Genomic DNA, 110201 nt, shown 5'->3' on the forward strand with positions numbered 1-110201 from the left:
CGCCTTGAAGTCGCCGAAATACTTCGTGATCGCAGCCGTCAGCGTCGTCTTGCCGTGGTCAACGTGACCGATCGTGCCGATGTTGACGTGCGGTTTCGTCCGTTCAAACTTTGCCTTTGCCATGATGGCCTCCTTATCTTTCTGAAGGTCGAAGCACGCTTACGCGTACTTCGCCTGAATCTCTTCGCTGATGTTCTGCGGGACCGCTTCGTAATGATCGAACTGCATCGTGAACTGCGCGCGGCCCGAAGACATCGAGCGCAGGTTGTTGATGTAGCCGAACATATTGGCGAGCGGGACCATCGCGCCGATGGCGATCGCGTTGCCGCGCGGTTCCTGGCCGGTCACCTGGCCCCGACGCGAGGTCAGGTCGCCGATGACGTTGCCGGTGTACTCTTCGGGCGTCACGACCTCGACCTTCATGATCGGTTCCAGAAGCTTCGCGCCGGCCTTCTTCATGCCTTCGCGCATACCCATACGGGCGGCGATTTCGAAGGCGAGAACGCTCGAGTCCACGTCATGGAACTTACCGTCGACCAGTGCGACCTTGAAGTCGATGACTGGGAAGCCGGCGAGCGGACCGGAGTCCATGACCGACTGGATGCCCTTTTCGACGCCGGGGATGTATTCCTTCGGCACCGAACCACCGATGATGCGGCTTTCGAACGAATAGCCCTCGCCCGGCTCTGTCGGGCTGATGATCATCTTGACCTCGGCGAACTGACCCGAACCACCCGACTGTTTCTTGTGGGTGTAGGTGTGCTCGACCTCTTTCGAGATCGTCTCACGATACGCCACCTGCGGCGCACCGATGTTCGCTTCGACCTTGAACTCACGCTTCAGGCGATCGACGAGGATGTCGAGGTGAAGTTCGCCCATGCCCTTCATGATGGTCTGGCCCGACTCGAGGTCGGTCTCGACGCGGAAGGACGGGTCTTCAGCGGCAAGGCGCTGAAGGCCGGCGGACATCTTTTCCTGGTCGGCCTTCGTTTTGGGCTCGACGGCGATCTCGATCACCGGATCGGGGAAAGTCATCGTTTCCAGAACGACCGGCTTCTGCTGATCGCAGAGAGTGTCGCCCGTGGTCGTGTCCTTGAGGCCAGCGAGCGCGATGATGTCGCCGGCATAAGCGGACTCGATCTCTTCCTGCTTGTTCGAGTGCATCATGACCATACGGCCGATGCGCTCTTTCTTGCCCTTGGTCGAGTTCAGAACGCTGTCGCCCTTCTTGAGTTGACCCGAATAGATACGGGTAAAGGTCAGCGTACCCATGAACGGGTCGTTCATGATCTTGAACGCAAGGCCCGAGAACGGCTGATCATCGTCCGCGCTGCGGGCAATGTTCCGCTCTTCCGTTTCGTCATCGGGCGCGAAGCCCATGTAGGCGGGAACGTCGAGCGGGCCGGGAAGGAAGTCGATGACTGCGTTCAGAAGCGGCTGAACGCCCTTGTTCTTGAAGGCCGAGCCGCCGAGAACCGGAACGAAGCTCAGGTTCAGCGTGCCCTTACGGATCAGAGCGCGGAGCGTATCGACGTCCGGCTCTTCGCCTTCGAGATAGGCCATCATCGCGTCGTCGTCCTGCTCGACGGCGTTCTCGATCAGGACCGAGCGCCACTCGTCGGCAGTGTCCTTGAGCTCGTCGCGGATCGGCTGACGCACCCAGGCAGCGCCCAGGTCCTCGCCTTTCCAGACCCACTCTTCCATGGTGATCAGGTTGACGATGCCTTCCAGCTTGTCTTCCGCACCGATCGGGAAGTTGACGGGAACCGGGGTCGCACCCGTACGGTCCTTGATCATCTTCACGCAGTTGAAGAAGTCGGCGCCGATCTTGTCCATCTTGTTGACGAAGACGAGACGCGGAACCTTGTAGCGGTCGGCCTGACGCCAAACGGTCTCGGTCTGCGGCTCGACGCCGGCGTTCCCGTCGAGAAGCGCGACCGCGCCGTCGAGAACGGCCAGCGAACGCTCGACTTCAATGGTGAAGTCGACGTGGCCTGGGGTGTCGATGATGTTGAAGCGGAACTTGGTGTCCGACGTGCCTTCGGCGGTCGGGTCTTCCTGACGCTGCCAGAAGGTGGTCGTGGCGGCCGAGGTGATCGTGATGCCGCGCTCCTGCTCCTGCTCCATCCAGTCCATCGTGGCGGCGCCGTCGTGGACTTCGCCAATCTTGTAGGACTTGCCGGTGTAATAAAGGATACGCTCGGTCGTCGTGGTCTTACCGGCGTCGATATGAGCCATGATACCGAAATTCCGGTACCGGCTGAGGGGGTAGTCGCGTGCCATCGGGGCTGCTCCTGAAACTCTGTTACCAGCGGTAGTGGCTGAACGCCTTGTTGGCGTCGGCCATCTTGTGCGTGTCTTCGCGCTTCTTCACGGCCGAGCCGCGACCGTTGACGGCATCGGCAAGCTCACCGGCGAGGCGTTCTTCCATGGTGTTCTCGTTGCGGTTCTTGGCGGCGGCGATGAGCCAGCGGATCGCCAGAGCCTCGCGGCGCTCGGGGCGCACTTCGACCGGAACCTGGTAAGTCGCACCACCAACACGGCGAGAGCGGACCTCGACCGACGGTTTGATGTTGTCGAGGCTCTCGTGGAACACTTCGAGCGGCGACTTCTTGAGACGGCTCTCGACCCGGTCGAACGCATTGTACACGATGCGCTCGGCGACGGATTTCTTGCCGTCGACCATCAGGTTGTTCATGAACTTCGTCAGAACCCGGTCGCCATATTTGGCGTCGGGCAGGACTTCGCGCTTCTCGGCGGCGTGACGACGGGACATCGGTTCTTCCTCTTACTTCGGACGCTTGGCGCCGTATTTCGAACGACGCTGCTTACGGTCTTTGACGCCTTGGGTGTCAAGAACACCGCGAAGGATGTGATAACGGACGCCTGGAAGGTCTTTCACACGGCCGCCACGGATCAGGACCACCGAGTGCTCCTGAAGGTTGTGGCTTTCACCGGGGATGTAGCTGATCACCTCGAACCCATTGGTCAGGCGCACCTTGGCAACCTTCCGCATGGCCGAGTTCGGCTTCTTCGGCGTCGTGGTATAGACGCGTGTGCAAACGCCACGCTTCTGAGGGCACCCTTCAAGGTGCAGCGACTTGGAGCGTTTGACTTTCGGCTGCCGGGGCTTCCGGATCAGCTGTTGGATCGTGGGCATTGGGTCTCGTTCCCCGTGTTGCAACACTTCATTTCGTGGGGCGCGCGCACCCCGGTTCGGCTTTCGCGTTATCGTGCGTCCACGAAAACGCATTGAACCGCAGCGCTCCCGATTTCGGGGAACACGCGGTGGGTATCCAGAGGATCGGGGCCAATCGGCCCGGATCGTGACCACTTCAGTTCTGTAAAAGGCTGGACCGGCACTGACGCCGATCGCCCGAGTTCGCGCCGTATAGAGGGAGTCGGAATCGCTGTCAACAGCCGCCGGCGCTGTTAGGTGGCGCTCTGCCTGCCCGGCCCGGGACCACGCGCCTGACGCTCGCGCCAGAGGGTGAAAAGCCCGGTCGCCACGATCAGCGCGGCACCTGCCATGGTCACGCGGTCCGGCCAGTCGCCGAAGACCAGATAGCCCAGTATCAGGGCCACCAGAAGCGCGCTGTAGCGAAACTGCGTGACCACGCCGATTTCGCCCCGCCGCATCGCCATGACCGAGGCCAGATAACCGATGATGATCGCCCCCACGGACCCTGCCATCCAGAACCAGTCGCGGGGGACCATGGGCACCCAATCGGTGCCAAGTGCGCCCGCCGCGGCAAAGGCCAGCACCGCGCAGGAGGTGAGGAATGCGACTGACACCGAAGGGACAGCCGCCGACAGCCGCCGCGCCGCCAGATCGCGCACCGTGACGCAGGCCACCGCCAGGAGAGCGTAGACCGAATACAGGCTGAACCCCTCCGTTCCCGGCCGCACGATCAGCATGACGCCGGCAAATCCGATCCCGATGGCGACGAAGCGGCGCCATCCCACCGGCTCGCGCAGGAATAGCGCCGCGGCCAGCGTCACCGTGAGCGGCAAGGCCTGAATGATCGCGGTCAGGTTCGCCAGCGGCAGATGGAAGAGCGCATTGATAAACGCCGCCGCCGCCCCGATCTCTGCCACGCTCCGCAGTCCGACCAGCGCAAGGTCGGACCGGGCATAGCGATAGCGGAAATGCCCGGTGACCATGAGCAACACGCCCAGAAACGCAACTGTGCCGAGGCTTCTGAGAAGGAGTATCTGAAAGAAAGGCAGATGAGTGCCCATCAGCTTCACGAACGTATCGTTGATGGCGAAGGCCGCCATCGAGAGCGACATCAGAATTGCGCCTTGGGTATTCGGTGTCATGGGGGTGGTTCAGGAACGACGAGGGCCGGGCTTGACCTTGCTCTCCAATACGCGGCGGACCGGACAGAGACAATGGAGGCCTTTGGGAACCTGACCGCATGAATGCCATGTTGCGGCGCTGCGCGGCTTTGCGAAATTGGGAGCGCAATGGGTTTAAACGTTGCCAAGTAACGTGTTTTCATGAAGCCGCATGCTTAATGAATTTCATAGAAAAGGACGCACCTGAAATGGCTTTGGACGCGTGGCTCCTGTTTTCCCTGGCAATTCTGGTTGCATCGATCTCACCCGGTCCGAATGTTCTCGTCGTTATTGTCAATTCCGCCAGGCACGGGTTGCGCGGCGCTTTCTGGACGATCTTTGGCAATCTGACCTGTTTGTTCGGTGTGGCGCTTTTGGCCTCGGTCGGCGTAGGCGCCATGATCGCAACAGCGCCGACCGCATACGCCGTCATGAAGCTGGCTGGTGGGCTCTATCTTGCATGGCTGGGCTTCAAGATCCTGCGAAACTCGTTTGGACCGATGCAGGAATTGAAGATGGATCAGCGGACATCCGAAGGCCGGAATGTCGCGAAATCCACGCTGTTTCTCGAGGCGGTCGCGATTTCGGCCAGCAATCCCAAGTCGATACTGTTTCTGTCCGCTGTCTTTCCCCAGTTTCTGGATACGTCCAATCCTGTCGCTCCGCAGTTCTGCGTGATGTTCGCCACGATCATTGCCATCGTAACCGTCATTCACGGTGGCTATGCGTTCCTGGCGGTGTCGCTGAGCCAAAGGCCGGTGAGTGTCGCGCTACGGCGGTGGCTGGCGCGCCTGACTGGTACGACGTTCATCGGGCTGGGCGCTGGCGTCGCTTTCTCCAGATAGAGATCCTCGCGTCCCTCGAGGCAACTTCACGCTATCCTCCCTGCCCCGCAAAGAAAAAGCCCCGCCGAAGCGGGGCTTTTCAGTTCTTCAGGCGACGTGGGGTCAGTCGCGGCTTTCCGGGGTTTCCACCAGTTCGGCCTCGATGTCGGTCACGTCGTCGTCCATGGGCGCGGCCAGCGCTGCGGCTGCTTCCGCCTCGGCCTGAGCTTCCTGAATGACCTTCAGGTCGCGTTCGGCCGCGATGCGGCGGACCTTCTGGGTCGCCCCGCCGGTACCGGCCGGGATCAGGCGTCCGACGATCACGTTCTCCTTCAGGCCGACAAGCGTGTCGCGCTTGCCCTGCACCGAGGCTTCGGTGAGCACGCGGGTCGTCTCCTGGAACGACGCCGCCGAGATGAACGACCGGGTCTGAAGCGAAGCCTTGGTGATCCCGAGAAGGATCGGCTCGCCCTCTGCCGGACGCCGGCCTTCGGCCAGCGCCTTTTCGTTCGCCGCGTCGAATTCGGCCTTGTCGACATGCTCGCCCTTGAGGAGCGTCGTCTCGCCCGAGTCCTGGATCTCCCACTTCTGGAGCATCTGGCGCACGATGACTTCGATGTGCTTGTCGTTGATCTTCACGCCCTGAAGACGATAGACGTCCTGCACCTCGTTGATCATGTAATCGGCCAGTGCCTCGACACCCATGACAGACAGAATGTCATGCGGCGCGGGGTTGCCGTCCATGATGTAGTCACCCTTCTGGACGAAGTCGCCTTCGACCACCGGGATGTGCTTGCCCTTGGGCACCATGTACTCGACCGGCTCCATCGTCTCGTCGGCAGGCTCGATCGCAATCCGGCGCTTGTTCTTGTAGTCGCGCCCGAATTTCACGTAGCCGTCGATTTCGGCGATGATCGCGTGGTCCTTGGGACGGCGCGCTTCGAAGAGTTCGGCAACACGCGGCAGACCACCGGTGATGTCCTTCGTCTTTGCACCCTCGCGCGGGATACGCGCGACGGGGTCGCCCGCCTTGACCTCGGACCCGTCCTCGACCGACAGAATGGCATCCACCGACATCGGATAGGTGATCGGGTTGCCCTGATCGTTCCGCACAGGTTCGCCATCCTCGCCGACGAGGATGATTTCGGGCTTGAGGTCGCTGCCCTTGGGTGCCGAGCGCCAGTCCGACACGATCTTCTGGGTCATGCCCGTCGCATCGTCGGTCTCGTCCCGGACGGAGATGCCCGAAACAAGGTCGACGAACCGCACAGTCCCCGCCTTTTCGGCGATGATCGGCAGCGTGTACGGGTCCCATTCAAAGAGCTTGGTACCGCGTGAAACGGTGTCGCCCTCTTTCGGGAAGACCTTGGTGCCGTAGCCCAGCTTGTGGCTGGCCCGCTCGACGCCGTTCTCGTCCACGATCGCAAGCTGCATGTTGCGGCCCATGACGATGGTTTCGCCGGCTTCGTTTTCCAGCGTGTTGGCGTTGCGGAACTCGATCTTGCCTTCCTGGCTGGCTTCGAGGAACGACTGCTGACCACCCTGCGCGATACCCCCGATGTGGAAGGTCCGCATGGTGAGCTGCGTGCCTGGTTCGCCGATCGACTGCGCGGCGATGATGCCGACAGCCTCGCCCTGGTTGACGAGCGTGCCGCGTGCAAGGTCACGACCATAGCACATCGCACAAACGCCCTCTTCCGCCTCACAGGTCAGCGGCGAGCGGATACGGACCGTCTGGATGCCGGCCGCCTCGATGGCGTCGGCCTTGCGTTCGTCGATCAGTTCGCCCTGCGCGACAACCACCTCGTCCGAACCCGGAACCAGCACGTCGTCTGCCGAGACACGGCCCAGCACACGCTCGGCCAGCGACGCGACAACCTCGCCATCGTTGACCGCCGGTTCCGCGGTGATCCCGTTCTCGGTGCCGCAGTCGTGCATGCGCACGATGCAGTCCTGCGCCACGTCCACCAGACGGCGGGTCAGGTAGCCCGAGTTCGCCGTCTTGAGCGCGGTATCGGCCAGACCCTTACGGGCGCCGTGGGTCGAGTTGAAGTACTCGAGCACGGTCAGGCCTTCTTTGAAGTTCGAGATGATCGGCGTTTCGATGATCTCGCCCGACGGCTTGGCCATGAGGCCGCGCATACCGCCAAGCTGCTTCATCTGCGCCGGCGAACCCCGCGCACCCGAGTGGCTCATCATGTAGACGCTGTTCGGCTCCATTTCGGCGCCGGCATCGTCTTTCCGCATGGCGGAGATATCCGCCATCATGGCGTTGGCCACGTCGTCCGAGCACTTGGACCAGGCGTCGACAACCTTGTTGTACTTTTCGCCCTGAGTGATCAGGCCGTCCATGTACTGCTGTTCGAACTCTTTCACCTGCTCGCGGACCTGATCCACGATCGACCACTTTGCGTCGGGGATGACCATGTCGTCCTTGCCGAACGAAATGCCCGCCTTGAAAGCTTCGCGGAAGCCCATGGTCATGATCTGGTCGCAGAAGATGACCGACTCTTTCTGACCGCAGTAACGGTAGACGGTGTCGATGACCTGCTGCACTTCCTTCTTCCGAAGAAGACGGTTGACCAGCTCGAACGGAGCCTTGGCGTTGAGAGGCAGAAGCGCGCCCAGCTTCACGCGACCGGGGGTGGTCTCGTACCGCTTGAACACTTCCTGACCGGTCTCGTCGATCTGCTTGACCCGCGCCTGAATCTTGGCGTGGAGATGCACCTCGCCCGCATCCAGCGCGTGCTGCACTTCGTCGGCATCGGCAAAGACCATGCCTTCGCCCTTCATGCCCTCGCGCTCCATCGAGATGTAATAGAGACCGAGGATCATGTCCTGCGAGGGAACGATGATCGGCGCGCCGTTTGCAGGCGACAGAACGTTGTTCGTCGACATCATCAGGACGCGCGCTTCCAGCTGGGCCTCAAGGCTCAGGGGCACGTGCACGGCCATCTGGTCGCCGTCGAAGTCGGCGTTGAACGCGGCACAGACCAGCGGATGAAGCTGGATCGCCTTGCCTTCGATCAGCGTGGGTTCGAACGCCTGGATGCCGAGACGGTGCAGGGTCGGAGCGCGGTTCAGAAGGACCGGGTGCTCGCGAATGACCTCGTCGAGGATGTCCCAAACCTCGGGACGCTCTTTCTCGACCAGCTTTTTCGCCTGCTTGACCGTGGACGACAGACCCTTGGCTTCAAGCCGCGAGTAGATGAACGGCTTGAACAGTTCGAGCGCCATCTTCTTCGGCAGGCCGCACTGGTGCAGCTTCAGTTCGGGGCCGGTCACGATGACCGAACGGCCCGAGAAGTCGACCCGTTTCCCCAGAAGGTTCTGGCGGAAGCGGCCCTGCTTGCCCTTGAGCATGTCCGAGAGCGACTTCAGCGGACGCTTGTTCGCGCCCGTGATGACGCGGCCGCGACGGCCGTTGTCGAACAGCGCGTCAACCGATTCCTGAAGCATCCGCTTTTCGTTCCGGATGATGATGTCCGGCGCGCGAAGCTCGATAAGGCGCTTCAGGCGGTTGTTCCGGTTGATCACCCGGCGGTAAAGGTCGTTCAGGTCCGACGTCGCGAAGCGGCCGCCATCGAGCGGCACCAGCGGACGCAGTTCCGGCGGGATCACCGGAATGACCGTGAGGATCATCCACTCGGGACGGTTGCCCGACTCGATGAAGTTCTCGACGATCTTCAGACGCTTGATGATCTTCTTCGGCTTCAGTTCACCGGTGGCCTCGGCCAGGTCCGCGCGAAGCTGCTCGGCCTCGGCTTCGAGGTCGATGTTCTGCAGCATCTCGCGGATGGCTTCCGCACCGATATTGGCCGTGAACGCGTCCAGGCCATACTGGTCCTGAGCGTCCATGAACTCTTCCTCGGTCATCAGCTGACCATAGGACAGGTCCGTGAGACCGGGTTCGATCACGACATAATTCTCGAAGTATAGAATGCGCTCCAGATCGCGGAGGGTCATGTCGAGCATCAGGCCGATCCGGCTGGGAAGCGACTTGAGGAACCAGATATGCGCAACGGGCGCGGCCAGTTCGATATGGCCCATACGCTCGCGGCGCACCTTCTGGAGCGTCACTTCCACACCGCATTTCTCGCAGACGACGCCGCGATACTTCATGCGCTTGTACTTGCCGCAAAGGCACTCGTAGTCCTTGATCGGCCCGAAGATACGGGCACAGAACAGACCGTCACGCTCGGGCTTGAACGTACGGTAGTTGATCGTCTCGGGCTTTTTGATTTCCCCGTAGGACCAGCTCAGGATGCGCTCCGGCGACGCGAGCGAGATCTTGATCTCGTCGAACGTCTTCGGCGCTGCGAGCGGGTTGAACGGGTTGGTTGTCAGTTCCTGGTTCATCTTGCGTCCTTAAATCTGAGGGAAAGTGAGAAGGGCGATGACCGCCCTCACTCGTCCTCCACCGAATCCAGGAGTTCCATGTTGAGGCCGAGGCCTCGAACTTCCTTGACCAGAACGTTGAAGCTTTCCGGCACGCCGGCCTCGAAGTTGTCCTCGCCCTTGACGATCGACTCGTAGACCTTGGTCCGGCCCGCGACGTCGTCCGACTTCACGGTGAGCATCTCCTGCAGCGTGTAGGCAGCGCCGTATGCTTCGAGCGCCCAAACCTCCATCTCGCCGAACCGCTGGCCGCCGAACTGGGCTTTACCGCCCAGGGGCTGCTGCGTGACGAGGCTGTAGGGCCCGGTCGAACGTGCGTGGATCTTGTCGTCGACAAGGTGGTGCAGCTTCAGCAGGTACTTGATACCCACCGTCACCGGCCGTGCGAATTTCTCGCCCGTGCGGCCGTCGAACAGGTCCGACTGCCCCGACTGCGAGAACCCGGCGCGCACCAGCGCGTCGTTCACATCGGCTTCCTTGGCACCGTCGAAGACGGGCGTTGCGATCGGCACGCCGCGGACGGCGTTGGCAGCCGCCTCGACCAGCCGGTCGTCGTCCATCTTGTCGAAGCCCTCGTCATAGACGTCGTCGCCATAGGCCAGCTTCAGCGCGTCCTTGACCGGGGTCAGGTCGCCCTTGCGGCGAAACTCGCCAAGCGCCTCGTCGATCTGGATGCCCAGACCGCGCGATGCCCAACCCATGTGGGTTTCAAGGATCTGGCCCACGTTCATCCGGCTCGGCACACCGAGCGGGTTCAGAACGAAGTCGACGGGGGTACCATCACCGAGGAACGGCATGTCCTCCATCGGAACCACCTTCGAGATGACGCCCTTGTTGCCGTGACGGCCGGCCATCTTGTCGCCCGGCTGAAGCTTGCGCTTCACGGCGACGAAGACCTTGACCATCTTCATCACGCCCGGCGGCAGGTCGTCGCCACGACGGACCTTTTCGACCTTGTCTTCGAACCGGTGATCGAGAGCGCGCTTCTGCGCCTCGTACTGAGCATTCAGCGCTTCGATCTGCTGCGCTTCTTCCTCTTCACCGATGGCAAGCTGCCACCACTGACCGCGGCTCAGGCTGTCGAGCAGATCCTCGTCGATGGTCGACTTGGCCTTGACGCCCTTCGGACCCTTCACGGCGACCTTGCCCATCAGCATGGACTTGAGACGCGCGTAGATGTTGCGCTCGAGGATGGCGAGTTCGTCGTCCCGGTCACGGGCCAGACGCTCGACTTCCTCACGCTCGATCTGAAGCGCACGTTCGTCCTTTTCGACGCCGTGACGGTTAAAGACCCGCACTTCGACGATCGTGCCGAAGTCGCCCGGCGGCAGGCGCAGCGACGTATCGCGCACGTCGGACGCCTTTTCACCGAAGATGGCGCGGAGGAGTTTCTCTTCCGGCGTCATCGGGCTTTCACCCTTCGGCGTGATCTTACCGACAAGGATATCGCCCGGCCCCACTTCGGCGCCGATATAGACGATGCCCGCTTCGTCAAGGTTGCGGAGCGCTTCCTCGCCGACATTCGGGATATCGCGGGTGATTTCCTCAGGCCCGAGCTTGGTGTCGCGGGCGGCGACTTCGAATTCCTCGATATGGATCGAGGTGAAGACGTCGTCGCGCACGATGCGCTCGGAGATCAGGATCGAGTCCTCGTAGTTGTAGCCGTTCCACGGCATGAACGCGACGACCACGTTCTTGCCGAGGGCCAGTTCGCCCATATCCGTGGACGGACCGTCAGCCACGACTTCGCCCTTGCCGACCGTGTCACCGACCTTCACCAGCGGACGCTGGTTGATGCAGGTGTTCTGGTTCGAGCGCTGGAACTTGCGCAGACGATAGATGTCGACACCCGGATCGCCCGGCTGAAGATCCTCGGTCGCCCGCACAACGATACGCTGCGCGTCCACCTGGTCGATGATGCCGGCGCGCTTGGCCATGATGGCCGCACCGGAATCCCGCGCCACGACCTCTTCGATGCCGGTACCGACGAGCGGCGCCTCGGCCTGAAGAAGCGGAACGGCCTGACGCTGCATGTTCGAGCCCATGAGAGCGCGGTTGGCGTCGTCGTTTTCCAGGAACGGAATGAGCGACGCCGCGACGGACACCAGCTGCTTGGGCGACACGTCGATCAGGTCGACCGTCTCGGTCGGCGCAAGCGTGTATTCGCCCGACTGGCGGGTGTTCACCATCTCGTTGGTGAACTTGCCCTTGTCGTCGAGGCTGGCGTTGGCCTGCGCCACGACATGGCGCATTTCCTCGGTCGCGGACATGTAGACCACGTCATCCGTGACCTGACCTTCCTTGACGCGGCGATACGGCGTCTCGATGAAGCCGTATTTGTTCACGCGGGCGAAGGTGGCCAGCGAGTTGATCAGACCGATGTTCGGGCCTTCCGGCGTCTCGATCGGGCACATCCGGCCATAGTGGGTCGGGTGCACGTCGCGCACCTCGAAGCCCGCACGCTCGCGGGTCAGACCGCCCGGTCCAAGGGCCGAAAGACGGCGCTTGTGGGTGACTTCCGAAAGCGGGTTGGTCTGGTCCATGAACTGGCTGAGCTGCGACGAGCCGAAGAACTCGCGCACGGCAGCCGCCGCCGGCTTGGCGTTGATCAGGTCCTGCGGCATCACCGTGTCGATTTCCACCGACGACATGCGCTCCTTGATGGCGCGCTCCATCCGCAGAAGACCGACGCGGTACTGGTTTTCCATCAGTTCGCCGACCGACCGCACCCGGCGGTTGCCGAGGTGGTCGATGTCGTCGATGTCGCCCTTGCCGTCGCGCAGTTCCACCAGCGCCTTGATGCAGGCGACGATGTCTTCCTTGCGGAGCGTGCGGACAGTGTCGGCGGCATCGAGGTCGAGACGCATGTTCATCTTGACCCGGCCAACGGCGGACAGATCATAGCGCTCGCTGTCGAAGAACAGCGTATCGAACAGCGCCGACGCGGCGTCGACGGTGGGCGGCTCGCCCGGGCGCATGACGCGGTAGATGTCCATGAGCGCGGTCTCGCGGCTCATGTTCTTGTCCGCGGCCATGGTGTTCCGCATGTACGGGCCGACCGTGACGTTGTCGATGTCGAGAACCGGGATCTCGCTCACGCCGGCATCCATCAGCTCTTTCAGGGTGCCGCCGGTGACATTGCCGTCCTTGTCGGTTTCCCAGGTCAGCTCATCGCCGGCCTCGACGTAGATGGCGCCGTTTTCCTCGTTGATGATATCCTTCGCGGCGTAGCGGCCGACGATGTTGTCGAAGGGCACCAGAAGTTCTTTGACCTGACCTTCGTCGATCAGCTTCTTGACCGCGCGCGGCGTGACCTTCTTGCCAGCCTCGGCAATGACTTCGCCGGTCTTGGCGTCGACCAGATCATAGGCCGGGCGCGTCCCCCGAACGCGCTCGGGGAAGAACTTGGTGACCCAGCCCTTGTTCTTCTTCAGCTTGAACGTGACCGTGTCGTAATAGGCATCCATGATGCCTTCCTGGTCCATGCCGAGCGAATAGAGGAGCGTCGTCACCGGCAGTTTGCGGCGACGGTCGATGCGCGCAAAGACGATGTCCTTGGCGTCGAATTCGAAATCGAGCCACGAGCCGCGGTAGGGAATGATCCGGCACGCAAAGAGGAGCTTGCCCGACGCATGGGTCTTGCCCTTGTCGTGGTCGAAGAACACGCCGGGCGAGCGGTGCATCTGGGACACGATCACGCGCTCGGTGCCGTTCACGATGAACGTCCCGTTCGGGGTCATCAGAGGCATGTCGCCCATGAAGACGTCCTGTTCCTTGATGTCCTTGACCGACTTGGCGCCGGTATCCTCGTCCACATCGAACACGATCAGACGCAGCGTCACCTTGAGCGGCGCGGAATAGGTCATGTCGCGCTGCTGGCATTCCTCGACATCGTATTTCGGCGCCTCAAGCTCGTATTTCACGAACTCGAGAACCGCGGTCTCGTTGAAATCCTTGATCGGGAAAACCGACTGGAAGACGCCCATTATGCCTTCGCCGTCCGCCGGCTCGGGCTGGTCGCCACTGTTGAGGAAAAGATCGTAGGAGGATTTCTGAACCTCGATCAGGTTCGGCATCTCCAGAACTTCACGGATTTTTCCGTAGTACTTACGAAGACGTTTCTGGCCAAGATAGGTCGTCGCCATGCTCAATAGCACCTTTCATCGTTCAGGGGCGCATCCGCGGTCGGGGGCCGCGATACGCCCGAGAAACAGGGGGAACCCGACAATACCTGAACGCCGTCCCACCGGCGCCCGCCCGTTCGGGTTCCGCGCCTTAGGAAATGCGGTATCCGTAACCGCCCTTCCTGAGACGCGGAAAGCCGGACCCGATTTTTCGGGTCCAGCCATCGCTTTGCGTTAGGCGGCAGACGCCGCCCGGCATTACTTGAGCTCGACTTCGGCGCCAGCCGCTTCGAGCTTGGACTTGATGTCCTCTGCCTCGGCCTTGTCGACGCCTTCCTTGACGGCTTTGCCGCCGGCTTCGACAAGGTCCTTGGCTTCTTTCAGACCAAGACCGGTGATCGCGCGAACTTCCTTGATCACGTTGATCTTCTGGGCACCGGCCGACTTGAGGATGACGTCGAATTCCGACTTTTCCTCTTCGGCAGCACCGCCGGCGTCGCCGGCAGGACCGGCCATCATGACCGCGCCACCAGCGGCGGGCTCGATACCGTATTCGTCCTTCAGGATGGTTTTCAGTTCCTGGGCTTCGAGAAGCGTGAGGTTCACGATCTCTTCAGCAAGTTTCTTCAGATCAGCCATTTCTGTCTTCCGTTTCCTAAGATGTGTTCCAACGCAGCGGTTTCAACCCCACGCAGGTCCATAGGTTCACGCGGCTTCCGCGCGTTCCTCGATTGTCGAAAGGATGCTCGCGATGTTCGAAGCGGGCGCGCCAACGGCCCCGGCGATGTTCGAAGCAGGTGCACCGATCTGCGCCACGATCGAAGCGATAAGCTCCTCGCGCGACGGCATGTCGGCAACTGCCTTGACACCAGCCTGGTCCAGCGCCGTATCACCCATTGCGCCGCCGAGGATGACCAGCTTCTGGTTGTCCTTGGCGTATTTGTCGACGACCCGTGCCGCAGCGGTCGGATCCTCGGAATAGGCGAGTACGGTCATGCCCGTCAGCAGGTCCCCGAGGCTTTCGTTCGGTTTTCCCTGAAGGGCGATTTTGGCGAGCTTGTTCTTGGCAACGCGAACGGACCCGCCCGCTTCACGCATGCGTGCGCGCAGGTCCTGCATCTCGGCAACCGTGAGACCTGCGTAGTGGGCAACGACCACAACGCCAGAGCTTTCGAAGATCTGGCCGAGTTCCTCGACCACTTTCTCTTTCTGGGCTCTATCCACAGTTTCACTCCAAGTTTGGAGGGCATGACCCTCCGGCTCTACAAGGGCATGGCCTGGGCCATACCCACTGGTCCGTACGGGTCCGTCAAAATCGCGCTTCAGCCTGGCTGAATGCGGTATTCTCTGTTCCCGTCTCGGGCAGGAATTATGGGCATCCGGTTCGATACCCACCCGCCGTCTTGGACGAATCGTCAAGGGGAAGCGCAGCACGCCTCCCCTCGACGCGCGCTCTCTAGAGGGAATCGCAGGGAATGTGAACCCCTGAGTTGAAGAAAACGTCGCAGCCGAAAGCAGATGGGGGCTGGCCCGTCTCCAGGCAGAGACTAAATGTCCGGGGAATACCGCGAACAGAAAGGACGCGAAGACATGAAAACCGCCGAGACCTACCTGGCCGAAGCCAATGACGTCGTTCCCAACATCACCCCCGAAGAGGGTATCGCCAAGCACGAAGCCGGCGACAGCGTCTTCATCGACGTGCGCGACAGCGGCGATATCGCCAAGAGCGGCACGATTGCCGGCGCCGAGCGTATTCCGCGCGGCTTCATCGAGTTCGCGGCGGATCCCGCGACCAAGTTTCACAACCCCGCCCTCGAGAAAGACGCCGACATCGTGCTGATCTGCGGCGCGGGCGGCCAGGCCGCGCTGGCCGGCAAGACACTTCGCGAGATGGGATACCGCAATGTCTCGAACGTGGGCGGTTTCTCGTCCTGGAAAGACGCGGGCGGCCCCGTCGAAGACTAATTCGTCTACCCTTGATTTCGGACGCTGAAGCGTCCGACCGGCTGGAGGGGCGCCGCCCCTCCAGACCTCCCCGGAGTATTTCCGAACAGAAGAAATCCGAGACGTCAGCGGAAGCTGGCGTAAGGGATGTAGCGCACGGGGTCGCCCGGCCTGATATGCGTGGGTCCGTCCCCGATCTCGACCAGTCCGTCAGCCCAGGCGAGACCCGAGATTCGGCCCGATCCTTCGGACCGGAACACTTCCGCATGGCCGTCCGCGTCGATCCGGGCGCGGAGGTATTCCCGGCGCCCCGGCTTTTTTCGTTTCTCGAAAGCGGCGGGCACGATGAAGCCCTGAGGCCGTTTCCATCCCTCGCCCGCCATCAGGCCGAGCGCGGGCCGGGCGAAGATCATCGTACAGACGAGCGAGGCAACCGGATTGCCCGGCAGTGCGAAGACCGGCCGGCCCTGCCAGACGCCCAGTGCCAGCGGCCGTCCCGGTTTGAGCGCAATGCGCCAGTCGGCGCGGCTGCCGGTCTCGCCCAGTAGCGCTGAGACGTGGTCCTCGTCACCCGCCGAGGCACCGCCCGAGGTCAGGATCACGTCGGCACGGGTGGCGGCCTCGTCCAGACGTGTGGCCAGGGCGGCGCGGTCGTCCCGAACGTGTCGGAGGTCCACCGCCTCAAAACGCCAGTCCCGAAGGAGCGACAGAAGCATCGGGCGGTTGGCGTCGTAGGTCCGGCCCGGGTCCGTTGAAGCGCCGCTTTCGACGATCTCGTCGCCGGTCGACAGTACGCCCACGCGGAGACGGTCGAACACCGTTACTTCGGACGCGCCTACCGCAGAAAGCAAGGCCAGTTCCGCCGGACCGAGGCGTTTACCCGCAGCCAGAGCGACGTCTCCTGCGGCAACGTCCTCGCCCGCCTTACGCGTGTTTGCGCCCGCCTTGATCGGACCCTGAAAGGCGATGTCCTTGCCGTCCGTGGTCACGTCCTCTTCCAGCACCACGGTATCGACACCTTGCGGCAGGATCGCTCCGGTAAGGATGCGCAGCGCATGCCCCTCTGGCACGGTACCAGGAAACGCTGCGCCTGCGGCAGCGCGACCCTCCGCGAGAGGCAATGTCTGTGGACCGTCGCCCGTCGACAGAGCCGCGAACCCGTAGCCATCCACGGCGGAATTGGCGGCGGGAGGGTTCGACCGGCGGGCGATCGCGTCTTCGGCAAGGATGAAGCCCTCAGCCCCGGCGAGGGGGCGCACGTTGCTCGCGACGCGGCAGTCGAGCGATGCGCGGAGCCGGTCGAGCGCGTCATCCACCGGGGTCCAGTCGACACCGGGCGGCAGCGCGAAACAGTCGTTCTTCAGGGGCGGCGGGGTCAGGCCGGACATAGTGCCTCCGCCAGTTCCCTTTCGTGTCCGAGGCCCAGGATCCAGCCCTCGACCGGCGCATGGATGTCCAGCATTCTGCTCAGTCGATCGGGCGGCATCGCGGCGAATGCGCGCGACAGAAGATCGACCTGCGCCCGGTCCTTGATCGGGTCTTCCGCGGCACGGACTTCGCCCGCCAGAAGCGACGGCCACACCTCGACGAGGGCGACGGGTGCGCTCAACGGCTCAAACGGCCAGACCGCGACCCTGTCAGGGAACCGTGCGCGCAGACGGGAAAGAAAAGCGCAGCCCGTCATCACCTGACCACCCACGGCGCCAGCGCCGCCCATCTGCCAGCACGTGAAGGTACCCTTGGCATGGCTTTCGCAGCGGCGGCGCTCGGACATGCCGTGGTCCGGAGTGCGGTCGTGTTTGCGGCGTGGCAGGCCGGGGTGGTCGCGCGCAGTGCCGTTGAACCAGAACGGACCTATACCGGCAAATCTTGCATTCAGACGGGCGGCCAATGCGAAGCGGTCGTTGCCTTCCGGCGTGTCCACGAGGGTCTCGGCAAGAAAGTTCCACATGGACAATGGATCGTCCGATCCGGTGACGGCGCGCGCGAAGCCCTCGGGATAGGCGAAAGGGAAGTCGAAGCCCAGAAGCAGACGTCGCCCTGCCTCTGTTTCGCGGTCGATCAGATCGGTCACCCAATTCCAGGCCACGTCGCGGTTCCGGAGATAGACAGGCTCCCGGCGTGTTCCAGCAATTACTGCACCGGCCCAAATCGCATCCTTGCGCGGACGGCCTCCCGTGTCGTTCCCGGCCGACCAATCGACAATCACGAAACTATCCCAAGCGCTCAAAGCCCCAGCTCCTTGGCGATGAAATCGGCGATGGCTACGGTGTCGTTCAGATCGAAGGTTGGTCGGTCATCAGCCGCAGCACCGCTGTCGGATGCGATGGCGCGCACGGTCGGGTCGTCCGTGGCGATGAGCGGGTTTCCGGTCTCTGCGCGATGCGCCTCGACCTTGGGATGCTGGTCGCGCTTGTAGCCTTCGACGAGCACCAGATCGACGGGCGATAGCTTGGCCAGAAGCGTCTCGAGCGGCATCTCGGCTTCTTCGCGCAGTTCATGCATCAAGGCCCAACGCTTGCGGCTGGAGAGCAGCACTTCGGTCGCCCCGGCCTGCCGGTGGCGGTGGCTGTCCTTGCCGGGGTGGTCCACGTCAAACACGTGATGTGCGTGCTTGACCGTAGATACGGTCAGGCCACGGCCCGTGAATTCAGTGACAAGGCGCTCCATCAGACCGGTCTTGCCGGAGTTTTTCCATCCGACGACTCCCCAGACCTTCACGTCTCATCCCCCAAGCAGCTCTCGGCCCGCTCCAGATCGTCGGGCGTGTTGACGTTGAAGAAGGGATCGACGCGCCCGACAGGGAAATCCGCGTAGGCGGTGCCGTGCCTGTCGGTCCAGAGGACGACCTTCCGAAGACCGTCGAGCAGCGATTGCCGAAGATCGTCGCGAAGCGCCACGGGCCAGAGGCCGAAGGTCGGGTGGCGGCCGTCTTCTGTCCGGGCAAGCGCGATGGGCCGCCCGTGCTCTTCGGCGGCGCGGATCAGGGCGGGGACGAGGTCGGCGGGAAAGAAGGGCGTATCGGCAGCGGCGGTGACGATGTGGCTGGCGCCCTGCCCCGCCGCCCAGTCGAGCCCCGCAAGGACACCGGCCAGCGGCCCGACATGACCTTCGATGGAGTCCGCGATGACCGGCAGACCGAGGTCGTCAAAACGGAACGGATCGCCATTGGCGTTAAGCGCAAGGTCCGCCACCTGCGGCTCGAGCCGGGCGATCACGCGGTCGAGGATCGTGGCGTCGCCGAGCTTTAGGCGGCCCTTGTCGCCGCCGCCCATGCGGGTCGCGAGGCCGCCGGACAGAATGATGCCGAGGGGTTGTTTCACGACGCGCCCCGCCACTCGGTAAGTTTCGACCGAAACTCTGGGCCCGGCATGTCGAGTGCATCGTCCGGCACCACGATCATCGAAATACCCGAGCGGATCACCGTCCCGCCCGAGACCGCGCGGATAGCATCGACGCCCTGCCAATCCAGGCGCCGTTCGCCGACGTCATCCGACAGCGAAATACCCCTCCCGCCGAAGACGGCCCGCGTCACTCCGGCACGCTCCCAATGGCGGCCGATCTCGTCCCAGAAGCGGCCCATTCGGGTCCGTTGCAGAAAGCCGAAGACGCCCACCATGAAGCCCGCGCCGACGAGGCCCCAGAGCACCAGCATGGGCGACAGCCCTGCAAGGCCGAGCGCACCGGCAAAGACCGCAATGGCAAGCCAGACACCCGCCCAGAAGAATGCACGCCGCGCGAAGGGCGCGGGCGGCACGACGCTCTGCCACCAGCCGGTCATGGCGCGGCGCCAGAGCGCGCGGTCGTAGACGATCTCGACCGAGATGCTGTCGGTCAGGTCCCTCATGCGCGGTGGCCCCGGGATGACGCCGTACCGATCATGCCTCGGCCCCCTTGCGGCGATGGCGCCGGTCCTCATCCGCGGCGGCGGAAGGGTCCGCGTCACGGATCAGCCGCTCTTCACCGGACAGGCAGTGAAAGCGCCGTCCCCGCATGCGCCCGATCAGGGTCAGCCCCACCTGCTGCGCGATATCGACGCCCCATGCGGTAAATCCCGAGCGGGAGGCCAGTACGGGAATGCCCATATGGGCGCATTTGATGACCATCTCCGAGGTCAGCCGCCCGGTGGTGTAGAGAATCTTGTCCGCACCGCTCACGCCCTCGGAGACCATCCAGCCGGCAATCTTGTCGACTGCGTTGTGACGGCCGACGTCCTCCATGTAGACAAGTGGGCGGTCTTCCTGACAGAGCACCGTGCCGTGGATCGCTCCTGCCTCAAGATAAAGCGAGGGCGTACGGTTGATGATGTTGGACAACGCATAAAGCCAAGACGTGCGGACCTCGGATTTGGGGAGCGTCAGCGCCTCGAGCCCTTCCATCATGTCGCCAAAGACGGTGCCCACGGCGCAGCCGCTGGTGCGGGTCTTCTTCCTGAGCTTTTCTTCATAGGTGGTAGTGCCGTCGGTGCGCACGACGACGGTTTCGAGTTCGTCGTCATAGTCGATGCCGGTTACGGCCTCACCGGGTGCCAGCATTCCCTGGTTCTTGAGAAAGCCAAGCGCGAGATATTCGGGGTAATCCCCGATGGTCATCGCGGTGACGATCTCCTGTCCGTTCAGGAAAATCGTGAGCGGACGCTCCTCGACCACAGCGATCTCGGAGGCGGTGCCGTTCTCGTCGATGCCGGACACGCGCCGGGTCAGGCCCTGCCTCTCGGGGTCGGGCGCGATCAGATATAAATGGGGGCCATCACGAAGCATGATTTGCCCTGCTCCCTCGTCTCAGGTATCGGCACCGCAAAAGACTAGATCGACGACATGCCAGCCACCACCTCAAATTCGCGTTTTCGTGCCGGTATGGCCGCCGCCCTGCCGTTTCTTCTGGTCGTCTTCCCTTTTGGCGTCCTCTTCGGTGTGGTCGCGACGGAGGCGGGGCTCGACCTTGTACAGACGATGGGCATGACCTTCGTCGTCATCGCGGGGGCGTCGCAATTCACCGCGGTGCAACTCATGTCCGAGAACGCGCCCGTGTGGACGGTGCTTGCGGCGTCGCTTGCGGTGAACCTGCGCATGGCGATGTACTCGGCCAGCCTGCAGCCCCATGTGGGCGCTGCCCCGTTCTGGGCCCGCGCGCTCGTCGGATACACGAATTTCGATCAGACCTACGCGATGTCGATGCTGGAATACGAGCGCGCGCCGGACATGACGCCGATGCAGAAGGTGGCGTATTTTCTTGGCGCGGCGACCACGATCATTCCCGGCTGGTGCGCGGCGACCTATGCGGGTGCCGTCGGCGGCGCGCTGATCCCGGACAGCGTCGGGCTGGAATTCGCCATGCCGATCATGTTCCTTGCCATGGTGGCGCCGATGGTGCGTTCGCTGGCACATCTGGCGGCCGCGGCAACATCGGTAATCGTCGCGCTTCTGGCCGCAGGTTTGCCGTCGGGGGTCGGGCTTCTGGTGGCGGCCTTCGCCGCCATGCTCGTCGGCGCAGAAGTGGAACGGCGAAGAGGCGGAGCATGACGTATTCGGACGCGACCATCTGGTGGATCATCGTTGCCCTCGGCCTCGGCACCTACCTGATCCGTTTTTCCTTCCTCGGACTGATCGGGGCGCGGCAACTGCCTGAATGGCTGCTTCGCCATCTTCGCTACACGCCCGTCGCAGTTTTGCCAGGCCTCGTTGCGCCGCTGGTACTGTGGCCCGCGATGAACGGCGGACAGACCGATCCTGCGGGACTTGCTGCAGCAGTTGCGACCTTCGCGATCGCATGGTGGCGGAAGAACGTCCTTTTGGGCGTCGCTTCAGGCGCTCTGACGCTGACCGCGCTGAATATGGTGCTTTAGCCCTGAGGTCGGCTCTGGGACGCAACCATCAGGACATTATGGTTCTTGTCCGCGTCATCGTCGCTGATAACGCGCCGCGTCGCACCCGTGGCCTCGCCGAACTGCTCTGAGAGGCTGTTAGGGAAATAGGTGGTCCGCACCCCTTCGAAGCCCGGAACGTCTTGCAGGATACGAGCTATGGATAGCGAGCACTGCGCCTTTGGCACCGCGCCATAGTCCTTGACCAGTGCGGTCAGGCGACGCGCCTGATCGAGCGTAACGGGGGCCTCTTGCACCACGACATCGAAGGTCTCGCGCGCGTGGTAGTCGATATAGACGTCGACCGCGCGCTTGGTCATGCCGAAGTGTACGTCGTTCCGCTCGGGCGCGAAGGGTAGGCGAAAGGTGCCTGCCGGATCGAAAAGAATGCGTTCGTCGCCGTTGATCAGAAGTCCGGAATGCCCGCCAGAGCCGTTCCGCGTGCTGACCACCGTGAAGAGCGTGACGGACGGCGGCGCGTCATGCACGTAGCGCGCTCGTGCGACGGCATCGTCCGGCGCCCAGACAGGCTCCGCCGGGCCGCCACAGGCCGACAGGAATAGTAACAGGGCAAGGGAACAGGCCGCGTGCCTATTCCGCAAGGCGCCCATCACGTCAGGAGTTGAAGATCGCCAGGAAAATCAGAATGCAGATGGCAACGATTGCGACGTTCTTCGACCAGCGCATGAAACCTGCGAACGTCTTTTCCTGTTCTTCGATGTTCATTTCGCCCGGGCGATATTCGGCCATGACAGTCTCCGGTTCCGATTTTCGCCCGTGCTACCCCAAGTCGCGGCGGCTGTCACGGGGGCAATGACGGGCGTCTTGCCGCATCTCCCGAGGGTCACGCCTCGTCCAGCCCTTTGGCCAGCTCGAAGCCGATACGGCGCGGCGCAGCGGTCTCGTCCGGCTTCTTCGTCGCGCGAAGAAGAACGTTCAACTGGCTTACATGCTGGACAAGCTGCACCCGCGCGCCAGTGCCATCGGTGCCATAGAAGGTCACAAGGTCGGGGTCGAAATAGCCCAGCCCCTCGATCTTCAGCACGCCTGCCCCTGTATCGGTAAAGCCCATGGCGACTTCGTGCTCGTTATCCAGCGTCTTCTCGAAGCCCTTGATATAGAGGATCAGCCGCTCATAGGCCCATTCGGCAGGGCTTTTCTTTTCAAAGGGCTTCTTTTGCACCGCTTCCGGCAGCGGCTCCTGCTCGGGTGTCAGGCCGGTCTCGGGGTCGGCATGAACCGCGCGCCCCGGACGCATCGCAGCGGCCTCGGCGTATTCCGCTGTCGTTCTGATCTCGTCATCCATTCTGCCCGTCCTTCATCCAGAAGCGTCGGGCGCCGTCTGCGTCGTCACGGCGCTCGACCTCGCCAGCGTGCCAGAGGTGATTGCAATGTGCCACCGCCTCGACAAGGGCAAGGCCGTACTCCCCCGCGCCGATCCGGCGCCGGAAAAGCGGATCGAAGCAATCGGCCGCCGTGCGCGGCTCGGACAGATGCGCGCGGAGACGGGCGAGCGCACCGTGGTGATTCTCGGCCAGTTGATCCAGACGAGAGGGAAGACCGCGATAGGGCAGCTTGTGCCCCGGCAGGACAAGATGTTCCGTCGTGGCATGGGGGCGGAAGACCTCAATCGATGCCAGCCATTCTGCGACCGGGTCGGCCTCGGGCTCTGTCGCGTAAACGCCGAGATTGGGCGAGATCGAGGGCAAGAGCTGATCACCGCCCAACACAACCTCGCCGTCATGAGACCAGAAGGTGGCGTGGTCCGGCGCATGACCCTGACCGAAGCGGATGGTCCAGTCGCGACCGCCGAGACGGATCGTGCGGCCGTCTTCCAGCCGATCGTATCCAAGCGGGATCGGTGCGACAGCGTCCGCGAAGTTGAAAGGCCGCTCTGACAGCCGCTTCTGCAACAGGTCGTCCGGCATTCCGGCCCGCCGCCAGAAGCGCTCGGTCTCCGGGGTCGGGCGCGTCTGCTCATCCAGCGTCAGCATTCGCGCGGTCAGCCATGCGACACGGCTGGCGAGCAGCTCGGCGCCATGCTCACTCGCAAACCAGCCTGCAAGGCCCACATGGTCGGGATGATGATGGGTAAGGACAACGCGCTTAATGGGTTTGCCCCGGAGCGGCCCATCGAGCGCCGTCTGCCATATGTCCCGCGATTTACGGCTGTCGAAGCCGGTGTCGATCAGCGTCCAGCCGTCGCCCTCGTCCAGCGCGTAGATATTGACATGGTCCAGCGCCATTGGAAGCGGGAACCTGAGCCAGAGGACGCCCTCGGCCACAGGCACGGCCTCGCCCGGATCGGGCGTGTCGGGGAACGGATAGCGGATCTCTCTCGGCCCGCCGTCCATCACGCGACGAGGTCTTCCACCGTCAGATCGAAGAGACCTGCCGAGCCGATCCGCGCCTGGCTCAGAAGCGCGCCATGCTCGGGCAGAAGCCGCGTGACGTAGAACTGCGCCAGCGCTGTCCGGGGACCCGGCGCGTCTTCGGTCATCGCAGCCTTCAAGTGGAAGTGCCCGCCCAGAACGCGCGCAAAAGCCTTGGCATAGGGCACCGCGCCCGGAAACCGGTCTTCCAGATCGGCGGACACCAGCCACTCGGTCGCCTCACGGAGGGTTTCCGCCGCGCCCCAGACAGCCTCGGCAAGCTGCGGGTGCCGGCCACGGGCCTCTTCCGCCAGCGCCTCGACTTCGTCCAGAAGCCGATAGGCCGCCTCGCCGCCATCCATCATCTTGCGGGCGACAAGGTCCATCGCCTGAATTCCGTTCGTGCCTTCATAGATCGAGGTGATGCGCGCATCGCGCAGGAACTGCGCTGCACCGGTTTCCTCGACATAGCCCATGCCGCCGTGGATCTGGATGCCCTCGTTGGCGACCGCGATCCCGGTGTCGGTCGCAAAGCCCTTGGCGATCGGCGTCAAGAGCGCCGCCCGCGCCGACCAGTCGGCATCGCCCGTCGCCTTCGCCATGTCGACGGCGACGGCGGCGGACAGGACGACAGAGCGCGCAACGAAGGTGTCGGCCTTCATGGCCGTCAGCATCCGCCGGACATCGGCATGTTCGATGATGGCCCCTGTGCCGCCGGCCCGGCCCTGTTTCCGCTCGCGCGCATAAGCCGCCGCGTGCTGGAACGCGGCCTCGGCGATCCCGGCGCCTTGGCTTGCCGTTCCGATACGGGCGTTGTTCATCATCGTGAACATCGCCGCCATACCGCCGTTGGGCTCACCCACCAGCCAGCCGGTCGCGCCGTCATATTCCATGACCGCCGTCGGCGAGCCGTGGATGCCCAACTTGTGTTCGAGGCTGACAACGCGCAGGCTGTTGCGCTGCCCCGGCTCTCCGTTCTCGTCAGGGATGAACTTCGGCACGATAAACAGGCTGATCCCCTTGGTGCCCGGCACCGCATCGGGGAGCCGCGCCAGCACGAGGTGGCTGATATTCGACGCCATCTCGTGATCGCCCCAGGTGATGTAGATCTTCTGACCTGTGATCTTGTAGGTACCGTCATCCTGCGGCTCGGCCTTGGTGCGAAGCGCGCCCACATCGCTGCCCGCCTGCGGCTCGGTCAGGTTCATCGTACCGCTCCACTCGCCGGACACCAGTTTCGGCAGGTACACGTCCTTGATCGCATCAGAGGCATGGGCCTCGAGCGCCTCGATCTGGCCCTGGGTCAGCAGCGGGTTCAGTTGCAGCGCCATGCAGGCCCCTGTCATCATGTCGTTGATCGCCGTCGCCATGGCGAAAGGCAGGCCCATCCCGCCGAACTCCGCCGACGAAGACACCCCGATCCAGCCGCCTTCGACCATCGCATGATACGCTTCTTCAAAGCCCGGCGAGACGCGCACCACACCGTTCTCAAGCCGTGCCGGGGTCAGATCACCCTGCCGGTTGAGCGGTGCCATGACCCCGTCGCAGAAGCGGCCCGCCTCGGTCAGCACGGCTTCGGTCAGGTCAGGTGTCGCCTCGGCAAACCGCTCGGTGTCGCGCAGGGATGCGAAACCCGCGACATGTTCGAGAATGAACGAGATTTCCGATACAGGCGAAACGTAAGGCATTTTCAGGCTCCAGCGATCCCTTGTCCCCGCTCCATGGCGGGGCTAAGCGACAGTGACAACCTCTAGACCCAAAACCCAGCCGCCCCGGCGGCGCAACAAAGACGCCACGTCACGGATCGCGCCTATGTCCGAGGATACAACGAAACGCCTGAAATCCGATGCAAATGGCATTGCACGGGCGGCAGAGACGCTGGCCCAGGGCGGGCTCGTCGCCTTCCCGACCGAAACGGTCTACGGGCTGGGCGCCGATGCGCGGAACGGCGTTGCTGTGGCCCGCATCTTCGAGGCCAAGGCGCGCCCCTCCTTCAATCCGCTGATCGTCCACGTCTCCGACCCCGCCAGGGTGCGCGATCTGGCGCGGATGTCGCCAGATGCCGAACGTCTGGCCGCGGCCTTCTGGCCGGGCGCACTGACGCTCGTTCTGCCAATCTGCCCGGACGCGGGCATCTCGTCTCTTGTGACCGCGGGCGGGGACAGCGTCGCGGTGCGTGTGCCGGATCATCCGGTGGCCACAGCGCTTCTCAAGGCGTTCGGCGGCCCGGTCGCGGCGCCATCGGCGAACCCGTCAGGCCGCATCTCGCCGACATCGGCAGCCCATGTGCTGGCCGGGCTCGCAGGCCGCATCGACGCCGTCCTCGATGGCGGCCCGACCTCGGTCGGCCTCGAATCGACCATCGTCGCCCTTTCCCCCTCGCCGACGCTCCTCCGTGCGGGCGGCATCCCGGCGGAAGAGATCGAGGCCTGCCTTGGCCGCCCTCTCGCAAAGCCGGTACCCACGGCCCGGCCCAGCGCGCCCGGCCAACTCGCGTCCCATTACGCGCCAGCCGCCACGGTCCGGCTGAATGCCACGGAGGCGGCGGGGGACGAGCTTCTGATCGGGTTCGGCCCTGTCCGGGGCGATCTCACTCTGTCCGACCACGGCGACCTGCAGAAGGCCGCCGCCAACCTCTTCGCCTTACTCCACGAGGCCGACTCCACGGGCCGACCAATTGCCGTCGCCCCGATACCCGATCATGGTCTCGGCCGCGCTATCAACGACAGGCTCGCCCGCGCCGCCGCGCCCCGCGACTGAGCCCTCTGTCACTTCGCCTGTTCGAAAATATCCCGGGGGTAGCGCGAGGGGGGCAGCGCCCCTCTCGCCCGGATCGGACGCGTCAGCGTCCGAAAAGCCCAGCGCGACCGGCAGAGCCGGGCGCAAAAACCTCAGAGGTTCTCGGCCTGCATCATGCCCAGAATGTGATAGCCGCCATCGACCCGGATGATCTCGCCCGAGGTCGCACCGCCATAATCCGACAGCAGATACACCGCCGTGCCGCCCACTTCCTCAAGTGACGCGTTGCGGCGCAGGGGCGCGTTGGCTTCGGTCGTCTTGAAGGTCTTCCGCGCGCCGCCGATGGCCGCACCGGCCAGCGTTTTCATGGGCCCGGGGCTGATCGCATTTACACGGATATTCTCGGGACCCAGATCGTTGGCCAGGTAGCGAACGGTCGATTCCAGCGCCGCCTTGGCCACCCCCATGACATTGTAATTCGGCTGCACCCGGTTCGAGCCGAGATAGGTCAGCGTCACGATGGAGCCGCCGTTCTTCATCAGAGGCCGCGCGCGCCGCGCCACGTCGATCAGCGAATAACACGAGATCGTCAGAGAATTCCGAAAGTTCTCGCGGCTCGTATTGATGAAGCGCCCGGTCAATTCGCCCTTGTCGGAATAGGCGATCGAATGAACGACGAAATCCAGTCCGCCCCAACGCTCCGATATCACCTGAAAAGCCGCATCGATGGACGCATCATCGGTCACGTCGACATCGATCAGAATATCGCTGCCTACGCTTTCCGCCAGAGGCTCGACCCGCTTGCCGAATGCTTCGCCCTGATAGGTGAAAGCCAGTTCCGCGCCTTCCGCGGCCAGTGCCTTGGCGATGCCCCAGGCGATGGAGTGGTCATTCGCCACCCCCATCACCAGTCCACGCTTTCCTTCCATCAAACCGGCCATGGTGTCACCCGTGATATTTGCTCATGGCGACCGTGGCGTTGGTCCCGCCGAAGCCGAAGGAGTTCGACAGAACCGTGTCGAGGTCCGCGTCCCGCGTCTCGGTCACGACCTCTTCCGGGCGAAGCGCGGGATCGAGCGTCTTGACGTTGATCGAAGGCGCGATGAACCCGCCCTGCATCATCAGGATCGAATAAATCGCCTCATGCACGCCAGCAGCCCCCAGCGAGTGCCCCGTCATCGACTTGGTTGCCGAAACCGGCGGATGGTCGTCGCCAAAGACGCGGCGGATCGCTTCCATCTCGGTCACGTCGCCCACAGGCGTCGAGGTGCCGTGCGCATTGATGTAGTCGACTGACCGGTCGCCAAGTGTCTCGATGGCCAGCCGCATGGACCGCTCGCCGCCCTCTCCGGAAGGCGCCACCATGTCATAGCCATCCGACGTCGCACCGTAGCCCGTGACTTCGGCATAGATCTTGGCGCCCCGTGCCTTGGCGTGCTCCAGTTCTTCCAGCACAACCATGCCGCCGCCGCCGCCGATCACGAAGCCGTCCCGCGTGGCGTCATAGGCCCGCGCGGCTTCGGTCGGAGTGTCGTTATATTTCGAACTCATCGCGCCCATCGCGTCGAAGAGGCATGAAAGTGTCCAGTCCACTTCCTCGCCGCCCCCGGCGAAGACGATGTCCTGCTTGCCCATCTGGATCTGCTCGGTCCCGTTCCCGATGCAATGCAGCGTCGTCGAGCAAGCCGAAGTGATCGAATAGTTGAGCCCCTTGATCTTGAACGGCGTCGCAAGACAGGCCGAAACGGTGGAGGACATGCAGCGCGTCACCATGAACGGTCCCATGCGCTTGGGGCTGCCCTTCTCGATGACGGTGTTATGCGCCGAGAAGAAATTGGAGGTCGACGGTCCGCCGGACCCTGCGATCAGACCTGTCTTCACGTTCGAGACGTCGCTTTCCTCCAGCCCGCTGTCGGCGATCGCCTGTTCCATCGACAGATAGGCATAGGCCGCCGTCGGCCCCATGAAACGCAGCTGGCGCTTGTCGATATGATCCTCAAGAACGATATCCGGCACACCCGCGACCTGACTGCGGAACCCGTGATCTGCGTAATCCTGCTGAAAGGTGATACCCGAGCGGCCCGCCCGAAGGCTGGCTTCGACCTCGGCGGCGTTGTTGCCGATAGGACAGACGATCCCGATCCCGGTGATGACGACGCGACGCATAAGCGCACTCCCTTGGTTCTTCGTCGTCTCGTGTAGGACATGGGGCGCGCCGGGGGCAAGCAATTAGCACGGGCGGGCCTTCAAGTGAAAAACGCTTGCCCTACCTCTCGACCACGCTGGCCTGTCCTATGATCCTGCCTTCCCACAGAAAGAAACGCCCGGCGCTCTGCATGGTTCGTGCGCCCTCTTCTGTCAGGAATACGAAGCCCAGTTGCCGCCTATCCCCCGGTCGGAGCGGCTCGTCGAAGAGGATCGGCCAGGCGTCAAATGCGAGGCGGGCCTCTGGGTCGGCCATACCGGGACAGCCCCAGCCGGGAAGCGCATCGCGAGCCGCCTCCCGCCCTCGGCTGTTTCATACATGACCACATCGACCACCAGATCGGGTATCGATCCGTTGATACGCAGCGCACGTTCGGCGAGAGACATGGTGGTCCCTCAGCTCTCGCTGAGCGCCACTTTCATATCCTTGACCTGATAGATCACGTCGCCATCGGCCTCGACGATGCCGTCGGCGACGCCCATGGTCAGGCGCCGGGTCTGCACGGCCTTGGTGAAATCCACCTTGTAGGTCAGCATCTTGCGGTCGGGGCGCACCATGCCGGTCAATTTCACCTCGCCCACGCCCAGCGCATAGCCCCGTCCCTGCCAGCCGCGCCAGCCAAGGTTGAAGCCCGTCAACTGCCAGAGACCGTCAAGGCCAAGACATCCCGGCATGATCGGGTTGCCCGGGAAATGGCATTCGAAGAACCAGAGGTCCGGCGTGATGTCGAACTCGGCGACGACATGCCCCTTGCCATGGGCGCCCCCGTCCTCGCTGATCTCGGTAATCCGGTCCATCATCAGCATGGGCGGCGCGGGAAGCTGCGCGTTGCCGGGGCCGAAAAGCTCGCCGCGCGCGCAGGCCAGAAGGCCCTCTTTGTCGAAACTCGTTGGAAAATCTGCCATCTGCCCGCCCGTTCCTGTCTGTTGGACTGTTCTGAACGGCTTATCAAAGCCCGCGACCGTGGCGCAAGAGCACTCAGGAACGGGACATTGCGTCGATCTTTGGGATTTCCAATTGAAACAGCCGTTTCGTGCCCTCTATATATCAGGAAAGACAAGTGAGACCGGTGATGGACACAGCGCAGCACAAGGCAGGCGAAGAGTGGCTCGCGACGGCGGGGCTGAGGCCCACGCGTCAGCGTGTGGCGCTGGCCGCACTTCTGGTGGGGGACGGCAAGAACCGCCACGTGACCGCGGAAAGCCTGCATCTTGCCAGCCAGGACGCTGGCGAGGCCGTGTCACTCGCCACTGTCTACAACACGCTCCGCGCCTTCTGCGAGGCCGGTCTGGTGCAGGAAGTGACCGTGGATGGGTCGAAAAGCTATTTCGATACCCGCACCGACGATCACCCGCATTTTTACTGGGAAGATGACGGTCGCCTGACCGACGCGCCTGCGGACGATCTTGAAATCCGCCGGCTGCCGAACGCGCCGAAAGGCACCGAGATCGCCAAGGTTGACGTGGTGATCCGCCTCCGCCGCCGCTAGGCGGTTCAAATCTCGACAGGTTCTATCAGCCCGGGCCCGGACGCACGGTTCGAATTCACACGCGGATCGACCCGATGAAAGGCCAGAGCATCTTCCGGCGCCGCCGTCATCAGTGTCGCGCCCCCCTTCCCCGCCTCTCCCAGCCAGAGCGGCCAGTCACTTTCGTTCAGAACGACCGGCATACGGTGATGGATTGCTGACATGGCGCGGTTGGCCGCCGTGGTGACTATGGCACAGGTGACAAATGCCTCGTCTCCCTTTTCCCAGACCTGCCAGACACCGGCAAAGGCCAGAACATCCCCCTCTGACGGATGGATGTACCAGGGCAACCGGTTGCCACCCGCGTCCTTGGTCCATTCATAGAACCCGGTCGCGGGGATCAGGCAGCGCCGCTCCCGGCACGCCGCACGAAATGCCGGCTTCTCGGCAATCGTCTCGGCCCGCGCGTTGATCAGAAGCGGGCCATCGGTGGGCGTCTTGTACCAATGCGGCAGAAATCCCCAACGCATCGGCCTCAGCCGCCGACCTCCTTCGTCGCTCGTGACCGCGTGCACCTGATTGGTGGGACAGACGTTGAAATTCGGTGTGGGAGGCAGGTCGTTCGAGGGCATCGCATCGAAAAGCGCGGCCATGGCGTCATCGGGTAGCGTTATCGCAAATCGCCCGCACATACCTTCGCCTGTTCGGAAATATCCCGGGGGGTCCGGGGGGCAGAGCCCCCCGGCGGATCGGACCGGGCGCCAGCCCGGTCCGACACCGTCATTTCTTCACGATCCGGCCTTCGACGACGGGCGCCGCCGGGCCGTTCTCGACCATGTACTCCGCCAGCACATCGGCAAGATCGGGGCCGAAGTCATAGGCATCCTCGGCCGAGGCGAACATCGCGTAACCGTCGCCGCCGTTACGCACGTAGTTGTTGGTCACCACACCATATGTCGCCGCCGGGTCGATCGGCTGACCGCCCACCTCGACGCTGACAATCCGGCTGCCCGGCTCGGCGCTCGGGTCCCAGGTGAAGGTCATGCCCGCCACTTGCGGGAAGCGGCCCGCGACCTCTTCCACCTGGCTCACGCCGTTCTCGAGAGCGTCGATCAGGGTCTGGCCGGAGGCGGAGAAGGTGGCCAGCGTGTTCTGGAACGGCAGCACGGTCATCACCTCGCCCATGGTCACCTCGCCCTCGTCGATCGAGGAACGGATGCCGCCCGAGTTGGCGAAAGCGATGTCGATGCCAAGGTCCTTGACCCGGTCCAGCATGGCGTCCGCCACGAGGTTGCCCATCGCGCACTCCTCGACCCGGCAGACCGAACGGTCGCCTTCGATGAAGCCCGCCGACTGCGCGACCACGCGGTTGCGGATCTCGTCGAGCGGCTCAGCCAGTTCGGCAATGCGCGCCTTGGTCTCGGCATCCTCGGCCACAGAAGCGTCGATCAGGATCGGTTCACCCACCGCCTCGATCACGTTGCCGCCATCGTCGAAGGTCAGCTGCAACTCGCCCAGGTACTTGCCAAAGGCATAGGCCTGAACGATCGGTACACCATTCATTCGTTCAGGGTACGGACCATCCGCACCATCATCCGTGTTCGACAGGAACGTGTTCGTGTGACCACCCACGATCAGGTCCACGTTCGTCGTGTTCTGCGCGATGACAAGATCCGTGGCAAAGCCGGAATGGCTGAGCACGATGATCTTGTTGATCCCCTCTTCCGTAAGCCTGTCGACCTCGGCCTGAATAGCAGGCGACGGGTCGGTGAAAATGATGTTGGGGCCGGGCGAGGACAGCTCGTCGTTGTTGCGCGGCGTCACGCCGACGATGCCGATGCGCTCGCCTGCTTTTTCGATGACCACGGATTTCTGGATGAGACCGCTCAAGGCGGCTTCCATCGAGATGTCGGCATTCGACATCAGCACCGGGAATTCGACCTTCTCGACGAAGCTGGCCAGGCCCTCGGGACCGTTGTTGAACTCGTGGTTTCCGACCGCCATGGCGTCGAAGCCCAGCTTGTTCATGATTTCGGCCTGCACGTCGCCCTTGTAATACTGGAAGAACAGGGTGCCCTGGAACTGATCGCCCGCATCGAGAAGCAGCCAGTTCTCGTTTCTCGCCTTGGCATCGGCAATGGCAGTGACCATGCGCGCCGCCCCACCGAAGCACTCGCCGGCGGCGTTATCTTCTTCGGAACAGCCCGAGTTGAAGCGGCTGATCGGCTCGAAACGGTCGTGAAAATCGTTCGTGTGAAGAATGGTAATGGAATAATCCGCGGCCGCTACGCCTGTCGAAAGCGCCAATGCCGCTGCTCCTGCGAGAAGCGTCTTCATTCTGGGAATCCCCCTGCTGGTTATGACTATTGGCGAAAGACTGACCGGAACACGGGCCGGTGTCAAAACCGCTTTCGCGCGTCGTCGCGTCAATCGCCTTGACGCACGCGCCCTGCCGCGCCAATCAGCAGCCATGGCGCTTATCTACAAGATTTTCAGGCAGGACGAGTTCACAGATCTGGAAGCGGCGGGCGAAACCCTCGGCGCACCCGTCGATCTGGCGGACGGCTTCATCCACTTCTCGACCGCGGAACAGGTGGCCGAGACGGCGGGCAAGCATTTCGCGGGCGAGGACGGCCTGAAACTCCTAGCCGTCAATCCCGCCCCACTCGGTGACGCCCTGAAATGGGAGCCTTCGCGTGGCGGCGCGCTTTTCCCGCATCTCTACCGCCCGCTGCGCACCAGCGACGTTCTCTGGTCGCGTGACCTGCCTCTGGTAGACGGCGCTCATGATTTCAGCGGGCTTATCGACGGATGATCGAGCGGCTGGCCCTCGGCGCTCTTGCGCGCATCGACTCCGAGACGGCGCACGGTCTGGCGCTGAAGGCGCTTCATACGCCGTTTGCTCCGTCTCCCGGCCCGATCACATCGCCCGTGCTGAAGACGAACATTGCTGGCCTGGAACTGCCGAACCCGGTCGGCCTGGCAGCGGGCTTCGACAAGAACGCGACCGCACTCGCCCCTCTGATGCAGGCGGGGTTCGGCTTTCTCGAAGTGGGCGCGGCCACGCCTCGCCCGCAGCCCGGCAATGCCAAGCCGCGCCTCTTCCGGCTGAGCGAGGATCGCGCGGTCATCAACCGTTTTGGTTTCAACAATGACGGGGTCGAGGCGATTGCCGAGCGCCTCGCCGCCCGCCCCGCGGGCATTCCGGTGGGCCTGAACCTTGGCGCGAACAAGGACAGCGCCGACCGCGCCAAAGACTTTGCCGAGGTACTCGTCCGCGTGCGAGATCATGTGGACTTCGCCACCGTCAACGTGTCGTCCCCCAATACCGAAAAGCTGCGCGACCTTCAGGGGCCGGATGCGCTTGCCGCGCTCCTTGATGGCGTGATGGCGGTCAGGGGCGACGTGCCTGTCTTCCTCAAGATCGCGCCAGACCTGTCGGATGCCGAGATCGCGGATATCGCCGGCGTTGCGCAAAAGGCGGGGGTTCACGCGATCATTGCCACCAATACCACGCTTGCCCGCCCCGGCCTGACAAGCCCTCACCGTGACGAGACCGGCGGCCTGTCCGGTCGGCCCCTCTTCGGTCCGTCCACGCGCGTTCTGGCGCGCCTTTACCGGGAAACCGGGGGCGCGATCCCGCTGATCGGGGTGGGTGGCGTCGAGTCCGCGTCCGAGGCTTATGCCAAGATCCGGGCGGGCGCTTCGGCGGTGCAGCTATACAGTGCAATGGTCTATTGGGGGCTGTCGCTGGTCGCGCGTATTGCGCGGGGGCTGGACGAGCGCCTGCAGCATGACGGGTTCCACTCGGTCGCGGACGCGGTCGGCACCGGCGTGGACGACTGGCTTTAGTCCGCTGCCGCCCGTTCAAGCGCCGGATAGCGCAGGCCAAGCGACACGGCCCGCGCTGCGAGCGAGATCAGAAGCGCCATCCAAAGCCCGTCATTGCCGAAGCGCGGCACCAGAAGCCAGACGGCTACGGCATAGATCGCAGCCGAAATCAGCATCATGTTCCGCATGTCCCGCGTCCGCGTCGCACCGATAAAGATACCGTCCAGCATATAAGCCGCGACCCCCAGGAGCGGCGCGGCGACCATCCAGGGCAGAAGGTCGCGCGCCGCCGCACGCACCGGTTCGGACGTGGTCATGATGTCGATGCCAACGCCTCCGGCCAGTGCAATGACCGCCGCGAAGGCCAAGGCCACGGCCAGCCCCCAGCCCGAGGTCATAAGCGCCGACCGGCGCACCCGCTCGGGACTGCGCCGCCCCATGGCATTGCCGACCAGCGTCTCGGCGGCAAAGGCGAACCCGTCGAGGCCGAAGGCCACGATATGCAGGAATTGCAGCAGCACCTGATTGGCGGCAAGCTGCACGTCCCCGAAATCGGCACCGAAGAACAGGAAGGACACGAAGATCGCTTCCAGCAGGAGCGAGCGGATCAGGATATCCCGGTTGACTGCCGCCATATGCCAGAGCCGCACGCGGTCCAGCACCCTCACCATGTCGTTCCAGTAGGGTCTGAGGAACGCGTCGCGGCAGAACCAGAGCCCCAGCAGAAGCCCAGACCATTCGGCGATAAGGGTGGCCACCGCCACGCCCTCGACGCCCCAGTCGAAGCCCAGAACGAAGACAAGGTCTAACAGGATGTTGACCCCATTCATCGCCACCTGAAGCACCAGCACCGCTCGCGTCCGCTCGGCCGCGATCAGCCAGCCGGTGATCCCGTAGATCGCGATCGCGGCGGGTGCCGACCAGATGCGGATCTCCATATAGTCGCGGGCCAGAGTCTCGACTGCGTCGGACGCGGGCGACAGGGCGAAGCCGCCCGCGAAGATCAGCGATTGCAGGACGATCAGAAGCGCACCACCAGCAAAGCCGATCAGGAGCGCACGGGACAAGAGGGCGTCTGCCTCGCCCCGGTCGCCCGCGCCGAGCGCCTGGCTCGTGAGGCCGACGGTTCCCATTCTGAGGAACCCGAACACCCAGTAGACGGCGGAGAGGATGATCGCACCGATCCCGACCGCGCCGATCGGGACGGGATCACCAAGCTGGCCCACCACGCCCGTATCCACCGCTCCCAGGATGGGAATGGTGGCGTTCGAGATCACGATGGGCCCGGCGATGGCCCAGACGCGCGCATGGGTTATTGGCTTGGGCGCCGCCTCTGTTGCAACGCTCATTCGTCGCCGCTTGGCAGCAGGAAATGCCCGGTCGCCTGTGCGTAAAGCCGGCTGCGGTTGTCCTGCCACGCCTCGACATGGACGCTGGCGTAGCGCCGCCCAGACCGGTTGACGCGCGCCCGCGCGTAGGCGTCGCGTGGCAGACCCGAGCGCAGGTAATCCACCGTGAAGTCAATGGTCTTGGGCATGCGCGGCAGGGTATCGGGAGTCAGCGTCTCGGCATCGAGCCGGCCGCTTTCGATGTCGTGCCACAGCTTCTGCCAGGCCAGTTCGACGATCGCCGTCGTCTCGAGAAACGCAGCTGTCGCCCCGCCGTGGAGGGCTGGTAGAAGAGGATTGCCGATAAGCTTTTCGTCGAAGCGCAGCTTGGCGGTCACCTCGTCGCCCATCCGCTCGAACTCAATGCCGAGAAACTGCGCGTAGGGAATGCTGCCAGCGAGAGCGGCAAGCGCACGGTCGCGCCGCTCTTTGACGACCTGAACAGGCTCTGGGCGGGATCGGTTCATTTTCCCCTCCCCGGGTTCTCGACCGTAAAGGCGCCGGTGGCGGTGGCGACCGGCTTGGCCTCGTCCTCGTCCATGGCGACGGCCCGCACGAAGGCGACGTTCCGCGTGACGTGATAGCAGGTCGCCCGCGCCGTGATCCGCTGGCCGGGCGTGGCCGCGCGCATGTAGTCGATGCGGAGATCAATCGTCGCGGTGCCTGCATGTGCCGCAGGATGGCTGACCACGGCGGCGCCGCCGCAGGTATCCATCAGCGTCGATACCGCACCGCCGTGGATCACGCCGGTCGACGGATCGCCCACGAAGCGCGTGTCATAGGGCATGGTGATAACCGCTTCGCCGTCCCCGATCTCGGTCAGCTCCATGCCGAGCGCCCGCGCATGAGGGATGCTTTCGATGAACTGGCGCGCCAGTTTCCGTTTGCGGTCTTCATCCATGGCCGTTGATCCTTTCAAGCCCGCGTTATCGGATACGTGACGGGGTGTCGCAAGCTGATTGATCCGGACGGGTTGGCGCACTACCCTTGCGGAAAGGGAGGAGACCCATGGCAGCCGAAAGGCTTTCATTCAAGGAGATGTGCGCGCGGTTCGATGTGACCCCCCGCACACTGCGGTACTACGAGTACATCGAACTCCTCTTCCCGGAGAAGGAGGGGCGCTCGCGCTTTTATGGCTCGCGCGAGGTCGCACGGATGACGCTGATCATGCGTGGCCGGAAATGGGGCTTCTCGCTCGAGGAAATCCGCCAGTGGCTTCTGATTTACGAAGAACAGGGCACCGAACAGCAATATCGCACCTTCGTCGACCTCGCCGACCGTCAGCTTGTCGCGCTAAAAACCGAACGCGATCAGCTTAACGAGACCATCGAAGACCTCGAAAAATTCCGCGGCGAGGTCATGAAGTCGCTCGGCTGACCACCGATTGTTTCGCGCGACGCGGCGTCGCTTTTCCATAATATCCACGGCTTTGGTCCGTGACGTGACGTTATGCTTACGTTCACGTCAAGCAATCTTGCACGATGTCGGTCGGATCTGCATTTCCATGCGGTGACAACTGTGGACCGACCTATGACCCAGGACCTTATGACAATTCGCGAGATGTGCGACGCGTTCGACGTGACGCCCCGCACGCTCCGCTTCTACGAAGCAAAAGAGCTGATCTTCCCCGTTCGCGAGGGTACGCGCCGTCTCTTCACCCGCACCGACCGTGCGCGCCTGAAGCTGATCCTGCGCGGCAAACGCTTCGGCTTCAGTCTCGAACAGATCCGGCAGCTTCTGGACCTTTACGACCGGAATAACCGGAACATTCCTCAGGTGACGAAGGCAATCGAGCTTGGCCGTGAACGACTAGACGACATGGAGCGCCAGCGCGACGAACTCGAAATCGCCATCAAGGGCCTGCGCGAGCAGCTGTCCTGGGGCGAGGAGCACCTTCAGACCCTCATCAATGAAACGGCCAAGGCGGCCGAGTAACAATTCCCGTCAAAGTGCAGGGAGGCCCTCATGACGACCTATACCCCACCGATCAAAGACATTCAGTTCGTACTGCACGAGCTTCTGAAGGTCACCGAAAGCGATGTTCCCGGCTATGACGAGCTGGACCCAGAATTCACCCAGGCCATCCTGGACGAAGCGGGCAAGATCGCGGCCAACGTCCTGCACCCCCTGAACAAGGTGGGCGACGAAGAGGGCTGCAGGCTGGAAAACGGCGTCGTGCGCACGCCGAAGGGCTTCAAGGAAGCGTTCGATCAGGTGCGTGAGGGCGGTTGGACCGGACTGGACTGCGATCCGGAATATGGCGGACAGGGCCTTCCGCATCTGATGAACACCGCCGCGGGCGAGATGTTCTCGTCGGCCAACATGGCGTTCCAGATGTATCCCGGCCTGACCCACGGCGCGGCCTCGGCTATTCACGTCCACGGCTCGGAAGACCAGAAACAGACCTACCTACCCAAGCTCTACTCGGGCGAGTGGACCGGCACGATGAACCTGACCGAGCCCCAGTGCGGCACCGATCTGGGCCTGATCCGCACCAAGGCCGAGCCGCAGGATGACGGCAGCTATCTGATCACCGGCTCGAAGATCTGGATTTCTTCGGGCGAACACGACATGGCCGACAACATCATCCACCTCGTGCTGGCCAAGATCCCCGGCGGCCCCGAGGGCGTGAAGGGCATCTCGCTTTTCGTGGTGCCGAAGTTCTTCGTGAACGAGGACGGTTCGCTCGGTGACCGGAACGCGGTCTCCTGCGGCGGTCTGGAAGAGAAGATGGGCATTCATGGCAACGCCACCTGTGTCATGAACTACGACGGCGCGCGGGGCTGGCTCGTGGGCGAGATGCACAAGGGCATGCGCGCCATGTTCACCATGATGAACGAGGCCCGCCTGTCGGTCGCGCTTCAGGGCTATGCCCAGGGCGAGGTCGCCTATCAGAATGCGCTCGGCTTTGCCCGTGACCGTCTGCAGGGCCGCGATGTGACGGGAACCAAGAACCCGAACGGTCCGGCCGATCCGATCATCGTTCACCCCGATGTCCGTCGGAATCTGATGGACCAGAAGGTCTATGTCGAAGGTGGACGCGCAATGGTCTACTGGGGCGCGTCCATGATCGACCGCTCGCATCGCCTGAACGACGACGAGGCCGAGGCGATGATCTCGCTTCTGATTCCGGTTCTGAAGGGCTTCCTGACCGATAAGGGCTTTGAGACCGCGGTAAACGCCCAGCAGACCCTCGGCGGGTCGGGCTTTACGCGTGAATGGGGCCTCGAGCAGTTCGTCCGCGATGCGCGCATCGCCATGATCTACGAAGGCACGAACGGCATTCAGTCGCTCGACCTCGTCGGCCGCAAGCTGGGCATGAATGGCGGCCAGACGATCATGGCCTTCTTCGAGATGGTGAAGAGCTTCATCAAGGAGAACGAAGGCAATGCCGGTCTGAAGGCCGGTTACCTCGATCCGCTGAAGGAAGCGTCGAAGGACCTGCAGGCGGCGGCGATGTATTTCATGCAGGAAGGCATGAAAAACCCGCTGAACGCTCTGTCCGGTTCTTATGACTTCATGCACCTCTTCGGTCACGTGACCATGGGTCTTGTCTGGGCCCAGATGGCCAAGGCTTCGATGGAGGCGCTCGAAGGCGGGGCGTCCGATACCGAGTTCTATGAGACCAAGCTGGCCACGGGACGCTACTACATGGCGCGGCATCTGCCGGCGACCAAGCTGCACCTGGCGCGGATATCGACCGGCGCGGAACCGGTCATGGCCCTCGACGCGGCCAACTTCTAAATGCGAGAAAGGGGGCGGTTTTCGCCCCCTTTTTTCCATCGAGGAGCCCGCTCATGCCCAAACGCCTCCGCCTGACCCGCCGCTTTCCCGTTGCAATGAGCGAGGACGGTTACCGGCGTCTGAAGAAATTTGCCCGCGAGGCGGGGCTGGACGAGGGCGAGGCGCTGAGTTTTCTCTTCGAGAATTTTTCAAGCGTCATCGACGACGACAAGATGACCGCGCGCCTGAGATTGTTTAACGCTGAACTAGATGACCGGAAGCGTTGATATCAAAGGAGGAATTTCGGGATGACCCTCAAACTGCATTGCTTTGGTGAATCCGGGCACAGCTACAAGGTGGCGCTGGCGCTGAATGTCGCCGGTCTCGACTGGGAGCCGGTCCATATCGACTTCTTCCGGGGCGGCAGCCGAACGCCCGAGTATCTGGCCAACGTGAACGAGATGGGCGAGGCGCCGGTTCTTGTAGACGGTGATCTGAAGCTCAGCCAATCGGGCGTTATCCTCGACTATCTCAGCGAGAAGACGGGCCGGTTCGGCGGTGAGACACCCGAGGAACGGCGTGAGGTTCTGCGGTGGGTCCTTTGGGACAATCACAAGATGTCCAGCCAGGCGGGCGTCACCCGATTCCTGACGAACTTTCTCAGCCCCGAGAAACGCAACGATGACGTCATCGCGTTCTGTCAGGGCCGCATGATGGCGGCGCTCAAGGTGCTCGACGGACATATGACGGAACGTGACTGGATCGCGGGACGTGACGTCACGAATGCAGATTTCTCCTGCTGTAGCTACCTGTTCTATGACGAGTCTTTCGGTTTCGACAGAAAGGCTTACCCGAATATCGACCGCTGGCTCGACCGCATCGCGGACCTGCCGGGCTGGCGGCACCCCTATGACCTGATGCCGCGCGCCTTTCCGGGCGCGGCCTGACCCAAGGAGACACGCAATGCGCGACGCCTATATCTTCGACGCCGTTCGCTCGCCGCGCGGCAAGGGCCGCAAGGACGGCAGCCTGCACGAGGTGACGCCGGTCAAGCTGAGCGCCGACATGCTGAACGCGATCAAGGACCGGAACGGTCTTGAGGGCCATGCCGTCGAGGACGTGATCTGGGGCAACGCCACGCAGGTCATGGAGCAGGGTGGCTGCCTCGCCCGGACCGCCGTTCTGGCCTCGGAGCTCGACGAGCATATCCCCGGCCTTTCGATCAACCGGTTCTGTGCCAGCGGCATGGAGGCCGTGAACCTCGCTGCCAACCAGGTCAAGGGCGGCGCGGGCGAGGGTTATATCGCGGGCGGTGTCGAGTGCATGAGCCGTGTGGCCATGGGCTCGGACGGGGCGGCCATCGCCGTCGATCCGTCGGTCGCCATGAAGACTTATTTTGTGCCGCAGGGCATTTCGGCGGACATCATCGCCACCGAATACGGCTTCAGCCGTGACAACGTCGACGCCTTCGCCGTGGAAAGCCAGAACCGCGCTGCCGCCGCCTGGGAAGACAACCGGTTCGAGCGCTCGATCGTCACCATCAAGGACCAGAACGGTCTGACGATCCTCGACCGCGACGAATACATGCGCCCCGGCACCGACATGCAGGCTCTCGGCGCTCTGAAGGCCAGCTTCAAGGATCAGGGCGAGGTCATGCCCGGTTTCGACAAGATCGCGCTGATGAAGTATCCGCATCTCGAGCGGATCAACCACGTGCACCACGCCGGCAACTCGTCTGGCATCGTGGACGGCTCGGCAGCGGTCCTGATCGGCTCGAAGGAGTTCGGGGAAGCGCATGGTCTGAAACCCCGCGCCCGTATCCGCGCCACCGCCAAGATCGGCACCGACCCGACGATCATGCTGACCGGACCCGTACCGGCGACGCAGAAGATCCTTGCCGACAGCGGCATCGCCATCGGTGACATCGACCTGTTCGAAGTGAACGAGGCGTTTTCGTCCGTTGTCCTGCGCTTCATGCAGGCCTTCGACGTGGATCATGCCAAGCTGAACGTAAACGGCGGCGCCATCGCCATGGGCCACCCCCTTGGCGCGTCTGGCGCGATCATCATCGGCACCCTTCTGGACGAGCTCGAGCGTCAGGATAAAGAGCTGGGCCTCGCCACGCTCTGCGTCGCATCGGGTATGGGCGCCGCCACAATTATTGAGCGAGTTTGATCAAAATCAATCAACCTTTGGCAACCCCGTGTCTATTAATATACCATTAAGTTCTGACATCTCCGCGCGCACGAGTTGCGTCGGCGATTTCAAGACGCGGGGACACGTGACCAATGGACATGCCGTTGTTCTTTCAGCGACTTGCCGAGAACCATCTTGCTGGCGACCTCAACGCTGTGCTCGCGTGCTATGCCCATCCGCTTGTAGTCTACGAACCGACGGGCATTCTGATCCACAAGACCCCCGAAGACTCGGCGCGAAGGCTTGCAGAACGACTGATAAGCCTTCGGTCCGGCGGCGCCGTAGCGGTGAAAACCCGACTCGAAAAGACGGGGCCAGTCCTCAACAAGCGGCAGCCCTACGACGTCACCAAGACCTATCTGGACGACCGGCACAGTCCGGTTGGCGAAAGCAGACTGAGATACTTCTGCCGATCCGATACGGATCAGATTCGGGTGGAATTGATAGAGATCCTTCAGAGCTTTCGCATGGACATCTATCCAACGGCATCTGTCGCCAGCCACTAGACGCTTCTCCAGCGCCAACCGTTTCCATTGAGACGGCGCCCGTTTCGGGTGCCCTCATGCTTCATGCAGGGAGATCAGCATGACTGACTTTACATACGAGCTTCACGACGACGGCGTGGCCGTCATCACCTGGGACGTTCCCGGAAAATCCATGAACGTTCTGTCGCGCGATGCCTTCGACACGGTCGAAGGCTTCATCGATCAGGCGCTGGCCGATGACGCGGTCAAGGGCGTCGTGATCACCTCCGGCAAGGACACGTTCGCGGGCGGCATGGACCTGAATGTGCTCGCCAGCATCAAAGCAGAGTCGGGCGACAACCCGGCGCAGGCGCTGTTCGACTTCACCATGAATGGTCATCGCATCCTGCGGAAGATCGAGCGTGCGGGCCTCGACCCCAAGACCAACAAGGGCGGCAAGCCGATCGCCTGCGCCATTCCGGGCCTCTGCGCCGGGATCGGGACCGAGATCGCGCTGGCCTGTCACCGCCGCTTCATGGCCGACACGCCCAAAGGCCGGATTGGCCTTCCCGAGATCCTGCTGGGCCTCTTCCCCGGCGCCGGCGGCACCACGCGCTATAGCCGTATGGTCGGCGCGATGCAGGCCGCGCCGGTTCTGCTGGAAGGCAAGATGCTGGACCCCAAGAAGGCCAAGTCGGCGCAGCTCATCGACGAGGTCGTAGCCCCGGACGAGCTTCTGGCGAAGGCCAAGGAGTGGGTCCTGAACGCGACCGATGCCGATATCGTCAAACCGTGGGACGAGAAGGGCTGGAAGATGCCCGGCGGCGCGCCCTATCATCCGGCGGGTTTCATGACCTTCGTGGGCGCTTCTGCCATGGTCAACGGCAATACCCAGGGCGTCTATCCTGCAGCGCAGGCTCTTCTTTCGTCGGTCTACGAAGGCGCCATGGTGCCGTTCGACACCGCCCTCAAGATCGAGGCGCGCTGGTTCACCAAGATCCTCATGGACCCGACCTCTGCAGCCATGATCCGGTCGCTCTTCATCAACAAGCAGGCGCTTGAGAAGGGCGCGAACCGCCCCAACGTCCCGGATGAGACCGTCAAAAAGGTCGGCGTGCTCGGCGCCGGCATGATGGGCGCGGGTATCGCCTATGTCTCGGCCAATGCCGGGATCGAGGTCGTGCTCATCGACCAGAGCCAGGAGGCCGCCGACCGCGGCAAGTCCTATTCGACGGGCATTCTGGACAAGGGCATCCAGCGCAAGAAGGTGACCGAAGAGAAGAAGGACCAGGTTCTCGAACGCATCACCGCAACCACCGACCTGAACGCTCTCAAAGGCGTCGACCTGATCGTCGAAGCCGTCTTCGAGGATCCGGGCGTCAAGGCCGAGATGACCCAGAAGGTCGAGGCGATCATCGGCGAGGACGCGATTTTCGCCACCAACACGTCGACCCTGCCGATCACCGAGCTGGCGAAGGCCAGCAAGCGGCCCGGGCAGTTCATCGGTATTCACTTCTTTTCGCCCGTCGACAAGATGATGCTGGTCGAGATCATCAAGGGCGCGGAAACCGGCGACCGGGCCGTGGCCAAGGCGCTCGACTTCGTGCGCCAGCTCCGGAAGACACCCATCGTCGTCAACGACGCGCGCTTCTTTTACGCCAACCGCTGCATCATCCCGTATATCAACGAGGGGATCCGCATGGTGGGCGAAGGCGTCGAACCGGCGCTTATCGAGAACGCCGCGCGCCTCCTGGGCTTCCCGCTCGGGCCGCTGCAACTGGTGGACGAGACGTCCATCGACCTCGGCGTGAAGATCGCCAAGGCTACCCGTGCCGCCATGGGCGACGCCTACCCCGACGGAGCCGTGGACGAGGTGCTGTTCTGGATGGCCGATCAGGGCCGCATGGGCCGCAAGTCCAAGTCCGGTTTCTACGCCTATGACGAGGCGGGCAAGCGGCAGGGCCTCTGGGACGGTCTTGAGGGCAAGTATCCGGTTGCAGACACGCAGCCCGACCTCTCGACGGTGCAGCACCGGCTGATGATGGCGCAGGTGCTCGAAGCCGTGCGCGCCTTCGAAGACGGCGTTCTCGAAGACATCCGCGAGGGCGACGTCGGCGCCATCCTCGGCTGGGGCTTCGCGCCGTGGTCGGGTGGGCCCTTCTCGTGGCTGGACATGGTCGGTGCAGCCAAGGCCGCGGAGATCTGCGAAAACCTTGGATCGCACGGCCCCCGCTTCGCGACACCGGCGCTCCTCAAGGACCTGGCCGCTACCGGCGAGACCTTCTACGGCCGCTACGGCGGCGGACAGGCTGCCGAAGCCGCTTAAAAGCAAAAGGGCCGGGTCATTCCCCGGCCCTTCTCTTTGGGCGAAATACTCCCGCCGGAGGCACAAGACAAAAAGAACAAGGCCGCCCGAGGGCGGCCTTTCCTTTTGCCAGACTGTCCAGAAGGATCAGTTCTGAGCGTAGTATTCGATGACGAGGTTCGGTTCCATCATCACCGGATAGGGCACATCGGACAGGCCCGGCGTGCGCACGAAGGTGGCGGTCATCTTCGAGTGATCGGCCTCGATGTAATCAGGCACGTCACGCTCGGGAAGCTGGGCAGCCTCGAGCACGATGGCAAGCTGCTTCGAGCGGTCGCGGACCTCGATGACGTCGCCTTCCTTGACGCGGTAGGACGGAATGTTGACCCGCTTGCCGTTCACCTTCACGTGGCCGTGGTTCACGAACTGCCGTGCGGCGAAGACGGTCGGCACGAACTTGGCGCGATAGACGACGGCGTCCAGCCGGCGCTCCAGAAGGCCGATCAGGTTCTCGCCGGTGTCGCCCTTCACACGGGCAGCTTCCGCGAAGATGCGCTTGAACTGCTTCTCGGTCATGTCGCCATAATAGCCCTTGAGCTTCTGCTTTGCGCGAAGCTGCAGACCGAAGTCCGACATCTTGCCCTTGCGGCGCTGGCCGTGCTGGCCGGGGCCGTATTCACGGCGGTTGACGGGGGATTTAGGACGGCCCCAGATGTTCTCGCCCATCCGGCGGTCGATTTTGTACTTGGCAGACGTGCGTTTGGTCACGGCTGATCTCCTTCGTTAGGACGCCGTCCCGGAGGGTCGGCTATGAAGGGCGTTGTCCTCTGGCCGAAGCCTGACAGGCATCCCCTTGCGGGGGCCACCAACACCAATGAAGCCGCGGCTATAAAAGGGCTTTCCCGCCCTGTCAACGAGACTCTTGCGCGTCCTGAAGGCTCAGGTCACGCGGCGGATCAGCGCGGCCTCGGCCCGGCCCAGAACGCGGCGTGACATCGGCCCATAGGCCGACGGCGTCACCCGCAGATCGGGCATCACGTCGAACAGGCGATCAAGCTGGTCGCCCGCAATCGCGTCAAGCGACGTCGCCGCCGGGTGGAAGCTTTCGGTCTCCATCCCGTTCGCAAAGAGAATACCATGTCGGGGCAGCATCAGGTGAATATAGGTCACCGATTTCGCACCGAGATCGCGCATCACCTTGTGATCGTCGATAAGGTCACGCGCCGCCACCAGAACCTCGCGCTCGCCCCAGAGCGCCAGCGCCGCCGGGCCCTCGACCAGCATCCGGTGATCGGGCGAGACGACAAGGTCACCCTCGGGTCGGTCAAGACCGAGAGCACCGCTTCTGATCCGCACCGGACGCAGGTCCGGCATGGCATAAAGCCGCGCCCCGGACACGTGCCGCTGCCCGATCCAGAGAACTTCCTCGGTGCCGGAATCCTTGGTGACCACCCGGTCGCCCGCAACAAGCTCCTCGACAAGGCGCGGCCCGTCAGGCGTCGCAAGGCGCGTCCCGGGGGTGAAACAGACCACGCCTTCCGCTCCATCGCGCAAAACCTGCGGCCGCCAGCCGGCTTCGGGCTCCTCGGTTATGACCAGCGCGCGATCCACAGGCGGCATATCGCCCGTGAACATCATCAGCGGACGCGCGATCTCGGGCATGTCGATCAGCGTCGCCACCCATGTCCGCTGCCCGTCCGAAATGCTGAAGCACCGGTCGAGATCGGTGTTCACCTGAGTGAAGGGCGTTCGAACGCCCTCCTGGATCAGGGCGCGCCCGATCAGCTTGCGCGCGCCCGCGGCGGCACGGCGCCGAAGGGCGTCATCGCCACCAGTGTCCGAAATATCCGCGAGATCGCTTGCCCCGTCGATGCGCACCGCATCGCCACTCCAGCGCCATGTCGCACCGCATTCGAGCGCGGACACCGGCGCACCGCCAAGCCCGTCGATCTCGGTCTGCGACCACGAAATGACGAACGTGCCCTCGGGGCGCGTCATCATGTTCATCTTACCTGCCTCGATATTATTTTTTATATCGTTGCAGGCAGGCTAGCAGTTTCCGGCGTTTCTGTGAATCCCCGAAATTCCAGCACCTTGGCGGGCGACGTCAGAAGTCGATCCGCGCCTGGAATGTGCCGACGAACTGCCCCTCGGGCTGTGCTTCGAACTCTTCGCTCAGCCACGCAAGACCATAGAACACATCGAGCGTCCGCCAGCGATAGAGCCCCCCCGCCCGGACTCGCGTCCGCGTCGGCGTCAGATCATAACCCAGCGCCTCGGGCAGGTAGATGCTGTCTTCGACCCATGCGGTATCCACCCCAAGGGTCCAGCTCATCCCCTCGCCACCCTCGAAGGTCATGGGCAACCGGTGCCCTGTCGTGACGGCTCGGGTCATCAGGTTGCCCGACGCGAGCGCCCCGAATGAGAGGTCCAGCCCGACGCGCAGAAGGTCCTCCGACCCGACCTGCGCCTCGACGAAGGGTCTTAGGACGCCGGCGCCAACCGGCAGTGCGCGCCCGACTTCGCCGCTCAGGTCCAGCCCGACCTGATCCTCGATCTGGTAATCGTCCAGACGCGGCACGGTAAACCCAAGCGCCTCGTGCAGTTGCTCCTGAAAGGAAAGAAGGCCGGTCTGCGGTCCGACGACGACGACATCCGCGCCGAGACGCGCCTCCCAGGCGGACCTGGCGAAATGGCTGTGCAGACCAATGGCCAGAACGCCCGCATGGCGCCGGTCTCCCGGCGCGGGCGCGTCAAGCACCTCGGGCGTCAGGATGTCGCTCCGGAACCGGAATTCCAGCACCTCGCCCACCCGGTCCGGCATTTGCCCATCCCAGCCGCGGCCGCGCGCGATGCCGACCTGTACGGAAGAGCTTTGCCAACGGTCCCGCGCCTCCCCTATCGAGTCGTTCGAGATGGCGACCGACCAGCCGATCGTCTCGGCCATGGCGGGAGAGCCAAGGCACAAAGCGGCCAGCAAAGAACAGACCGCATTTCTTTGGGTCCGAAAAATCCTGGGGTGAGGCCCCGAAGGGGCCGAGGGGCAAAGCCCCTTCAGCCGCATTTCGAATGCCCGCAGGACGGGCAGGTCATGCACCCTTCAATCATCTGCATCCCGAACTGCCCGCAGGACGGGCACGCCGGTCCCCGCGGCTGATCGAGGTTCACGACCTGAGCGCGCGGGTCCGATTTCAGACCCAGCCCCTCTCCCGCGATAAAGCCGATGGAGACCAGATGACGCTCGATCACGCCGCCGATCGCCGCAAGGATCGAGGGCACGTATTTCCCCTGCATCCACGCCCCGCCCCGCGGGTCGAACACGGCTTTCAGCTCTTCCACGACAAAGCTCACGTCGCCGCCCCGCCGGAACACCGCCGAGATCATCCGCGTCAGCGCAACGGTCCAGGCGTAGTGCTCCATGTTCTTCGAGTTGATGAAGACCTCAAAGGGCTGGCGCCGCCCGCCGACGATGATGTCGTTGATGGTGATGTAGATCGCGTGCTCGCTGTCGGGCCACTTGAGTTTGTAGGTATTGCCTTCCAGCGTCTGCGGCCGGTCGAGCGGCTCGGCGATGTAGATCACGTCTCCATGGGGCGTTGCGGGTTCGTCATCGGATTTCGAGACCACCTCCGGCGCGGACTTCTTGTCTTCCGCCACGCTCAGCACGCTCCCCGTTACCGCGTTCGGGCGATAGGTCGTGCAGCCCTTGCAGCCGGTCTCGTAGGCTTCAAGGTAGACGTTCTTGAACGCTTCGAAGTCGATGTCCTCGGGGCAGTTGATGGTCTTGGAAATCGACGAATCCACCCATTCCTGCGCGGCGGCCTGCATTTTCACATGGTCCATCGGCGTCAGCGTCTGTGCGTTGACGAAATGGTCCGGCAGGGGGGCATCGCCCTTCAGGTCGCGCCACATCTGCACGGCGTAGTCGACCACCTCTTCCTCGGTTCGCGTCCCGTCCTTCTGCAGGACCTTGCGCGTATAGGCATAGGCGAAGACCGGCTCGATCCCCGAGGACACATTGCCTGCATAGAGGCTAATCGTGCCGGTCGGCGCGATCGAGGTCAGAAGCGCGTTCCGGATGCCCTTCTTGCGGATCGCGTCCTTCACGTCCTCGTCCATATGAGCGAGTGCGCCCGATGCGAGAAACTTGTCAGCATCGAAGAGCGGGAACGCGCCCTTTTCTTCGGCAAGGTCAGCACTCGCCAGATAGGCCGCGCGGGCGATCCGCTTCATCCAGGCACGGGTCTGCTCGGCAGCCTCGTCCGAGCCATAGCGCAGCCCCAGCATCAGAAGCGCATCGGCAAGCCCCGTCACGCCCAGCCCGATCCGGCGCTTGTTCGCGGCTTCTTCCGCCTGCTGCGGCAGCGGGAAGCGAGAGGCATCGACCACGTTGTCCATCATCCGGACCGAGGTGCGGACCAGATCGTCCAGCGCCGCCTCGTCCAGCGCAGCCGCGTCCCCGAACGGATCGGAGACGAGCCGGGCAAGGTTGATCGAGCCCAGAAGGCAGGCCCCATAGGGCGGCAGCGGCTGCTCGCCGCAAGGGTTCGTGGCGGCGATGGTCTCGCAATAGGCGAGGTTGTTCATCGCGTTGATGCGGTCGATGAAGATCACGCCCGGCTCGGCATAATCGTAGGTCGCCCGCATGATCCGGTTCCAGAGGTCCCGTGCCTCGACCGTGCGATAAACCCGACCGTCGAAGACAAGATCCCAGCTCTTGCCCGCCTTGACGGCTTCCATGAACGGGTCAGTGATCAGAACCGAGACATTGAAATTCCTGAGCCGCGCGGGGTCTGACTTGGCGCTGATGAAATTCTCGATATCGGGGTGGTCGCAGCGCATCGTCGCCATCATCGCGCCCCGGCGCGAGCCGGCGGACATGATAGTGCGGCACATCGCGTCCCAGACATCCATAAAGGAAAGCGGCCCCGAGGCGTCTGCGGCCACGCCTTTGACGCCGGCTCCCTTGGGCCGGATCGTTGAGAAATCGTAGCCGATTCCACCGCCCTGCTGCATGGTCAGCGCGGCCTCTTTCAGCATGTCGAAGATGCCGCCCATGCTGTCGGGGATCGTGCCCATGACGAAGCAGTTGAACAGCGTCACCGACCGCGCGGTCCCCGCGCCCGCCGTGATGCGGCCGGCAGGCAGGTATTTGAAGTCTTCGAGAGCCCCGTAAAACTTGCTCTCCCAGGCAGGCGCGTCGTCCTCGACCTCGGCCAGCGCGCGGGCGATCCGGCGCCATGTATCCTCGACAGTCTGGTCGATGGGCGTGCCGTCAGCCTCTTTCAGGCGGTATTTCATGTCCCAGATCTGTTCGGCGATCGGGGCGGCGAAACGGGTCATGGGTGCATCCTCACGAAGTCCGGAAGAGAAGATTTCCACAGGTCTATCCACAAGCGGTTGCCTTGCCACTCGGGACGATCACTATATGCTGTCCCGTCTGAGAGGGGAAGGCATGGCCGACTACGTCAACCTAATAAAACTCAGTGTGGGATCGGAAAGCGTCGAAAGCCTGATCGACTGGCAGCGGAACCGCTCGCGCCAGATCAAGGGCAACCGGTATTTCCATATCACACGCATGTGGCCCAAGCGCGAGGCCGAGATCCTGAAAGGCGGCAGCATCTACTGGGTGATCCAGGGGGTCGTGCAATGCCGCCAGAAGATCGTCGGCTTCGACGAGGTGGTGGGCGAAGACGGCATCCGCCGCTGTGCGATCCTTCTGGACAACGAGATCGTGCGGACCGAACCCGTTCGAAAGCGCCCGTTTCAGGGCTGGCGCTATCTGGACGCGGGCGATGCGCCGCGCGACCTGACCAAGGCCGAGGCGGCAGCATCAGAGGATATCCCGCCGAAACTCATGGCCGCTCTTTCCGAAATCGGCGTGAGATAGGGGCGCTGCCCCTCGGCCCTTTCGGGCCTCACCCCGGGATTTCCGGACCCAAAGAAAGAAGGGAAGAGCGCGGCATGTGCATTGGTATGTTCCTTCGGAAGGCTCTGTCGTAGAAAAGCGGTGTCAGCGAAAGTGCACACCATGTCGTGGCTCGATTGTCTCACGGAACGCCGAATCCTCAAGGCCGAGGCCGAAGGGCAGCTGCGCGATCTCCCCGGCGAAGGCAAACCGCTCCGGGACGCAACCGGGCAGGAAACCGTCGATCCGGGCCTTTCCGCCGGCTATCGCATCATGGCCGAAGCCGGTGTTGTCCCCGAAGAATTCAAGCTGAAGAAGGCGATTGACGAAGAGCGGGCTCTTTATCGGACGCTGACCGACCCCGAGGCGCGTCGGGCATCAATGGCGAGGCTCGCCGATCTGGACATGCGCTACAACATAGCAGTGGACGCGCGTCGACGCTTTCACGGCACCTGATGATCAGAGGCCGAGACGCGCGATGAATGCGCGATGCGTTTCGGTATCGGAGGTCGCGCGCGAGCGGAAAAGCGCAGCCTGGCTTTTCAGGACCAGACCGTCATCGAGCACCCGCAGGTGGTTCGCAGTCAGCGTCTCGCCTGTCGAGGTGATGTCGGCAATGGCCTCGGCGGTCAGGTTCTTGACCGTGCCTTCGGTCGCGCCCTGGCTGTCGACCAGCTGATAATCGGACACGCCTGCGTCGCGCAGGAACGTGCGGACCAGTCGGTGATATTTGGTCGCGATCCTCAACCGGTGGCCGTGGGTCGCGCGGAAGGCGGTCGCGGCGGCGTCGAGATCGTCGAGCGTCGTCACGTCGACCCAGAAATCCGGCACAGCGATCACGAGGTCCGCGTGGCCAAAGCCAAGCGGCGCGACCTCGGTTACCCGGTCGGACCAGAGCGCCAGTTTTTCGCGGATCATGTCTATGCCGGTCACGCCGAAATCGATCCGGCCCGCATCCAGCTCGCGCGGGATCTCGCCCGCCGCCAGAAGCACCAGTTCGACGCCTTCGATCCCTTCGACCTTGCCCGCGTACTCGCGGGAGGCTCCAGTGAGGCTGAGCGTAACCCCGCGCGCCCCGAACCAGTCGAAGGTCTTTTCCATTAGCCGCCCCTTGGACGGCACACCGAGCTTGATCGTCATGGCCGCCCTCCGAGAAGCAGGATCAGGCCCGGGCGGATCGCGCCCCCCACGGCGGGGATGCCAGTACCGCCGCCCATGGCACGGGTCAGCGCGTCATAGCGCCCCCCGGTGGCCACGGGGGGCAGTTCGGGCCGGTCCTCGGCGTAGAAGCCGAAGACGAAGCCGTCGTAATATTCCAGCATCGTCCGGCCGTGGCTTGTCTCGAACCGAACCCTGTCAAGAGCGACGCCCCGCGCATCGAGCGCATCCATGCGGCGGGCGAGGTCGTCGACCGCGCCAATGATCGACGGCAGCCGGTCGCAGAGCGCCTGAAGCGTGCTCAACGCCTCAGGCGCGGGTCCGCTGACAGCCAGAAGCGCATCGACGCCTGCAACATCGGCGGCCCCGAGAGGCTCTGTCTCGCGTTCGGCCCTGAGCGCTGCGATGCGGGACAGGATTTCCTCGCGGGAGCGCAGTCCGATCTCTGCCTTGGCTCCGTCGAAGGGCTCATCCGCGTCGAGAAGTGCGGCGCGCCGAGCGTCGGCCACACCGCTTCCGGCATAGCGTTCTATAAGGGCTTTGAAGCGACGTGGACGCCAGAGATGATGCAAGAGAGCTGCCTTGCGCGCATCGCTTGTGTTCAGCCCGGCGACCGCTGCGCGCAAGAGGCCGATGTCGCCCATTTCGGCGCGCAATCCGAGCGGCTCCAGAAGCGTGGCGAAGGTCGCGAAAACCTCGGCATCCGCCTCGGCCGCATCCATGCCGTTGAAGAGCTCGTAACCCACCTGCAGGTATTCAGACGCGCGTTCGGGGTCATCTTCCTGACGACGGAACACCTCGCCCGCATAGGTGTATCGCGCCTGACCGCGACCTTCGGCCATATGGCGGCTGACCAGCGGGACCGTGAAGTCGGGTCGCAGCATCATCTCGCCACGGATCGGGTCATGGGTGACGAAGGCGCGGGCGCGGATATCCTCGCCGTAAAGGTCCAGAAGCGCGCCCGCCGGTTGCAGGATATCGGCCTCGACCGGCTCGGCACCCCGCGCCTCGAAAGCGGCGCGCAGGCGGTCGGCCTCGGCCCGTATGTCGGACTTGGCCGTCATCCCCGGTCGAGGATCGCGCGCACGCGGGCGACGAGTTCGCCCACGGGCGCTTCGAACTGGGCGGGCTGGTCTTTCCATTCCTCAAGCGTGGCGGTCTGGGCCAGCTTCGCGCCAAGATCGAGATCCTTGATCTGGACAACGCCGCGCGCCGCCTCGTCCGAGCCCTGGATCACCGCGACGGGGGCGCCCCGCTTGTCAGCATATTTGAGCTGATTGCCGAAGTTCTTGGGGTTGCCAAGATAGACTTCGGCCCGGATGCCCGCATTGCGGAGCGTCGTCGCCATGGCCTGATACTCAGACATGCGGTCACGGTCCATGACGGTCACCACCACGGGGCCGCGCGCCTCGCCGCCCGTGCGCCCCTTCATGCGGAGCGCTGCGAGAAGCCGGTCGACGCCAATCGAGATGCCGGTCGCCGGAACGGCCTGCCCGGTGAAGCGCTTGACGAGGTCGTCATAGCGCCCTCCCCCCGCGACCGAGCCGAATTGCCGGGGTCTGCCCTTCTCGTCTGTGATCTCGAAGGTCAGTTCCGCCTCGAAGACGGGGCCGGTGTAGTAGCCGAGGCCGCGCACGACGGAGGGGTCGATGACGATGCGGTCGGGACCGTAGCCCTGGGCGGCGCAATAGTCGGCGATCTGGCGGAGTTCACTGACGCCCTCGGCGCCGGTAGCACTGTCACCAACCAATTCGGCAAGTCGGGCGAGGACTGTCGCGGCGTCGGGTTTTGCAGCAGCCACGGCACCGGGAAAGTCGGTGACCTCTTCGGTCGCGGCGGCCATGCCATCGCCGAGGCCCGCCTCGCCTGCGGTCACGAAGCCGAGAATCCGCTGGCTTTGTTCGACGGACAGCCCTGCACCGGCAGTGAAATCACCGCTTTCGTCCTTGCGGCCTTCACCCAACAGCGCGCGCACGCCCTCAACGCCAAGCCGGTCCAGCTTGTCGATAGCGCGGAGAACGATCCCCCGCTCGCGCTCGGCCTCTTCTGGCAGGCCCGCGACCTCAAGCACGCCGTTCAGCACTTTCCGGTTGTTAACCCGGATGATGTAGTCACCGCGCTCGATCCCGACTGCCTCAAGAGCGTCGGCCAGCATCATGCAGATCTCGGCATCCGCCGCGACAGAGGCCGTGCCAACGGTATCGGCGTCGCACTGATAGAACTGCCGGAAGCGGCCCGGTCCCGGTTTCTCGTTTCGCCAGACAGGCCCCATCGCGAAGCGGCGGTAGGGCGTCGGCAGGTCGTTCCGGTGCTGGGCATAGACGCGGGCGAGCGGCGCGGTCAGGTCGTAACGCAGCGCCAGCCAGTCGCCGTCGTCATCCTCCTGCCACGCGAAAACGCCCTCGTTCGGGCGGTCCACGTCGGGCAGGAACTTGCCCAGAGCCTCGACCGTTTCAACGGCCGAGGACTCGAGCGCGTCGAAACCGTAGAGTTGATAGACCTCGGCAATCCGGTCCAGCATGGCCTTGCGCTCGGCCACGTCAGCGCCGAAATAGTCGCGAAAGCCTTTGGGCGTTTCCGCCTTGGGCCGCGGGGCTTTTTTCTGTTTGGCCATAACCTGCCTCGTGTCGGGTCGCGCGGGGTTTATCCCGCGGCAGGACAGGGAGCAAGACGGAGAGACCGGTGGACGAGAAACTTCAGGAAAGACTGGCCTATCTGGAACGACAGGCCGACGAGTTGAGCGACGAGGTGGCACGGCAGGCCAAGCTGGTGGACCGGCTGGCGCGGCAGGTGGGGCTTCTGATCGAGCGCGAAGCCACGCGCGAGGCCGAGGGCTCGGGCGGCGTGGTGATCGGAGACGAGCGTCCGCCGCATTACTGAGGCCGGGCACGCTGTCACAAGCCTGTTGCGAATCCTCGTTAGGGTCAGCTTAACGGCCCCGTCCCCTTCCTGTCCCTTCCCCGGACACACGGGCCGCTCAAGCGATCCCGTCGCTGCCTGCTCCGCGGCCCCTGACGCCGCGGAGCGCTTTTTTGCACAGAAGCGGTTCGGTATTTGGCCTATACTCGCATCAGCGCAGATCGTACGTGGGTGCGCAGATGAAGGAGCTTGCCATGACCTATCATGCCGATCCCGGAACCACTGTCGGACATGTCCACCTGAAGGTCGCTGACCTCGACCGCGCCATCGACTTCTATCAGCGCGTCCTCGGTTTTGACCTTATGCAGCGTTACGGCAGTCAGGCCGCTTTTCTGTCCGCCGGCGGATATCACCACCACCTCGGCCTGAACACGTGGGAATCCCGCGGCGGTCCTCGGCCGGCCCGCAACATGACAGGTCTCTATCACACCGCGTTCCTCTATCCGACACGCGCCGCGCTCGGGCGCGCCGTGTCGCGCGTGGTCGAAGAAGGCGTCGAAATCACAGGCTGGGCCGACCATGGCGTCAGCCTCGCGGTCTATTTCGACGACATGGACGGCAATGGTGTCGAGCTGTATTGGGACAAGCCGAGAGAAGACTGGCCCTGGGCGGAAAATGGCCAACTGGCGATGTCCAATGCGCGGTTCGACCTCGCCGCACTTATGGCGGAAGGACAGGACGGGTGACACGATGCGGGTGAATGCGGATTTCGACCGGCGCGTGGTAGTGCGCTTCGCGGATACCGAGTGGATCCCCTCACCCATGCCCGGTGTCGAGCGCAAGATGCTCGACCGGATCGGCGGTGAGGTGGCGCGCGCCACCAGCATCGTCCGCTATGCACCCGGCAGTGCCTTTTCCGCCCATACTCATGACGGGGGCGAGGAGTACCTCGTGCTCGACGGGACCTTCTGCGACGAACACGGTGCCTTTCCAACAGGAAGTTATGTGCGGAACCCGCCCACGTCGTCGCACACACCCTCCGCCCCGGATGGCGCGATCATTCTGGTCAAGCTGCACCAGATGGCCGCCGACGACCGGACGCAGGTTGGGATCGACCTGACTGGTTCTGATGCGCCCCGTCAGGAGCTTCACCGGGACAAACGCGAAGCGGTCAGCGTTGCGCGGTTGGGAACGGGCGAGGTAATTGCTCTCGACGGGCCCGGCGGTGCCGAGGTCTTCGTCCTGTCAGGCGAGGTAACAGAAGGCGGCGACACTCTCGGACGCTGGGATTGGCTCCGCCTGCCGCGCAAAGCCAAGACGACCGTGACCGCCGGCGAGAGCGGCGCGACGCTCTGGATCAAGACCGGTCATCTCGACCACGTTTCCGCGCCCGGCTGAGGGTGGACGCCGCCCGGCAGCGCGCCTAGTCTCCGCCGCCGGGAGGGACCTCAATGGCCGCTGGAAAGACGATCAGAACCTATTTCGACGGCACCTGGCATGACGGAGATATCCCGATCATGCGGGCGGCAGACCATGGCGCATGGCTGGGCACGACCGTCTTCGACGGCGCACGGTATTTCGAAGGGGTCGCGCCCGATCTCGACCGCCATTGCGAGCGGGTCAACGCGTCGGCCCGTGCTCTCGATCTGGAGCCTTCGGCAGACGCCGAGACAATGGTGCAGCTTGTGTGGGAGGGGCTTGCGGGCTTCGCGCCCGATGCCGCGGTCTACATCCGGCCCATGTACTGGGCGATCGATGGCGATGCCACGACCGTGGCCGCGCTCGGCAATACCCGCTTCGCGATCTGCCTCGAAGAGATACCCTTTGCCCCGGCGGACGCGACAGTCCGGCTGACCCGCACACGGTTCCGCCGACCGGTCCTGGAAGACGCAGTGGTCAACGCAAAAGCCGGATGCCTTTATCCCAACAACGCACGAATGCTGCGCGAGGCGCAGTCGCGCGGCTATCAGAATGCGCTTGTGGCCGACGCCATGGGCAACGTGGCCGAAAGCGCAACATCGAACGTCTTCATGGTGCGCGACGGAGAAATCCTGACGCCCATCGCGAACGGCACTTTCCTGGCCGGGATCACCCGGTCTCGGCACATGCAGAACCTCGCCGCTGACGGAACGCCCGTGCGCGAAGCCGTTCTGACATTCCGCGACTTCGAGGAAGCGGACGAGGTGTTCCTCACCGGCAACATGAACAAGATCACGCCGGTGACCGAGTTCGACGGCACGCATTATCAGGTCGGGCCGGTCGCGAGGCGCGCGCGCGAGCTTTACTGGGATTGGGCGCTGTCGAAAGGAACAGCCTGATGGGCACCCTCACCTACCTTTCCGATGACGATCTGCAGGCGCTCGGCATCGGCCCCGCCGACATCGCGGACGCCATCGAGCGCGCTCTGATCGACAAGGCCGAGGGACGGCTGCACACAGCGCCAAAGGCAGCGATCCTGCCGGGCGGCGGGCGCTACGTCATGTCGACGCTCGCTGTCGGCGGCGGGTTGACGGTGGTCAAGACGGTAACAGTCAGCCCCGACAACGCCGCACATGGTCTGCCCAGTATCAACGGGGCGATTCAGGCCTATGACGCGGAAACCGGACTTCTCAAGGCTGTGCTCGACGCGAACTGGATTACCGCGGTCAGAACCGCCGGTCTGTCATCGGTGGCGGCCCGGCGTCTTGCCGATCCGGCATCGGAAAGCATCGCCTTCGTCGGAACGGGCGTTCAGGCGCAGAGCCATCTGGACGCGTTTGCCGCGCTTTTCCCCCTCAGCCGGGTGGTAGCCTATGGCCGGGGCGGTGAAAGCCAGACACGTCTGCTGGAAAAGGCCCGCGCGATGGGGCTCGATGCCGAGGCCGAGAGCGACCCCAACGCCGCGATTGCGGCGGCGGATATCGTGGTGACGTCAGTCCCGCTCGACTACGAGATTGAGCCGTTCCTCGATGCAGGGAGCCTCCGCCCCCGCACCTTCGCGGCGATCACCGATCTGACGATCCCGTGGCATGACAAAAGCCTGTCGGCCTTCGGCACGCTTGTCGTCGATGATTTGGAGCAGGAGCGATCTGCCCCGCGCCCAATGGTCCCGGCAGAAACCATAGCCGGAGACCTGACCGACCTCGTGGCCGGTCGGATCGCAACCCCTGAAGATGACGCGCCCCGTGCCTTCGCGTTCCGCGGCATCTCCCTCGGGGACTACGCGGTTACGCGGCTGGCGCTGGAGCGGGCTGGTCACGCTTGACGATGGACAGAGCCGCCAATCCCCATCATGATCCCGCTCAAACAGGAGCTTGAGACCCATGCGCAAGTTTCTCGTGGTGCTGGATGACAGCCGCGAATGCCTTAATGCCATGCGCTTCGCCGCCATGCGCGCCGCCCACACCGGGGGTGGCGTGCAGGTTCTGTCGGTGATCCCGCCCGATGAATTCAATCACTGGATCGGTGTCGGCAACATCATGCGGGAAGAGGCGCGCGAGCGTATCCATGCCCATTTCGAGGTCTTCGCGAAATGGATGCGGGACCGGCAAGGGGTAGATCCGGAGCTTGTGATCCGCGAAGGCGAACCGGTGGGCGAGATCATCTCGCAGATCACCGATGACGGCGATATCGGCGTGCTGGTGCTTGGCGCTTCCGCCGAAAAGGGCGGTCCTGGTCCGATCGTGACCGCGATGTCGAAACGGTTCGGCACCCTGCCCGTTCCGCTCACCATCGTGCCGGGGGAGCTGTCGAAAGAGCGGCTGGAAGCCATTACCTGAAAGCGTCTCGGGCGGCTGTGTCGCGCTTTAGAATCGTTCCAACTTCTTGACATTGCCTGACAGAAACCCTCATATTTAGGGCAAGCCAAAGGAGCACCTCGTCATGTTCATCCAGACCGAATCCACGCCGAACCCGGCGACCCTGAAGTTCCTGCCCGGACGGACGGTCCTGGAGACGGGAACGGCCGATTTTCCCACCGCCGATGCCGCCGGCAACTCGCCATTGGCGCAGCGCGTCTTCGCCGTCGACGGCGTGAGCGGTGTCTTCTTCGGCAATGACTTCGTCACCGTCACAAAGTCCGAAGGCGTCGAGTGGGACCATATCAAACCCGCGATCCTTGGCGCGATCATGGAGCATTTCCAGTCCGGTCAGTCCGCAGTCGAGGGCGAAGGCGCTGCGGCGTCGGGCCATGCCGAGCATGACGGTCCGGATGGCGAGATCGTCACCCAGATCAAGGAGCTTCTGGACACCCGCGTCCGGCCCGCTGTTGCGCAAGACGGTGGAGACATCGTCTTCCACGGCTTCGACCGGGGCATCGTCTACCTGCACATGCAGGGCGCCTGCGCGGGCTGTCCGTCCTCGACCCTGACGCTGAAGATGGGGATCGAGAACCTGCTTCGCCATTACATTCCCGAAGTCCTGGAAGTCCGGCCCGTCGCGGCCTGACGGGTTGCGCCGCGGGCTTCGCCCGCGTCGCGGTGGGCGAGGGGCGCTGCCCCTCGCGCTCCCCGGGATATTTTCGAACAGGCGAAGACCATGGCCGACCTCCGCCTTCTTGCCTTCGATACATCAGGGCCACATTGCGCGGCCTCTTTGCTGATCAACGGGACGAATGTCGCCGCGGCTCGTGAAGAGATGAAGCAGGGACAGGCCGAACGTCTCATACCTATGCTGGAAGACGTGATGGCCCGGGAAGGGGCTGTTTGGGAAGAGCTCGATGCCATCGCCGTGGGAATTGGTCCCGGGAATTTCACCGGCATCCGCATCGCCGTGAGCGCCGCGCGCGGGTTGGCGCTAGGGCTTGGCATTCCGGCAATCGGCGTTTCGACATTCGAGGCTGTACGGGACGACGCGCCGGCGCGTCTCGGCGATATCGTAATGGTCATGCTGCCCGGCCCGCGCGATGTCGAGTATTTCCAAGTCTTCGACGGGCCCGATCCCGTGGCTGCTCCCGGAATGCTCGACACCAGAGGAAGCGGATACAGTTTCGGCACGGCGCGTGCGCTGCCGGACGCATTGGGTCACCGCAAGATTACCGGCGTTACCGGACTGAAGGCCTATCCCGTTGCCGTCGACCTTGGGGGGGACATCCCCGGATCTATAAGCCAGCCCGAAAGCGACCGCCTCGAAAAAATCGTGGTGAACCCGGCGACGCTTGCCCGAATCGCGGCACGTCGGCTGACCGCGGGTGCGCCGATCCCCCGCCCCGCCCCGCTCTATGTACGGCCCGCCGATGCGGCCCCTTCCAGCGACCCGCCACCCGTCATCCTGCCATGACCGCCGACGAGCTTGCCCGCATCCACACTGCCGCCATGACGGTGCCGCCTCCATGGAGCGCGGTCACGTTTCGGGGTTTTTTATCTTTTCCCGGCGCCATTCTGGCCTTCGAAGCAGGTGGATTTGCTCTCGGGCGGGTCATCGCCGACGAGGCCGAGCTTCTGACCATTGCCGTCCACCCGGAGGCGCGCAGAAGGGGCATCGCGCGGCGCTGTCTGGCGGCATTCGAGCTTGAGGCCCCGGCGAAGGGCGCAAGTCGCGCTTTCCTGGAGGTTGCCGCATCGAACGCCCCGGCACGGCGTCTGTACGAGGGTTTCGGCTATGAAGAGGTCGGGCGCCGCAGGGGCTATTACGACCGGCCCGACGACGACGCCGACGATGCCATTCTGATGGCTAAAGACCTGCCCATTGCATGACATTGCGTCACCTGCCCCTTTTCACGGCAAACCAGCCCCGCCTTTCCCAGTAAGCTATTGACCCTCCCCGGCGACTCCGGCCTAAATCGGCAATGATCCGAAACACACTCGGACGATTGCCGGGGCCGCGGCGAAACCGCCAGCATTTATGGCCCCAAGGTCAAACTGGGAGACACTGAATGACCCTTATGCAGAAATTCCTTGGCGCGAGCGCCGTTCTGGCGCTGTCCGCCGGTGCCGCCGCCGCCGAGCCGGCCCTGATCTTCGATCTGGGCGGGAAATTCGACAAGTCGTTCAACGAAGCCGCCTTCAACGGCGCGCAGCGTTGGGCCGAGGAAACCGGCGGCACGTTCCGCGAGATTGAACTGACCTCGGAAGCGCAGCGCGAGCAGGCGCTGCGTCGTTTCGCTGAATCGGGCGCAAACCCCGTCATCACCACCGGCTTTGCCTTTGCGACGCCGATCGAGGCGGTCGCTCCGGATTATCCGGACACCAAGTTCGTCAACATCGACGGCTTCATCGCGGACATCCCGGCAAACGTACGGATGATCTCCTTCTCCGAGCATGAAGGCTCTTATCTTGTCGGCATGCTGGCGGCCGAAGCCTCGGAAAGCGGCACGCTCGGCTTTATCGGCGGCATGGACATTCCGCTGATCCGGCACTTTGCCTGCGGTTACGCCCAGGGCGCCAAGGCCGTGAACCCCGATGTTCAGGTTATCGCCAACTTCACCGGCACCACTCCCGCCGCTTGGAACGACCCTGTGAAGGGCAGCGAGCTGACCAAGGCTCAGATCAGCCAGGGTGCCGACGTTGTCTATGCCGCAGCCGGCGGTACTGGCGTAGGCGTGCTTCAGACCGCCGCCGACGAAGGCATCTATTCGGTCGGCGTCGACTCGAACCAGAACCACCTGCACCCCGGTTCGGTCCTGACCTCGATGCTCAAGCGCGTCGACGTCGCCGTCTATGACTCGATGATGGCCGGTGCCGACATCGAAACCGGCGTCGCGGTTGTCCTCGGCCTTGCCGAAGATGGTGTCGGCTATGCGGTCGACGAGAACAACGAGTCGCTCCTCAGCGAGGACATGATTGCCTCGGTCGAAGACGCCAAGAGCAAGATCATCTCGGGCGAGCTTGAAGTGGCGAGCTACTACGCTACCGACAGCTGCCCCGCGCTGGACTTCTGATCCAACTCGGGTGAGAGTTGCCATGACGCCGCGCCTGTGACGGGCGCGGCGTCTTCGTTAGGGAACAGGGATTTAGCGAGGGGACCGGGTGCCATGAGCGACACGCCCGCCATCGAGCTGAAAGGTATTTCGAAAGCCTTCGGACCGGTTCAGGCCAACAAGGATATTTCGATCCGGGTCATGCCCGGCACCATTCACGGGATCATAGGCGAGAATGGCGCGGGGAAGTCCACTCTCATGTCGATCCTCTACGGCTTCTACAAGGCCGACAGCGGCACAATCCATATCAACGGCAAGGAAACGGCCATTCCCGACAGCCAGGCGGCGATCGACGCAGGCATCGGGATGGTCTTCCAGCATTTCAAGCTGGTCCAGAATTTCACCGTGCTGGAGAATGTGGTTCTTGGCGCTGAGGACGGCCCCCGCCTGCGCCCGTCGCTGGCTAAGGCGCGGAAACTTCTGAGTGAACTCGCAGAAGAATACGAGCTGGCCGTCGATCCAGACGCCACAATCGAGAACCTTTCGGTCGGCTATCAGCAGAGGGTCGAGATCCTGAAGGCGCTCTACCGCAAGGCGGATATCCTCATCCTCGACGAGCCCACGGGCGTTCTGACACCTGCCGAGGCGGATCACCTGTTCCGCATCCTCAAGGGGCTGAAGGACGAAGGGAAAACGATCATCCTGATCACCCACAAACTCAGGGAAATCATGGATGTAACGGATACCGTCAGCGTCATGAGGCGGGGCGAGATGACCGCGACGGTCAAGACCCGCGACACGTCACCTGAGCAACTGGCCGAGTTGATGGTGGGTCGCAAGGTTCTGCTGCGCGTTCAGAAGACGCCCGCGACCCCATATGCCAAGGTGCTCGAGGTCGAGAACCTGCGCGTGAAGGACGACAAGGGTGTCGAGCGGCTGAAGGGCATCAGCCTTGAGGTTCGGGGTGGCGAGATCCTCGGTATCGCGGGGGTCGCCGGCAACGGTCAGTCCGAGCTCTTGGAAGTGCTGGGCGGCTATCGGCGCGCCAAGGGCGTTGTCCGGATCAACGGCGACCAGATCGACCTGACCGGGCGCCGCTCGGACGCACAGTCGCGGCGCGCGCGGGGTATCGCCCACGTGCCGGAAGACCGGCAGCGCGAAGGGCTGATCATGGATTTCCACGCGTGGGAAAACGTCGCGTTCGGCTATCACAACGCGCCTGAATATCAGAAGTCCAAATGGCTGATGGATAACCGCGCGATCAAGGAAGACACGAAAGGCAAGATGGAGCGCTTCGACGTCCGCCCGCCGATCCCGTCGCTGGCAGCGAAGAACTTCTCCGGCGGCAACCAGCAGAAAATCGTTCTGGCCCGCGAAATCGAGCGCAACCCCGAGCTATTGCTTGTGGGTCAGCCGACGCGTGGCGTCGATATCGGCGCAATCGAGTTCATTCACCAGCAAATCGTCGCGCTTCGCGATCAGGGCAAGGCGATCCTTCTGGTCTCGGTCGAACTGGACGAGATCATGTCCCTTTCCGACCGCATCGCCGTGATGTTCGACGGCAAGATCATGGGCGAGCGGATGCCGAACCAGACTGACGAAAAAGAGCTGGGCATGCTGATGGCCGGAATCGACCCTGCCGCCGGACCCGTCTCGGCCAAGAAAATCGCCGAAAACCTGAACGCTGCCGCGGGAGGTCATTGATCCATGGATGTGATGCCGAAATGGGCTGACGCCCTGCTCATCCCGCTGATCTCGATCCTCATCGCCTTTGTCCTGTCGGCCGGCGTGATCGTGGCCATCGGCGAAGACCCGATGGTGGCGCTCAATACGATGGTGCAGGGCGCACTCGGATCGTCCTATGGCTGGGGCTATACCCTTTATTACACGACGAATTTCATCTTCACGGGACTTGCTGTGGCGGTGGCGTTCCATGCCCGGATGTTCAACATCGGCGGCGAGGGTCAGGCGATCCTCGGCGGGCTCGGCGTGGCGCTTGTCTGTCTCTACGTTCCGTGGCCTCACTGGATCCTGGCCCTGCCCTTCGCGATCATCGGCGGCGCACTCTTCGGGGCGGCATGGGCGGCGGTGCCGGCCTATCTGCAGGCGAAACGGGGCAGCCATATCGTCATCACGACGATCATGTTCAACTTCATCGCCGCGGCGCTCCTGACCTATGTGCTGGTCGAGCTTCTGCGCCCGGCAGGCGCCATGGACCCGGCTTCGGCAGGCTTCCCCGAAGGCACGCATCTGCCGACCTTCCAGGACATGGCGGGGCTTTTCGGCATCACCGCATTCCGGGGTGCGCCGGCCAACGTGACCTTCCTTGTCGCGCTTCTGGCCTGCGTTCTGGTCTGGCTCCTGATCTGGCGGACGCGTCTCGGCTACGAGATCCGCGCCTATGGTCATAGCGAGCCCGCAGCCGTCTATGCCGGTATCTCGCCGGTCAAGATCATCATGGTGGCGATGCTGATCTCGGGCGCGCTGGCAGGCATGATGGCGATCAATAACGTCATGGGCGAGGCCGAGCGCCTTGTTCTGAACTCGGTTGAGGGCGCGGGCTTCATCGGAATCGCCGTGGCGCTCATGGGCCGTTCGCATCCGCTGGGTGTTCTCCTCGCCGCGCTCCTCTTCGGGTTTCTGTATCAGGGCGGCGCGGAGCTGAGTCTCTGGACCAACATCCCCCGCGAACTGATCGTGGTGATCCAGGCGCTGGTGATCCTTTTCACGGGCGCGCTCGACAACATGGTGCGGATGCCGCTGGAAAGGTTCTTCCTGATGTTCAGGAAAAAGCGCCCGGCCGAGCCCGCGACGGCGCCGAAGCCCGACCGCAAGTCGACGACGGCGGCGGAGTGATCCGATGGACATGACGCCCTTCCTTCCCGCTTTCATCGCTGCCTACGCCATCCTTCTAGTGGGCGCGTCTTCGCCCGGCCCGGCGGTCGCGATGCTTCTGGGCATCTCGCTTGAACAGGGTCGAAGCGCCGCGATCATCGCATCAACGGGCATCGCCATCGGCAGCGCGACGCTGAACGTGCTCACGTTGATTGGCGTCGGACTGATCCTGAGCCAGATCGCCTGGGCGATGATGGTGCTGAAGCTGATCGGTGCGGGATACCTTCTCTACCTTGCCTATGGTGCCGCGAAAAAGGCCATCAATCCGCCCGCCGTAAAGGTGGCCGAGGTGACACCCGAAAGCTGGCCGCGCCTTTTCCTCAAAGGCTACCTGCTGCAGGTCACCAATCCAAAGGCCATCGTCTTCTGGCTGGCCATCGCTGCGATCGGCGCGACGGCTGGTGGCGGACTGCCTGTTATCGCGCTCTTCGTCGCGGGGGGCTTCGTCATTTCCTTCACCTGCCACGCCGCGTGGAGCTTCTTCCTTTCCGCTGGCCATTTCCGTCGCCTCTATGCCCGCGCCCGGCGCGGGATCGAGGCGACGCTCGGCCTGTTCTTCACCTTCGCTGCCTTCAAGCTCGCCACGTCGAGGACCTGACCCATGGATCTTGTCACGCTTCTTCAGATTCTCGACAGCTCGGTGCGGTTGGCCACGCCGCTTCTCTTCGCCTGTCTCGCGGGCCTCTTTTCCGAACGGGCGGGCATCTTCGACATCGGTCTCGAGGGCAAGATGCTGGCCGCCGCATTCTTCTCTGCGGCCGTCGCCGCGCTGACGGCAAATGTCTGGATCGGAGCGCTGGCAGGCATCGGCGCGTCGCTGGTTCTGTCGGCCATCCATGGGCTGGCCTCGATAACCTTCCGGGGCAATCAGCTGATCTCTGGCGTAGCCATCAACTTTCTTGCCGCCGGTCTGACGGTTCTGATCGCGCAGGACTGGTTCAGCCAGGGCGGACGCACGCCGTCCCTGTCCGAATTCGGACCGAACGCGCGTTTCACCGAAATCACCCTGCCCTTCGCGGACGCGGCGCGCGACAGTGGGCCGGTGGGGCTGATCTATTCCGAACTGATCTCGGGTCACTCGATCCTTGTCTATGTGGGCCTGCTGACGGTGCCGCTCACGTGGTTCATCCTCTTCCGCACCCGGTTCGGGCTCAGGCTCCGCGCCGTGGGCGAGAACCCGGCGGCGGTCGACACCGCCGGTGTGTCGGTTGTCGGCCTGCGCTATGCCGCCGTTGCCATCTGCGGCATTCTTTGCGGGCTTGCGGGCGCCTATCTGGCGACCGGGCTTCAGGCTGGCTTCGTCAAGGACATGTCTTCCGGGCGGGGCTATATCGCGCTGGCGGCGCTCATCTTTGCCAAGTGGCGGCCGTGGTATGCGCTTTATGCCTGCCTGCTCTTCGGGTTCCTTCAGGCGCTGTCGCTCCGTCAGGACGCGGTCGAGCGGCTGACCCAGATCGACGTCCCCGGACAGCTTCTGGATGCGCTGCCCTATATCCTGACCGTGGTGATCCTGGCCGGCTTTGTCGGCAAGGCCATCCCGCCACGCGCGGGCGGTGAGCCCTACGTCAAGGAACGGTGAGAGAAGAGCTTGAGCTGGATCCGCTTAGTCGGACAGGTTCGCGAAAAGCCCATCCGACATCGCGTCGAAAGCGGCGGCTTCCCGGGCCCAATGCTCGAGATGTCCGCGTTCTTTCAACCTGTCGGCCGCATCTTTTCCGACCATCAGGCCGACGCTTTCTTCGTCACTCAAATGTTGAAGAATGGCGGGCACCATTTGCAATACTGCCCCCGGAGCCTGCCCGCCATATGCCGCGCAGATGCGCTTAAGCCGAATGCTGCCGTTCCGCATATCGCGCTCCGAAATCGGACGCAGGTCAGCGGACGAGAAGGAAAGCGGGACCATCCAATAGGCCAGATAGGCGAGATCGCGGCACCGCGGACCGGGTCCGCATAGGTCGAAATCGAGAACTGCAACCGGTACACCAGACCTGAAGACAAGGTTATATGGCGCGAAGTCGTTGTGACAGATCACTTCTCGCAACGAGGCATCCTGCTCATAAGACGCCCAGGACGGGGGATGGCTCGGGGCGAAATCCAGAGAAGCGTCGTGCAGCGCACGCAGCATTTCGGCGGCTTGGAGCAAAGCGAGATCCGTGTTCCAAAGGCTTTCAGGCAGTCCCGTATCACCTTCGATGAAGCTCAGAATTTCACGTCCGGCGCCGTCTATGCCTTTGAACCGAGGTGCGGCAATGCCCTTTTGCTCGAGATGGAGCAGGAACTCATGAATGGTCTTCCCGTGTGGCGTTACGCCGCGACGAACCGTATCGCCAATCCGAACGACACGGTTGGTGTTCCCACCTGCGAGAATTTCTTCCTTGCCGGATCTGACCATTTCTGGGTGATAGACACTCCGGGTTCATACCGAAAGATTGATTCGCTCTCCAGAACCCAGGCTAGGATGTCAGGATCTCGACCGGGGCCCTCTCGCTCCGATGACATCGCGCCGACTGTCGAAACCACCTGGAAAATGTAATCGCTTACATTTTTTTGCGGGTTTTCCCACGAAGGGACGCGGGGGAACCTTGCCAGAGATGGTGGCGCGGGTCTAAGGGAAAGGAGCAATGCAAATATACCTCCCTATAGCCGAGGTCTCGGTCAACGCGTTCCTGCTTCTCGGGCTGGGTGGCATGGTTGGCGTCCTGTCGGGCATGTTCGGTGTGGGCGGCGGATTTCTGATGACGCCGCTTCTGTTCTTTATCGGCATTCCGCCCGCCGTCGCGGTCGCGACCGAGGCGAACCAGATCGTGGCCTCGTCCTTTTCGGGCGTTCTGGCGCATCTCAAACGCAGGACGGTGGACCTGCGCATGGGCACAGTGCTGCTTATAGGCGGCCTTATCGGCTCGGCTGTGGGGGTCCAGATCTTCAACGCGCTCCGCGCCATCGGGCAGGTGGACCTGCTGGTCAAGCTCTCCTACGTCGTATTCCTGGGCATCATCGGCGGGCTTATGTTCGTCGAGAGCCTCAATGCGATCCGGAAGACCCGCTCGGGCAAGACCGTGACGACGCGCAAGCGGCACAACTGGGTCCATAACCTGCCCTTCAAGATGAAGTTCCGCACTTCGGGGCTCTATATCTCGGTGATTCCGCCCCTGGTCGTGGGGGTGCTGGTCGGCATTCTGGCGGCGATCATGGGTGTGGGCGGCGGCTTCGTCATGGTGCCCGCCATGATCTATCTCCTGGGAATGCCCACGAAGGTCGTGGTGGGCACGTCGCTTTTCCAGATCATCTTCGTTACCGCCTTCACGACGCTTCTGCACGCCACGACGAACTATACCGTGGACATGGTGCTTGCTGTTCTCCTTCTGATCGGCGGCGTCATCGGTGCGCAGATCGGTGCGGTAATCGGTGCGCGGCTAAAGGCCGAGCAACTGCGCATTCTGCTGGCCATTCTGGTGCTCGCCGTGTGCGGCAAGCTGGCACTGGACCTTCTTCTCATGCCGGGCGAGCTTTACTCGCTTGGCGCAGCGGCGGGCCACTGATGACTCGTCTGGCCGCCATCCTCTTCCTTGCGCTCGCACCGCTTGCGGCCATGGCGGAAGAGGTCGTGGCAGGCCTGAGTCAGTCCCGCATTTCGATCTCGACCAATTTCGATGGCTCGGAGATTTTGATTTTCGGCGCGGTAAAACGCGAATCCGAGATCGCCGCCGAGCCGCCGCTGGAGGTCATCATCACTGTCCAGGGGCCGTCGCGGCCGATCTCGGTCCGGCGCAAGGAAAAACGTCTTGGCATCTGGGTGAACACGGATTCGGTCGAGGTGGACGCTGCACCCAGCTTCTATGCCGTCGCGACTTCGGCACCGTGGGATGCTGTCATCACCGATGTCGAAGACCTGCGGCACAAGGTGTCGATCCGTCGCGCGATCCGCTCGGTCGGCGCCAGCATTACCGGGTCGGAGGATTTCACCGATGCGCTTATTCGGATCCGCGAGGGCGAGTCGTTGTACCAGACGAATATCGGCGCGGTCACGCTGGACGAGGATACACTTTTCAGCACGTCGATCCGGCTTCCGGCGAACCTGACGGAGGGCGATTACTCGGCGCGCTTTTTCCTGACGCGGGGCGGCCGCGTTCTGGACGTGCATGACACGGTGATCGCGGTGCAGAAGGTCGGGCTGGAGCGGTTTCTCTATAACCTCGCCCATCAGCAACCGCTGATCTACGGGCTTTTGTCCCTGACCATCGCCATCGCCGCCGGCTGGGGCGCGAGCGCGGTGTTCCGGTATATCCGCAACTAGGCTGTTCTGATCGGACGCTTCGCGTCCGACCGGGGCGAGGGGGCGCTGCCCCCTCGCGCTCCCCCGGGATATTTACGGGCCGATAATGAGTGCTCAGCCACGCCCGATATAGGGCATCTTGGTCGCCATGATCGTGGCGAACTGGACATTGGCGGAGAGCGGCAGTTCGGCCATTTGCAGGACCATGCGGGCGGCGTCCTTGACGTCCATGACAGGGTTCGGCTCCTTGCCCTCGGCCACGAGACGGGCGTTCAGGTCGCGTACCATCTGGGTTTCGGCATTGCCGATGTCGATCTGGCTGCAGGCGATGTCATGGGCGCGACCGTCAAGGCTGATGGCCTTTGTCAGCCCGGTAATCGCATGTTTCGTGATCGTGTAATTGGCCGAGCGCTCGCGCGGGACATGGGCGGCGATGGAGCCGTTATTGATGATCCGCCCGCCCTTTGGGCTTTGGTCGCGCATCCGGATATAGGCGGCACGTGCGACGGCGAACATGGCGGTCAGGTTCACGTCGACGACGTCCGAGAAATCGCCGACCGTGACTTCGTCGATGGCGCCCGGCTTTCCGAAGATGCCGGCATTGTTGAAGATCGCGTCGACGCGGCCCGCCTGATCGGTGAAGGCATCGAACACGGCCTCGACGGCGCACCCATCCGTGACATCGGCAGGAAGCGCGATTGCGCTGTCGAAACGGGCGGCCAACGCCTCGAGAGGCTCGGCCCTGCGCGCCACGAGGCCGACAATCCAGCCAGCGTCGAGAAAAACCTCTGCTGTGGCGTGGCCGATACCGGACGAGGCGCCGGTAATCAGGATCGTTTTCGTCATTCTGTCGTATCCTCGGCTGTGAGTGTGAGGAGAGCGGCCGGCGCTTCGAGATCGCTCGTCGTCAGGGGCTCGGCCGGTTTGCCGAGCCGGTAACGCGTAACCCAGTGAAGGCGCGTTTCGGCCCGGGTGATGGCGACATAGGCGAGACGTTTCCAGAGCGGCAGGCCCGCTTCGGTGCGCCCCGCCCGGCTGGCGGCGTAGAGGTCGGGGGCGAAGACCTGGACCTCGGGCCATTGCGACCCCTGCGCCTTGTGGATCGTGACCGCGGCACCGTGCAAGAAGGCCGCGCCCATGTTGGCGGCGAAGGGGATGAACGGCTCTTCCTCGTCGGGGAGTTCGATCTTGACGATGGAGGCGGCGGACACCTGCGGGTCGGGCGCGCCAATCACGTGAAGCCGCGAGAAGCCCGGTTTCCGGCCTGCACCGAGATAGATCACCTGTGCGCCCTTGATCAGGCCGCGCGCCTCGAGATCGAGCCGCTTTTTCCGGTGCTTGAGCGGCAGTTCGATCCCGTCGCAGATGAGCGGCTCGCCCGGCAGGAGGCTGTCTTCAGGGGCATCGTAGGCGCGCCGGAAGGCGTGGATCAGGCGGATACGGGTGGCGTTCCGCCAGACCAGCACCGGCGAACGCGCCATCATGCCGGCTTCAACGCGGGAGGCGACAACCACGCGGTCGTCGGCGGTGGAGGCATCCTCGATCATGCGCTCGAAGCCCTCGAACGTGAGCGTCTCGTCGGCGAGCGCATGGGCGAGGTCCAGGATCGGATTGTCCAGATCCTGCCGGTGCACGCGGCTGAGGGTCAGCTTCCGAGGCGCGGGCAGGTCTTCGAACACCATCGAGCCCGACTGATTGACGGGGGCAAGCTGGGCCGGATCACCGAAGAGGACGAGTGTGGGGAAGATTTCCTTCAGATCCTCGAACTGGCGTTTGTCGAGCATCGACGCCTCGTCCACGAAACCGATATCCAGCGGGTCTTCGCGGCGTTTCCAGCCGAGGATGAAGTCCGAGCCCTTCAGGCCCGCAGCCGCCAGAGCGCCGGGAACCGACTTGGCCTGTTGGTAGAAGGCGAAGGCGCGGTCAAGCGCGGCGTCGGTCAGCCCTTCGACCTCGGGCCGGTCCGCATTGCCCACCAGCCACTCTGCAATCCGCTCGTATTCCGGATCGTAGAGCGGCGTGTAGAGGATGCGGTGGATCGTGGCCGCGGGCACCCCCCGCGTCCGGAGCACGCTTGCGGCCTTGTTCGTGGGCGCAAGGATGGCCACCGTCCGCCGGTCCTTGCGGCGGCGGCCGTCATAGTCGCCCGAGATCGTATCAACGCCGGCGTCGGACAGCGCCTCGGCCAGCCGCGCCAGAAGCATGGTCTTGCCCGAACCGGCCTTGCCGATCACCGCCATCACACCCTGCTGCCCTTCGGTTCGGGGGGTCGTCATGCTTTCCTCGATGTCGACCCCTGCCGAGCGAAAGGCCTCGGCCAGACGGTCGAAGGCCTCGGCCTGATCTTCGGAAAAGGAGGTGACGGGGACGTTCATAGGGGCGGACCCTAAAGGCCCGCCCATGCCTGCGCCAGCCCGATCAGGCGGCTCCGGCGGCGAACCGGACGGTTGGCGCACCGAAGGATCGGTCATACCAGTATCGGGAGAGGTCACTGCCGACGCCCGCGCGCGCCAGTAGCTGGGGGCGAAGCGCAGGATCAAAGGCCCAGAGGCCGACGCTGATCGCTTCCCTGCCCTGCCCGTCCGTGCCGAGGATCGTCGGCCCCCAGCCGAGGCGCCGGTAAATCCGCACCATGCGCGCGTCGAAAACGCCGATCGCGTGGCTCAGATGCGCGCCGAGGCCAAGCTCCATCCCGCCAAGCATCAACGCTGCAGAGACGCGCGGCGCGGCGTCGGGCGAGAGGCAGAAGCGGGTGCATTCCCAGATAAGGGGGCTTTTGATCGCGACACCGTCGCTCAGGTGCAGAAAGTGATCCTCGGCCATGTTCGGACCGGTCGTCGGCAGAAACCGCATAGAGCCGCCATGGCTTCCATCCGCGTTCTCCCAGATGACATAGAGCGGGTTGAGGGCATCATAGCCGTCGCGCTCGTAACCGTCGGCGCCGACGGTCACATCCCATTGCAGGCGGTCACAGAACTGCGCGGCGCGGTCGCGGAACATAGTGTCGGCAAGGCGGGGAAATTGGGCGAGCTGGTCGGCGTAAAGATATCTGAGCATGTGTCCCTCCGGCTGAATTGATGCCGGAGGGATAGAACTCGGGTGTTAATTCGGCCCGACAGCAGCGGGCGGACGGGTTGTCAGACCACTAACAGACCGCTCGCAAGGGCACGGGCGACAGCATGGGTCGTGTTCAGTGCGGCGAGTTTGAAGCGGGCGCTTTCGATATAGACCCGAAGCGTATGTTCGGAAATCGACAGCGCCTCCGCAGCCTTTGCACGACTGTAACCCATGGCAAGCATCGTCAAGGCGTCGGTTTCGCGCGGACTGAGACTGACGAGTTGCGCATGATCCGTGCCGCGTTCGATCTCAAGAGCCTTCTGGTTGATGTAATGAGAAACAAGAAGGAGGTTCTGGACATTCTCCTGCGTGAAGCGCGCCCATTTTTCGTCGGTCATACGGTCCGAGATGGAGAAAAGCGCGAACTGCCCGGAGGGTCCCCGGATCGGAAGCGAAAAACCTTGGTTGCCGACACCGCTGTCGATCGCCTCGCCCAGAAACGAGCGCTGTGCCTTGCCGGACCAGTCCAGTTGCTTCCAGTCGATCGGGTGGAAGCGGCGGAAGCACGCCTGCACCACCGGATCGACCCGTGCATAGTCCTGCTCGATATATCGGTTCACCCAGCTGTCGTCATAGGTCAGGGCGGCGTATTGGCCGCCCGACGCATTGACCGAGTGATAAACGATATGCTCGACGTTCAGGCCGTCCCTCAGCCCGACGACAAGCGCGTTCAGGCCCTCAAAGGTTTCGACCTCCTGTAGCTGCTCGATAAACGCTTCCAGCATCGCACAATCCCCGTCGCGCAGACCCGTGCGCTATCCCTTGTGTCGATGCGACCTCGATCTGAGCCACCTCCACGCTGGAGCGCAACTGCCGTTCAAGAGCTGGCAACCCATTTTTTTCAGCGAAGTCAGTCAGGTCCGCCAGGACATCGAGTATCCATTCATTCGCCATCATCGACTCTCTTTTTCAAAGGTTAACGAAGCATTAAAACAACCATAGCATGTGACGATTTTTCGGAAAATTCACTGATTTCAACTCCCCAGAAATAGGGAGGGAGCCGTTTTCATCCTTCTGATTCTTAAAGATTCCGGGATCCAGGGCGCCCAAATGCAATCGCGCCGGGCGGATAGCCCGGCGCGATTCGGCTTGCAGGGTTTAAACATCTCAGAGCGAGGTGCTCGCCTCAAGCGTGTCTTCGAAAGTGCGGAGACCCGTGCGGGGCGCCTGCACCAGTACAGCCATATTGCCCGGCTTGTGCTCGTTCCGGCGCATCTTGATATGCGCCGCCGGAATATCCGCCCAGGTAAAGACTTCGGACATGCACGGATCGAGGCGGCGCTCGACCATCAGCTTGTTCGCGGCTGCGGCCTGCTTCAAATGGGCGAAGTGGCTACCCTGAATGCGCTTCTGGTGCATCCAGACATAGCGTGCATCCATCGTCAGATTGTAGCCGGTGGTTCCGGCGCAGATCACCACCATGCCGCCCTTCTTCACGACGAAGGTCGAGACAGGGAATGTGGCTTCGCCCGGATGCTCGAAAACCATGTCGACATTCACGCCCTTGCCGGTGATGTCCCAGATCGCCTTGCCGAATTTGCGGACCTCGTTGAACCACTCCTTGTATTCGGATGTGTTCACGGTGGGCAGCTGCCCCCAGCAGTTGAAGTCTTTGCGGTTGATGACCCCTTTAGCTCCCAAACCCATGACGAAGTCACGCTTGTCCTCTTCCGAGATCACGCCGATCGCATTGGCGCCCGCAGTGTTGATCAACTGGATCGCGTAGGACCCAAGACCACCGGACGCGCCCCAGACCAGCACGTTCTGTCCCGGCTTCAGCTCGTGCGGATGATGACCGAAGAGCATCCGGTAGGCCGTGGCGAGCGTCAGCGTGTAGCAGGCGCTTTCTTCCCATGTCAGGTGCTTGGGCCGCTCCATGAGCTGCTGCGCCTGAACGGTGGTGAACTGCGCGAACGAGCCATCCGGTGTCTCGTAGCCCCAGATCCGCTGGCTGGGCGAGAACATCGGATCGCCGCCGTTGCAATCCTCGTCATCGCCGTCATCCTGGTTGCAGTGAATGACGACCTCGTCGCCGACCTTCCAGCGTTTGACCTTGTCGCCCACCGCCCAGACGATGCCCGACGCGTCAGAGCCGGCGATGTGATAGGGCGCACCATGCACGTCGAAAGGGCTGATCGGGATTCCGAGGCCGGCCCAGACGCCGTTATAATTCACGCCGGCGGCCATCACGAGCACGACCACCTCGTGGCTGTCGGGCTTTTTCACATCGACGACTTCAAGCTGAAAGGACTGATCCGGTTCACCGTGACGCTCGCGGCGGATCGCCCACGCGTGCATCTTCTCGGGGACGTGCCCCAGTGGAGGCATTTCACCAATCTCGTAGAGGTCTTTCACCGGAGCGGAATAGGTCGTCATCGCGTCTGCCTTCGTATCCAAAGCCATCTCAGCCTCCTATCAGAGCAGCGCTGCAACGCAGAATCGCAACGCCTTCACCAGAGGAGGTAGATCCCGTCACGCAACTTTGCAAACGAAAAAAACCAGAAATTGAAATTTTATGACTTTTTGGATTTTCCGTTACCGTTCGGCAAGGGTGCGGGAAATTCTGCAGCTGCATCGAAGTGCTGCCGGATGGAATTGGCATAATACGAGGCAAGAGCGTCATCTGCGATCCGGTAGACCTCGCCCTCCCGAGTCAGGATCTGGCGCAAGGTCAGGACATCCAACTCACGACGAAGGGCGCTTTCATCGTCAGGCGCGACCGCGTCGACCATTGCGGTCTTCGGAACGGATTTCAGCAAGTCGGCCATTTTCGCACCGATCTGCTGAACGGTTCCGGCGCCATCCAGATTGACCAGCGCGACGGCGACGAGCGGCGTGGTCAGAACCGGCACATTGGCCCGGATGTCGCCCGTCAGCCGGCGCGCCAGACGCTCGACCACGCGCCCGCCGCCTGCCGCCTCTTCCGCAAGCGAGACCGGGCATCCGAAAGTGACTGACGCCACGCCGAACCGACCGACCTTTCCCTGAATGCGCCTTCTCACATAGCGGATCGTGAAGCGGATTGCCTCGGGGGCAGAGGCCTTGAACCGATGGTTCGGGTCGCGGTCTGCAGCGACCAGGATGCGGTCCTCGACCACGCGGTCGTAGTTGAGCGAGACAGGCACGAACACAACGTCACGGCCCTCGGGATGCCAGCCCTCGACGATGTAGCTGAGAATGCCCAGCTTCGGCTCGCCTACCAGACCGTTCCGGCTGAGGCCGCCTTCGGGGAAGACAGCCTGTGTCACGCCCGCCTCCGTCGCGCGGCGCACATAGACCGACAGCACCTTCCGGTAGAGTTCGTTGCGCGAACGGCGGCGAATGAAATAAGCCCCCATGGCGCGGATCAACCGGGAAAGAGGCCAGACCCGCGCCCATTCGCCCACGGCGTAGCTGAGCGCCGATTGCGACGCGGCCAGGTAGGTCACCAGCACATAGTCGAAGTTCGAACGGTGATTCATGACGAAAACCACCGTCGCGTCGGGGTCGATACCTTCTAGTGCCTCTACGTCGATGCGGTGCAACCGCACCTCGAACAGCTTGGTGGACAGCCATTTCGACGCGCGTATTGCGAAACCGAAATACGCGCTCGCAGAGAAAGATGGCACGATCTCCCGGGCATAGTGGCGCGCTTTCTCGAAGGCGACGTCCTCGCGCACCTTCTGGTCGACCGAATAATGCTGAACAGCCCGGACCACGTCGGGGTCGTAAATCACCCGCTGAATCATGTCCTGACGGCGTAGAAGCTTGAAGGGCTGAATCGGCCGCTGAAGCCGCTCGTTCAGACGCGCGACGACCCTCTCGGCGCGCCGCCGGAAGAACCAGCGCACGGACGGAAACAGGAGATGCGTCGAGGCTGTGACCGCCGCGAAGAGCAGGATCAGGATGAGAAGCCAGAGCGGCAGGGAAACCGTTTGCGTCATGCCGTTCCGAGCGCGCGCCTAGTTGCGGGTCATGCAGGCCAAGGATGATCCAGTCGACAGAAAGAGAGCCCTTTGGCCTCTACCTTCCTGCAGCGCTGCATCAGCCTGAGCGATCATGTCCGGGGTCCCCTTCCTTCCGCACAGTGTCGCGTTGCGTGGCTGCCCTTGCAAGCACGGGATTCGCCGCAACGCAGCGAATTGACAACGCCATAAGATTTCGAATATCTGTCATTTCGTGAAATAAAATTACAGACGCGAAAGAGGGCCGCCCGCCATGTCGCAAGCGCAGAAAGATCGCCCCTGGCTGTTCCGGACCTATGCCGGACATTCGACCGCCAAAGCGTCGAATGCGCTCTATCGCGGCAACCTCGCCAAAGGGCAGACGGGCCTTTCCGTGGCTTTCGATCTGCCGACCCAGACCGGTTATGACAGCGACCACCGGCTTGCCCGCGGCGAGGTCGGCAAGGTGGGGGTGCCTATTGCGCATCTGGGCGACATGCGGACGCTTTTTGCGGATATCCCACTCGAACAGATGAACACGTCGATGACGATCAACGCGACAGCGCCCTGGCTTCTCGCGCTCTACGTCGCGGTAGCCGAGGAACAGGGCGCCGACATCTCGAAGCTTCAGGGAACTGTGCAGAACGACATCATCAAGGAGTACCTGTCGCGCGGCACCTACGTCTGCCCGCCCAAACCGTCGCTTCGGATGATCACCGATGTGGCCGCCTGGACCCGCTCGGAACTGCCCAAGTGGAACCCGATGAACGTCTGTTCCTATCACCTGCAAGAAGCGGGCGCGACGCCCGAGCAGGAGCTTGCCTTCGCGCTGGCCACCGCCACGGCCGTGCTGGACGACCTCAAGGGCAAGGTTGCGCCCGAGCATTTCCCCGCGATGGTCGGCCGTATCAGCTTCTTCGTGAACGCCGGCATCCGCTTCGTGACCGAGCTCTGCAAGATGCGCGCCTTCACCGAGCTCTGGGACGAGATCACAGCCGAGCGCTACGGCGTCGAAGACCCGAAATTCCGGCGCTTCCGCTACGGCGTGCAGGTCAATTCCCTGGGTCTCACCGAGCAGCAGCCGGAAAACAACGTCTACCGCATCCTGATCGAGATGCTGGCGGTCACGCTGTCGAAAAACGCCCGCGCTCGCGCTGTCCAGCTCCCCGCCTGGAACGAGGCGCTTGGCCTGCCCCGGCCATGGGACCAGCAGTGGTCGCTTCGGATGCAGCAGATCCTCGCCTTCGAGACCGACCTTCTGGAGTATGACGACCTGTTCGATGGCAATCCGGCGGTCGAGCGCAAGGTCTCGGCTCTCAAGGAAGGCGCCCGCGCCGAGCTGGCCCAGATTGACGCGATGGGCGGCGCGGTCGAGGCGATCGAATACATGAAACGACAGCTTGTCGAAGCCAACGCCGACCGCATCCAGCGGATCGAGGCCGGCGAAACGACGGTCGTCGGCGTCAACAGATACGAGACAGGGGAGCCCTCGCCCCTGACCTCGGGGCCGGACGCGATCATGGTGGCCGATGCTAAAGCGGAAGCCGACCAGGTCGCCCGGCTCGATGCGTGGCGCGCGGAGCGCGACGGGGCAGCGGTCAGGGCCGCGCTTGCCGATCTCCGCGCCGCCTGCGCCGAGGGTCGCAATATCATGGGGCCGTCCCTCGCCGCCGCCCGCGCCGGCGCGACGACCGGCGAATGGGGTGACGTGGTGCGCGGCGTTTTCGGTCAGTACCGTGCGCCCACCGGCGTGTCGTCGGCCCCGTCGAACCGGACCGAAGGTCTGGACGAACTGCGCGAGGCCGTCGACGCGGTCTCGGCAAGGCTGGGCGAGCGGCTGCGCTTTCTCATGGGCAAACCCGGCCTTGATGGTCATTCCAACGGCGCCGAACAGATCGCGGCGCGCGCGCGCGATGCGGGGATGGAGATCACCTACGAGGGCATTCGCCTGACACCCTCCGAAATCGTCGCTGCCGCGCGTGACGGGCGCGCGCATGTAATCGGGCTGTCGATCCTCTCGGGCTCGCACATCCCGCTGATCGAGGAGACGCTGGTCGAGATGCGCGCCGCCGGTCTCGAAAACGTGCCGCTTGTGGTGGGGGGGATCATCCCTGAAGACGACGCCGAGCGCCTCCGCGGCATGGGCGTGGCAGCGGTCTATACGCCCAAGGACTTCGAACTGAACCGTATCATGTTCGATATCGTGGCGCTGGCCGATCCCGCCGCCGTGGCTGCCGAATAGGTCGCCTGCAGAACAGGCGCAGTGCGGACACACTGACCTCCACAAGCTTCAGCCGGGCTGGAACTGTGCGGCGATCCGTGCGAGACGCTGGCCAATGACCGCTTCGCTTCAGATGCATCGCCCCGTGTCGGGCCGAATTACCCGCCCGGCCTGAACTCCGGGCCGGGAATTCCTGCTGCTGAAACATACGCGCGATCCGCGCACATCAAGGTCATCTCCATGTCACCTGACACACCCGTGCTGCACATGATGTGCGGCAAGATCGCCGCCGGAAAATCCACGCTTTCGGCAACACTCTCTCAGGCAGACAGGACCGTTCGCATCGCCGAGGACGACTGGCTTGCCGCGCTCTTCTCCGGCCAGCTTGCAAGCGGACAGGACTATCTGCGCTGCTCCGAACGCTTGCAGAAGATCATGGCACCCCATGTGTCAGAGCTTCTCAAGGCAGGCGTGTCGGTCGTACTCGACTTCCCGGCGAACACGCCGCAGCAGCGCGCCTGGATGCGAGATGTGATCGCGACAAGCGGAGCGCGGCATCAGATGCACGTGCTCGACGCGCCGGATGCGATATGCCTGGCACGCCTGAGTGCGCGAAACGCGTCGGGGCAACACGCCTTTACCGTCACCGATAAGATGTTCCACGCCTTCACCCGGAATTTCGCGCCGCCCGGCGCCGAGGAAGGATTCAACATCGTTCTGCACAAGGTGTCGGGATAGGTGGGCGGATCCTCCGTCCGGCCCTAGCGTGCGCCGAACGCCACCCAACCCTGACGCCAGCGAAGCACCGTCGTTACCGCGCATGCTGCGGCGAAAATGTAGGCGATCGTGGGGAAATGGGCCGGGAAAAGGCACATCAGGACGAGCACCACGATGGTCTCGAAGCCCTCGGTCAGCCCGCCCAAATAATATATGCCCTTGCGCGGGAAAGCCGCCGCCGTGTCGCCGCGCCGGCCCGCAACCGCCGCGAAGGCCAGAAAGGATGAACCGGTGCCGATGAAGGAGGTAATCAGGACCGCGGCGGCCAGCGCATTGTCCTGAGGATCGGCCAGAGCGAAGCCAAGCGGCACGAGCGCGTAGAAGGTGAAGTCCAACGCGATGTCCAGATACGCCCCCCGGTCGGTCGGCTTTGTCGCCCGCGCGACCGCACCGTCGAGACCGTCGCAAAGCCGGTTCAGAAGGATCAGAAGAAGCGCAATCGACCAGTACCCGAGGGCCAGCGCCGGAACGGCAAGCACACCGATGACGAAGCCGAGGATGGTGATACTGTCCGCCGTGGCGCCGAAAGACGCAGCCCTCCGCGCCAGCGGCTGCAGCAAACGCTGCGACATGGGCATAAGTGCTGCATCGAACATCTTGAGCGCAGTCTCCTGAGCGGTGGCTCCCTTCCTCTGATAGGCGACCGACCCGCCATGGGAAAGCGATATGACAGCCTCTCTCCGCCATGTGAACGAACGAGAGCACGGGTCGAGGGCCTCTCTTCCTCAGCCCCGCCGAAGGCGATAGTCTCGGGCGAACAGTCAGACGGAGCAGAGACATGACCATCCATATCGGCGCAAAACCCGGGGAGATCGCGGAGACGGTTCTTTTGCCGGGCGACCCCTATCGCGCGCGTTGGGCCGCCGAGACCTTCCTCAAAGGCGCCGAACTGGTGAACGAGGTGCGTGGCATGCTGGGCTTCACCGGCACCTGGCGCGGCAACCGCGTAACGATCCAGGGCTCGGGCATGGGGATGCCGTCGCTTTCGATCTACGCCAATGAGCTCATTCGCGACTATGGCGCGCAGACGCTGATCCGGATCGGCTCCTGCGGCGGCATGCAGGAGCGCGTGAAGGTGCGCGACGTCATCCTCGCGATGTCGGCCACCACGGTCTCGACACCTTCGCGCGGTATCTTCCGCGAGCTGAATTTCGCGCCCACCGCCGACTGGTCGCTTTTGTCCGCCGCCGCCCGCGCGGCAGAGGGCAAGGATGTCGGCGTCCATGTCGGCGGCATCTATTCCTCGGACGTCTTCTACGACGAGCGCCCGGACCTGAACGAGCAGATGACCCGCCACGGCATTCTCGGTGTGGAAATGGAAGCGGCCGAACTCTACATCCTCGCGGCCCGCTACCAGCGGCGCGCCCTTGCTGTTCTGACCGTGTCGGATCACCTCATCACGGGCGAGGCGCTGCCTTCCGATCAGCGCGAGAAAAGCTTTGGCGATATGGTCGAAATCGCCCTCGAAGCCGCCTTCTCGTAACGGGACCGATCCCGCGAGAGGCATTCTCATTATCGGCCCGGAAATATCCCGGGGAGCGCGAGGGGCAGAGCCCCTCGCTTCTGTCGGATGCGGCAGCATCCGACCACCGCGACCCGGCGCAGCCGGGGCGCAAATCCTGTCTCAAAGACCGTGCGACCGGTCGTAGGCGCTCGGCTCGGGCACAGACCAGCCCGCGGGCGGATCACCCTCCCAAATCTCGACCAGAAGCGGGTAGCAGGGCGCCACATCCGAGGAATGCTCGGACCCGCAATCGCCTCCGGGGCAGGCCGAGAGCGCGCCCAGAAGGTCGATCTCGGCAAAGAACGTCAGGCTGTCACCTGGGCGAACCGGCGAGGCCTTCATGAAATACTGACCGGTATCGCGGGTGAAACCGGTGCACATGAAAACGTTCAGCACGTCATGTATTTGGGCTTCGGCCTCCTCAGCGGACATCTGCCGCGCCCCGGCCAGCGCGCGTGTCAGGTTCGAGTGACAGCAATGGTGATAATCGCCGCCCCCCAGAAGGCGCCCGGTATAGGGATCGCAACGCGTGCCGATCACGTCATGGACACCGCCGCCATCGGCATCGAGCCCGTACCAGTCGAGCGTGTCGTCGATGATCGTCGCCATCGGCCTCAGCCGTGGAAAGACTGACCAGAGCCTGTCGCCGGTCGAGACATGGGTGCCGTGAAGCGCTCGCGTCTTGCCCGAATAGAAGCGCTCACTCAGGTCGTTTGCGTTCCAAAGGTTCAGGTCTCCCACCTGGGGCCCTTCGACCGAGATGATGCGGAACACAGCCCCCGCCGGCACGTGAAAGCTGGCGGCCTCACGCGGTTGGGCGATGACCTCCCCCGTCTTCCGGTAGCCCGCATAGGCTTCAAGATAGGCGGCGATATCGGCGCCCGGCAGGGTCTCGGTCGGGTAGCAGATCACCGCGGGCGCGGCACGGCGCGCATCGGCATCGGCGGGGGCTTCATGGGTCACGGGGCGCATTCTCCTTGATCTCTCTGGCGCGCTCGCGGACGGGCGTCTGCACAGCGCCGCGCATGCGGTAGTCTCTCCAACGGCGCCAAGCAGGCCGCGTATCCATGCCCGCGACGGCGATGCCGAGGGGGATCATCCAGAAGCCGAGCACCGGAAGGAAGCCCAGAAAACCGAAAACAATAAGCACAATCCCAATAGGCCAGCGCCAGCCAGGCGGCACCCGCCGCCGCACCGAAGCCCGCCCCTTTGCCATCAAAGGGACGAGCCTCGCGCGCATGCCTGTTTTCGGTGTCGTCTTCATGCTCAGCATCTAAGGCACCGGCAGGCGAGATCAAAGGCGCTCCCTAACCGGGTGTTTCAGCGTCGGGTGAAACCGGCGCACTCTTGCCGAGATTTCGGGGGAAGGGCCAGCGAAGGCCGGGCCGCGCCTCGCGCCATTCCTCGTTTCGTGTGGCGAACATGGTTCCGCCGAGGGCGAGGAACGACAGCGTCGAACCGGCGAGGAGCGCGTAATCCGTGCTTCTCAGGACCAGGAAAAGAACGCCATAGACCGCTGCCAGCACCAGACCGAGAACCCCCGCGCGCCGCCCGAAGCGCATCCCCTTCCAGGCGTAGGCCACGATCAAAAGGACAGTCGCCACCGAGGCAATGGCGTAGGCCGAACCGAAGCCCAGATGTTCGGCGTAGGAGACGAGGAGCAGGATGAAGACCGCCTGCGCCAGCCCGATCATCAGGAATTGCACCGGATGGGACGGTCTCGGCCCCGCGCGGTCGATCAGCAGAATGGTCAGGAAGGTCATCGCAACGAACAGGATGCCATAGCGCGACGCGCGCCATGCCTTCTGGTAGAAGTCGTTCGGTGTCAGGAAACGGACCTCCATGGTGGCGGTTTTGCGAGCAAGGCTGTCCGTCCACTCCCGCGACACTGCCGGAAGCCCGCGCGCCAGATGCGGCACGGTCCAATCCGCCGAAAACCCGTCCTCACGAACCTCCCGCGCGTCGGGCAGGAAGCTGCCGTCGAAACTCGGATCGGGCCAGTCGCTGTCGAGCGCGAACCGGGTCAGACGGCCCGTGGCAGTAACGCCAAAGCTCTGCGCCCCGTTCAGACCGAGGGTCATTGTGAACGCGTCTAGCGCGCGGGGATCGCCCACTTCGGCCACGATCCCGCTTGCCTCCGACGACGCGTGCACCGGCTCGAGGGCAAAGCTCTCGCTGCCGCTCACAAGCGTCGCTTCCCCCCGAAGACCCCGGCTTGCCCCCAGGTACGAGCGCACCTCGGCCGCCGGCCAGTTCGCGGTCTCACCGGGCGCCAGGACGTCGATTACAAGCTCCGGGTCGAAGTCGAACCCGATGTCCACGGAGGCGGAATAGACCGGCACCTCGAAGATGCCGCGCTGACGCGTCTGGCTGGTCATTGCCACCTGATAGTTCAGCGTCTCGGGATAGAGGTAGACTGGCGGTTTGGTGACGGTCTCGCGCTCTTCCACCATCTCGTACATGAGCCGGCCCTCGGCGTCGCGGCGCGACAAGCCTGTATCGGGGTCGGTTGCGATCTGGCGCTTTTCGCGGCGCAACTCTTCGGTCACGGGAATGACCAGCACCGGACCCGACAAAAGCTGAGACCCGCCCCATTCGCGGCTGATGTCAGCGACGGTCTCGTCACTGTAGCGCGCCCTTTCCCAGACCACGTCCGAGACGAGGCTCATCGGGATGTTCATGACAAGGACGAGAAAGGCGACGACGATAAATCTGAAGCCGGTAGATCGAAACATGAGGGCTTTCCTGCGTTGGGTGAGTGATCCCTCAGCCCTAGACGCAGCCACCCGCAAAGCGCGGTCAGCGGTTACGCAGTTTTCCCCGAGGCGTCGTGCAGAAAGCCGTCAGGCCGTACGGCGGCCGAGCCGCCTGAGCCCCCATTCGAGCACGGCAAGGATGCCGAGGGCCGCCACGGTCAATGCCAGTAGCACGTCCGGAAGCGCCGGATGCCATGGCCCCATCCAGACCGACGGGTAAAGAAGCGGCACCCACGGCAGCGTCATCAAGGCGGCGATGACGGGCCAGCCAAGCGGGAACCCACGGCGCAGTGCGCCCGCCGCGACCACGCCGATCACGAATAGACCGAGGATAAAGGCGTTCCGCCCGCCAAGCGCTTAGGCGGAAAAGACCATCGCCAGCATGCCCGCGCCCCCTGCCACTACGGTCACGGCGTAGGCGTTGTCACCGCTGTCCCGTCCCCTGATCCAGTCGATGAGGAAAAGAAGCAGGGCCGCAAGGGCGAGAACCTGCGGCGCATAGCCGACCGCCGTTGACACGTGCCGGTACGGCATGTCCGCCCCGCGCGTGTCGATCTGGGCATAAGGCGCATCCTTTATCTCTCCGAAGCGCATCCCCAGGAACGCGCCCTCGCCCGGTTTCGGCTTGCGGCGGAATTCGTTCCCCCGCACGGCGCGCTCGTAGAACAGGTCGCGATCCATGTCGTAGACCGCACTGAAATCAAAGGCGCTTTGCTCGAAAGATACGGGCTGAATACCCTGAAACTTTTCCAGACCCAGTTCCGAGGTCAGCGTCACCTGTGTCCGCCAGCCTATGGGCGTGATCGTGAAATTCCCCCAACCTGTGACCGAGTATCTGACCGTAGACCATTCGGCGAGGTCACGCGGAGCGCGCGCGGTGAACTCGAGGCGATGCTGGCCGGTCTGGGTTTTCTGGAACCGGGTTTCGCGGCCATCGGCCTCAAGAGTGACATGCCCCTGCAATATCTTGGGCATTCCGACACGGACCCTGATCCGCGCCTCGCGCCAATTCAGCGTCTCGCCGTCGGACAGAAAGCTATCCCACTCCAATGGCTCGAAGCGCATGCGGATCGACACATCGGACTGGTGATAGGGAATTTCGAACCCGCCGTCCGACACGGTGCGGCGCGTCTGGTCGATCTCTACGAGGGCCTCCGCCGGAGCGAGGAGGATCTGGCCCCGTCCGCCGACAACTGGGATGACCAGTTCGGGACGGAACGTGCCCGGATGTTGCCCCACGGACTGCCCCAGATCAAAGCGCAAAGCGCTGAACGCGTCGGAACGCTCGCGAATATGGTTCGCCAGCGGCTCCAGAAAGGGCGCGGCGATCATGATGGTCAGCAAGAGCAGGAACAGCCTGCCGAAAGAGGGGCGTTTCGACGTCATGCGCCGCAGTCTTTCGCGCGATTACGGCCACAAGAAGGCGTCAGAGCCCGGTCATCCCGTCCCGTTCAGGGTCGCGGCAGACCAGCGGTTCCTTTTCAGACACGACCCTTTCGCTGCAATAGGCGCAGACCCAGTCGCCCGCCGCGCGGTCCTGCCGCCAGCGGCAGTTGCGCGTCAGCGTGGTCATCCGGCGTTTCCAGACCATATAGGCAAAAACGCCGAACCCCAGAATGAACAGAAGAAAGGCCACGAAGGATCAGACGATCCGTTCCACCATCATCTTCTTGATCTCGGCAATCGCCTTGGCCGGGTTTAGCCCTTTGGGGCAGGTCTTGGCGCAGTTCATGATCGTGTGGCACCGATAGAGTTTGAACGGGTCTTCCAGCTCGTCCAGCCGCTGGCCGGTGGCCTCGTCCCGGCTGTCGATGATCCAGCGATAGGCATGAAGAAGCGCGGCCGGCCCGAGATACCGGTCGCCATTCCACCAGTAGGACGGGCAAGACGTCGAGCAGGAAGCGCACATGACGCATTCATAGAGCCCGTCCAGTTTCTTGCGGTCCTCGATGGACTGACGCCATTCCTTCTGAGGCCGGTTCGTCTTGGTCTCGAGCCAGGGCATGATCGACGCGTGCTGCGCGTAGAAATGGGTCAGGTCGGGGATCAGGTCCTTGATGACCGGCATATGCGGCAAAGGGTAGATCTTGATGTCGCCCTTGATCTCGTCGAGGCCATAGATGCAGGCCAGCGTATTGATGCCGTCGATATTCATCGCACAGGAGCCGCAGATGCCTTCCCGGCAGGACCGGCGGAAGGTCAAGGTCGGGTCGATCTCGTTCTTGATCTTGATGAGCGCGTCCAGAACCATCGGCCCGCAGGTGTCCATATCGACGAAATAGGTGTCGACGCGCGGGTTCTCTCCGTCATCCGGGTTCCAGCGATAGATCTGCACCTTGCGCAGGTTCGTGGCGCCTTCGGGCTTGGGCCAGGTCTTACCCGTACGGATCGTGGAGTTCTTGGGAAGGGTCAGTTGGACCATGAGACAAACCTCCGTCTGCATTTTCTGGCGGCGCGGTCGGCCTTGTAAGGCCTGCCTCCCGCGTGCCGCTGAAGTTCCGGGCCACTCAGGAGCCCGATATGTTTCGTATCCCGCCGCATCAGCGGATCATCCCGGTCGCGATGGCAAGTGCTGCCCCTTCGCGCACCAGACACTCGATCGTCGCGGGCCGCTGCACGATGTCGGCCACAACCTCGACCGTGGACGCGGTCGGCCCGGTCACGGCATCGGCGGCGAGGACAAGGATCTCCCGGCTCGACGCATTGTCGATCACGCAGTCGGTAGCACCCTCCAACGGAACGCCGGGGAAGCGTTCGGCCAGAACCGGGCGAACGGCTTGTTTCGCGGCATCCCGGGCCAGCTGATCCTGAGACGCCTGCGTGCAGGCGGTGAGGGTCAGCAGAATGGCGGCAAACGCGAAAGTTCTCATGCCCGGTGTTCCTTTCGAATAACGAGTTTCAGCCCGGACCAGACCGTATCGACCGCGCAGACCTTCACATCTACAAGCACATCCGCCAGAGCGCTTTTGCGGATGACATCTTCGGTGACATCTGTAGGCACCTTGGACGCCTTCTTGGGCCAGCTCATCCAGATCATCCCGTCAGGCGCAATCCTGTCTCGAAGCGCGGGCGTTGCGGCGTCGACCGTCGCGGCGCTGTCGGTGAAGAGATGCACATAATCGAGGTCTCGCCCTATGATCTCGGTCCAGTCCCCAACGCTTTCAACCGACCGATAGGCGCGCGCCCTGAGCAGGTCGGCCAGATGCGCCGGGAGGCCCGAAAAGGCCACCGCCTGACCGTCTTTCAGGCCCAGCTTCTTCGGCAGAGGCGTGCCGGAATATCCCGTTGCGGCCACCATCAGGGCTCAAGCACCAGCGGTCGGATCGGCCCCTGACCCGACTTCTGACGCACGCATTGGTCATAGACCTCGTATGGATCGCGGCCGTAAAGATAGTCGGACGTTATGCCCACCTCGAAACCGCCACGCACCTTGCCGTCGGAATTGATTCCGACACCGACTTCACCCGTGGGGCCCGTCGCGGCGCGTGCGCGCTCTTCGCACATGCGGGCCGCAGCCTCGGGCGAGACCGGACCGCAGGCGGCGAGCAGCGCCGCCGCGAGGGGTATCGCGGCGAGCGATCTCAATAGACGCGTGCCTTGGGTGCGATCTTCTTGAGATCGATACCGCCAGCTTCGGCGTCGCTGAGCGGGTCCAGATGCACCGGGCGATAGTCCAGTTCGACCTTGCCGTTGACCCATGCCAGCGAGTGCTTGCGCCAGGTTTCGTCGTCACGGTCGGGATAGTCCTCATGCGCATGGGCGCCCCGGCTTTCCTTGCGCGCCTCGGCGCTGACGACCGTGGCCAGCGCGTTGGGCAGAAGGTTGGTCAGCTCGAGCGTTTCCATCAGGTCCGAGTTCCAGACCATCGAACGGTCGGTGACGCTGATGTCGTCCAGCTTGGCGGCGACGGCGTACATCTTCTCGACACCTTCGGCGAGCGTCTTGTCCGTACGGAACACAGCCGCGTCGGCCTGCATCGTCTTCTGCATCTCAAGGCGCAGCTCCGCCGTGGCGACGTTGCCCTTGGCGTGGCGCAGCCCGTCGAACCGGTCGAGCGCCTTGTCGATGCTGGCGGTGTTCAGCGTCGGATTGGGCGCGTTCGGGTCCACGACCTGCCCGGCCTTGATCGCGGCCGCGCGGCCGAAGACCACAAGGTCGATCAGGCTGTTCGAGCCAAGACGGTTCGCACCGTGAACGCTTGCGCAACCGGCTTCGCCTACGGCCATAAGGCCCGGCGCGATCCGGTCGGGATCGTCCTGGGTCGGGTTCAGAACCTCGCCCCAGTAGTTCGTCGGAATACCGCCCATGTTGTAGTGCACCGTCGGCAGAACCGGGATCGGCTCCTTCGTGACGTCGACACCGGCGAAGATGCGCGCGCTCTCCGAGATACCCGGCAGGCGTTCGGCAAGAGTCGCGGGCGGCAGGTGGTTCAGGTGCAGATGGATGTGATCACCGTCCGCACCGACGCCCCGGCCTTCACGGATTTCCATGGTCATGCAGCGCGAGACGACGTCACGGCTGGCAAGGTCCTTGTAGGTGGGCGCGTAGCGCTCCATGAAGCGCTCGCCTTCGGAGTTGGTCAGGTAACCGCCCTCGCCCCGCGCACCTTCCGTGATGAGGCAGCCGGCGCCATAGATGCCGGTCGGGTGGAACTGAACGAACTCCATGTCCTGAAGCGGCAGACCCGCGCGAGCCACCATGCCGCCACCGTCGCCGGTGCAGGTATGGGCGGACGTCGCCGAGAAATAGGCCCGGCCATAGCCGCCGGTGGCCAGAACCGTCATCTTGGCGTTGAAGACATGAAGCGAGCCGTCTTCGAGGTTCCACGCCAGTACGCCCTGGCACTGGCCGTCCTCGGACATGATGAGGTCGATCGCGAAATACTCGATATAGAATTCCGCGTTGTTCTTCAGCGACTGTCCATAGAGCGTGTGCAGGATGGCGTGGCCGGTGCGGTCGGCTGCGGCGCAGGTGCGCTGCACCGGGGGGCCTTCACCGAACTCGGTGGTGTGGCCGCCGAAGGGACGCTGATAGATCTTGCCCTCTTCCGTCCGGCTGAACGGCACGCCGTAGTGCTCAAGCTCGTAGACCGCTTTGGGTGCCTCTCGGGCGAGGTACTCCATCGCGTCCGTATCACCCAGCCAGTCCGACCCCTTGACCGTGTCGTACATATGCCACTGCCAGTGGTCCGGCCCCATGTTGCCCAGCGACGCCGCGATGCCGCCTTGGGCCGCAACCGTATGCGAGCGGGTCGGGAACACCTTGGTGATGCACGCCGTGCGCAGACCCTGCTCGGCCATGCCGAGGGTTGCGCGCAGGCCGGACCCGCCGGCGCCGACGACGATGCAGTCGTATTCGTGTGTTTCGTATTCGTAAGCGGCCATGAGCCCCCCTCAGAGTGCGATCTTGGCGATGGCGAACAGGGCCGTCGCGGCCGCGCCATAGCTGAGACAAATCATCAAGATGATAGCGATTTTCCGGGCCAGACCGTGGACGTAATCCTCGATCAGCACCTGCACGCCGCTCTTGAAATGCATGAAGCCCACCGCCAGCGTCAGCGCTGCCACGATGGCCGGGAAGGGCCGCGAGAAATAGGCGACGACCGCATCATGCGGCTCGCCCAGCATCGGCCCAAAGGTGAAAACGAAAAGCGGGGTCAGGATCAGGAGCGCAACCGACGACTTGGTCATTGCCCAGTGATGCTCGGTCCCCTCGCGGGCCGAGCCCATGCCGACGGCGCGCTTCAGATCGGTCAGATATGCCATGCGAGAGCCCTCCTCAGACCGCGACGAGCGTGATCAGCGTCAGCACGAGCGACCCGCCGATGACCGCAAGACCGAGCTTTTCGGCAACTGGCACTTCAAGTCCGCGCCCCGTGTCCCAAATAAGGTGCCGGACGCCAGCCAGTGCGTGGTACCAGAGCGCCCAGACCGACAGCGCCATGACGAGATCACCGAACCAGGACGTGATGACCGCATCGGCGGTGGCGAAGGCCTCGGGTCCGGTTGCAGCCGCCAAAAACCACCAGACGATCAGAAGTGCCGCGACCAAAAGGGCATTGCCCGTGATACGCGTCAGGATCGAAGTCATCGAGGTCAGTTGCGGGCGGTAAATCGTCAGATGCGGCGAGAGGGGGCGGTTGCCCCTATTCACATCGGCCATGTGTTTTCCCTTCCGTTGCTTGCCTAATGAATAACGGTTTTTCGGGAAGTGTCACGCCATCAGGGCGCGGCGTTTTGCCTTTTAACGCTCACAATCGAAGGAAATTTCCCTAATGTGATCACACATTGGAAAACAGTGATCACAAATACTGAAACGACTCGGGGCCGCCCATCTGGACGGCCCCGGCACGAGGGAATTTGGCTTATCAGGCCTTGTTGCCACGAAGCGCGAAGAACAGACCCGTGGCAAGAAGCAGCGTCTGGAACTCCATGCCGCCGAAGGGATGGCTTTCAGAAGGCATGTTGCTCCACTGGCCCCAGTGGACGAGGTAGATCGCGCCGACCATCGTCACGGCGATCGCAACGCCCGAGAGGCGGCTCGTCAGATCACCGATGGCGTTCGGGATGAAACGCCCGGCGATGATGCCGGCACCGGCGGCGATTTCGGCAAGGGCGACCAGTAGCCAGAGAGCGTAGGGCAGCCCCATCCACTCGGCGCCTGCAGCGATGTTCGGAAACTTGTCGAGGCCGTGGTAGATGAACGTGCCGGCCAGAGACAGGCGGATCAGGATATCGGCGCCGCCCACGGTGGGCAGGCTGAGCGCGGTCGAGTTCGTGGAATTGGTGGTCGTGGTGGTCATTATAAGTGCTCCGTCAGAAGTGATCTGACGAGCCAGATATTTCCGCACCTAAAATCAGTCAAAGCGCAGATTATGCGCGCAAACGCACATTAAGTCGGTATCAGCACCCAGTAGTCGAGGTCCAGCAACACGCCGTCAGCGTATTTGCCGTCTTCGCCCCTGAGTGAGCAGGCCGGAGCCCCGGCCTTCTGAGCAACCAGCCTCAGCCTCAGCGCTCCGACGGATGGCACAGCTGTCTCGGCCTTGTCCAGAACCTCGGACCAGGCGGTGACGGTGTCGCCCGCGAAACAGGGCGAGACATGCGCGCCGCCATTCAAAGCGGCAATGATCTGCGCATTGGCCAGCCCGTTAAAGGACAGCGCCCGCGCAAGGCTGATCACGTGCCCGCCATAGATCAGGCGGCGGCCGTCCTCGCGGTTGGTGGCGTCGAAATGGACCTTGGCCGTGTTCTGCCAGAGGCGCGTCGCCATCATGTGCTCGGCTTCCTCGATGGTGACCCGGTCGACATGATCGATCCGTTCTCCGATCCCGTAGTCTCCCCAGCGATGCGGCTCGCCCGCCAACGTGAAATCGTAGGCCGCGAAGTCCAGCCCCTCGGGCACCACCAGAGCCGCTGGCGCGACGACATCGGGCAGGTCCGGCACAACGGTTTCGGGGGCGGGCGCCTCGGGGTCACGCTTGCGCACCATGACCCAACGTACGTAATCCAGAACCTCTTCGCCGCGCTGGTTACGGCCCGTCGTCCGCACCCAGACCACGCCGTTCTTGCCGCTTGAGTTCTGCTTCAGCCCGATCACGCGCGACTGCGCCGTCAGGCTGTCGCCGGGATAAACCGGTCGCAGCCACCGGCCATCGGCGTAGCCCAGATTGGCCACGGCGTTCAGCGAGATGTCAGGCACCGTCTTGCCGAAGACGGTGTGGAACACGATCAGATCGTCAATGGGGCCGGACAGACCGCAGTCACGGGCAAATGCCTCGCACGAATGCAGTGCGTGGCGCGCGGGATAAAGCGCGTGATAGAGCGCCTTCTCGCCGCCGGCGAGCGTGCGCGGCACGGCGTGCTCGATCACCTCTCCGACGGTGTAGTCCTCGAAGAAGCGGCCCGGATTGGTCTTCACATCATCCTCCGAACGGGAAATAGCCCAGCCAGGTGTGGATGCCCGCGATCACCCCGTAGATCACGAGCGAAATGATCGCGAGGCGCATATCGCCCATGGCGCTGCCGCCGTCGAAGGGGACGTAGGAATGCGCTGCGCGGTTGATCAGCGGCATCTCGATCAGTGCCCAGACGGCGATCCAGCCGAAAAGCACGATGGACGCCGTGTCTCCGTTGACCAGAAGATGCGCCACCGCCCAGATCACCGTGCCCCAGAGCATCGGGTGGCGGAAATACCGGCGGAGACGGCTTTTCGAGTTTCCGAGACCAAAAAGCGCGACCGCAACCAGCATGAGCAGATTGTTGATGCCGGTGGTGGCGGGCGAGCGGCCCCAGAGGAATTCGGTTTCCGCCCCGCGGTAGCCGATGACCATCAGGACAACTGATAAGAGCAAAACGACCGCAAAAAGGCCCTTGGACGCGTCGCCCATCCTGTCCTGAAGCGCCTGTCTTGGACCCGGTGCGATCCGCTTGAATAGATGAGCCACCGTCCAGAGGATCAGCCCGAGAATAAGAAGTGTCATGACGTCTCCCTTGCCCGGATGGCGCCGGCGCGGGCGAGCGTCTTTCGGGCGGTCTCAATATGCAGGTTCTCGACGATCTTGCCGTCGACAACGGCCACACCTTCGCCTCGCCGGACGGCCTCGTCAAAGGCCTCGATCTGCTTTTCCGCCAGTGCGACTTCTTCGTCACCGGGCGCGAACACGGAATTGGCGATCTCGATCTGAGCCGGATGGATCAGCGTCTTCCCGTCCATACCCCAGGCGCGGCCCTGAACGCATTCGGCGGCCAGACCTTCGGCATCCTTGAAGGCGTTGTAAACTCCATCGACACAGACGATCCCTGCCGCCCGCGCCGCCGCAAGGCAAAGCTGTATGGTCGTCAGCATCGGAGAACGGTCCCCGCCGGTTGCGCAGCCCAGTTCCTTGGCGAGGTCGTTTGTGCCGAGGACAAAGCCCGCGACAGCGGTGTGGTCGGCTATTGCAAGTGCATTCAGCGCGCCCCGTGGCGTCTCCATCATGCACCAGAGCGGTTTGCCCGGGACAAGGGCCGCAAGGGCATCGACCAGCCCGGGGCTATCGACCTTGGGCAGAAGCACGCCGTCACAGTCCATCCCGGCGACCGCTTCGGCATCGTCGCGGCCCCAGTCGGTATCGAGCCCGTTGATCCGGACGATTCGCTGTCGGTGACCATAGCCGCCGATCCGCAGCTCTTCCGCCAAGGCTGCGCGTGCCGCCGGTTTCTCATCGGGTGACACGGCATCTTCGAGGTCAAAGATGATGGCGTCGGCATCCAGACCGCGTGCCTTGTCCATCGCGCGCGCTCGCGAGGCGGGAATGTAAAGCACTGACCGGTAAAGAGCTTCCGCAGCCATGATTCGATCCTCTCGCAAGATTCTTGCGCGAAACTGCACCGCAGCGCAGCAATCCGCAAGGGAATTCGCTGCGCTGCGGCAAGAGCGCCGCGACTGCACATGACGACCGTTCGGCGCGTTAACCAGATTTTCCGGTTTCACGGCGCAGTCTGATCCCGCCTTCTCAAACGGGCCGGAAACCGGCCGGAAAGGACCAGAATGTCGATCAGAACGCTCGCACTTGCCGCCGCCGCAGCCCTCGCTCTGCCTCAGGCTGCTGCCGCCCAACAGAACTGCGGCCCCCGTGTCGCCGTCATGGAACGGCTTCAGAACCACTATGGCGAGACGCGTCAGTCCATCGGAATGGCGGCCCAAAACCGCGTAGTCGAGGTATTCGCGTCGGGCGAAACCGGGACGTGGACGATCACCGTGACTCTGCCGAACGGGATGATGTGCCTTGTCGCCAGCGGCCAGTCCTTCGAGACGCTGAGCGAGGCGCCAAAGCCCGCCGGCAAGCCCAGCTAGGTCAGCGCGTCCCAGATCAGCTTCGTCCCCGTTGTGACGAGCAGGATGTAAGTGACCGCGAAAAAGGCGCGCTCCGGAATTGAGCGGTGCGCGACGACGCCAAGCCAGACGCCGACCACCGCAGCGGGGATCAGGAAAAGCCCCGCGCGCAGCGTCTCGACGGTGATCATGCCGAGGATGCCGTAGGGTACCGCCTTGGCAAGATTGATGACCCAGAAAACGATGACCGTCGTAGCCTGATACTCGGTCTTTCCCATGCCTTTCGATAGCAGATAGACCGTTGCGGGCGGGCCGCCGGCATGGCTGACGAAGCTGGTGAACCCGGCCGCCACGCCCGCCACCAGCCCGGCCATGGGGCCGCCGTCCTTGGACAATCGCAGATTTGTGCCGAGGAGCTTGAACAGAACGAAACCAATGGCAATCGCACCGATTAGGACGCGGATCGTATCCTCGTCGACCGCCGACCAGAAGGCTGCGCCCAGCGCGACGCCGGGTAACCCGCCGAGGATCAGAAGCCGGGTGGCGCCTGCGTCCCACTGCCGCCAATAGGGCCTGAGCGTCAGCACGTCCATCAGCATCAAGAGCGGCAGCATCAGCCCGATCGCCTGTTCGGGCTCGAGGATCAGCGCGAGGAACGGCGCTGCCGCGAATGCCGCGCCCGAGCCGAACCCCGCTTTCGAGATCCCTGCAAAGATGACGGCCGGCACGGCCATCGCGAAGAAGAGCGGATCGAGTGTCACATGCTGCCGGTTTCTTGTCCTTGCCCCGTCATAGCCCGCGCCCCAGCCCTGCGGAAGTGCGCGATGCCCGACAGCCTCTCTTGCCAGTCCGGGCGCTGACCGCTAGGCATCGCACCGGAACGAATGTGGACAACGGATCGGAGACATATCTCATGGCCAGACCCAAGATCGCGCTGATCGGCGCAGGTCAGATTGGCGGCACGCTCGCTCACCTTGCCGCGCTGAAGGAACTCGGGGACGTCGTCCTGTTCGACATTGCCGAGGGTACCCCGCAGGGCAAGGCGCTCGACATCGCCGAGGCCGGCCCGTCGGAAGGTTTCGACGCCAGCCTCAAGGGCACCACGGATTACGCCGATATCGCGGGTGCAGATGTGTGCATCGTCACCGCCGGTGTGCCGCGCAAGCCCGGCATGAGCCGCGATGACCTTCTTGGAATCAACCTGAAGGTCATGAAATCGGTCGGCGAAGGCATCAAGACCCACGCGCCGAATGCCTTCGTGATCTGCATCACCAACCCGCTCGACGCGATGGTCTGGGCGCTCCGCGAATATTCCGGCCTGCCGCACAACATGGTCTGCGGCATGGCGGGCGTTCTGGACTCCGCCCGCTTCCGCCACTTCCTCAGCCTCGAATTCGAAGTGTCGATGAAGGACGTCACCGCCTTCGTCCTCGGCGGCCATGGCGACACGATGGTGCCGTCGGTGCGCTATTCCACGGTGGCCGGCATCCCGCTGCCCGATCTGGTCGAGATGGGCTGGACCACGCAGGAGAAGCTTGACGCGATCGTTCAGCGCACCCGTGATGGCGGCGCCGAAATCGTCGGCCTTCTGGGCAACGGTTCGGCATATTACGCACCGGCAACCAGCGCCATCGAGATGGCCGAGGCCTATCTCAAGGATCAGAAGCGCGTTTTGCCCTGTGCGGCGAATGTCGACGGCGCCTATGGGCTGAAGGGCATGTACGTGGGCGTGCCCACCGTAATCGGCGCCGGCGGCATCGAGCGCGTCATCGAAATCAGCCTTTCGAAGGACGAAAAGGCCATGTTCGAGAAATCCGTGGATGCGGTGAAGGGCCTGGTTGAGGCCTGCAAGGGGATCGACGGCGGCCTCGGCTGATGATCCCCCTGTTCCAGAGATAACTCGCCTTCTGAATGGCCCGCGCTCGAGCATCCTCGGCGCGGGCTTTTTCGTCTTATCGCCTCAGCATCGGCCTACTGTTTTCTCAGTTCCTGAGTATCCGAGTGCAGATACCCGTCGGCACCCGTCGCGGAAATAGGTCGGAGGACATGGTGCGCCTGGTTTCTCCCGCAAGCTTAGGCGAATACCAAAACATTCAAAGAATCAAAGCTGGAGGCGTCCGCGTACGCTTTGTGATCACACTTTTTTTGACTGTGATCACAAAAAGCGATTTTTCGCACCCTTTGGTCGCAGTGAGATGCTTTTCCCTTTGTTCACAGCAGTTGAACATGCGATGCGGTCTTTAACGACTGAACGAAAAGGGGACCGGACGTGAATATTCATGAATACCAGGCCAAGGCACTCTTGCGCGATTATGGCGCGCCGGTGTCCGACGGACGGGCGGTACTCCGCGCCGAAGAAGCCAAGACCGCCGCAGGGGGTCTGGATGGTCCGCTCTGGGTGGTGAAGGCACAGATTCACGCAGGCGGTCGCGGCAAGGGAAGTTTCAAGGAGGCCGATGCGGGCGATGCCGGCGGCGTCAGGCTTGCCAAGTCGGTCGAAGAAGCCGCCGACGAGGCCAAGAAGATGCTGGGCCGCACGCTGGTGACCAAGCAGACCGGCCCCGCAGGCAAGCAGGTCAACCGTATCTACATCGAAGACGGCTCGGGCATCGAAACCGAAATGTACCTCGCCCTTCTGGTCGACCGTCAGACGAGCCGCATCTCCTTCGTCGCCTCGACGGAAGGCGGCATGGACATCGAAGAGGTTGCCGAGAAGACGCCAGAGAAGATTCTGTCCTTCAGCGTCGACCCCGCCACCGGGTACCAGCCGTTCCACGGCCGCCGCATTGCCTTTTCGCTCGGTCTCGAAGGGCCGCAGATCAAGCAATGCGTTCAACTCATGGGCACGCTCTACAAGCTCTTCGTGGACAAGGACATGGAGATGCTCGAGATCAACCCGCTGATCGTGACCGACAAGGGCGATCTGAAATGCCTCGACGCCAAGATGGGCTTCGACGGCAACGCGCTCTACCGTCATCCCGACATCATCGCGCTGCGTGACGAGACCGAGGAAGACCCCAAGGAACTCGCCGCGTCGAAATTCGACCTGAATTACATCGCGCTCGATGGTGAGATCGGTTGCATGGTGAACGGCGCGGGTCTGGCCATGGCGACGATGGACATCATCAAGCTCTATGGTGCCGAGCCTGCGAACTTCCTTGATGTTGGCGGTGGTGCCACCAAGGAAAAAGTCACCGAGGCGTTCAAGATCATTACGTCGGACCCGAACGTCAAAGGCATCCTTGTCAACATCTTCGGCGGCATCATGCGCTGCGACGTCATCGCCGAGGGCGTGGTCGCGGCGGTGAAGGAAGTAGGCCTCAAGGTGCCGCTGGTCGTGCGCCTCGAAGGCACCAACGTCGAAAAGGGCAAGGACATCATCAACAACTCGGGTCTGGATGTCATCGCGGCGGACGATCTGAAGGACGGCGCGCAGAAGATCGTCAAAGCGGTGAAGGGGTAACAGACATGGCCGTACTCGTAGACAAAGACACAAAGGTCATCTGTCAGGGCTTTACCGGCTCTCAGGGCACCTTTCACTCGGAACAGGCGATTGCCTATGGCACGCAGATGGTCGGCGGGGTTACCCCCGGCAAGGGCGGGCAGTCGCATCTCGAACTGCCGGTCTTCAACTCCTGCCACGAAGCCGTGGCGGCGACCGGCGCGAATGCCTCGGTGATCTACGTGCCGCCCCCGTTTGCGGCGGATTCGATCCTGGAAGCCATCGACGCCGAGATTCCGCTCGTCGTCTGCATCACCGAGGGCATTCCGGTCCTCGACATGATGAAGGTGAAGCGCGCGCTCGAGACATCATCCACCACGCTCATCGGCCCGAACTGCCCTGGCGTCATCACGCCGGACGCCTGCAAGATCGGCATCATGCCGGGCCATATCCACAAGCGCGGCTCCGTTGGTGTCGTCAGCCGTTCCGGCACGCTGACCTACGAGGCGGTCAAGCAGACCACGGATGTGGGCCTTGGACAGTCGACCTGCGTCGGCATCGGCGGCGACCCGATCAAGGGGACCGAGCATATCGACGTGCTGGAATGGTTCCTCGCCGATGACGAGACGCAGTCGATCATCATGATCGGCGAGATCGGCGGTTCGGCCGAAGAAGAGGCCGCGCAATTCCTGAAGGACGAGGCCAAACGCGGACGGTCGAAACCGACCGCTGGCTTCATTGCCGGCCGCACGGCGCCTCCGGGCCGCCGCATGGGCCACGCTGGCGCGATCGTCGCCGGTGGCAAGGGCGGTGCCGAGGACAAGATCGAAGCCATGCGCTCGGCCGGTATCGTCGTGGCCGAAAGCCCGGCGGGTCTGGGCGAGGCCGTTCTGGAGGCGATTGGTTAGGACCTGTCAAGGCGCGCGGACATTAACCGTCCGCGCGTCTTTCCGGCTCCGATGGCCTGGTAAATCGACATACGGGAGTGAATGACATGACCGACCAATCCCCCAACGACATCTTCAAGGCGTCGTCTTTCCTGCAAGGCCACAATGCCGAGTATATCGAACAGCTTTATGCGCGATATGCCAACGACCCGAACGCGGTCGACGAAGGCTGGCAGGAGTTCTTCCGCCAGTTGGGCGACAGCGACATGGACGCCAAGCGCGAAGCCGAGGGCCCAAGCTGGGCGCGCGCCGACTGGCCGCCGGCCCCCGCGGACGAGCTGACGGCAGCTCTGGACGGACAGTGGGGCGATCTGGGCGCCAAGGCTCAGGCGACGGCGGCCGACAAGATCGCCGGCAAGGCCAAGGCGATGGGCGTTTCGGTCACCGACGATCAGATCAAGCGGGCCGTGCTGGATTCGATCCGGGCGCTCATGCTGATCCGCGCCTACCGTATCCGCGGCCATCTGGTGGCCGATCTCGACCCGCTTGGAATGCGCGACCAGACGCCCCATCCCGAGCTCGACCCTAAGAGCTACGGCTTCACCGATGCCGACATGGACCGGCCGATCTTCATCGACAACGTGCTGGGCCTTCAGACCGCGTCGCTGCGCCAGATCCTCGAAATCGTGAAGCGGACCTATTGCGGCACCTTCGCGCTGCAGTACATGCACATCTCGAACCCCGAAGAGGCCGCGTGGCTGAAAGAGCGGATCGAGGGCTATGGCAAGGAAATCGCCTTCACGCGCGAAGGCCGGAAAGCGATCCTGAACAAGCTGGTCGAGGCCGAAGGTTTCGAGAAGTTCCTCCATGTCAAATACATGGGCACCAAGCGCTTCGGCCTTGATGGGGGCGAGGCACTGATCCCCGCAATGGAGCAGATCATCAAGCGCGGCGGTGCGTTGGGCGTCAAGGACATCGTCATCGGCATGCCGCACCGGGGACGTCTGAGCGTCCTGGCGAACGTGATGGGCAAGCCCTACAAGGCGATCTTCAACGAATTTCAGGGCGGCAGCTTCAAGCCCGAAGACGTCGATGGCTCGGGCGATGTGAAATATCACCTCGGCGCTTCGTCGGATCGGGAGTTCGACGGAAACAGCGTACACCTGAGCCTGACCGCGAACCCCTCGCACCTCGAAGCGGTGAACCCTGTTGTTCTGGGCAAGACACGCGCCAAGCAGGATCAGGTGCATGACAGCGAAAGGACGGCTGTTCTTCCGATCCTGCTCCATGGCGACGCCGCCTTCGCGGGACAGGGCGTGGTGGCGGAATGCTTCGGCCTGTCGGGCCTTCGCGGCCACAAGACCGGCGGCACGATCCATATCGTCGTGAACAACCAGATCGGCTTCACGACCGCGCCCCACTTCTCGCGGTCGTCGCCCTATCCCACGGATATCGCTCTGATGGTCGAGGCGCCGATTTTCCACGTGAATGGCGACGATCCCGAAGCGGTGGTCCACGCCGCGAAGGTCGCTACCGAGTTCCGGCAGAAGTTCGGCAAGGACGCCGTCATCGACATCTTCTGCTATCGCCGCTTCGGTCACAACGAAGGCGACGAGCCGATGTTCACCAACCCGGTGATGTACAAGCGGATCAAAGGCCACAAGACGACGCTCAGCCTTTACACCGAACGTCTCGTCAAGGACGGGTTGATCCCCGAGGGCGAGATCGAGGACATGAAGGCGGGCTTTCAGGCCCATCTGAACGAGGAATTCGAGGCCGGCAAGGCGTTCCGCCCGAACAAGGCCGACTGGCTCGATGGCCGCTGGAGCCATCTCGACCGCGAAGGCGAGCGCTATCAGCGCGGCAAGACCGCGATCAAGAAGAAGACGCTGGAAGAGATCGGCCGCGCACTGACCACAGCGCCGGAAGGGTTCCCAATCCACAAGACGGTGGAACGGCTGCTCGACGCGAAGCGCGCCATGTTCGACACGGGCGAGGGCTTCGACTGGGCCACGGCCGAGGCGCTCGCCTTCGGATCGCTTCTGACCGAAGGCTATCCGGTCCGTCTGGCCGGTCAGGACTCGACCCGCGGCACCTTCAGCCAGCGGCATTCGGCCTTCATCAACCAGGAGTCCGAAGAGCGCTATTATCCGCTGAACAACATCCGCGACGGGCAGGCGCAGTACGAGGTGATCGACTCGATGCTGTCGGAATACGCGGTACTCGGCTTCGAGTACGGCTATTCGCTGGCCGAGCCCAACGCGCTCGTTCTCTGGGAGGCGCAATTCGGTGATTTCGCCAACGGCGCGCAGATCATGTTCGACCAGTTCATCTCGTCGGGCGAGCGGAAATGGCTTCGCATGTCGGGCCTCGTGATGCTGCTGCCCCATGGCTACGAGGGTCAGGGGCCGGAGCACTCGTCGGCACGTCTTGAGCGCTTCCTGCAGATGTGCGCCGAGGACAACTGGATCGTGGCCAACTGCACGACGCCGGCGAACTATTTCCACATCCTCCGCCGCCAGATGCATCGGAGCTACCGCAAACCGCTTGTTCTGATGACGCCGAAATCGCTTCTGCGTCACAAGCTGGCAATCAGCGACGTGGACGATTTCACAACCGGTTCCAGCTTCCACCGCGTCCTCTGGGACGACGCCGAGAAAGGGCATTCGGACACCAAGCTGAAGCCGGACGAGAAGATCAAGCGTGTGGTTCTCTGCTCGGGCAAGGTCTATTTCGACCTGCTGGAAGAGCGCGACGCGCGCGGCATCGATGACGTCTACCTGCTTCGGGTGGAGCAGTTCTATCCCTTCCCCGCGCAGTCGATGGTGAAAGAGCTCAAGCGCTTCCCCAACGCCGACTATGTCTGGTGTCAGGAAGAGCCGAAGAACCAGGGCGCCTGGACTTTCATCGAGCCGAACATCGAGTGGGTACTCACCCGCATCAAGGCGAAGAAGACCCGGCCCATCTATGCGGGCCGTGCCGCCGCCGCCTCGCCGGCGACGGGTCTTGCTTCGGCGCACAAGGAACAACAAGCCGCGCTCGTCAACGACGCGCTCACAATCAAAGGGTAACCGAAGATGGCCACAGAAATCCGCGTCCCCACTCTGGGTGAAAGCGTGACGGAAGCGACCGTCGCGACCTGGTTCAAGAAGCCGGGCGATAGCGTTCAGGTCGACGAAATGCTTTGCGAGCTGGAAACCGACAAGGTGACAGTCGAGGTCCCCTCGCCCGCCGCAGGGACCTTGGGCGAGATCGTCGCGAAGGAAGGCGAAACCGTGGGTGTCGACGCCCTTCTGGCGACGCTCAACGAGGGCGCGGCAGCCAAGGAGGCGCCAAAGTCCGAGGCCAAGGCCGAGAGCAAGGCAGATGCACCCGCCAAGGCCGATCCCGCGCCCAAAGGCGGGTCCGGCGGCGGGCAGACCGTCGACGTCATGGTGCCGACCCTTGGCGAAAGCGTTGCCGAGGCGACTGTCGCCACATGGTTCAAGAAGGCGGGCGATAGCGTTGCTCAGGATGAAATGCTCTGCGAACTTGAGACCGACAAGGTATCCGTCGAGGTGCCGGCGCCTGCGTCAGGCGTTCTTCAGGAAATCCTGAAAAACGAAGGTGAAACGGTTGAAGCGGGCGGCAAGCTGGCCGTGATGACACGCGGTGGCGAAGGTCAGGCGCACTCGGTCGAGGAAGGCGCCCACGAGACGACACAACAGGACGGAGGTCGCGGCCCGGTGGAGACCGGCTCCGGTTCCGGCAGGGATGTCGAAGACGCCCCGTCTGCCAAGAAGCTCATGGCCGAAAACAACCTGAGCGCCAGCGACGTCACCGGCACCGGCCGCGATGGCCGGATCATGAAGGAAGACGTGCAGAAAGCGCTTTCCTCTCCGAAGCAGGCCGACGCCCCTGCCCCCGCGCAGGCGCCCCGTGCACCTGTGGCCGCCGAGGACGCGGCCCGCGAGGAGCGGGTCAAGATGACCCGTCTGCGCCAGACCATCGCGCGCCGCCTCAAGGACGCGCAGAACACCGCCGCGATGCTGACGACCTATAACGAGGTCGACATGACGGCGACCATGGAGCTTCGGAAAGAATACAAGGACCTCTTCGAGAAGAAGCACGGCGTGAAGCTGGGCTTCATGTCCTTCTTCACCAAGGCCTGCTGCCACGCGCTGAAAGAGGTGCCCGAGGTCAATGCCGAGATCGACGGGACCGACGTGGTCTACAAGAACTTCGTCCACATGGGCGTCGCCGTCGGCACGCCGAACGGCCTCGTGGTGCCCGTAGTGCGGGACGCCGACCAGATGAGCTTTGCCGCCATCGAGAAGAAGATCGCCGAGCTTGGCATGCGCGCCCGCGACGGGAAGCTGTCCATGGCCGAGATGCAGGGTGGCACCTTCACCATCTCGAACGGCGGTGTTTATGGCTCGCTCATGTCCTCGCCCATTCTCAACCCGCCGCAGTCGGGTATTCTGGGCATGCACAAGATCCAGGAACGTCCGATGGTCGTGAATGGCGAGATCGTCATCCGCCCGATGATGTATCTCGCCCTCAGCTATGACCACCGGATCGTGGATGGCAAAGGGGCTGTGACCTTCCTTGTTCGTGTGAAGGAAGCGCTCGAAGACCCGCGCCGCCTCTTGATGGACCTCTGAGGCGGATCAGGGGGTGGGGTTCCCCGGCGTCCGGTATGCCGGCGCGGCGCTGACGGCGTTCGCGCTGGCCTTCTACGCGACAGTGTTCGCGCGCCAGACCCATGACCTGTTCGACCTGCCCACATGGATCGACCTGACCGAATGGCCGGCAACGCTACTTTTTCTGGCCAGCTCTTTTCTGGCATGGGTAAAACAGCCGCGCCGCGCAGCTCTGGCCGTGGTGCTGGGGCTGTTCGCGTTTCTGGCGGCTCAGCATGGGTATATCTTCAACGTGCCGCTTGGCTTCGTTCTGGTGACCGTTTTCACGATTGCTGTGCTCATCGTCTTGCCCGCATCTCTGAGGGGCAAATGAGGGCGCGCGGTCTTGCAACGCTGGCTTTCGGGCTGACCCTTGCCGCATGCGGCGTGCCGGCGGACGACCCGATGGCGACTGCCCGGCATGTGTCGTCGAACGAGGTCTACGGCACGAATGGCGCGCGGATGCATCTGTTCATCTTCGATCCGAACGTGCCGCGCAGCCTTGCCGAGCGAAAGGCCATCGCACGGCGCGTCATCGCCGAGGAGCCGGGCTGTGCATGGGTCGATGCGCCGGACGCTGTTCTTGTCGACGCAACCGCGCGCCAGGGCGAGCGTTACACCGATACGATGCTTGTCGCTCCTCTGAGGTGTAGTCACACATGAGCCCGGAACTTACAGTCCTTGCGTTGGCCGCCCTTTTGCAGGTCGTGCAGTATGTCACATTCGCCATTCCCGCGAATATCGAGATCGGTCCGGGATATACCTCGTCTGCGCGCGACCGCCCGCCATCGCGGGAGATGTCGATCGGCACCGGACGGTTGCAACGCGCGCTCAACAACCATTTCGAGGGCCTGATCCTGTTCACCATCGCAGTGATCGTCGTCACGCTTGGCGACAAGAGCAGCGCCTTCACCGCCGCCTGCGCCTGGATATTTCTCGCGGCCCGTGTGCTCTACGTGCCGGCCTATTGGCTGGGCCTCAGGCCGTGGCGGTCACTGATCTGGTTTGTCGGGTTCCTGTCCACCGTCTTGATGATCCTCGCCGCGCTTCTGACCTGACCTTTACCGTTCCACCCGCATATGAAACAAAAATGCCCGAACTGACCCGGAGAATTCCCAATGGCAAGCTATGACGTCATCGTAATCGGCAGCGGCCCCGGCGGCTATGTCTGCGCCATCCGCTGCGCGCAGCTCGGGCTCAAGACCGCATGCGTCGAAGGGCGCGAGACGCTTGGCGGCACCTGCCTGAACGTGGGCTGCATTCCGTCAAAGGCCCTGCTGCACGCGACAGAGATGCTGCACGAGACCGAAGAGAACTTCGGCAAGATGGGCCTGAAGGTGCTGCGCCCGGACGTCGATTGGGAAAAGATGCTCGGCTACAAGCAGGAGACCATCGACACAAACACCAAGGGCATCGAGTTCCTGTTCAAGAAAAACAAGATCGACTGGCTCAAGGGCTGGGGCTCGATCCCCGAAGCGGGCAAGGTCAAGGTGGGCGACGAGATCCACGAGGCCAAAAACATCGTGATCGCGACCGGGTCCGAGGCGTCGTCCCTCCCCGGCATCGAGATCGACGAGAAGACCGTCGTGACCTCGACCGGCGCGCTGGAACTGGGCAGCATTCCGAAATCCATGGTGGTGATTGGCGCAGGCGTGATCGGGCTGGAGTTGGGCTCGGTCTATAACCGCCTTGGCGCGGATGTGACGGTTGTCGAGTATCTTGACGTGATCACGCCGGGGATGGACGCCGAAGTGCAGAAGACCTTCCAGCGCATCCTGAAGAAACAGGGGCTGAACTTCGTCATGGGCGCCGCCGTGCAGTCCGTGGAGAAGGGAAAGTCGGGCGCCAAGGTCACCTACAAGATGAAGAAGGACGACAGCGAGAAGACCGCCGAGGCCGAGGTCGTTCTGGTCGCCACCGGGCGACGGCCTTTCACAGACGGACTGGGCCTGTCTGAGCTGGGTGTCGAGATGACCGAGCGCGGACAGGTGAAGACCGACGCGCATTGGAAGACCAATATCGATGGCATCTACGCGATCGGCGACTGCATCGCCGGTCCGATGCTGGCCCACAAGGCCGAAGACGAGGGCATGGCCGCCGCCGAGACCATCGCCGGCCAGGCGGGCCATGTGAATTATGGCGTCATTCCGGGGGTCATCTATACCCACCCCGAGGTCGCCACGGTCGGTCAGACCGAGGAGCAGCTCAAGGAAGCGGGCCGCGACTATAAAGCGGGGAAGTTCAGCTTCATGGGCAACGGACGCGCCAAGGCGAACCATGCGGCGGACGGATTCGTGAAGATCCTTGCGGACAAGGAGACCGACCGCATCCTCGGCGCGCATATCATCGGCCCCATGGCGGGCGACCTGATCCACGAGGTCTGTGTCGCGATGGAATTCGGCGCCGCCGCCGAAGACCTTGCCCGCACCTGCCATGCGCACCCGACCTATTCCGAAGCGGTCCGGGAAGCCGCGCTCGCCTGCGGGGACGGCCCGATCCATTCTTGAGGGATTGCGCCCGCTAACGCGGTCGCGGTGGCGCTCTCGAAGATCGGCTGAGCCAGTCGGTTGCCGCTGTTGCGATTGCTGGCGCGATCGCCCTGGGGCTCTCGAACATCGGCTTTGCCGATCTTCTGACGCTGTTGCGATTGCTGGCGCAATCGCCTTAAGCGAGGGGGTTTCACCCCCTCGCGCTCCCCCGAGAGTATTTTCGCCAAGAAGAAATGCCGAAACGCCGCGGTTTGCGGTGGGTCAATGCCGCATTGCCAGGCCTTGAGGCAATTGGTACGAGAACCTGACCAGTTTCGAGGGAAGCCATGCCCGTCATCACCGAAATCGCCGATCTGAAGCGCATCTACAAACGGCGCGTGCCGAAGATGTTTTATGACTACGCCGAAAGCGGGTCGTGGACCGAGCAGACGTTCCGCGAGAACACTTCGGATTTCGACCAGATCAGGCTCAGGCAGCGGATTGCCGTGGACATGGCCGGACGGTCGACAAAGACAGAGATGATCGGGGAAGAGGTGTCGATGCCGGTCTCGCTGGCTCCTGTCGGGCTGACGGGGATGCAGAGCGCCGACGGCGAGATCAAGGCCGCGCGGGCGGCCGAGAAGTTCGGGGTGCCGTTCTGCCTTTCCACGATGTCGATCTGCTCGATCGAGGACGTGGCCAAGCATACCTCGCGGCCGTTCTGGTTTCAGGTCTATACGCTGAAGGACGACGACTTCATGCAGCGGCTGTTCGAACGGGCGCGGGCGGCGGGCTGTTCGGCCATCGTGATTACGGTCGATCTGCAGGTGCTGGGCCAGCGGCACAAGGACCTGAAGAACGGGTTGTCGGCACCGCCAAAGCTGACGCCGGCTTCCATGATGAACATGATGACCAAGGTGCCGTGGGGTCTGGAGATGCTGGGGACCAAGCGGCGCTTCTTCGGAAATATCGTGGGCCATGCGAAGGGTGTGACCGACCCCTCCTCGCTCTCGTCCTGGACGGCGGAGGCGTTCGACCCCTCGCTCGACTGGGACAGGATCAAGACGCTGATGGACATGTGGGGCGGCAAGGTGGTGCTGAAGGGCATTCTTGACGTCGAGGACGCGAAGAAGGCGGCCGAGCTGGGCGCGGACGCGATTGTGGTGTCGAACCATGGCGGGCGGCAGCTGGACGGCGCGCTGTCGTCGATCCGGATGCTGGAGCCCATCGTGAAGGCGGTGGGCGACAAGACCGAGGTCTGGTTCGATTCGGGCATCCGGTCGGGGCAGGACGTTCTGAAGGCCGTTGCCCTCGGGGCCAAGGGTACGATGTCAGGCCGCGCATGGGTCTACGGGCTGGGCGCGATGGGCGAAAAGGGCGTGACCGCCGCGCTGGAAGTGATCCGGAAAGAGCTGGATACCTCGATGGCGCTCTGTGGGCACCGCGACATCCGCGACGTGAACCGGGATATCCTTCTGGTGCCGCGAAATTTCTCAGGCGACTGGGACTGAGTCGCCGGATTGAGCAACAGTCCCCGCACTGGCGTGGGATTGTCACAGGATGATGCAAGCCGACATCGGCGTGGGCCAGAAATTGGCCCGGATCAGGCCATTTTCTTGCCGCATTCCCTGCGAGGGCCTATTTTCACGGAATGTCGATGCCTCCTGCCATATTCGCCGCCGCGGCGGTCCTCCTGTCTCAGGGCTTTGCTCCGATGGCCTTTGCCGGCACGTCGGACGCTATGGAGATCGGTGAGTTCGCGGCCGAGACCGAGGTCATCGTTGCGGCCACCGTCGATCTGTTCGAAGCGGCCGAAGCCGCCACGGACCGCGCAGAAGAACCCGCTTTCCAGATCGGAGAACCAACTGCGACCCCTGCGGGCCTGACACCCGACGAGGCTACGCTGGGCGCATTCCCCGAGGCTTACGGCGCGGTGCGGCACCTGACCGGTTATCGGATCACGTGGTACCCGATGGAGCGGCTGATGGGTGCGGTCGATTTCATGGGAACGTGGAACAAGTCGCGCAATCTGGTCTGCGGTTATGTCGCCTGGGACCTGACGGATCCTGATGCCCCGACGCTGGAGCGTGTCGTGACGAATTACGTCGATCTGGAGCAACTGGACGGGTCGGATCGGGCCGAAATCGAGACCGTGCTTCTGGAAGCGAACTGTGCCTTCGGCGAGATTGAGGCCAATTACGCGGTCTTTCAGTAGCGCCGCCCGAACTGGCGCGAAGTCTGTAAAAGAATCGACTTTCCAAGCGATGAAATCCCGGCTATGGACCGGCGCTCATGGGCGGACACCCTTGGAGGCCGCCTGCAACTTGGAAAATTTGGAGAATACCCATGGCTGGTGAGATCCCTGATCTTCACGCCACGGTACGGACGGGGACAGGCAAGGGGGCCGCTCGTCAAGCTCGTAGAGACGGGCTCGTACCAGGCATCGTTTATGGCGGCGGCGTCGATCCGCTTCCGATCAACCTCCCCTTCAACGCGCTGCTGAAGAGCCTGAAAGCGGGCCGCTTCCTGGCGACGCTGTTCAACATGAAGGTGGACGGGCATGACGACGTTCGCGTCATCTGCCGCAACGTTCAGCGCGACGTGGTCAAGGACCTTCCGACCCACGTGGACTTCATGCGCCTCAAGCGCACGTCGAAGATCGCGCTCTTCATCCCCGTCGAGATCGAAGGCGAGGACAAGGCCCCCGGCATCCGCAAGGGTGGCGTGCTGACCATGGTTCGTCCGGAAATCGAACTGGTTGTGACTGCGGGCGACATCCCCGAGAAGATCGTCGCATCGGTCGAGGGCATGGAAATCGGTGACACGCTGACGATTTCGTCGATCACGCTGCCCGCCGGCGCCAAGCCGACCATCGACCGCGACTTCGTGATTGCGAACATCCAGCCGCCGTCGGGTCTGGCCAGCCAGGCCGACGAAGACGAGGACGAGGTCGCCGCTGACGAGGTCGAAGCCATCGAACAGGGTGACGACGCTGAGGGCGAGACCGAAGAATAAGACTTCGGTTCCTCAGGACAGATTTGAGACGCGGCGCCCTTCGGAGCGCCGCGTTTTTTCTTTGCCGGGCCGTCTTGTGCATTTCCGGGCCTTGCGGTCTGGTCCGGGCATGGGAACGCGATTTGAATTGCCAAGTGATGTGCGCGAGGCCTTTGGCCTGTCTGATCGCGACATCACCCTGCTGCCGCAGGACGCCTCCAGCCGCAGCTATGGCCGTGTCACACATCCCGAGTTCGGTGCCTGCCTTGTCCTGTCGGACAATCCCGAGGCGTCGCATTTCCGGAACTATCTGAGCATTGGTCCGCATCTGCGGGCCATGGGCCTGTCCGCACCGCGCATCCATGCGACCGACACAGCGCGGGGCTTCGCATTGATCGAGGATTTCGGGCTTGCGACCTATGCGCGCGAACTGGCGAGCGGCGCGGATGAGGGCGCTCTTTACGATCTGGCAACTGACGTCCTGATCCACCTGCATGGGGCCGACAGCGCCACGAAGATCGACATACCGCCCTACGATATGGATTTGCTCCTGTCCGAAGCCGCACGGTTCACCGACTGGTGTGTCCCGGCCATAGGCATTGACCTGAGCGACGCTGAGAAGGCCGAGCATCAGGCGCTCTGGCGGGCGACGTTGTCTGAGGTCGCCGATCGCCGGGATGTGCTGGTCATGCGGGATTTCCACATCGACAACCTGCTGCTTCTGCCCGAGCGCAACGGGCCGGCGCGGTGTGGGCTCTTGGACTTTCAGGACGGTCTGATCGGCGCGGCGGCCTATGACCTTGTTTCGCTCACGCAGGATGCCCGCCGTGATGTGCCGCGAGAGATCGAGGCCCGCGTGCTGGAGCGGTATCTGGCTGCCCGGCCGGAGACCGACCGCGCTGACCTCATGGCGGATTTCTGGCGCTTGGGTGCACAGCGGCACGCCAAGGTGGCGGGCCTGTTTCACCGGCTTGACCGGCAGGCGGGAAAACCCGGCTATCTGAGGCATGTGCCGCGCGTTCTGGGCCAGTTGGAGCGCGCCCTGACCGAGGGCGGGCTGAGCGACCTGGCCGCCTTCTATGACCGTGTGGCCCCGTCCTGGAGAGACCACGCCGCGAAGGCCTGATCAGGCGACGGCGGCGAGGCTCTTGTCCACCGCCTGACCCAGACGGTCCACCATCTCGGCGAGGTCGTCCTCACTCGCGATGAAGGGCGGCGCGATCAGCACGTGGTCGCCGTGTTTGCCGTCGATGGTTCCCTTGCCGGGATAGATCACCAGACCGGCATCCATCGCCGCGTTCTTCAGTTTGCCAGAAAGGTTCAGCGACGGATCGAAGGTGGCCTTGGTCTCGCGGTCGGCCACGAACTCGATGCCACGGAAGAAGCCGCGACCCCGGATATCACCCACATGAGCGTTCTGACCGAAGCGGTCACGCAGCATCTGCTCCAGCACCGGTCCTTTCTGCGCGACGCCTTCGACCAGCTTGCGCTCGTCCATGGCGCGGATCACCGCGCGTCCGGCGGCAGCGGCCAGTGGGTGGCCGTGATAGGTATGGCCGTGCTGGAACATGCCCGAGCCGTTGGCGATGGCCTGGTAAATCGTCTCGGTGCAGAGCATCGCGCCGATGGACGCGTAACCCGCCCCCAGCCCCTTGGCGATGGTCACGATGTCGGGCGAAATCCCGTCCTGCTCGCAGGCAAAGAAGCTGCCCGTCCGGCCCATGCCGCACATGACCTCGTCCAGGATCAGCAGGATGCCGTACCGGTCGCAGATCTCGCGGATTTGCCTGAAATAGCCCGGCACAGGCGGCACCGCGCCGGATGTCGCACCGACCACGGGTTCGGCCACGAAGGCCATGACGTTATCGGGACCAAGGCGCTGGACCTCGGCCTCCAGTTCCTGAGCCAATCGGGTGCCGAAATCTTCGGCGCTCTCGTCGTCCCGCCGCTCGCGGTACTCGTAGCAGGGCGTGACATGATGCGTCTCGATCAGAAGCGGGCGGTATTGCTCGCGCCGCCAGGCGTTGCCGCCAGCCGCCAAAGCGCCAAGCGTGTTGCCGTGATAGCTTTGCCGCCGGGCGATGATGTGGCGCCGCTCGGGCTGACCGATCTCAAGGTAATACTGGCGCGCCAGTTTCAGCGCGGCTTCCACGGCCTCGGAACCGCCGGACAACTGGTAGACACGATTGATCCCCTCGGGCGCGCGCGCCACCAGCATGTCGGCAAGTTCCTCGGCGGCATCTGACGTGAAAAAGCCGGTATGCGCGAAGGCCAGATCGTCCAGCTGTGCGCGGATAGCATCCTTGACGCTTTGATCCGAGTGCCCGAGGCAGGACACCGCCGCCCCACCCGAGCCGTCGAAATAGCGCTTGCCCGTCTTGTCGATGATGTAGCACCCCTCGCCCTTGACGGCGGTCGGCATGGTTCCCTTGGTGCTGCGGCCAAAGACGTGGTCGGACATTTCTCAGGCCTCCGGGCGGATGACAAAAACGGATTGCTTGGCGTGGCGCACCACGCGCGCGGCGTTCGGACCGAGAAGGTAATCGCTCAGCTCTGGCTGGTGCGAGCCCATGACGATCACGTCGGTGCCGAGACGGTCAGCCGCCTCGATGATCTTGTCATAGACCCGGCCATGCATGACATGGGGGCTGACATCGACGTCGCTCGGCACGTTCTCGGATACCCAGGCAGTCAGCTTCTCGCCGACGTCGTGCAGGGCCTGTTTTTCGTAGCCGTCCTGAAAATAGCTGCCGACCATGGACGTGCCGAAGTCGGGGATGACCGTGACGACATGGAGCGGTACGCCGCCGTCATGGGCCATCTTGATCGCCGTTGGAGCCGCGCGCGACCAACTGTCGGGCGCGGAGAGGTCGATGGGCAGAAGGATGGACTTGAACATGAGCGCCCTCCTCAGAATGCGGGTTTCGTTTGGCGGCGGCGCTGAAGCATTATCACCAGCCCCAGAAGCAGCAGCGCGGGGATGTAGAACACCTCTTTCGGCAACCGGTCACGCGGCGCTTCGATAGACGCGAGGCGCACGGGCTCGTCGGCGTAGAAGTCGAAATCCGCCAAAGTCTCGGCCGTGGTCGTGCCGAACATCGGCTCATCCAGCCTGACCTCGTCGCCATCGGGGAAGAGGAGCAGGCCAGAGGCGTCGATCCTCTCCTGAGCCGTCCCCTCGCCCTCGATGTCCATCACCAGGGTCGTCGTCGCGATGTCGCCAGTGTTGAAGTCAGGCCCCTCGATCTGAAGCCTCAGCCGGCTGCCCGCGGGGGCATTGGCCACCGCCTCTTCGAACTGGGCGGGCGGGATGCTGACGAAGGGGCTTTGCAACTGGTTCAGCCAGAAGCCCGGCACGAAGAGCGTGAAGGCCACCAGAAGCAACGCCGCGCTTTCGTAGATGCGCGACTTGGCCAGGAAATAGCCCTGCGTCGCCGCCGCGAAGAGCAGCATTGCGAATGTGGCCACGCAGAAGATGAAGACCGCATAGAGGATCCCCGAGGTCGTCCCCAGATCGACGC

General features: G+C 63.4%; 116 protein-coding genes (1 of these 116 running past the window's edge). 51 read left to right on the plus strand and 65 right to left on the minus strand.

Annotated features, from left to right (window positions below):
• From GQ651_RS17125 to GQ651_RS17145, 5 genes are all read right to left on the minus strand, one after another.
• Positions 1-123: GTP-binding protein (locus GQ651_RS17125; RefSeq protein ID WP_227258212.1), on the minus strand; the 123-nt coding region annotated here is incomplete at its 3' end.
• A gap of 36 nt (positions 124-159) precedes the next feature.
• Complete coding sequence (gene fusA, locus GQ651_RS17130) at positions 160-2283, minus strand: elongation factor G (RefSeq protein WP_160765507.1); 2124 nt, start codon at positions 2281-2283, stop codon at positions 160-162.
• Positions 2284-2305: 22 nt separating this feature from the next.
• Positions 2306-2776 (minus strand): 30S ribosomal protein S7, encoded by a 471-nt coding sequence (gene rpsG, locus GQ651_RS17135; RefSeq protein WP_160765508.1) that lies wholly within the window; start codon positions 2774-2776, stop codon positions 2306-2308.
• Positions 2777-2788: 12 nt separating this feature from the next.
• The gene (gene rpsL / locus GQ651_RS17140; RefSeq protein ID WP_076980154.1) at positions 2789-3160 is read right to left on the minus strand and encodes a 30S ribosomal protein S12; all 372 of its coding nucleotides are present in this window, start codon (positions 3158-3160) and stop codon (positions 2789-2791) included.
• Between the two features lie 272 nt (positions 3161-3432).
• The gene (locus tag GQ651_RS17145) at positions 3433-4323 is read right to left on the minus strand and encodes a DMT family transporter (RefSeq protein ID WP_160765509.1); all 891 of its coding nucleotides are present in this window, start codon (positions 4321-4323) and stop codon (positions 3433-3435) included.
• Positions 4324-4421: 98 nt separating this feature from the next.
• On the opposite strand from GQ651_RS17145, the gene GQ651_RS17150 reads away from it, so the two are divergent.
• Entirely contained in the window at positions 4422-5186 is a 765-nt protein-coding gene (locus GQ651_RS17150) for a LysE family translocator (protein WP_160765510.1), read from the plus strand.
• A 102-nt stretch (positions 5187-5288) separates the two neighbouring features.
• Here the strand turns inward: GQ651_RS17150 and rpoC are convergent, their stop codons facing one another.
• From rpoC to rplJ, 4 genes are all read right to left on the minus strand, one after another.
• Positions 5289-9524 (minus strand): DNA-directed RNA polymerase subunit beta', encoded by a 4236-nt coding sequence (rpoC, locus tag GQ651_RS17155; protein WP_160765511.1) that lies wholly within the window; start codon positions 9522-9524, stop codon positions 5289-5291.
• A gap of 47 nt (positions 9525-9571) precedes the next feature.
• A complete protein-coding gene (gene rpoB / locus GQ651_RS17160) occupies positions 9572-13708 on the minus strand; it encodes a DNA-directed RNA polymerase subunit beta (RefSeq protein WP_160765512.1) in 4137 nt (1378 codons plus the stop codon).
• Positions 13709-13945: 237 nt separating this feature from the next.
• Positions 13946-14326, minus strand: a complete 381-nt coding sequence (gene rplL, locus GQ651_RS17165; protein WP_160765513.1) for a 50S ribosomal protein L7/L12 — start codon at positions 14324-14326, stop codon at positions 13946-13948.
• Between the two features lie 66 nt (positions 14327-14392).
• Entirely contained in the window at positions 14393-14911 is a 519-nt protein-coding gene (gene rplJ / locus GQ651_RS17170; RefSeq protein ID WP_160765514.1) for a 50S ribosomal protein L10, read from the minus strand.
• A 366-nt stretch (positions 14912-15277) separates the two neighbouring features.
• On the opposite strand from rplJ, the gene GQ651_RS17175 reads away from it, so the two are divergent.
• Positions 15278-15652 carry a rhodanese-like domain-containing protein gene (locus GQ651_RS17175; RefSeq protein ID WP_160765515.1) on the plus strand — a complete coding sequence of 125 codons (375 nt, stop codon included), beginning with the start codon at positions 15278-15280 and terminating at the stop codon, positions 15650-15652.
• A 104-nt stretch (positions 15653-15756) separates the two neighbouring features.
• On the opposite strand, the gene GQ651_RS17180 is transcribed toward GQ651_RS17175, so the two are convergent.
• From GQ651_RS17180 to fdhD, 6 genes are all read right to left on the minus strand, one after another.
• Complete coding sequence (locus GQ651_RS17180) at positions 15757-17019, minus strand: molybdopterin-binding protein (protein WP_160765516.1); 1263 nt, start codon at positions 17017-17019, stop codon at positions 15757-15759.
• Positions 17007-17720, minus strand: a complete 714-nt coding sequence (locus GQ651_RS17185) for a molybdopterin guanine dinucleotide synthesis (RefSeq protein ID WP_319637481.1) — start codon at positions 17718-17720, stop codon at positions 17007-17009. The genes GQ651_RS17180 and GQ651_RS17185 overlap by 13 nt, the downstream gene beginning before the upstream one ends.
• 137 nt (positions 17721-17857) lie before the next feature.
• The gene (gene mobB / locus GQ651_RS17190; RefSeq protein ID WP_160765518.1) at positions 17858-18352 is read right to left on the minus strand and encodes a molybdopterin-guanine dinucleotide biosynthesis protein B; all 495 of its coding nucleotides are present in this window, start codon (positions 18350-18352) and stop codon (positions 17858-17860) included.
• On the minus strand, positions 18349-18954 hold the full coding sequence (gene mobA, locus GQ651_RS17195) for a molybdenum cofactor guanylyltransferase MobA (RefSeq protein ID WP_160765519.1): 606 nt from the start codon (positions 18952-18954) through the stop codon (positions 18349-18351). The genes mobB and mobA overlap by 4 nt, the downstream gene beginning before the upstream one ends.
• A complete protein-coding gene (locus GQ651_RS17200; RefSeq protein ID WP_160765520.1) occupies positions 18951-19478 on the minus strand; it encodes a hypothetical protein in 528 nt (175 codons plus the stop codon). The genes mobA and GQ651_RS17200 overlap by 4 nt, the downstream gene beginning before the upstream one ends.
• A gap of 31 nt (positions 19479-19509) precedes the next feature.
• Positions 19510-20391: a formate dehydrogenase accessory sulfurtransferase FdhD gene (gene fdhD, locus GQ651_RS17205; RefSeq protein ID WP_160765521.1), complete on the minus strand. Its 882-nt coding sequence runs from the start codon at positions 20389-20391 to the stop codon at positions 19510-19512.
• Between the two features lie 96 nt (positions 20392-20487).
• Between fdhD and GQ651_RS17210 the strand changes: the two genes are divergently transcribed.
• Positions 20488-21153 (plus strand): AzlC family ABC transporter permease, encoded by a 666-nt coding sequence (locus GQ651_RS17210; protein ID WP_227258346.1) that lies wholly within the window; start codon positions 20488-20490, stop codon positions 21151-21153.
• The gene (locus GQ651_RS17215; protein WP_160765523.1) at positions 21150-21476 is read left to right on the plus strand and encodes an AzlD domain-containing protein; all 327 of its coding nucleotides are present in this window, start codon (positions 21150-21152) and stop codon (positions 21474-21476) included. The genes GQ651_RS17210 and GQ651_RS17215 overlap by 4 nt, the downstream gene beginning before the upstream one ends.
• On the opposite strand, the gene GQ651_RS17220 is transcribed toward GQ651_RS17215, so the two are convergent.
• From GQ651_RS17220 to GQ651_RS17240, 5 genes are all read right to left on the minus strand, one after another.
• Complete coding sequence (locus GQ651_RS17220) at positions 21473-22105, minus strand: hypothetical protein (RefSeq protein WP_160765524.1); 633 nt, start codon at positions 22103-22105, stop codon at positions 21473-21475. The two genes, GQ651_RS17215 and GQ651_RS17220, sit on opposite strands and share 4 nt — an antisense overlap.
• 4 nt (positions 22106-22109) lie before the next feature.
• A complete protein-coding gene (locus GQ651_RS17225) occupies positions 22110-22244 on the minus strand; it encodes an aa3-type cytochrome c oxidase subunit IV (RefSeq protein WP_160765525.1) in 135 nt (44 codons plus the stop codon).
• Between the two features lie 94 nt (positions 22245-22338).
• On the minus strand, positions 22339-22800 hold the full coding sequence (locus GQ651_RS17230) for a DUF6173 family protein (protein ID WP_160765526.1): 462 nt from the start codon (positions 22798-22800) through the stop codon (positions 22339-22341).
• A complete protein-coding gene (locus GQ651_RS17235; RefSeq protein WP_160765630.1) occupies positions 22793-23848 on the minus strand; it encodes an MBL fold metallo-hydrolase in 1056 nt (351 codons plus the stop codon). Before GQ651_RS17235 ends, GQ651_RS17230 begins: the two co-directional genes overlap by 8 nt.
• Positions 23848-25554, minus strand: a complete 1707-nt coding sequence (locus GQ651_RS17240; protein WP_160765527.1) for an acyl-CoA dehydrogenase — start codon at positions 25552-25554, stop codon at positions 23848-23850. The genes GQ651_RS17235 and GQ651_RS17240 overlap by 1 nt, the downstream gene beginning before the upstream one ends.
• A 124-nt stretch (positions 25555-25678) precedes the next feature.
• On the opposite strand from GQ651_RS17240, the gene GQ651_RS17245 reads away from it, so the two are divergent.
• Positions 25679-26626, plus strand: a complete 948-nt coding sequence (locus GQ651_RS17245) for an L-threonylcarbamoyladenylate synthase (RefSeq protein ID WP_160765528.1) — start codon at positions 25679-25681, stop codon at positions 26624-26626.
• 131 nt (positions 26627-26757) lie between these two features.
• Here the strand turns inward: GQ651_RS17245 and GQ651_RS17250 are convergent, their stop codons facing one another.
• The 4 genes from GQ651_RS17250 to fabA all read right to left on the minus strand — a co-directional run bounded on the left by GQ651_RS17250 (position 26758) and on the right by fabA (position 29716).
• Complete coding sequence (locus GQ651_RS17250; RefSeq protein ID WP_160765529.1) at positions 26758-27546, minus strand: enoyl-ACP reductase FabI; 789 nt, start codon at positions 27544-27546, stop codon at positions 26758-26760.
• 4 nt (positions 27547-27550) lie between these two features.
• The gene (gene fabB, locus GQ651_RS17255; RefSeq protein WP_160765530.1) at positions 27551-28771 is read right to left on the minus strand and encodes a beta-ketoacyl-ACP synthase I; all 1221 of its coding nucleotides are present in this window, start codon (positions 28769-28771) and stop codon (positions 27551-27553) included.
• Positions 28772-28871: 100 nt separating this feature from the next.
• Positions 28872-29066, minus strand: a complete 195-nt coding sequence (locus tag GQ651_RS17260) for a hypothetical protein (protein ID WP_227258347.1) — start codon at positions 29064-29066, stop codon at positions 28872-28874.
• Between the two features lie 140 nt (positions 29067-29206).
• The gene (fabA, locus tag GQ651_RS17265) at positions 29207-29716 is read right to left on the minus strand and encodes a bifunctional 3-hydroxydecanoyl-ACP dehydratase/trans-2-decenoyl-ACP isomerase (RefSeq protein ID WP_160765531.1); all 510 of its coding nucleotides are present in this window, start codon (positions 29714-29716) and stop codon (positions 29207-29209) included.
• A gap of 167 nt (positions 29717-29883) precedes the next feature.
• Between fabA and irrA the strand changes: the two genes are divergently transcribed.
• Complete coding sequence (irrA, locus tag GQ651_RS17270) at positions 29884-30300, plus strand: iron response transcriptional regulator IrrA (RefSeq protein WP_160765532.1); 417 nt, start codon at positions 29884-29886, stop codon at positions 30298-30300.
• Positions 30301-30305: 5 nt separating this feature from the next.
• Here the strand turns inward: irrA and GQ651_RS17275 are convergent, their stop codons facing one another.
• Entirely contained in the window at positions 30306-30971 is a 666-nt protein-coding gene (locus GQ651_RS17275; RefSeq protein WP_160765533.1) for an SOS response-associated peptidase, read from the minus strand.
• 88 nt (positions 30972-31059) lie between these two features.
• Positions 31060-32616, minus strand: coding sequence for a bifunctional metallophosphatase/5'-nucleotidase (locus GQ651_RS17280; RefSeq protein ID WP_160765534.1), 1557 nt, complete (start codon positions 32614-32616; stop codon positions 31060-31062).
• Positions 32617-32749: 133 nt separating this feature from the next.
• Between GQ651_RS17280 and GQ651_RS17285 the strand changes: the two genes are divergently transcribed.
• Together GQ651_RS17285 and GQ651_RS17290 are read left to right on the plus strand one after the other, a co-directional pair.
• A complete protein-coding gene (locus GQ651_RS17285) occupies positions 32750-33094 on the plus strand; it encodes a DUF952 domain-containing protein (RefSeq protein WP_160765535.1) in 345 nt (114 codons plus the stop codon).
• Positions 33091-34131 carry a quinone-dependent dihydroorotate dehydrogenase gene (locus GQ651_RS17290; protein ID WP_160765536.1) on the plus strand — a complete coding sequence of 347 codons (1041 nt, stop codon included), beginning with the start codon at positions 33091-33093 and terminating at the stop codon, positions 34129-34131. Before GQ651_RS17285 ends, GQ651_RS17290 begins: the two co-directional genes overlap by 4 nt.
• On the opposite strand, the gene GQ651_RS17295 is transcribed toward GQ651_RS17290, so the two are convergent.
• The 3 genes from GQ651_RS17295 to GQ651_RS17305 are packed head-to-tail and all read right to left on the minus strand — an operon-like array spanning position 34128 to position 36399.
• On the minus strand, positions 34128-35459 hold the full coding sequence (locus GQ651_RS17295; protein ID WP_160765537.1) for an MATE family efflux transporter: 1332 nt from the start codon (positions 35457-35459) through the stop codon (positions 34128-34130). The genes GQ651_RS17290 and GQ651_RS17295 overlap by 4 nt on opposite strands.
• Positions 35456-35965, minus strand: coding sequence for a PaaI family thioesterase (locus GQ651_RS17300; protein WP_160765538.1), 510 nt, complete (start codon positions 35963-35965; stop codon positions 35456-35458). The genes GQ651_RS17295 and GQ651_RS17300 overlap by 4 nt, the downstream gene beginning before the upstream one ends.
• Positions 35962-36399 (minus strand): PaaI family thioesterase, encoded by a 438-nt coding sequence (locus GQ651_RS17305; RefSeq protein WP_160765539.1) that lies wholly within the window; start codon positions 36397-36399, stop codon positions 35962-35964. Before GQ651_RS17305 ends, GQ651_RS17300 begins: the two co-directional genes overlap by 4 nt.
• A 107-nt stretch (positions 36400-36506) precedes the next feature.
• Between GQ651_RS17305 and GQ651_RS17310 the strand changes: the two genes are divergently transcribed.
• The 8 genes from GQ651_RS17310 to GQ651_RS17345 all read left to right on the plus strand — a co-directional run bounded on the left by GQ651_RS17310 (position 36507) and on the right by GQ651_RS17345 (position 44207).
• On the plus strand, positions 36507-36875 hold the full coding sequence (locus GQ651_RS17310; RefSeq protein ID WP_160765540.1) for a MerR family transcriptional regulator: 369 nt from the start codon (positions 36507-36509) through the stop codon (positions 36873-36875).
• 153 nt (positions 36876-37028) lie between these two features.
• Positions 37029-37433 carry a MerR family transcriptional regulator gene (locus GQ651_RS17315; RefSeq protein ID WP_160765541.1) on the plus strand — a complete coding sequence of 135 codons (405 nt, stop codon included), beginning with the start codon at positions 37029-37031 and terminating at the stop codon, positions 37431-37433.
• Positions 37434-37463: 30 nt separating this feature from the next.
• The gene (locus GQ651_RS17320; RefSeq protein WP_160765542.1) at positions 37464-39242 is read left to right on the plus strand and encodes an acyl-CoA dehydrogenase C-terminal domain-containing protein; all 1779 of its coding nucleotides are present in this window, start codon (positions 37464-37466) and stop codon (positions 39240-39242) included.
• A gap of 53 nt (positions 39243-39295) precedes the next feature.
• On the plus strand, positions 39296-39508 hold the full coding sequence (locus GQ651_RS17325) for a hypothetical protein (protein ID WP_160765543.1): 213 nt from the start codon (positions 39296-39298) through the stop codon (positions 39506-39508).
• A gap of 21 nt (positions 39509-39529) precedes the next feature.
• Positions 39530-40168: a glutathione S-transferase family protein gene (locus GQ651_RS17330; protein WP_160765544.1), complete on the plus strand. Its 639-nt coding sequence runs from the start codon at positions 39530-39532 to the stop codon at positions 40166-40168.
• A gap of 16 nt (positions 40169-40184) precedes the next feature.
• On the plus strand, positions 40185-41396 hold the full coding sequence (locus tag GQ651_RS17335) for an acetyl-CoA C-acetyltransferase (RefSeq protein WP_160765545.1): 1212 nt from the start codon (positions 40185-40187) through the stop codon (positions 41394-41396).
• Positions 41397-41509: 113 nt separating this feature from the next.
• Entirely contained in the window at positions 41510-41923 is a 414-nt protein-coding gene (locus tag GQ651_RS17340; protein WP_160765546.1) for a hypothetical protein, read from the plus strand.
• Between the two features lie 79 nt (positions 41924-42002).
• Complete coding sequence (locus GQ651_RS17345) at positions 42003-44207, plus strand: 3-hydroxyacyl-CoA dehydrogenase NAD-binding domain-containing protein (protein ID WP_160765547.1); 2205 nt, start codon at positions 42003-42005, stop codon at positions 44205-44207.
• Positions 44208-44333: 126 nt separating this feature from the next.
• Here GQ651_RS17345 and rpsD read toward each other — a convergent pair whose 3' ends face one another.
• The 4 genes from rpsD to GQ651_RS17365 all read right to left on the minus strand — a co-directional run bounded on the left by rpsD (position 44334) and on the right by GQ651_RS17365 (position 49529).
• Entirely contained in the window at positions 44334-44954 is a 621-nt protein-coding gene (rpsD, locus tag GQ651_RS17350) for a 30S ribosomal protein S4 (RefSeq protein WP_160765548.1), read from the minus strand.
• A 171-nt stretch (positions 44955-45125) separates the two neighbouring features.
• The gene (locus GQ651_RS17355; protein WP_227258348.1) at positions 45126-46193 is read right to left on the minus strand and encodes a Hint domain-containing protein; all 1068 of its coding nucleotides are present in this window, start codon (positions 46191-46193) and stop codon (positions 45126-45128) included.
• 100 nt (positions 46194-46293) lie between these two features.
• Positions 46294-47250 carry a lipid A-modifier LpxR family protein gene (locus tag GQ651_RS17360; protein WP_406565474.1) on the minus strand — a complete coding sequence of 319 codons (957 nt, stop codon included), beginning with the start codon at positions 47248-47250 and terminating at the stop codon, positions 46294-46296.
• On the minus strand, positions 47241-49529 hold the full coding sequence (locus tag GQ651_RS17365) for an adenosylcobalamin-dependent ribonucleoside-diphosphate reductase (RefSeq protein ID WP_160765550.1): 2289 nt from the start codon (positions 49527-49529) through the stop codon (positions 47241-47243). Before GQ651_RS17365 ends, GQ651_RS17360 begins: the two co-directional genes overlap by 10 nt.
• A gap of 112 nt (positions 49530-49641) precedes the next feature.
• On the opposite strand from GQ651_RS17365, the gene GQ651_RS17370 reads away from it, so the two are divergent.
• Entirely contained in the window at positions 49642-50076 is a 435-nt protein-coding gene (locus GQ651_RS17370; RefSeq protein ID WP_160765551.1) for a DUF1489 family protein, read from the plus strand.
• A gap of 141 nt (positions 50077-50217) precedes the next feature.
• Complete coding sequence (locus tag GQ651_RS17375) at positions 50218-50550, plus strand: DnaJ family domain-containing protein (protein ID WP_160765552.1); 333 nt, start codon at positions 50218-50220, stop codon at positions 50548-50550.
• A gap of 3 nt (positions 50551-50553) precedes the next feature.
• On the opposite strand, the gene hisG is transcribed toward GQ651_RS17375, so the two are convergent.
• From hisG to hisS, 3 genes are read right to left on the minus strand one after another with little or no spacing between them, the layout of a single operon-like run.
• Positions 50554-51234: an ATP phosphoribosyltransferase gene (gene hisG, locus GQ651_RS17380; protein ID WP_160765553.1), complete on the minus strand. Its 681-nt coding sequence runs from the start codon at positions 51232-51234 to the stop codon at positions 50554-50556.
• Positions 51231-52316 carry an ATP phosphoribosyltransferase regulatory subunit gene (locus GQ651_RS17385; RefSeq protein WP_160765554.1) on the minus strand — a complete coding sequence of 362 codons (1086 nt, stop codon included), beginning with the start codon at positions 52314-52316 and terminating at the stop codon, positions 51231-51233. Before GQ651_RS17385 ends, hisG begins: the two co-directional genes overlap by 4 nt.
• On the minus strand, positions 52313-53866 hold the full coding sequence (gene hisS / locus GQ651_RS17390) for a histidine--tRNA ligase (protein ID WP_160765555.1): 1554 nt from the start codon (positions 53864-53866) through the stop codon (positions 52313-52315). Before hisS ends, GQ651_RS17385 begins: the two co-directional genes overlap by 4 nt.
• A gap of 68 nt (positions 53867-53934) precedes the next feature.
• On the opposite strand from hisS, the gene GQ651_RS17395 reads away from it, so the two are divergent.
• The 14 genes from GQ651_RS17395 (at position 53935) to GQ651_RS17460 (ending at position 65420) form a co-directional block, all read left to right on the plus strand.
• Entirely contained in the window at positions 53935-54132 is a 198-nt protein-coding gene (locus GQ651_RS17395) for a SlyX family protein (RefSeq protein WP_160765556.1), read from the plus strand.
• A 233-nt stretch (positions 54133-54365) separates the two neighbouring features.
• Positions 54366-54857, plus strand: a complete 492-nt coding sequence (locus GQ651_RS17400) for a VOC family protein (protein ID WP_160765557.1) — start codon at positions 54366-54368, stop codon at positions 54855-54857.
• Between the two features lie 4 nt (positions 54858-54861).
• Entirely contained in the window at positions 54862-55509 is a 648-nt protein-coding gene (locus GQ651_RS17405) for a cupin domain-containing protein (protein WP_160765558.1), read from the plus strand.
• A 53-nt stretch (positions 55510-55562) separates the two neighbouring features.
• A complete protein-coding gene (locus GQ651_RS17410; protein ID WP_160765559.1) occupies positions 55563-56429 on the plus strand; it encodes a branched-chain amino acid aminotransferase in 867 nt (288 codons plus the stop codon).
• A complete protein-coding gene (locus GQ651_RS17415) occupies positions 56429-57355 on the plus strand; it encodes an ornithine cyclodeaminase family protein (RefSeq protein ID WP_160765560.1) in 927 nt (308 codons plus the stop codon). Before GQ651_RS17410 ends, GQ651_RS17415 begins: the two co-directional genes overlap by 1 nt.
• 58 nt (positions 57356-57413) lie before the next feature.
• Positions 57414-57869: a universal stress protein gene (locus tag GQ651_RS17420; protein WP_160765561.1), complete on the plus strand. Its 456-nt coding sequence runs from the start codon at positions 57414-57416 to the stop codon at positions 57867-57869.
• Between the two features lie 103 nt (positions 57870-57972).
• Positions 57973-58536 carry a NifU family protein gene (locus GQ651_RS17425; RefSeq protein WP_160765562.1) on the plus strand — a complete coding sequence of 188 codons (564 nt, stop codon included), beginning with the start codon at positions 57973-57975 and terminating at the stop codon, positions 58534-58536.
• A gap of 90 nt (positions 58537-58626) precedes the next feature.
• Positions 58627-59367, plus strand: a complete 741-nt coding sequence (gene tsaB, locus GQ651_RS17430; protein WP_160765563.1) for a tRNA (adenosine(37)-N6)-threonylcarbamoyltransferase complex dimerization subunit type 1 TsaB — start codon at positions 58627-58629, stop codon at positions 59365-59367.
• Positions 59364-59783 (plus strand): GNAT family N-acetyltransferase, encoded by a 420-nt coding sequence (locus tag GQ651_RS17435; RefSeq protein WP_160765564.1) that lies wholly within the window; start codon positions 59364-59366, stop codon positions 59781-59783. The genes tsaB and GQ651_RS17435 overlap by 4 nt, the downstream gene beginning before the upstream one ends.
• Positions 59784-59962: 179 nt before the next feature.
• Positions 59963-60967 (plus strand): BMP family lipoprotein, encoded by a 1005-nt coding sequence (locus GQ651_RS17440; RefSeq protein ID WP_160765565.1) that lies wholly within the window; start codon positions 59963-59965, stop codon positions 60965-60967.
• 93 nt (positions 60968-61060) lie between these two features.
• Positions 61061-62650 (plus strand): ABC transporter ATP-binding protein, encoded by a 1590-nt coding sequence (locus GQ651_RS17445; RefSeq protein WP_160765566.1) that lies wholly within the window; start codon positions 61061-61063, stop codon positions 62648-62650.
• Positions 62651-62653: 3 nt separating this feature from the next.
• The gene (locus GQ651_RS17450) at positions 62654-63802 is read left to right on the plus strand and encodes an ABC transporter permease (RefSeq protein WP_160765567.1); all 1149 of its coding nucleotides are present in this window, start codon (positions 62654-62656) and stop codon (positions 63800-63802) included.
• Between the two features lie 4 nt (positions 63803-63806).
• Positions 63807-64439 carry a LysE family translocator gene (locus GQ651_RS17455; protein ID WP_160765568.1) on the plus strand — a complete coding sequence of 211 codons (633 nt, stop codon included), beginning with the start codon at positions 63807-63809 and terminating at the stop codon, positions 64437-64439.
• Between the two features lie 3 nt (positions 64440-64442).
• Positions 64443-65420: an ABC transporter permease gene (locus GQ651_RS17460; protein ID WP_160765569.1), complete on the plus strand. Its 978-nt coding sequence runs from the start codon at positions 64443-64445 to the stop codon at positions 65418-65420.
• Between the two features lie 24 nt (positions 65421-65444).
• On the opposite strand, the gene GQ651_RS17465 is transcribed toward GQ651_RS17460, so the two are convergent.
• Positions 65445-66233: a phosphotransferase gene (locus GQ651_RS17465; protein ID WP_160765570.1), complete on the minus strand. Its 789-nt coding sequence runs from the start codon at positions 66231-66233 to the stop codon at positions 65445-65447.
• 229 nt (positions 66234-66462) lie between these two features.
• Here GQ651_RS17465 and GQ651_RS17470 point away from each other — a divergent pair, with 229 nt between their 5' ends.
• Both GQ651_RS17470 and GQ651_RS17475 read left to right on the plus strand, forming a co-directional pair.
• Positions 66463-67380: a sulfite exporter TauE/SafE family protein gene (locus GQ651_RS17470; protein ID WP_160765571.1), complete on the plus strand. Its 918-nt coding sequence runs from the start codon at positions 66463-66465 to the stop codon at positions 67378-67380.
• A complete protein-coding gene (locus GQ651_RS17475) occupies positions 67380-68135 on the plus strand; it encodes a TIGR02186 family protein (protein WP_160765572.1) in 756 nt (251 codons plus the stop codon). Before GQ651_RS17470 ends, GQ651_RS17475 begins: the two co-directional genes overlap by 1 nt.
• Before the next feature lie 93 nt (positions 68136-68228).
• On the opposite strand, the gene GQ651_RS17480 is transcribed toward GQ651_RS17475, so the two are convergent.
• The 6 genes from GQ651_RS17480 to GQ651_RS17505 all read right to left on the minus strand — a co-directional run bounded on the left by GQ651_RS17480 (position 68229) and on the right by GQ651_RS17505 (position 75154).
• Positions 68229-68960: an SDR family oxidoreductase gene (locus tag GQ651_RS17480; RefSeq protein WP_160765573.1), complete on the minus strand. Its 732-nt coding sequence runs from the start codon at positions 68958-68960 to the stop codon at positions 68229-68231.
• Positions 68957-70489, minus strand: coding sequence for an ATP-dependent DNA helicase (locus GQ651_RS17485; RefSeq protein WP_160765574.1), 1533 nt, complete (start codon positions 70487-70489; stop codon positions 68957-68959). The genes GQ651_RS17480 and GQ651_RS17485 overlap by 4 nt, the downstream gene beginning before the upstream one ends.
• Positions 70490-70532: 43 nt before the next feature.
• Complete coding sequence (locus GQ651_RS17490; protein WP_160765575.1) at positions 70533-71171, minus strand: acyl-homoserine-lactone synthase; 639 nt, start codon at positions 71169-71171, stop codon at positions 70533-70535.
• Positions 71172-71251: 80 nt separating this feature from the next.
• Positions 71252-71956: a helix-turn-helix transcriptional regulator gene (locus GQ651_RS17495; protein WP_160765576.1), complete on the minus strand. Its 705-nt coding sequence runs from the start codon at positions 71954-71956 to the stop codon at positions 71252-71254.
• Between the two features lie 382 nt (positions 71957-72338).
• Positions 72339-73634 carry a crotonyl-CoA carboxylase/reductase gene (gene ccrA, locus GQ651_RS17500; RefSeq protein WP_160765577.1) on the minus strand — a complete coding sequence of 432 codons (1296 nt, stop codon included), beginning with the start codon at positions 73632-73634 and terminating at the stop codon, positions 72339-72341.
• Between the two features lie 110 nt (positions 73635-73744).
• Entirely contained in the window at positions 73745-75154 is a 1410-nt protein-coding gene (locus tag GQ651_RS17505) for a 1-acyl-sn-glycerol-3-phosphate acyltransferase (RefSeq protein WP_160765578.1), read from the minus strand.
• A gap of 274 nt (positions 75155-75428) precedes the next feature.
• Between GQ651_RS17505 and GQ651_RS17510 the strand changes: the two genes are divergently transcribed.
• Together GQ651_RS17510 and GQ651_RS17515 are read left to right on the plus strand one after the other, a co-directional pair.
• The gene (locus GQ651_RS17510; protein WP_160765579.1) at positions 75429-77396 is read left to right on the plus strand and encodes a protein meaA; all 1968 of its coding nucleotides are present in this window, start codon (positions 75429-75431) and stop codon (positions 77394-77396) included.
• Positions 77397-77615: 219 nt separating this feature from the next.
• Positions 77616-78113, plus strand: a complete 498-nt coding sequence (locus GQ651_RS17515; RefSeq protein ID WP_160765580.1) for an AAA family ATPase — start codon at positions 77616-77618, stop codon at positions 78111-78113.
• Between the two features lie 23 nt (positions 78114-78136).
• Here the strand turns inward: GQ651_RS17515 and GQ651_RS17520 are convergent, their stop codons facing one another.
• Complete coding sequence (locus GQ651_RS17520) at positions 78137-78724, minus strand: CDP-alcohol phosphatidyltransferase family protein (protein WP_319637482.1); 588 nt, start codon at positions 78722-78724, stop codon at positions 78137-78139.
• Positions 78725-78930: 206 nt separating this feature from the next.
• On the opposite strand from GQ651_RS17520, the gene deoD reads away from it, so the two are divergent.
• The gene (gene deoD, locus GQ651_RS17525) at positions 78931-79635 is read left to right on the plus strand and encodes a purine-nucleoside phosphorylase (protein WP_160765582.1); all 705 of its coding nucleotides are present in this window, start codon (positions 78931-78933) and stop codon (positions 79633-79635) included.
• 141 nt (positions 79636-79776) lie between these two features.
• Here the strand turns inward: deoD and GQ651_RS17530 are convergent, their stop codons facing one another.
• From GQ651_RS17530 to GQ651_RS17605, 17 genes are all read right to left on the minus strand, one after another.
• Positions 79777-80628, minus strand: a complete 852-nt coding sequence (locus GQ651_RS17530) for an urea carboxylase-associated family protein (protein ID WP_160765583.1) — start codon at positions 80626-80628, stop codon at positions 79777-79779.
• Positions 80609-80929: a hypothetical protein gene (locus tag GQ651_RS18835; protein ID WP_227258349.1), complete on the minus strand. Its 321-nt coding sequence runs from the start codon at positions 80927-80929 to the stop codon at positions 80609-80611. The genes GQ651_RS17530 and GQ651_RS18835 overlap by 20 nt, the downstream gene beginning before the upstream one ends.
• Before the next feature lie 34 nt (positions 80930-80963).
• Positions 80964-82391 (minus strand): cell envelope integrity protein CreD, encoded by a 1428-nt coding sequence (gene creD, locus GQ651_RS17540; protein ID WP_160765584.1) that lies wholly within the window; start codon positions 82389-82391, stop codon positions 80964-80966.
• A gap of 108 nt (positions 82392-82499) precedes the next feature.
• Positions 82500-82730 (minus strand): hypothetical protein, encoded by a 231-nt coding sequence (locus GQ651_RS17545; protein ID WP_160765585.1) that lies wholly within the window; start codon positions 82728-82730, stop codon positions 82500-82502.
• 39 nt (positions 82731-82769) lie between these two features.
• On the minus strand, positions 82770-83798 hold the full coding sequence (locus tag GQ651_RS17550; protein ID WP_160765586.1) for an inner membrane CreD family protein: 1029 nt from the start codon (positions 83796-83798) through the stop codon (positions 82770-82772).
• A 40-nt stretch (positions 83799-83838) separates the two neighbouring features.
• Complete coding sequence (locus GQ651_RS18840; protein ID WP_227258357.1) at positions 83839-84048, minus strand: hypothetical protein; 210 nt, start codon at positions 84046-84048, stop codon at positions 83839-83841.
• A gap of 6 nt (positions 84049-84054) precedes the next feature.
• Positions 84055-84834 (minus strand): succinate dehydrogenase iron-sulfur subunit, encoded by a 780-nt coding sequence (locus GQ651_RS17555; protein ID WP_160765587.1) that lies wholly within the window; start codon positions 84832-84834, stop codon positions 84055-84057.
• Positions 84835-84952: 118 nt separating this feature from the next.
• Positions 84953-85282, minus strand: coding sequence for a hypothetical protein (locus GQ651_RS17560; RefSeq protein ID WP_160765588.1), 330 nt, complete (start codon positions 85280-85282; stop codon positions 84953-84955).
• Entirely contained in the window at positions 85279-85710 is a 432-nt protein-coding gene (locus tag GQ651_RS17565; protein WP_160765589.1) for a DUF3052 domain-containing protein, read from the minus strand. The genes GQ651_RS17560 and GQ651_RS17565 overlap by 4 nt, the downstream gene beginning before the upstream one ends.
• Positions 85710-85997, minus strand: a complete 288-nt coding sequence (locus GQ651_RS17570) for a hypothetical protein (protein WP_160765590.1) — start codon at positions 85995-85997, stop codon at positions 85710-85712. The genes GQ651_RS17565 and GQ651_RS17570 overlap by 1 nt, the downstream gene beginning before the upstream one ends.
• The gene (gene sdhA, locus GQ651_RS17575; protein WP_160765591.1) at positions 85994-87796 is read right to left on the minus strand and encodes a succinate dehydrogenase flavoprotein subunit; all 1803 of its coding nucleotides are present in this window, start codon (positions 87794-87796) and stop codon (positions 85994-85996) included. The genes GQ651_RS17570 and sdhA overlap by 4 nt, the downstream gene beginning before the upstream one ends.
• A 9-nt stretch (positions 87797-87805) precedes the next feature.
• Complete coding sequence (gene sdhD / locus GQ651_RS17580; RefSeq protein ID WP_160765592.1) at positions 87806-88177, minus strand: succinate dehydrogenase, hydrophobic membrane anchor protein; 372 nt, start codon at positions 88175-88177, stop codon at positions 87806-87808.
• Between the two features lie 13 nt (positions 88178-88190).
• A complete protein-coding gene (gene sdhC, locus GQ651_RS17585) occupies positions 88191-88574 on the minus strand; it encodes a succinate dehydrogenase, cytochrome b556 subunit (protein ID WP_160765593.1) in 384 nt (127 codons plus the stop codon).
• Between the two features lie 205 nt (positions 88575-88779).
• Positions 88780-89214 carry a DoxX family protein gene (locus GQ651_RS17590; RefSeq protein WP_160765594.1) on the minus strand — a complete coding sequence of 145 codons (435 nt, stop codon included), beginning with the start codon at positions 89212-89214 and terminating at the stop codon, positions 88780-88782.
• 89 nt (positions 89215-89303) lie between these two features.
• A complete protein-coding gene (locus tag GQ651_RS17595; RefSeq protein WP_160765595.1) occupies positions 89304-90332 on the minus strand; it encodes a MaoC family dehydratase in 1029 nt (342 codons plus the stop codon).
• A 1-nt stretch (position 90333) separates the two neighbouring features.
• Complete coding sequence (locus tag GQ651_RS17600) at positions 90334-90894, minus strand: NnrU family protein (RefSeq protein ID WP_160765596.1); 561 nt, start codon at positions 90892-90894, stop codon at positions 90334-90336.
• Positions 90891-91745, minus strand: a complete 855-nt coding sequence (locus GQ651_RS17605) for an HpcH/HpaI aldolase/citrate lyase family protein (protein ID WP_160765597.1) — start codon at positions 91743-91745, stop codon at positions 90891-90893. Before GQ651_RS17605 ends, GQ651_RS17600 begins: the two co-directional genes overlap by 4 nt.
• Positions 91746-91943: 198 nt before the next feature.
• On the opposite strand from GQ651_RS17605, the gene GQ651_RS17610 reads away from it, so the two are divergent.
• Entirely contained in the window at positions 91944-92249 is a 306-nt protein-coding gene (locus tag GQ651_RS17610) for a hypothetical protein (protein WP_160765598.1), read from the plus strand.
• On the opposite strand, the gene GQ651_RS17615 is transcribed toward GQ651_RS17610, so the two are convergent.
• A complete protein-coding gene (locus GQ651_RS17615) occupies positions 92246-92962 on the minus strand; it encodes a sulfite exporter TauE/SafE family protein (protein ID WP_160765632.1) in 717 nt (238 codons plus the stop codon). The two genes, GQ651_RS17610 and GQ651_RS17615, sit on opposite strands and share 4 nt — an antisense overlap.
• A 179-nt stretch (positions 92963-93141) precedes the next feature.
• Between GQ651_RS17615 and mdh the strand changes: the two genes are divergently transcribed.
• The 13 genes from mdh (at position 93142) to GQ651_RS17680 (ending at position 107806) form a co-directional block, all read left to right on the plus strand.
• Positions 93142-94104 carry a malate dehydrogenase gene (mdh, locus tag GQ651_RS17620; RefSeq protein ID WP_160765599.1) on the plus strand — a complete coding sequence of 321 codons (963 nt, stop codon included), beginning with the start codon at positions 93142-93144 and terminating at the stop codon, positions 94102-94104.
• Positions 94105-94497: 393 nt separating this feature from the next.
• Positions 94498-95691 carry an ADP-forming succinate--CoA ligase subunit beta gene (sucC, locus tag GQ651_RS17625; protein WP_160765600.1) on the plus strand — a complete coding sequence of 398 codons (1194 nt, stop codon included), beginning with the start codon at positions 94498-94500 and terminating at the stop codon, positions 95689-95691.
• Between the two features lie 5 nt (positions 95692-95696).
• The gene (gene sucD, locus GQ651_RS17630; protein WP_160765601.1) at positions 95697-96578 is read left to right on the plus strand and encodes a succinate--CoA ligase subunit alpha; all 882 of its coding nucleotides are present in this window, start codon (positions 95697-95699) and stop codon (positions 96576-96578) included.
• 86 nt (positions 96579-96664) lie between these two features.
• The gene (locus GQ651_RS17635; RefSeq protein WP_160765602.1) at positions 96665-99628 is read left to right on the plus strand and encodes a 2-oxoglutarate dehydrogenase E1 component; all 2964 of its coding nucleotides are present in this window, start codon (positions 96665-96667) and stop codon (positions 99626-99628) included.
• 6 nt (positions 99629-99634) lie between these two features.
• On the plus strand, positions 99635-101200 hold the full coding sequence (gene odhB / locus GQ651_RS17640; protein WP_160765603.1) for a 2-oxoglutarate dehydrogenase complex dihydrolipoyllysine-residue succinyltransferase: 1566 nt from the start codon (positions 99635-99637) through the stop codon (positions 101198-101200).
• 13 nt (positions 101201-101213) lie between these two features.
• Entirely contained in the window at positions 101214-101552 is a 339-nt protein-coding gene (locus GQ651_RS17645) for a hypothetical protein (protein WP_160765604.1), read from the plus strand.
• A complete protein-coding gene (locus GQ651_RS17650; protein ID WP_160765605.1) occupies positions 101549-101881 on the plus strand; it encodes a hypothetical protein in 333 nt (110 codons plus the stop codon). Before GQ651_RS17645 ends, GQ651_RS17650 begins: the two co-directional genes overlap by 4 nt.
• Complete coding sequence (locus tag GQ651_RS17655) at positions 101878-102276, plus strand: MAPEG family protein (RefSeq protein ID WP_160765606.1); 399 nt, start codon at positions 101878-101880, stop codon at positions 102274-102276. Before GQ651_RS17650 ends, GQ651_RS17655 begins: the two co-directional genes overlap by 4 nt.
• Positions 102277-102336: 60 nt before the next feature.
• Positions 102337-103725, plus strand: coding sequence for a dihydrolipoyl dehydrogenase (lpdA, locus tag GQ651_RS17660; protein WP_160765607.1), 1389 nt, complete (start codon positions 102337-102339; stop codon positions 103723-103725).
• Positions 103726-104033: 308 nt separating this feature from the next.
• Positions 104034-105197, plus strand: a complete 1164-nt coding sequence (locus GQ651_RS17665) for an alpha-hydroxy acid oxidase (RefSeq protein WP_160765608.1) — start codon at positions 104034-104036, stop codon at positions 105195-105197.
• A gap of 140 nt (positions 105198-105337) precedes the next feature.
• Positions 105338-105901 (plus strand): hypothetical protein, encoded by a 564-nt coding sequence (locus GQ651_RS17670; protein ID WP_160765609.1) that lies wholly within the window; start codon positions 105338-105340, stop codon positions 105899-105901.
• A 131-nt stretch (positions 105902-106032) separates the two neighbouring features.
• Positions 106033-106701 (plus strand): 50S ribosomal protein L25/general stress protein Ctc, encoded by a 669-nt coding sequence (locus GQ651_RS17675; RefSeq protein WP_160765610.1) that lies wholly within the window; start codon positions 106033-106035, stop codon positions 106699-106701.
• A 109-nt stretch (positions 106702-106810) separates the two neighbouring features.
• Positions 106811-107806, plus strand: a complete 996-nt coding sequence (locus GQ651_RS17680) for an aminoglycoside phosphotransferase family protein (protein ID WP_160765611.1) — start codon at positions 106811-106813, stop codon at positions 107804-107806.
• On the opposite strand, the gene GQ651_RS17685 is transcribed toward GQ651_RS17680, so the two are convergent.
• The 3 genes in view from GQ651_RS17685 to GQ651_RS17695 are tightly spaced (at most 11 nt apart) and all read right to left on the minus strand, a layout consistent with a single transcriptional unit that may run on beyond the window.
• Complete coding sequence (locus tag GQ651_RS17685; protein ID WP_160765612.1) at positions 107807-109141, minus strand: aspartate aminotransferase family protein; 1335 nt, start codon at positions 109139-109141, stop codon at positions 107807-107809.
• Between the two features lie 3 nt (positions 109142-109144).
• Complete coding sequence (locus GQ651_RS17690; RefSeq protein ID WP_160765613.1) at positions 109145-109579, minus strand: universal stress protein; 435 nt, start codon at positions 109577-109579, stop codon at positions 109145-109147.
• An 11-nt stretch (positions 109580-109590) separates the two neighbouring features.
• Positions 109591-110201 carry the final stretch of a TRAP transporter permease gene (locus tag GQ651_RS17695; RefSeq protein WP_160765614.1) on the minus strand. The gene runs 2044 nt beyond the window's last position, so only the last 611 of its 2655 coding nucleotides appear in the window; the start codon falls outside the window, past its right edge; its stop codon occupies positions 109591-109593.

This window comes from Kangsaoukella pontilimi (genome assembly GCF_009830125.1).
Classification (GTDB): domain Bacteria; phylum Pseudomonadota; class Alphaproteobacteria; order Rhodobacterales; family Rhodobacteraceae; genus Kangsaoukella; species Kangsaoukella pontilimi.

Excerpts from the sequence above, each read along its gene's own strand:
- fusA (WP_160765507.1), bottom strand. The coding sequence starts at position 2,283 with ATGGCACGCGACTACCCCCTCAGCCGGTACCGGAATTTCGGTATCATG.
- rpsG (WP_160765508.1), bottom strand. The coding sequence starts at position 2,776 with ATGTCCCGTCGTCACGCCGCCGAGAAGCGCGAAGTCCTGCCCGACGCC.
- rpsL (WP_076980154.1), bottom strand. The coding sequence starts at position 3,160 with ATGCCCACGATCCAACAGCTGATCCGGAAGCCCCGGCAGCCGAAAGTC.
- GQ651_RS17145 (WP_160765509.1), bottom strand. The coding sequence starts at position 4,323 with ATGACACCGAATACCCAAGGCGCAATTCTGATGTCGCTCTCGATGGCG.
- GQ651_RS17150 (WP_160765510.1), top strand. The coding sequence starts at position 4,422 with ATGAATGCCATGTTGCGGCGCTGCGCGGCTTTGCGAAATTGGGAGCGC.
- rpoC (WP_160765511.1), bottom strand. The coding sequence starts at position 9,524 with ATGAACCAGGAACTGACAACCAACCCGTTCAACCCGCTCGCAGCGCCG.
- rpoB (WP_160765512.1), bottom strand. The coding sequence starts at position 13,708 with ATGGCGACGACCTATCTTGGCCAGAAACGTCTTCGTAAGTACTACGGA.
- rplL (WP_160765513.1), bottom strand. The coding sequence starts at position 14,326 with ATGGCTGATCTGAAGAAACTTGCTGAAGAGATCGTGAACCTCACGCTT.
- GQ651_RS17175 (WP_160765515.1), top strand. The coding sequence starts at position 15,278 with ATGAAAACCGCCGAGACCTACCTGGCCGAAGCCAATGACGTCGTTCCC.
- GQ651_RS17180 (WP_160765516.1), bottom strand. The coding sequence starts at position 17,019 with ATGTCCGGCCTGACCCCGCCGCCCCTGAAGAACGACTGTTTCGCGCTG.
- GQ651_RS17200 (WP_160765520.1), bottom strand. The coding sequence starts at position 19,478 with ATGAGGGACCTGACCGACAGCATCTCGGTCGAGATCGTCTACGACCGC.
- fdhD (WP_160765521.1), bottom strand. The coding sequence starts at position 20,391 with ATGCTTCGTGATGGCCCCCATTTATATCTGATCGCGCCCGACCCCGAG.
- GQ651_RS17210 (WP_227258346.1), top strand. The coding sequence starts at position 20,488 with ATGGCCGCCGCCCTGCCGTTTCTTCTGGTCGTCTTCCCTTTTGGCGTC.
- GQ651_RS17215 (WP_160765523.1), top strand. The coding sequence starts at position 21,150 with ATGACGTATTCGGACGCGACCATCTGGTGGATCATCGTTGCCCTCGGC.
- GQ651_RS17220 (WP_160765524.1), bottom strand. The coding sequence starts at position 22,105 with ATGGGCGCCTTGCGGAATAGGCACGCGGCCTGTTCCCTTGCCCTGTTA.
- GQ651_RS17225 (WP_160765525.1), bottom strand. The coding sequence starts at position 22,244 with ATGGCCGAATATCGCCCGGGCGAAATGAACATCGAAGAACAGGAAAAG.
- GQ651_RS17230 (WP_160765526.1), bottom strand. The coding sequence starts at position 22,800 with ATGGATGACGAGATCAGAACGACAGCGGAATACGCCGAGGCCGCTGCG.
- GQ651_RS17235 (WP_160765630.1), bottom strand. The coding sequence starts at position 23,848 with ATGGACGGCGGGCCGAGAGAGATCCGCTATCCGTTCCCCGACACGCCC.
- GQ651_RS17240 (WP_160765527.1), bottom strand. The coding sequence starts at position 25,554 with ATGCCTTACGTTTCGCCTGTATCGGAAATCTCGTTCATTCTCGAACAT.
- GQ651_RS17245 (WP_160765528.1), top strand. The coding sequence starts at position 25,679 with ATGTCCGAGGATACAACGAAACGCCTGAAATCCGATGCAAATGGCATT.
- GQ651_RS17250 (WP_160765529.1), bottom strand. The coding sequence starts at position 27,546 with ATGGCCGGTTTGATGGAAGGAAAGCGTGGACTGGTGATGGGGGTGGCG.
- fabB (WP_160765530.1), bottom strand. The coding sequence starts at position 28,771 with ATGCGTCGCGTCGTCATCACCGGGATCGGGATCGTCTGTCCTATCGGC.
- GQ651_RS17260 (WP_227258347.1), bottom strand. The coding sequence starts at position 29,066 with ATGGCCGACCCAGAGGCCCGCCTCGCATTTGACGCCTGGCCGATCCTC.
- fabA (WP_160765531.1), bottom strand. The coding sequence starts at position 29,716 with ATGGCAGATTTTCCAACGAGTTTCGACAAAGAGGGCCTTCTGGCCTGC.
- irrA (WP_160765532.1), top strand. The coding sequence starts at position 29,884 with ATGGACACAGCGCAGCACAAGGCAGGCGAAGAGTGGCTCGCGACGGCG.
- GQ651_RS17275 (WP_160765533.1), bottom strand. The coding sequence starts at position 30,971 with ATGTGCGGGCGATTTGCGATAACGCTACCCGATGACGCCATGGCCGCG.
- GQ651_RS17280 (WP_160765534.1), bottom strand. The coding sequence starts at position 32,616 with ATGAAGACGCTTCTCGCAGGAGCAGCGGCATTGGCGCTTTCGACAGGC.
- GQ651_RS17285 (WP_160765535.1), top strand. The coding sequence starts at position 32,750 with ATGGCGCTTATCTACAAGATTTTCAGGCAGGACGAGTTCACAGATCTG.
- GQ651_RS17290 (WP_160765536.1), top strand. The coding sequence starts at position 33,091 with ATGATCGAGCGGCTGGCCCTCGGCGCTCTTGCGCGCATCGACTCCGAG.
- GQ651_RS17295 (WP_160765537.1), bottom strand. The coding sequence starts at position 35,459 with ATGAGCGTTGCAACAGAGGCGGCGCCCAAGCCAATAACCCATGCGCGC.
- GQ651_RS17300 (WP_160765538.1), bottom strand. The coding sequence starts at position 35,965 with ATGAACCGATCCCGCCCAGAGCCTGTTCAGGTCGTCAAAGAGCGGCGC.
- GQ651_RS17305 (WP_160765539.1), bottom strand. The coding sequence starts at position 36,399 with ATGGATGAAGACCGCAAACGGAAACTGGCGCGCCAGTTCATCGAAAGC.
- GQ651_RS17310 (WP_160765540.1), top strand. The coding sequence starts at position 36,507 with ATGGCAGCCGAAAGGCTTTCATTCAAGGAGATGTGCGCGCGGTTCGAT.
- GQ651_RS17315 (WP_160765541.1), top strand. The coding sequence starts at position 37,029 with ATGACCCAGGACCTTATGACAATTCGCGAGATGTGCGACGCGTTCGAC.
- GQ651_RS17320 (WP_160765542.1), top strand. The coding sequence starts at position 37,464 with ATGACGACCTATACCCCACCGATCAAAGACATTCAGTTCGTACTGCAC.
- GQ651_RS17325 (WP_160765543.1), top strand. The coding sequence starts at position 39,296 with ATGCCCAAACGCCTCCGCCTGACCCGCCGCTTTCCCGTTGCAATGAGC.
- GQ651_RS17330 (WP_160765544.1), top strand. The coding sequence starts at position 39,530 with ATGACCCTCAAACTGCATTGCTTTGGTGAATCCGGGCACAGCTACAAG.
- GQ651_RS17335 (WP_160765545.1), top strand. The coding sequence starts at position 40,185 with ATGCGCGACGCCTATATCTTCGACGCCGTTCGCTCGCCGCGCGGCAAG.
- GQ651_RS17340 (WP_160765546.1), top strand. The coding sequence starts at position 41,510 with ATGGACATGCCGTTGTTCTTTCAGCGACTTGCCGAGAACCATCTTGCT.
- GQ651_RS17345 (WP_160765547.1), top strand. The coding sequence starts at position 42,003 with ATGACTGACTTTACATACGAGCTTCACGACGACGGCGTGGCCGTCATC.
- GQ651_RS17355 (WP_227258348.1), bottom strand. The coding sequence starts at position 46,193 with ATGAACATGATGACGCGCCCCGAGGGCACGTTCGTCATTTCGTGGTCG.
- GQ651_RS17360 (WP_406565474.1), bottom strand. The coding sequence starts at position 47,250 with ATGCGGCTGAAGGGGCTTTGCCCCTCGGCCCCTTCGGGGCCTCACCCC.
- GQ651_RS17365 (WP_160765550.1), bottom strand. The coding sequence starts at position 49,529 with ATGACCCGTTTCGCCGCCCCGATCGCCGAACAGATCTGGGACATGAAA.
- GQ651_RS17370 (WP_160765551.1), top strand. The coding sequence starts at position 49,642 with ATGGCCGACTACGTCAACCTAATAAAACTCAGTGTGGGATCGGAAAGC.
- GQ651_RS17375 (WP_160765552.1), top strand. The coding sequence starts at position 50,218 with ATGTCGTGGCTCGATTGTCTCACGGAACGCCGAATCCTCAAGGCCGAG.
- hisG (WP_160765553.1), bottom strand. The coding sequence starts at position 51,234 with ATGACGATCAAGCTCGGTGTGCCGTCCAAGGGGCGGCTAATGGAAAAG.
- GQ651_RS17385 (WP_160765554.1), bottom strand. The coding sequence starts at position 52,316 with ATGACGGCCAAGTCCGACATACGGGCCGAGGCCGACCGCCTGCGCGCC.
- hisS (WP_160765555.1), bottom strand. The coding sequence starts at position 53,866 with ATGGCCAAACAGAAAAAAGCCCCGCGGCCCAAGGCGGAAACGCCCAAA.
- GQ651_RS17400 (WP_160765557.1), top strand. The coding sequence starts at position 54,366 with ATGACCTATCATGCCGATCCCGGAACCACTGTCGGACATGTCCACCTG.
- GQ651_RS17405 (WP_160765558.1), top strand. The coding sequence starts at position 54,862 with ATGCGGGTGAATGCGGATTTCGACCGGCGCGTGGTAGTGCGCTTCGCG.
- GQ651_RS17410 (WP_160765559.1), top strand. The coding sequence starts at position 55,563 with ATGGCCGCTGGAAAGACGATCAGAACCTATTTCGACGGCACCTGGCAT.
- GQ651_RS17415 (WP_160765560.1), top strand. The coding sequence starts at position 56,429 with ATGGGCACCCTCACCTACCTTTCCGATGACGATCTGCAGGCGCTCGGC.
- GQ651_RS17420 (WP_160765561.1), top strand. The coding sequence starts at position 57,414 with ATGCGCAAGTTTCTCGTGGTGCTGGATGACAGCCGCGAATGCCTTAAT.
- GQ651_RS17425 (WP_160765562.1), top strand. The coding sequence starts at position 57,973 with ATGTTCATCCAGACCGAATCCACGCCGAACCCGGCGACCCTGAAGTTC.
- tsaB (WP_160765563.1), top strand. The coding sequence starts at position 58,627 with ATGGCCGACCTCCGCCTTCTTGCCTTCGATACATCAGGGCCACATTGC.
- GQ651_RS17435 (WP_160765564.1), top strand. The coding sequence starts at position 59,364 with ATGACCGCCGACGAGCTTGCCCGCATCCACACTGCCGCCATGACGGTG.
- GQ651_RS17440 (WP_160765565.1), top strand. The coding sequence starts at position 59,963 with ATGACCCTTATGCAGAAATTCCTTGGCGCGAGCGCCGTTCTGGCGCTG.
- GQ651_RS17445 (WP_160765566.1), top strand. The coding sequence starts at position 61,061 with ATGAGCGACACGCCCGCCATCGAGCTGAAAGGTATTTCGAAAGCCTTC.
- GQ651_RS17450 (WP_160765567.1), top strand. The coding sequence starts at position 62,654 with ATGGATGTGATGCCGAAATGGGCTGACGCCCTGCTCATCCCGCTGATC.
- GQ651_RS17455 (WP_160765568.1), top strand. The coding sequence starts at position 63,807 with ATGGACATGACGCCCTTCCTTCCCGCTTTCATCGCTGCCTACGCCATC.
- GQ651_RS17460 (WP_160765569.1), top strand. The coding sequence starts at position 64,443 with ATGGATCTTGTCACGCTTCTTCAGATTCTCGACAGCTCGGTGCGGTTG.
- GQ651_RS17465 (WP_160765570.1), bottom strand. The coding sequence starts at position 66,233 with ATGGTCAGATCCGGCAAGGAAGAAATTCTCGCAGGTGGGAACACCAAC.
- GQ651_RS17470 (WP_160765571.1), top strand. The coding sequence starts at position 66,463 with ATGCAAATATACCTCCCTATAGCCGAGGTCTCGGTCAACGCGTTCCTG.
- GQ651_RS17475 (WP_160765572.1), top strand. The coding sequence starts at position 67,380 with ATGACTCGTCTGGCCGCCATCCTCTTCCTTGCGCTCGCACCGCTTGCG.
- GQ651_RS17480 (WP_160765573.1), bottom strand. The coding sequence starts at position 68,960 with ATGACGAAAACGATCCTGATTACCGGCGCCTCGTCCGGTATCGGCCAC.
- GQ651_RS17485 (WP_160765574.1), bottom strand. The coding sequence starts at position 70,489 with ATGAACGTCCCCGTCACCTCCTTTTCCGAAGATCAGGCCGAGGCCTTC.
- GQ651_RS17490 (WP_160765575.1), bottom strand. The coding sequence starts at position 71,171 with ATGCTCAGATATCTTTACGCCGACCAGCTCGCCCAATTTCCCCGCCTT.
- GQ651_RS17495 (WP_160765576.1), bottom strand. The coding sequence starts at position 71,956 with ATGCTGGAAGCGTTTATCGAGCAGCTACAGGAGGTCGAAACCTTTGAG.
- ccrA (WP_160765577.1), bottom strand. The coding sequence starts at position 73,634 with ATGGCTTTGGATACGAAGGCAGACGCGATGACGACCTATTCCGCTCCG.
- GQ651_RS17505 (WP_160765578.1), bottom strand. The coding sequence starts at position 75,154 with ATGACGCAAACGGTTTCCCTGCCGCTCTGGCTTCTCATCCTGATCCTG.
- GQ651_RS17510 (WP_160765579.1), top strand. The coding sequence starts at position 75,429 with ATGTCGCAAGCGCAGAAAGATCGCCCCTGGCTGTTCCGGACCTATGCC.
- GQ651_RS17515 (WP_160765580.1), top strand. The coding sequence starts at position 77,616 with ATGTCACCTGACACACCCGTGCTGCACATGATGTGCGGCAAGATCGCC.
- GQ651_RS17520 (WP_319637482.1), bottom strand. The coding sequence starts at position 78,724 with ATGTCGCAGCGTTTGCTGCAGCCGCTGGCGCGGAGGGCTGCGTCTTTC.
- deoD (WP_160765582.1), top strand. The coding sequence starts at position 78,931 with ATGACCATCCATATCGGCGCAAAACCCGGGGAGATCGCGGAGACGGTT.
- GQ651_RS17530 (WP_160765583.1), bottom strand. The coding sequence starts at position 80,628 with ATGCGCCCCGTGACCCATGAAGCCCCCGCCGATGCCGATGCGCGCCGT.
- GQ651_RS18835 (WP_227258349.1), bottom strand. The coding sequence starts at position 80,929 with ATGCTGAGCATGAAGACGACACCGAAAACAGGCATGCGCGCGAGGCTC.
- creD (WP_160765584.1), bottom strand. The coding sequence starts at position 82,391 with ATGTTTCGATCTACCGGCTTCAGATTTATCGTCGTCGCCTTTCTCGTC.
- GQ651_RS17550 (WP_160765586.1), bottom strand. The coding sequence starts at position 83,798 with ATGACGTCGAAACGCCCCTCTTTCGGCAGGCTGTTCCTGCTCTTGCTG.
- GQ651_RS17555 (WP_160765587.1), bottom strand. The coding sequence starts at position 84,834 with ATGGTCCAACTGACCCTTCCCAAGAACTCCACGATCCGTACGGGTAAG.
- GQ651_RS17560 (WP_160765588.1), bottom strand. The coding sequence starts at position 85,282 with ATGAGAACTTTCGCGTTTGCCGCCATTCTGCTGACCCTCACCGCCTGC.
- GQ651_RS17565 (WP_160765589.1), bottom strand. The coding sequence starts at position 85,710 with ATGGTGGCCGCAACGGGATATTCCGGCACGCCTCTGCCGAAGAAGCTG.
- sdhA (WP_160765591.1), bottom strand. The coding sequence starts at position 87,796 with ATGGCCGCTTACGAATACGAAACACACGAATACGACTGCATCGTCGTC.
- sdhD (WP_160765592.1), bottom strand. The coding sequence starts at position 88,177 with ATGGCATATCTGACCGATCTGAAGCGCGCCGTCGGCATGGGCTCGGCC.
- sdhC (WP_160765593.1), bottom strand. The coding sequence starts at position 88,574 with ATGGCCGATGTGAATAGGGGCAACCGCCCCCTCTCGCCGCATCTGACG.
- GQ651_RS17590 (WP_160765594.1), bottom strand. The coding sequence starts at position 89,214 with ATGACCACCACGACCACCAATTCCACGAACTCGACCGCGCTCAGCCTG.
- GQ651_RS17600 (WP_160765596.1), bottom strand. The coding sequence starts at position 90,894 with ATGACACTTCTTATTCTCGGGCTGATCCTCTGGACGGTGGCTCATCTA.
- GQ651_RS17605 (WP_160765597.1), bottom strand. The coding sequence starts at position 91,745 with ATGGCTGCGGAAGCTCTTTACCGGTCAGTGCTTTACATTCCCGCCTCG.
- GQ651_RS17610 (WP_160765598.1), top strand. The coding sequence starts at position 91,944 with ATGTCGATCAGAACGCTCGCACTTGCCGCCGCCGCAGCCCTCGCTCTG.
- GQ651_RS17615 (WP_160765632.1), bottom strand. The coding sequence starts at position 92,962 with ATGGCCGTGCCGGCCGTCATCTTTGCAGGGATCTCGAAAGCGGGGTTC.
- mdh (WP_160765599.1), top strand. The coding sequence starts at position 93,142 with ATGGCCAGACCCAAGATCGCGCTGATCGGCGCAGGTCAGATTGGCGGC.
- sucD (WP_160765601.1), top strand. The coding sequence starts at position 95,697 with ATGGCCGTACTCGTAGACAAAGACACAAAGGTCATCTGTCAGGGCTTT.
- GQ651_RS17635 (WP_160765602.1), top strand. The coding sequence starts at position 96,665 with ATGACCGACCAATCCCCCAACGACATCTTCAAGGCGTCGTCTTTCCTG.
- odhB (WP_160765603.1), top strand. The coding sequence starts at position 99,635 with ATGGCCACAGAAATCCGCGTCCCCACTCTGGGTGAAAGCGTGACGGAA.
- GQ651_RS17650 (WP_160765605.1), top strand. The coding sequence starts at position 101,549 with ATGAGGGCGCGCGGTCTTGCAACGCTGGCTTTCGGGCTGACCCTTGCC.
- GQ651_RS17655 (WP_160765606.1), top strand. The coding sequence starts at position 101,878 with ATGAGCCCGGAACTTACAGTCCTTGCGTTGGCCGCCCTTTTGCAGGTC.
- lpdA (WP_160765607.1), top strand. The coding sequence starts at position 102,337 with ATGGCAAGCTATGACGTCATCGTAATCGGCAGCGGCCCCGGCGGCTAT.
- GQ651_RS17665 (WP_160765608.1), top strand. The coding sequence starts at position 104,034 with ATGCCCGTCATCACCGAAATCGCCGATCTGAAGCGCATCTACAAACGG.
- GQ651_RS17670 (WP_160765609.1), top strand. The coding sequence starts at position 105,338 with ATGTCGATGCCTCCTGCCATATTCGCCGCCGCGGCGGTCCTCCTGTCT.
- GQ651_RS17675 (WP_160765610.1), top strand. The coding sequence starts at position 106,033 with ATGGCTGGTGAGATCCCTGATCTTCACGCCACGGTACGGACGGGGACA.
- GQ651_RS17680 (WP_160765611.1), top strand. The coding sequence starts at position 106,811 with ATGGGAACGCGATTTGAATTGCCAAGTGATGTGCGCGAGGCCTTTGGC.
- GQ651_RS17685 (WP_160765612.1), bottom strand. The coding sequence starts at position 109,141 with ATGTCCGACCACGTCTTTGGCCGCAGCACCAAGGGAACCATGCCGACC.
- GQ651_RS17690 (WP_160765613.1), bottom strand. The coding sequence starts at position 109,579 with ATGTTCAAGTCCATCCTTCTGCCCATCGACCTCTCCGCGCCCGACAGT.